Here is a 112,351-nt window from a genome sequence, read left to right as displayed (position 1 = left end):
GCCTGCTGCACGGTGTTCGCCAGAGATCCTACCGGGATCGGGTCACCCCGCGTCGCGCACCATCTCGGTGAAGAGCCGGTGCACCCGGTGATCGCCGGTCAGCTCGGGGTGGAACGAGGTCGCGAGCGCGTTTCCCTGCCGCACGGCGACGACATGGCCGCCGTGCTGGGCCAGGATCCGCACGTCGGCGCCGGTGGACTCCACCCACGGGGCGCGGATGAAGACGCCCTCGACGGGGCCGCCGTCGACGCCCGTCAGCTCGACGGCCGCCTCGAAGGACTCGTTCTGCCGCCCGAAGGCGTTACGGCGGACGATCATGTCGATGCCGCCGATGGTCTCCTGGTCCGAGCGGGGGTCGAGGATCTTGTCGGCGAGCATGATCAGACCGGCGCAGGTGCCGTAGACGGGCATCCCGGCGCGGACCCGCTCGCGCAGCGGCTCCATCATCCCGAAGAGATGGGCCAGCTTGGACATCGTGGTGGACTCCCCGCCGGGGATCACCAGGCCGTCGACCCCGGCCAGTTCCTCGGGCCGCCGGACCGGCCCGGCCGCGGCGCCCGCCGCGGCCAGGGCCGTCAGATGCTCCCGTACGTCGCCCTGGAGGGCCAGGACGCCGATCATCGGCTCGCGGCCCACTACCAGCCCCGGTTGGCGTAGCGCTCGCCCTCGGGGAGGGTGTCGCAGTTGATGCCGACCATGGCCTCGCCGAGGTTGCGGGAGGCGTCCGCGATGATCTTCGGGTCGTCGTAGAAGGTGGTGGCCTTGACGATGGCGGCGGCGCGCTTGGCCGGGTCGCCGGACTTGAAGATGCCGGAGCCGACGAAGACGCCCTCGGCGCCGAGCTGGCGCATCAGCGCGGCGTCGGCGGGGGTGGCCACACCGCCGGCCGAGAAGAGGACCACCGGCAGCTTGCCCAGCTCGGCGACCTCCTTGACCAGCTCGTAGGGGGCGCGCAGCTCCTTGGCCGCCGCGTACAGCTCATGGCTGTCGTAGCCGCGGAGCCGGGCGATCTCGTTCTTGATCTGCCGCAGGTGGCGCACGGCCTCGACGACGTTGCCGGTGCCCGCCTCGCCCTTGGAGCGGATCATGGCCGCGCCCTCGGCGATCCGGCGCAGGGCCTCGCCGAGGTTGGTGGCGCCGCAGACGAAGGGGGTGGTGAAGGTCCACTTGTCGGAGTGGTTGACCTCGTCGGCGGGGGTCAGCACCTCGGACTCGTCGATGTAGTCGACACCGAGGGACTGGAGCACCTGGGCCTCGACGAAGTGGCCGATGCGGGACTTGGCCATGACGGGGATGGAGACCGCCTCGATGATCTCCTCGATCATGTTGGGGTCGGACATCCGGGCCACGCCGCCGTCCTTGCGGATGTCGGCGGGCACCCGCTCCAGGGCCATGACGGCGACCGCGCCCGCGTCCTCGGCGATCTTCGCCTGCTCGGCGTCGACCACGTCCATGATGACGCCGCCCTTGAGCTGCTCGGCCATGCCGCGCTTGACGCGGGCGGTGCCGGTGGCCGGGGACTCGGCGGTCGGGGAGGGGGTGGGGAGCGTGCTGGACACGGTGGACCTCACTGGGGTGACGGCGGATGGGATGCGTCCGGCGCGAGGGGTCGCGATGCGGTGCGTGAACGATGCAACCTCCGCGGACCAGTCCACAGCAAGGGCCAATGGGTAGGCGGTGGATCGTTTTGCCCGGGTCTCCGGACCCGGGAGCCCGGGAGCCCGGGGCGGCTCAGGTGCCCGGGGCGGCTCAGGTGACGGAACGGTCCGCGAGCGCCCGCGGCGGCTCGTCGTCCATCTCGAAGGCGAGCGGGAACGGGGCGTGCCCGGCCAGCCGGAACCAGCGGACCGTGCGATGGCGGCGCAGCGCCCGGGCCGCGCGCACGGCGTCGTTGTGGAAGCGGCGGGCCATGGGGACCCGGCGGGCCGCGCGGGCCAGTTCACCGGCGGCGTCCTCGCCGCCCGGCACCTCGCGGACGGCCTCGACCTGGGCGGACTCGGCGAAGACGGCGCGCAGCGCGGCGCTCAGCTCGCTCTCGGCGACCTCGCGCTGCTCCTCCTGCGCCTGCCGGGCCGCGTGGGCCGCCTCGTACAGCACGATCGACGCCGCCGGGTCGAGCACCCCGGACGTGGCCACCTCCTGGGTCACCGAGGCGCGCCGCAGCAACTGGGCGTCGAGCGCGGCGCGGGCGGCGTCGATCCGGGTGTGGAGCCGGTCGAGGCGCCCGGCGGTCCAACTGAGGTACATACCGAAGGCGAGGACGGCCACAAGGAGCCAGATGAGCGTTGCGGTCACGGTCCGTAAGGCTACCGGTCGGTCGGTGACGGGCCGCGACCCTGCCGGGCCCCCGGACCGGACCGGCGCGCCCGGCTACCGGGCCGGTGCGCTCACTGGTGCCGGGCGAGGCCGAGGCGGGCGCGGAGCGTGGGGCGGTCGTCGGTGGCGACCGACGAGGCGCCGTCGGTGACGGTCTCGTACACGGCGAGGATGTCCGCGCCCACGGTGGACCAGTCGAAGCGGCGCACATGGGCGCTGCCCCGGCGGCGCAGCCCGGCCCGGCGCCCGGGGTCGGCGAGCAGGGTGAGCGCCGCCGCCGCGAGCGCGTCGGCGTCCTCGTTGGCGAACAGCTCGCCCGCCGCGCCCCGGTCCAGGACCTGGGCGAAGGCGTCGAGGTCGCTGGCGAGGACGGGCGCGCCCGCCGACATCGCCTCGACGAGGATGATGCCGAAGCTCTCGCCGCCGGTGTTGGGCGCCACATACAGGTCGACGCTGCGCAGCAGCCGGGCCTTGTCCTCGTCGCTGACCATGCCCAGGAACTCGACGTTCCGCCGCATCTCCCGGGGGAGCTGGGCGACGGCCTCCTCCTCGTCGCCGCGCCCGGCCACCAGCAGCCGGGTCCCCGGCCGGGCGGCGAGGATCGCGGGGAGGGCCCGCATCAGCACCGGCAGCCCCTTGCGGGGCTCGTCGATCCGGCCGATGAAGCCGATCGTGCCGCCCTGCCACTCGCTCCGGGGCTCGGCCCGCTCGAAGAAGCCGACGTCGACACCGTTGGGGATCACGACCGCGTCGCCGCCGAGGTGCTCCACCAGGGTGCGCCGGGCGTACTCGCTGACCGCGATCCGGGCGCTGATCTTCTCCAGCGCGGGCTGGAGGATGGGATAGGCGGCGATCATGGCCCGGGAGCGGGGGTTGGAGGTGTGGAACGTGGCCACGATCGGGCCCTGCGCGGCCCAGCAGGCGAGCAGCCCCAGCGAGGGGGAGGTCGGCTCGTGGATGTGGATGACGTCGAAGGTGCCCTCGTGCAGCCAGCGCCGGACGCGGGCGGCGGAGAGGAAGCCGAAGTTGAGCCGGGCCACCGAGCCGTTGTAGGGGACGGGCACGGCGCGGCCCGCGGAGACCACGAAGGGGGGCAGCGGGGTGTCGTCGTCGGCGGGGGCGAGGACGGAGACCTCGTGGCCGAGGCGGATGAGGTGGTCGGCGAGGTCCCTGATGTGGAACTGTACACCGCCGGGTACGTCCCAGGAGTACGGGCAGACGATGCCGATCTTCATGTGCGGGCCCCTCCGGCCTCTTCCGCCCCTCGGGCCCCTGTTGCGCCCGGGGTTTCTCCGGCGCCCCCGGTGCCCGGGTCCTGTGCCGCTCCCCCGGTACCGCCGGCCGCTGCGGCTTCGATGCCGCCAGCCGCTCCTCCCGGCCCCTGTGCCTCCCGGGGCTCCAGGTCCGCGAGCCACAGCCGTTGCAGCATGTGCCAGTCCTCGGGGTGGGCGGCCACCCCGGTGGCGTACACGTCCGCGAGCCGCTGGGTCATGACGGCCGTCCGCTCGGCGCGGGTCCCCCCGCCGGGCACCTCGACGGGCGGGTGGATACGCCCGTACAGCATCGGCTCCTCGCCGTACCAGAGGGTGACGGGCAGCAGCAGCGCGCCGGTCTGCTGGGCGAGCAGCGCGGGCCCGGCGGGCATCCGGGCGCGTTCGCCGAAGTAGGTGACCTCCACGCCGGTCGCCGACAGATCGCGGTCGGCGACCAGGGCGACCAGCCCGCCGGAGCGCAGCCGCCGGGCGAGGGCCCCGAAGGCCGCGCCGCCCGAGTGCGGCAGCACCTCCATGCCCAGACTCTCGCGGTAGGCCACGAACCTGTCGTACAGCGACTCGGGCCGCAGCCGTTCCGCGACGGTGGTGAAGGGGATGTCCAGGGCCCGGGTGACCCAGGCCCCGGCCAGGTCCCAGTTGGCCAGGTGCGGCAGGGCCAGGACCACTCCCCGGCCGGCGGCGAGGCCGTCCGTCAGATGGTGGGAGTCCTCGATGACCACGCTCTCCCGGATGCGCGCGGCGCTCCACACCGGCAGCCGGAAGGACTCCATCCAGTACCGGAGGTAGGAGCGCATCCCGGCGCGGGACAGCTCGGCGAGGCGCTCGGGCCCGGCGTCCGGGACCACCCGGGCGAGGTTGGCCTCCAGTTGGAGCACCCCCCGGCCGCGCCGCTTCCACGCGGTGTCGGCGATGGTCCGCCCCAGCCGTGCGACCACCGGCTCCGGCAGCTTCCCGACCGCGCTCCAGCCCAGTCCGTAGAGGCCGTCGGCCAGGCGGTCGCGCATCACTTCGCCTCGGCCCCGCTCTGGTCCGCGGCGGCGGCGTCCGCCTCGGCGGACTCCCGGCGCACGGTGACGACCCGCTGTCCCAGGGTGACGGCGCTGCCCGCGGCGACCACCCACAGGGCGATCGGCAGCAGCACCTCGACCCCGGGGACACCGAAGGTGGCGAGACCGGAGAGACCGGCCGCGACCAGGGAGATCACCAGTCGCTCGGCGCGCTCCACCAGACCGTTGACGGCGACGGGGAGCCCGATCGACTCGCCCCGGGCCTTGGTGTACGAGACCACCTGGCCGCTCGCCAGACAGAAGATCGAGACCGCGCACAGGACGTTGTTGTCGCCCGTCCCCGCGTACCAGAGCGCGAAGCCGCCGAAGATCGCGCTGTCGGCGACCCGGTCGAGGGTGGAGTCGAGGAACGCCCCCCAGCGGCTGGAGAGGCCCGCCTGCCGGGCCATGTTGCCGTCGATCAGATCGGAGAAGACGAACAGGGTGATGACGATCGTGCCCCAGAAGAACTCTCCCCGGGGGAAGAAGACCAGCGCGCCCGCCATCACCCCGGCCGTTCCGATGAGGGTGACCGCGTCGGGGCTCACGCCACGGCGGAGCAGAAACGCGGCGAACGGGGTGAGGACACGCGTGAAGAATGCACGCGCGTACTTGTTCAGCATGGCCTTCCCGGGGTTCTTCGGGTTCTTCTCGTGATTCGGGTTCTCCCGAATGGGCCGGCCGGCCCATCGGGCGCCCGGCTGGCCCATCGTAGCCAGGACCGGGCCGCCGCACCGCCGGGACCCGGCGCGGCGGCGCCCCCGCGGGCCGTGGAAGGGCCCTTCCGCCCGGTGGCGAGCGGTGCGCGCGGGGGTGTGGCGGCGGCCCGGATACGCCCGTACGGCCGGAACCCGGCGCTCGGCGGCCCCCCGGTGGTGTCCGACGTATGGACGGGCTGTAGCCGGAGTGGAAAGCTCGGAAGACCACCGATGGTCGGTCACTCCGACCACGGGAGCACCATGGCAATCACGGCTCACATGGACAACACGACTGCGGGCGGCGCGTCGGAGCCGCCCCCGGACGCCCTCCGGCGGCCCGCTCCACGGCCCCGCGACCGCGCCCGGGTCCCCACGTCCCCGCGGCCCACATCTCCTCACCGTGCCATCGACGCGCCGCCGTCGATGCGGACGACCGGATCGATCGGGAGGCAAGAACCATGGGCGACAAGGCGAACATCCACCCCGGGGCCGCCGGCAGGGCGCGCGCGGCCGACCGGCCCTCATCCCTGCGGAACGTGGTGCTGGTCGGCCACAGCGGCGCGGGCAAGACGACCCTGACGGAGGCGCTGGCGCTGACCGCGGGCGCGGTCAACCGGGCCGGCCGGGTCGAGGACGGCTCGACGGTCTCCGACCACGACGAGATCGAGCACCGCCAGCAGCGCTCGGTGCAGCTCTCCCTCGTCCCCGTGGAGTGGGAGGGCATCAAGGTCAATCTGCTGGACACCCCCGGCTACGCGGACTTCGTCGGGGAGCTGCGGGCCGGTCTGCGCGCGGCGGACGCGGCGCTCTTCGTCGTCTCGGCCGCCCAGGAGGCCGCGGCGGTCGCGGGCGCCACCCGGGCGGTGTGGGAGGAGTGCGCGGCCGTGGGCATGCCGCGCGCGATCGTCATCACCCACCTGGAGACCGCGCGGACCGGTTTCGACGAGCTGACCCGGGTGTGCGCGGAGATCTTCGGCGGGGACGACCCCGACGCCGTGCTCCCGCTCTATCTGCCGCAGTACGGCGCCGTGGGACCCGACGGCCACGCCCCGGTCACCGGGCTCGCCGGGCTGCTCTCCCGGAAGATCTTCGACTACTCCTCCGGGGAGCGGAAGGAGACCGCCCCCGACGCGGAGCAGGCCGCCGCGCTCGGTGCCGCCCGCGACCGGCTGATCGAGGGGATCATCGCCGAGAGCGAGGACGAGACCCTCATGGACCGCTATCTCGCGGGCGACGAGATCGACTTCGGGATTCTCGTCCAGGATCTGGAGAAGGCGGTGGCCCGCGGCACCTTCCACCCGGTGCTCGCCGCCGCGCCCGCCGCGCCCGGGGCCAAACAGGGACTCGGCACCCTGGAACTCCTGGAGCTGATCACCGGCGGCTTCCCCACCCCGCCGGAGCACCTCTGCCCGGCCGTCACCACCCCCGACGGAGTCCCCCGCCCCCAGCCCGTCTGCGACCCCGACGGCCCGTTGGTGGCCGAGGTCGTCAAGACCGCGTCCGACCCCTATGTGGGCCGGATCTCGCTGGTACGGGTCTTTTCCGGCACCCTGCGCCCCGACGAGACGGTCCATGTCTCCGGGCACGGCCTGGCCGACCGGGGACACGAGGACCACGATGTGGACGAGCGGGTCGGCGCGCTCTCCGTCCCCTTCGGCAAGCACCAGCGCCCGCTGGACCGGGCCATCGCCGGGGACCTCGCCTGTGTGGGCAAACTCTCCCGCGCGGAGACCGGGGACACCCTCTCCGCCAAGGACGACCCGCTGCTGATGGAGCCCTGGAGCATGCCCGACCCGCTGCTGCCGCTGGCGATCCGGGCGCACAGCAAGGCCGACGAGGACCGGCTCTCGCAGGGGCTCTCCCGGCTGGTCGCCGAGGACCCCACCATGCGGCTGGAGCAGAATCAGGCCACCCATCAGGTGGTCCTCTGGTGCCTGGGCGAGGCCCACGCCGATGTGGCGCTGGAGCGGCTGCGCAGCCGGTACGGCGTCCAGATCGACGTGGTCCCCTACCGGGTGCCGCTGCGGGAGACCTTCGGCGGCCCGGCGGGCGGACGCGGGCGGCATGTGAAGCAGTCCGGCGGCCACGGGCAGTTCGCGATCTGCGAGATCGAGGTGGAGCCGCTGCCCACCGGGGCCGGGATCGAGTTCGTCGACAAGGTGGTGGGCGGCGCGGTGCCGCGCGCGTTCATCCCCTCCGTGGAGAAGGGCGTCCGGGCGCAGGCGGCGCGCGGTGTCGTCGCCGGGCACCCGCTGGTGGACGTGCGGGTGACCCTGCTCGACGGCAAGGCGCACTCGGTGGACTCCTCCGACGCCGCCTTCCAGACGGCGGGCGCGCTGGCACTGCGCGAGGCCGCGGCCGAGGCCCCCATCCATCTCCTGGAACCGGTGGCCGAAGTGCGGGTGCTGGTCCCCGACGACTATGTCGGACCGGTGATGAGCGACCTCTCGGGGCGGCGGGGCCGGGTCGTCGGCACCGAGCAGTCCGGCGGCGGACGCACACTGGTACGGGCCGAGGTACCGGAGATCGAGATCAGCCGGTACGCGATCGATCTGCGGTCCCTCTCCCACGGCACCGGGCAGTTCGACCGGGCGTACGCCCGCCATGAGCCGATGCCTCCGCACATCGCCGACAAGGTACGCGAGGAGGGCGCGGGAGCCGCCTGAAGACGGCGGAGGAGGCTGCGGGAGCGGCCTGAAAGGCACGTGGGCGAGAAGGGCGCGGGAGCGTCCGGACCGGTCCCGTCCGCCGGGCGCCGCCCCACCGGGGACGGCGCCCGCACCGCTCCCGTGCCGCTCCCGTACGGCCTCCGCCCGGCATCCCCGCCGCGGACGGACGGAGCGGAACGAGGGTTTTCCGCCCGGCCTGCCAACTCCCGTGACGCGGACGACACACCCCGGATACGCTGAGGTGCCCAGCTCAACAGGTGTGCCGGGCGCGCCAGTCGGGAACAGGCCGTGGAGCGGGAGCGAAGCGGCGATGGGGGCGGTAAGTGACGAGCGACGGTTTCGATTTCAGTCCCGGAGCACAGGTTCCGCTCCTGGGATCGGCCGGACAGACCGCGGCGACGCACGCTCTGGCGTCCGCCGCGTATCGCGACAGCCCGGTCGAGGACATCCTCAAGGCCAACAGCGAGTGGCACAAGTCCGAGGTGAAGAAAGGCAAACTCTCCCTCTTCGAGCCGAATCTGGGCGAGGCGTTCTGCCACGCCGTGAAGGTCCGGATGCTCGGCGGAGCGCGCAGCGCGCTGATCCAGTCCTTCGGCATGGAGCCGCAGACCGTGGTCGAGCACTGTCTGGCCGCGGCCCACATCCGCAAGGAACGCGACACCAAACTCACGCTCATCATGGTCGTCTGCGGGCTGCTCTTCCTGCCCGGGCTGCTGGCCTGGATGGCCGTGTTCCAACTGCGGCGCACCCTCGCCGGGGCGCAGAACAAGCACGCGGGGGTCATCGGCACCGCCCTGCTCTTCGCGATCGGCGGCCTCGCCCTGCTGCTGATGCTCCGGCTGCCGTTCACCGGCTTCTGGGCGTTCTACATCCGCGGGGCGATCGTCGCCCCGGTGGTGGGCTGGCTGCTGGCCCAGCGGATCTGCGAGACCACCGCCAAGGATCTGCGGGCCCGCTGGGACGGCCTCGCGGGCGGCAGCGGCATCGGCGCCAAGGTGCCCGACGCGGTACCCGGCAACCCCCACGACAAGGCGCGCGACACCCTGCGCCAGGGCCTGCACAAGCTGACCGCCGAGCAGCACGCCAACTCCCTCTTCTACGCGGGCCCCAAGGGGATACTGGGCATGGGCACCCGCTGGGGAAGCTGGCAGATGGCGGAGGAGCTGGTGCCCCGTGACCCCGGCAAGGAGATCAACCAGTTCCGTAGCTGGGACGTCATCAGGGCCATCCACGACAAGCTGAAGCTGCTGGAGCGCGGCCCGCTGAACTCGGGCGGCTTCCCCACCCCGTCGGTGAAGCACTGGATCGTCTGCCCGGTCGCGGAGGGAGCGGGCTCGGTCTCCCGGCCCGACGGCCAGGATGTGGAGTCCTTCCAGATCAAGGGCCACGAGATACAGCGCATCTGCAACCACCAGCAGTTCGGCAGCGGCAACCGCCACTACCTGGGGGTCCAGTTCACCCTCTGGGACGGTCAGCTCGTCATCACCATGATGATCACCGTCACGGTGCTCCACGAGACCCTGCGGGTCGAGGTCACCGGGCACGCCCTGGGGCCGGTGCACGGGCTCTTCACCACGAAGTCCTCCCCCAAAACCGTCACAGTGAACAAGACGGTCCGCTTCTGGGAGACCAAGACCCGGACCCTGCCGCTGGTGGACACCAAGGAAGTCGTCCGGCTGATGGTGCGCGCGCCCCTGACCTGGTACCCCCCGCTGCTGGACTTCCTGGGCGGCAAGCTGGCGCTCCCGGAGCCCTTCGGGCTGCGGCACGCCTGGGCGGAGAAGCCCTGGCGGCACCGGTTCATGGCCGACGACGCGCTGCGCGCCGCCGCCCCCGTCCTCCGGGCGGCCCACGCCGCCGCGCTGAAGGTCCTGGAGGACAACGGCGTGGACACCGACCGCTTCGCCGGGCGCTCGATGGCCGTCAGCGGCGGCATCCAGGACCTGGCCCCGAAGAAGGCCGACCTCTACGACGCCTGATGCTGCTTTTTTGGCACCTCCGCCCCGGCTGCACCTCTTCGGCGAGTGAGCCGAAGGGGTGCCGCGGGTGCCGAAAGCGGAGAGCGCGCGGAGGTTCCGAGGAACGAGGAACCGAGCACGGTCGACCGTCGGCGCACGCTTCAGCACCCCGGAGGCGAACCGAGCCACAAAAAAGGGGCGTCCGTCGGCGGACGCTTCAGCGTCCCGGAGGCGAACCGGGCCTTTAAGAGAGCGGCCAGGCGTCGGCGAGCATCGCGCGGGTGTCCGCCAGGAGTTGGGGCAGCACCTTCGTATGGCCGACGACGGGCATGAAATTGGTGTCGCCGCCCCAGCGCGGCACGATGTGCTGGTGCAGATGGGCGGCGATCCCCGCCCCCGCGGCCATTCCCTGGTTCATGCCGATGTTGAACCCGTGCGCGCCGGACGCCGCCCGCAGCGCCGTCATCGCCCGCTTGGTGAAGACGGCCAGCTCCGCCGTCTCGTCCTCGTCCAGTTCCGTGTAGTCGGCGACATGCCGGAACGGGACCACCATCAGATGGCCGCCGTTGTACGGGTAGAGATTGAGCACCGCGTACACGGAGGAGCCGCGCGCGATCACCAGTCCGTCCTCGTCGGACTTGGCGGGAATCGCGCAGAAGGGGCAGCCGTCACCGGCCTCGGGCCCGCTCGGCTTGTTCTCCCCCTGGATATAGGCCATCCGATGGGGTGTCCACAGGCGCTGGAACGCGTCGGGCGTCCCCACTCCGAACTGCTGCTCCGGCTCACTCGTCATGCTGTGCAGCATATGGCGTCCCCCATACGGAACGTGTCGCCGGGGGCGAGCGGGGGCGGGGCCCGCGATGCTGGACGGATGACGGAGGACGGCGGGACGGCGGACGGGGCAGAGCCGGAGAGCCCCGAGTGGCGCTGGCGCGGCCGGGTGGACATCCCGCTGTTCGCGGCGGCGGCCCTCTTCCTGGCCTGTTACGCGACCCTGGTGCTCGGCCAGGGGCTCAGCCAGGGGGTGCGGGATCTGCTGGTGGCGCTGATCTGCGCCGCGTGGGCGTTCTTCGTGGTGGACTACGTGGTGCGCTGGCGGCTCAGCGGCCGGCGGCTGCCCGGTTTCGTCCGCCACCATCCGATGGACACGCTGGTGGTGCTGATGCCGCTGCTGCGACCGCTGCGGATCGTCCAGCTCTACGAGACGATGCGCCATCGCCACACCCGGGCCCGGCTCTCCCTGTACGGACGGGTGATCTCGTACGCGGGGCTCTCGGCGCTGCTGCTGGGCTTCGCGGGGGCGCTCACCGTCTATGACGCGGAACGCGGAGTACCGGGGGCGACGATCCACACCTTCGGGGACTCGGTCTGGTGGGCCTGCTCGACCCTGACGACGGTCGGTTACGGGGACATCACCCCGGTGACCCCACTGGGCCGGACGGTCGCGGTGGCCATGATGGGCGGCGGTATGGCGCTGCTGGGCGCGGTGACCGGCTCGTTCTCGTCCTGGCTGATCCAGACCTTCACCCTGGACCAGGACCGGCAGCGGCCCCCGGGAGGCTTCCCGGGGGCCGGCTGACCGATGGTGCGGACGGGTGTCCCCCGCCCCCGCGTCAGACCTGGACGCGGTCGGCGACGACCTGCTCCAGCTTGGCCAGGGCCGCGTCGCGCGGGATGCCGTTCTCCTGCGAACCGTCGCGGTAGCGGAAGGAGACCGTGCCCGCGTTCATGTCCTCGTCACCGACGATGATCATGAACGGGACCTTCAGCTTCTGGTGGTTGCGGATCTTCTTCTGCATCCGGTCGGACGAGGCGTCGACATCGACCCGCAGCCCGCGCTTCTTCGCCTCGGCGGCGAAGGACTGGAGGTACTCGATGTGGGCGTCGCCGATCGGGATGCCGACCGCCTGCACCGGGGCCAGCCACGGCGGCATGGCACCCGCGTAGTGCTCCAGGAGCACCGCGAAGAACCGCTCGATCGAGCCGAACAGCGCCCGGTGGATCATGACGGGCCGCTGGCGGGAGCCGTCCGGGGCGGTGTACTCCAGGTTGAAGCGCTCGGGCAGGTTGAAGTCGAGCTGGATGGTCGACATCTGCCAGGTACGGCCGATGGCGTCCCGTGCCTGCACCGAGATCTTCGGGCCGTAGAAGGCGGCGCCGCCCGGGTCGGGGGTGAGCGGGAGACCCTGCTTCTCGGCCACCCGGCGCAGGACCTCGGTGGCCTCCTCCCAGGTCTCGTCCGAGCCGACGTACTTCTCCGGGTCCTTGGTGGACAGCTCCAGATAGAAGTCGGTCAGACCGTAGTCCCGGAGCAGATTGAGCACGAAGGTGAGGGTGCGGTCCAGTTCCTCGGCCATCTGCTCACGGGTGCAGTAGATGTGCGCGTCGTCCTGGGTGAAGCCGCGGGCCCGGGTCAGACCGTGCACCACGCCCGACTTCTCGTGCCGGTAGACCGTGCCGAACTCGAACAGCCGCAGCGGCAGCTCGCGGTACGAGCGCCCCCGGGCATCGAAGATCAGGTTGTGCATGGGGCAGTTCATCGGCTTGAGGTAGTAGTCCGTGCCGCCGTCGAGCTGCATGGGGGGGTACATGCCCTCCGCGTACCAGTCCAGGTGGCCGCTCTTCTCGAAGAGCGTGCCCTTGGTGGCGTGCGGGGTGTAGACGAACTCGTACCCCTCCTCCTCGTGCCGCTTGCGCGAGTAGTCCTCCATCACCCGGCGCACGATGCCGCCGCGCGGGTGGAAGACGGCGAGGCCGGAGCCGATCTCGTCCGGGACGGAGAACAGGTCCAGCTCGGAGCCGAGACGGCGGTGGTCGCGCTTCTCGGCCTCGGCGAGGAACTCCAGGTACTGCTTCAGCTCGTCCTTGGTCGGCCAGGCGGTGCCGTAGATCCGCTGGAGCATCGGGTTCTTCTCGCTGCCGCGCCAGTACGCGGCGGCGTTGCGCATCAGCTTGAACGCGGGGATGTTCCGGGTGGAGGGCAGGTGGGGACCGCGGCAGAGGTCCTTCCAGCACAGCTCGCCGGTCTTCGCGTCCAGGTTGTCGTAGATCGTCAGCTCACCGGCGCCGACCTCGACGGCCGCGCCGTCCTCGCTGGACGCGGAGCCCTTGAGGCCGATCAGCTCCAGCTTGTACGGCTCGTCCGCCAGCTCCTCGCGGGCCTCGTCGTCGCCGACGACCCGGCGGGAGAAGCGCTGGCCGCGCTTCTGGATCTCCTGCATCTTCTTCTCGATGGCCTTGAGATCCTCGGGCGTGAACGGCTTCTCCACGTCGAAGTCGTAGTAGAAGCCGTCCTTGACCGGCGGGCCGATGCCCAGCTTGGCCTCGGGGAACAGCTCCTGCACGGCCTGGGCCATGACATGCGCGGTGGAGTGGCGCAGGATGGCGAGACCGTCCTCGGAGGAGATCTCGACGGGCTCGACCTGCTCGCCGTCGCGCACCGTGTACGCGAGGTCCTTCAGCTCCCCCGCGACCCGGGCGGCGACGACGGAGCGCTCACCGGCGAAGAGGTCCGCGGCCGTCGTGCCCGTGGTCACCACGCGCTCTTCCCGCTCGGAATCGCGTTGGATGATCACACGGACGTCTGACACCGGTCTCTCCTGACTGATGGGGGTCGCGCCAGCGGTCACTGCGCGCGTCTGAATCGTACCGAGCCCCGGGGCCGCCCCGCGAAACGGATTCCTCCGGCCCCCGCGCGGCCGGCCGACGGGCCCGCTCCGCACCCCCGGTCCGGGGCGGGCGGCGACGGCGCGCCGGTGGGCGGGTCGAGGCATCCGGCCGGACCGGGTGGACCGGGGGCGCGCCCCGGGGCCGCAGCCGTGTCGGCGTCGGCCGCGTACGGCGCAGACCACGGGGGTATCACCGTCTCGGCGGATGGGCCACTCCATCGGCCCGGCCTGCGCGAGGAGTTCGGGAGATTCGGGGATGACGCTCTGGTTCGACGGCCCGCTGGCCGCTTTCGACACCGAGACGACGGGGGTCGATGTGGAGAACGACCGCATCGTGGCAGCCGCGGTCGTGGTCCAGGACATGGCGGGCGGGCGTCCGCGGATCACACGATGGCTCATCAACCCCGGTATCCCGGTGCCGCCCGGGGCGACCGAGGTGCACGGACTGACCGACGACCACGTCCAGCGCAACGGGCGCTGGCCCGCGCCCGTGCTGGAGGAGGTGGCGAAGACCGTCGCCGGGCACTGCGCCGCGGGCCGCCCCCTGGTGGTGATGAACGCGCCGTTCGATCTGACCATCCTCGACCGGGAGCTGCGCCGCCACCGGGCCACCCCGCTCTCCCGCTATCTGGAGCACACACCGCTGACCGTGCTCGACCCCCGGGTCCTGGACAAGCAGCTCGACCGCTACCGCAAGGGCCGCCGTTCGCTCGTCGACCTCTGTTCCCAGTACGAGGTGGTGCTCGACGGGGCGCACGACCCGGCGGCGGACGCGCTGGCCGCGCTGGAGGTGACCCGGGCAGTGGCCCGGCGGTTCGCGTCCCGGATGGAGCGGCTGACCCCGGCCGAGCTGCACGCGCTCCAGACGCTGTGGCACGCGGCGCAGACGCGCGGGCTCCAGCCGTGGTTCGCACGCGGTGGCGCGCCGGACGCGGTGGACCCGGCGTGGCCGCTGCGGCCCGAACTGCCCAGCGCCGCCTGAGCGCACACCCCGGCCCGGACGCGCGAAGGCCGGTCCGTCATCGACGGACCGGCCTTCATCTTGTGGGCGATACTGGGATCGAACCAGTGACCTCTTCGGTGTGAACGAAGCGCTCTCCCGCTGAGCTAATCGCCCGGGAACGGACTGAACCATACAGGCCCCGGCGGCCCGCCTTCAAATTGCCCGCGCCGCGCACCCGGGCGGGCGGGGCACGGCGGCCGGGGCGGGCGCCGCGCGTCAGCGTCCGGCGGCCCGCAGCCGGGCGGTGAGGGCCCGCCGTCCGCTCCGCATCAGCAGCGCGTGGTTGGCGCTGAACGCGGGACGCGCGAACGGGGCGAGGCGCCGCAGCAGGGGCCGCATCACCTCCACCTCCTGGTCGAAGACAGCGCGGGTGCCCGCACCGTGCCCCGTCACCGTCCAGCGGGCCCAGCCCGCCAGATCGCCGTCCATGCCGAGGAGCAGGACCCCGGCCCCGGGGTCGCGGCGCAGCGGCCGGGCGACGATGCGGATCTCGTACGGGAGGACGGCCCGGACACGGGCGGCGGCCCGGTCCCCGTCCAGGGGCACCACCTCGCGCATCCCGGGCCACCAGCGGGGGTAGTCGGCGGCGCGCTCCAGGACGGCGAAGACGGCGTCCGGCGGACCGGGCAGGTCCCAGACGCTGTGGAAGCGGAAGCGGCTCCAGTCCATGTCCGCAGTGTGGGTCGCGGATGCCGGTCGGTCACCCCGGGGAACGGGACCTCCACACGGCGGGACGGGCGGGGGCGGACCCGGGACGGTCCGGATACGCCGATCGGCCGTCACCGGGTGGAGTGGCGGCCGACCATATGCGCACAAAACCAAACAGAGCGAGGGTGGAGCGGTTTCATGAACCACTCCACCCTCGTCCTTGTGGGCGATACTGGGATCGAACCAGTGACCTCTTCGGTGTGAACGAAGCGCTCTCCCGCTGAGCTAATCGCCCGGGCGCACCGCAAACATTACCCCATGTCAGCGGGTGCCTGAGACCGTCCTGCGGTCAGGATTCGATCTTCCACGGCAGGATGATCCCGAACTTCCACAGATAGAGCCCCGCGAGGACCGCGCAGATCACACAGCCACTGACGGTGAGGATGATGTTCCGCCGCCGGACCCGGGGGTCGAGGGCGCGCTGTGCCGCCTCGCTGACCTTGCGCTTGGTCCAGCGCAGCACCAACTGGGCCCAGACGAACTCGGTCGCCCAGATGGCCATGCCCGCGAAGATCACAAACCAGCCGGGGCCGGGCAGCACCAGCATGGCCGCTCCCGCGCCCACCACGGCGAGACCGACCAGGAAAACGCCGACCTGCCAGCTCAGATGCAGGGTCCTGCGCTTCTTGACGAACTCCGGCGCACGCGAGCCGAGCGGCCTGGAATCCGTCTGTCCGTCCTCGGCCGGAGCCGTCCGGCCGTCCGGCGTCGGCTTTGGTCTGTCAGCCGTCACCACGACCTCCGTGCCGTTACTCCCCGTATTCATACTCGTCAATCTACCTGACGGAGCGCAGTCACCGGAATGGTCCCAGGGAACGAACAATCACTCCGCCGTTGGGGGTACCTAAAGACACCCAAAACCCTCAGAGGGGTTTACAACGGCACCGTAGGTGGCATGTCGATTTCGCCGACGTGCGAATCCCCGAGCGCACACTGAGCGAAAGGCCCTGGCGCTTATGAACACCACGGTCAGCTGCGAGCTGCACCTGCGCCTCGTTGTATCGAGCGAGTCTTCACTGCCTGTACCCGCGGGCCTGCGGTATGACACGGCCGATCCCTACGCCGTGCACGCCACCTTCCACACCGGAGCCGAGGAGACGGTCGAGTGGGTGTTCGCCCGCGACCTCCTCGCGGAGGGCCTGCACCGGCCCACCGGCACGGGCGATGTCCGGGTCTGGCCGTCACGCAGCCACGGTCAGGGCGTCGTCTGTATCGCGCTGAGCTCTCCCGAGGGCGAGGCCCTGCTGGAGGCCCCGGCGCGGGCGCTGGAGTCGTTCCTGAAGCGGACCGACGCCGCCGTCCCTCCGGGCACGGAGCATCGCCACTTCGACCTCGATACGGAGCTGTCGCACATCCTGGCGGAGAGCTGAGCCAGGCCCAGCGCCGCACGGCGCCGTCCTACTCGGGGAGACGGCGCCGCGCGGACATCCGCATAGGGCACACAACCGCATAGAGCGCACATCCTGGCGCCGTGGCCGCGTATTACCGCGCGGAGACGGCGCCTATGCGTGTTCGCCCGAACCGCTAGAGTCAGCGCAATTCGACGGGCACGGGCCCGCAGCAGGCCAGGGAGCGAATCGTGCTGATCCCTCACGACACCAGAATTGCGCTCGACGCGGTCATCGATCTGGTGAACACCGCACCGGAAAACGATCAAGCGGACGGGCTGGCGGATGTCGCCGCGCTGCGGGAATTCGTCCGCAGACACGCCATCAGCGGTGTCGGCGAGCTGACCCGGCGCGATCTCGGGGCGGTCCACGGGGTGCGGACGCGCTTCGCGGAGGTCTTCGCCGCGCCCGACAGCGCGGTCGCGGCGGAACTCCTCAACGATCTGGTGGCCGCCGCCGGAACCACCCCGCAGCTCACCAATCACGACGGCTACGACTGGCATGTGCACTACTTCGCGCCGGGTGCGACGATCGCCGACCATGTGGCCGCCGACGGCGGGATGGCGCTGGCGTTCATCGTGGTCGCGGGCGAACAGGAACGGCTCCGCCGCTGTGAGGCCCCGGACTGCGGGCGCGCCTTCGTCGACCTCTCCCGCAATCGCTCCCGCCGCTACTGCGACAGCCGTACCTGCGGCAATCGGCTGCATGTCGCCGCGTACCGGGCCCGCCGCCGCGAGGCCGCGGGCTGACGGCACCCCGTCGCGCGCCCGCCGGGGGAAGCGTCACAGCAGGAACAGATCGTGCACGGCGGCCATCAGCAGCAGTACGCCGATCACCGTCAGGAAGATCATCAGCGGTGGCTGGGAGAGAGCGAAGAGACAGCCCCTCGGCTCGTTCGGGTCATTCGCGTGTGCGGGGGCCTCGCCCCCGGAGGTATCGAGCATCTCGGGGCGATGATGGCGCAGCCCGGACCGGCCCGATCGCCGAACACTCCTGTGGCCGGGGCCAGTTCATCGGAGCGTAGCGTTCCGCGCGCCGGGCACGGCGGGGCGCCACAAGGCCCGGCCGCCGGGAGCCGCCCCCCGGTGGCGTACGCGGAGGCAGTACCGCCGAGGCTCAGATGCCGTGCTTCTTGAGGATCGCCTCGATGTCGCTGAAGTCCTCGTCCGGCGCCGCCTTGCCACCGGTCCGTCCGCCGGTCCTGCCGCCGCTCTTCCCGCCGGCGGGCGCCGCCGTACCCCGGCCGAGTGACGGCGCGGACGCCTCGGGGGCGACGGCGCCCCGGCGGGCCGCGGCGGCCGCGGCCTTGCGCTCCTTGCGTCCTGGCACCCCCGAGCGGCGTTCCACGGCACGCGTGGTCGCGAAGAGCGCCCAGGCGCCGCCCAGCACTCCGAACCCGATCCAGGCGGTGGGGCTGAACGCGGTGTCCACGGCCCAGGCGACCGCCCCGGTCAGCACCAGGCCGAGAGGGACGAGGGAGTAGGCGGCGATACGTGCCGCGGCGAGAAAACGCCTGCGGTAGGCCGTGATCCCGGCGATGCCCAGTCCGGCCACCGACACCGCGGCGCATAGGGTCTCGGCGATCATCCGGTCCTCCTGGAGTGGTCGGGCATGAGCGGGTGCTTCCCCTCCATCCTGCACCGTGCGGAACGGTACGGGCCATGAGCACCCCCCTGCTCCGGGACATCTCGGGGTTATCTCGGGGGTTTTCTCCTCCCCAGGTCCTGGTCGGCGGGGCCCCCGGCCGCGGTGCGAGGACCGCCCGCCCCGGCCCGGCGGCGGCACCGACGGCGCGCCCCGGCGGCACGGGGGCGGCGTGGGCGGCCCCCGGACCCGGCTGGGAGACTGGCCTCATGAGCGACTCCACCACCGGCAGCCCCACCGCACCCGTCGTCCTCGATGTGTGGTGCGATCTGTCCTGCCCCGACTGCCGTACCGCCCTCGACGACATCCGCGCGCTGCGCGAGCGCTACGGCGACCGGCTCGACATCCGGCTGCGGCACTTCCCGCTGGAGAAGAACAAGCACTCCTATGTGTCGGCGCAGGCCGCCGAGGAGGCCGTCGAGCAGGGCAGGGGCCGGGAGTACGCCGAGGAACTGCTCGCCCGCGTGGACGAGCTGCGCGAGCGCGGCGCGCCGGTGCTGCTGGAGACCGCCCGCGATCTGGGGCTGGACGCCGAGGAGATCGACACCGCGCTGATCGACGGACGGCACACGCTGATCGTGGACGCCGACCAGGCGGAGGGCAAGGCGCTCGGTGTCAGCGGGACCCCCACCTATGTCGTCGGCGGACAGCGGCTGGACGGCGGGCAGAGCCAGGACGGGCTGCGGGCCCGGATCGAGGAGATCGCGGACCGGCTGCTGGCGTCCGGCGAGCACTGAGACAGGAACGACAGGCGGGGACGAGCGGGCGCACGGGAGGGCGCGGCGCGGTTCACAGCAGGCGCTTGGCCGAGTTGACCGCCGTCGTCCGGTAGCCGAGGGCGGTGTACAGCCCGAGCGCCGGGGTGTTGTCCGCGAAGACATGCAGCCCGATCAGGCGCGTCCCGGCGGCGGACGCGCACCGCTCGGCCAGCAGCATCAGCGAGCGCCCGTGTCCCTCGCCGCGCCGGGCCCCGGCGACCTCCACGTCGTACACATACAGCCCCGGTTCCCCGGGCAGCACCTCCCGGCGGCCGAGCCAGAGCGTGCCGACAGAGACTCCCTCGTGCTCCAGCGTCTCCAGGTGCACGCCCGGCGTCGCCGCGCCGTCGGGCAGCAGGGCGGCGCGGTCCGCCTCCATCTTGGCGCGGGCCTGCCCGAGGGTGAGACCGTGCGCGACCCAGCTCCGGGCGTAGCCCTCCCCCTGGTGCCGCGACCAGTGCTCGAACTCCCCCTCGGTCATGGGGCGGCCCACGGTTCCGGGCGGCAGGGCGGGCGGTTCACCAGTGAGCCTCTTGGCGAGGTTGCGGCTGCGCTCGGTGTAGCCGAGGGCGCTCGCCAGCCGTCCGGCGGCCGTGGCCGAGGACGGCACGGCGATCCGTACCTCGGTGCACTCCCAGCCGCGCAGCACCTCCTCGGCGGCGAGGGCGGCGACCGTCCCCCGGCCGCGCCGCCGCTCGGCGTCGTCGATCCGGAGCTCCCGGACGGTCCCTGCCCAGGCGGCCCCGGGCACGGTGGCGAGCGCGACGGCCCCGACGGGGCGGCCGTTGTCACAGATGTCGTAGGCGCGGGCCCGGCCGCCGTCCGGCTGTCGCTGCAACGGCCCGGTCGGCCGCAGGGTGGTGGTCATCCGGGAGTTCTACCCGTACACCCCGGTCCCGTCACCGGGTTTTCCGCGGAACGGGACCGCTCAGGGCAGCCGCGGGTCCGGGTCGGCCGCCGCGCGCTCCTCGAAGATGCGCTGGGTCTTGGCGGTCACCGGGCCGGGGGCGGTCCCGACGGGCCGTCCGTCGATCCGGTCCACGGCCTGGACATCGCGCAGGCTGGAGGTGAGGAAGACCTCCTCGGCCCGGTCCAGGACATCGTGGGGCAGCGCGGTCTCCAGGGCCCCGGCCCAGGCGACGACCAGGGCGCGGGTGATGCCGGGGAGACAGCCGGAGGAGACCGGCGGGGTGTGCAGCTCTCCGTCGAGGACGACGAAGACATTGGACGCGGTGCCCTCGCAGAGCTGCCCGGCGGTGTTCGCGAACAGCGCCTCGGACGCGCCCCGCTCGGTGGCCCGGGCGAGGGCGATGACGTTCTCCGCGTACGAGGTGGACTTCAGCCCGGCCAGTGCGCCGCGCTCGTTGCGGGTCCAGGGAACGGTGATCACGGAGCCGACCCGGGGGCGCGCGGGCATCGCGCCGAGCGCGACCACCAGGGTGGGTTCCTGGTCGACCCGTTCGGAGCCGAGCGAGGCGGTGCCGCCGGTGTAGGTGACGCGCAGCCGGCCGCGTTCCATCGGGTTGGCGTCGATCACCTCGGCGCAGGCGCGGCGGATCTCGTCGTGATCGGGCTCGGGCAGACCGAGGGCCGCCGCCGAGCGGGTGAGCCGCTCCAGATGGAGGGTGAGGGCGAAGGGCAGGCCCCGGACGGTCTTGAGTGTCTCGAAGACGCCGTCGCCGACGGTGAGGCCGTGGTCGAGCGCCGACACCCGGGCCTCGGCCGCGTCCTTCAGCCCGCCATTGATCCACAGCTTCATCCGGCCGCTCCTCCCACAGCTTCGGCGAGCCCGCCTCCCGGGCCGCCCCGCTCCGGTGCCGACGCTATCGCGAGCAGCCGGGACGCCTTCAGCTCGGTCTCGTCCCACTCGCGCCCGGGGTCGGAGCCCCAGGTGATCCCGGCACCGGTGCCGAAGCGCAGCACCGCGCCCCCGGCCGGGGAGCGCTCGATCCAGAAGGTGCGTATCCCGACGGCCAGCTCGCCGGTGCCCCGGTCGGCGTCGACCCAGCCGATGCCGCCGCAGTAGGGGCCGCGCGGGGCGGTCTCCAGGGCCTCGATGATCCGCAGGGCGCTGGATTTGGGCGCCCCGGTGACCGATCCTGGCGGGAAGGTGGCGGTGAGGAGTCCGGGCCAGCCCTGCCCGGGGGCCAGCTCACCGCGGACGGTCGACACCAGATGGACGAGCCCGGGGTGGGGCTCCACCGCGCAGAGCGCCGGGACGGTGACCGTGCCGGTGGCGCAGACACGGCCGAGGTCGTTGCGGACCAGGTCCACGATCATGACGTTCTCGGCGTGGTCCTTCTCCAGCAGATCGGCGGCGGTGCGGCCGGTGCCCTTGATCGGGCCGGACTCCACGGTCGCGCCGGTGCGGCGGAGATACAGCTCGGGCGAGGCGGTGGCGATCTCCACCCCGTGCCCGGGGAGCCGAATCGTTCCGGCGAAGGGGGCGGGGTTGCCGCGCGCGAGCAGCGCGGTCAGGGCGTCCACATCGGCGGCGGCCGGGTCGGGCAGCGGAGCGGAGAGCACCCGGCAGAGGTTGGCCTGGTAGACCTCGCCCGCCGCGATGTGCTCCCGGATGCGCCGGACCCCCGCCGTGTACCCCTCTCGGTCCAGGGAGGACGTCCAGTCGGCCCTGGCGGGTCCGCGCCACTGTCCCGGAGCCGCCGCCGGAACCTCCTCCTGCTGGACGCGGTCGAAGCGTGCGCAGGTCAGAGCACCTTCGAAGTCGGCAGCGACGGCCCAGAAGCCGGCCGAGTCAAGGGCCTCGGGGTCGCTGGTGACATCGCGGAGACCGGTGGCGACAAGGCGCCCGAAGCGCGCGAGAGGAGGGAGGTGGTGCACGTCTGCGAGTCTATGACCGGCGCGGATGGCGCGGCGGGCGGGCGCCCGCCGGGCCCGCCGCAGGCCCTCGGCGGGACTCCGGCGGGGGCACGGCGGGGGCGCCTCGACCGCTGCGGGGCGGGCACACCTCAGCACGCTGCGGAAACGCGTTTTTGTACTGGCTCAGGAATCCGCTAGAGTTCAACACGTCGCCGGGACGCGGAAGCGAAACGGAAAAGACAAGCGGACGTAGCTCAGTTGGTAGAGCGCAACCTTGCCAAGGTTGAGGTCGCCAGTTCGAACCTGGTCGTCCGCTCGATGTGGGGGATCTTCCCGAACCCCTACACTCCGGGTGGAGTGGCCGAGAGGCGAGGCAACGGCCTGCAAAGCCGTCTACACGGGTTCAAATCCCGTCTCCACCTCCAAGGACGATTAGCTCAGCGGGAGAGCGCTTCCCTGACACGGAAGAGGTCACTGGTTCAATCCCAGTATCGTCCACTGAAATCACTGCTCAGCAGAGGTTTCCCCGCGCGATTAGCTCAGCGGGAGAGCGCTTCCCTGACACGGAAGAGGTCACTGGTTCAATCCCAGTATCGCGCACGCAAACGCACCGCACCTGTGCATTTTCGCAGGTGAATGCCGTTGGACCCCGGTCCTGGCGGCCCCGCGCGATTAGCTCAGCGGGAGAGCGCTTCCCTGACACGGAAGAGGTCACTGGTTCAATCCCAGTATCGCGCACCAGCCGGAATCCCCGGCCGCTCCGGCGGTCGGGGATTCCGTGTTTTCCCCGGCCTCTTCGGCGCTGCTCGCCTCCGCTGCTCGTCCCCTGGTCCGGGCAGCGCGATGGCCGGTCAGCTCCCCAGCTGACCGGCCATTGCCTGTCGTCCGCCGCACCCCCGTCCCCACGGGGTATTTGGCCGGATGTCCCCGACCCGGACCGCTCTTCCGGGTCCGGGGCGCCGCTCAGCGCCCCAGCATCACGCCCACGGACGACGCATGTGTGACCACCGCTTCCCAACCGCCGAAGGCGACGACGAGAAAGGCGGCCAGAGGGAGGACCATGGCGGTCGCCACCAGCGGGTGGCGACGGCTCGACGGACGGCCGCCGGACGGGGTGAACGCCCCGCGTCCCCGCGTACGGACGGCTGTCCGCGCTGCCGTGTCGGCCATGCCCTCTCCTCTCGTTTTGGCAGCGGCGGGTGTCTGACCTCGGGGGACGAGTGCTTCACCCGCCGCTTGTCCCAAGCCTAGGGACCTTCGGCGCGCCTCACGTCATGCCCGCGTACCGATTGCCGGGCCTCCCGGAGGATGAGCCACCACCGTTCGATGTACTCCCCTGGGTGGAGACGGGCCCTCACAGGTTGGGGTCTTCCCTGAGCCGGCCCCGGCGCGGGCCCGGTGGCACGGTCCACTCCCCGGCGGGACGGGTGACTTCGCTCACTCCCGTACGGCCCCCGGTACGGGGCCGCCCGGCCCGGTCCGGCGCCCGGTGTGCCCCGCCGTCACCGCTTCGACGGGGCCAGGCGGTGCCGGAACCGCCGGGGACAAGCCGTGTCCCACCGGCCCAATACCCTTGCCTTTTCAGCCTGTTGACTTCTCTCATCGGCCACGGTGGCCGGAACTCGCCCTTTTGGGCGGCGCTTCGGGCTCTCCGCCCCGGGAGGACAATCGGCCGACAGGCGGAGGCGCGGCCTATGAGCGCGCCGGGGCAGGGGTACGTAAGCTGTGCCACGGCGAAAACGGACGATCAGTCGGCGGAGCCGGGCACGCCCGTACCGCCGGACAGGGGTGGGGGACCGGCCTCCATCCACTCGGCAGGGCGGGGCTCCTCCCGCCGCAGGCAGGGGGGTGGCCCCACCCCCAGGTAGGGGACGACATGGCGATGATGCGGCTCCGGCGCGAGGACCCGCGAGTCGTCGGCTCGTTCCGGCTGCACCGGCGGCTCGGCGCCGGCGGGATGGGCGTCGTCTATCTGGGCTCGGACCGGCGCGGCCAGCGGGTCGCGCTCAAGGTGATCCGGCCCGATCTGGCGGAGGACCAGGAGTTCCGCTCGCGCTTCGCCCGTGAGGTCTCCGCCGCGCGCCGTATCCGGGGTGGCTGCACCGCGCGGCTGGTGGCGGCGGATCTGGACGCCGAGCGGCCCTGGTTCGCCACCCAGTACGTCCCCGGGCCCTCCCTGCACGACCGGGTGGCGGAGGAGGGCGTCCTCCAGGCGGCGGAGGTGGCCGCCATCGGAGCCGCGCTCTCGGAGGGGCTGGTCGCCGTGCACGAGGCGGGCGTGGTCCACCGGGACCTCAAGCCCTCCAACATCCTCCTCTCCCCCAAGGGCCCGCGCATCATCGACTTCGGCATCGCGTGGGCGACGGGCGCCAGCACGCTCACCCATGTCGGCACGGCGGTGGGCTCCCCCGGCTTCCTCGCCCCCGAGCAGGTGCGCGGGGTCGCCGTCACCCCGGCCACGGACGTCTTCTCGCTGGGGGCGACCCTCGCCTACGCGGCGACCGCGGACTCCCCGTTCGGGCACGGCGGTTCCGAGGTGATGCTCTACCGGGTGGTGCACGAGGAGCCGCAGCTCCACGGCGTACCGGACGCGCTGGCCCCGTTGCTGCGGGCCTGTCTGGCGAAGGACCCCGAGGACCGTCCCAGCACCCTTCAGCTCTCCATGCGGCTCAAGGAGATCGCGGCGCGGGAGGCCCAGGGGCTGGTGGAGGTCCGGCCCCCGGCGCCGCGCGAGCGGATCGACGCCGACCGGCCGACCACGCGCTACCCGGAGCGGCCCGGCAGGGCCGCCGCTGCCGCCCGGACCGAACGGCTCGACCGGGGCGAGCGCACCGAGCGTCTCGACCGCGCCGGGGAGCGGCGCACCGGGCCCGCGCGCCCGAAGCCCGCGCGCACCGGTGGCTCCCGCCCCCGGCCGTATCCCCCGGCGCGCTCGGGGGCCCGTCCCGGCCCCGGCGGCCGGACGACGTCGACGGGGCGGCGGCCCGCCAACCCCCGGCTGCTGCGCCAGCGGATCGTGGTCTTCGTGGTCGTGACCCTGATCGTGGCGCTGGGGATCGCGGCGGCCCAGCAGTTGTAGAGCGCGGCGGTCCGGCTCCGCACGCCCTCCGGGTCAGGCCGGGGGGCGGCCCGCGGTGACGGCGTAGAAGGCCACCGCCGCGGCGGCCCCCACATTGAGCGAGTCCACACCGTGCGCCATCGGGATGCGGACCCACTCGTCCGCCGCCATCAGCGCCCGGCGGGACAGCCCCTCGCCCTCCGCGCCGAGCATCAGCGCGACCCGGTCGAGCCGGTGCGGCGCGACCTCGTCGATCGGCGCGGCCTTCTCGTGCGGGGTCAGGGCGAGCAGGGTGAAGCCCGCCTCGCGGACCCCTTCGAGCCCCTTGGGCCAGCCGTCGAGCCGCGCGTACGGCACGGAGAAGACGGCGCCCATCGAGACCTTCACGGAACGGCGGTAGAGGGGGTCGGCGCAGTCCGGGGAGAGCAGCACCGCGTCCATGCCGAGGGCTGCCGCGCTCCGGAAGATCGCGCCGATGTTGGTGTGGTCGTTGACGGCTTCCATGATCGCCACCCGGCGGGCCCCGGCCAGCAGCTCGGCCGCGTCCGGCTCCGGCTTGCGCTGCATGGACGCGAGGGCTCCCCGGTGCACGTGGTAGCCGGTGACCCGCTCCGCCAGCTCCGGGCTGACCGCGTACACGGGCGCGGGCAGCTCGTCGATGACGTCCCGCATGGCGTCGACCCACTTGGACGAGAGCAGCATCGACCGCATCGCGTAGCCCGCGTCCTTGGCCCGCCGGATGACCTTCTCGCCCTCGGCGATGAACAGCCCCTCGGCGGGTTCGCGTCTGCGGCGCAGCTCGACGTCCGTCAGGCCCGTGTAGTCGCGCAGACGGGGGTCGTCGGGGTCCTCGATGGTGATGAGATCGGCCACAGGGTGATACTGCCTTCCCGCAGGGGTGGTGCCAACGCCCGAACCAGGCGTGTTACCGATGGTTACGAAGTCGTCCGGAGCGTGCCGCCGAGGGCGACCACCTCGCCGATGACGATGACCGCCGGGGGACGGATGCCCTCGGCGACGACCGTGTCGGCGACGGTGGCGAGGGTCGCGTCCACCCGGCGCTGGGCGGCGGTCGTGCCCTCCTGGATCAGGGCCACGGGGGTGTGCGGCTCGCGGCCGTTCGCCACCAGGGTCTGGGCGATCGCCCCGATCTTGTCGACCCCCATCAGCACCACCAGGGTGCCACGGAGCCGGGCGAGCGCGGGCCAGTCCACGAGAGAACGGTCGTCGTCCGGGGCGACATGGCCACTGACCACGGCGAACTCATGGGCGACACCCCGGTGGGTGACCGGGATGCCGACCGCGCCCGGCACACTGATCGAGCTGGAGATCCCCGGCACCACGGTGCAGGGGATTCCGGCCTCGGCGAGGGCTTCCGCCTCCTCCATGCCGCGGCCGAAGACAAAGGGGTCGCCGCCCTTGAGCCGGACCACGGCCCGGCCCGCCCTGGCGTGCTCGATCAGCGCGGCGTTGATCGCCTCCTGGGCCATGAACCGGCCGTACGGGATCTTCGCCGCGTCGATCACCTCGACATGCGGCGGCAGCTCCGCGAGGAGGTCGCGGGGGCCGAGGCGGTCCGCGACGACGACATCCGCCTCGGCGAGGAGGCGGCGGCCCCGGACCGTGATCAGGTCCGGGTCGCCGGGACCACCGCCGACGAGGGCGACACCGGGGACGCGGGTGCGGTGCTGGGGGGCGCTGAGCGTGCCGTCCCGCAGGCCCTCCACGATCGCGTCCCGCAGAGCGGCGGAGCGGCGCGGGTCACGGCCTTCGGGTTCCGTGGTGAGCACGGCGACCGTGACGCCCTCGGAGCGGCCGGTGGCCGGGGTCCAGGCGGTGGCCGCGTGCGCGTCGTCCGCGCGTACGCACCAGACGCGGGAGCGCTCGGCCTCGGCGGAGGCACGGGTGTTGGCCTCCGGGTCGGTGGTCGCGATCAGGGCGTACCAGGCTCCGGCGAGGTCGCCTTCGGCGTACCGGCGGCGCTCCCAGTGGATCTCGCCCGAGGTCGCCATCGCCTCCACGGAGGGGGTGGCCGACGGGGAGACCAGGACGATGTCCGCGCCCGCCGCGAGCAGTGCGGGGAGGCGGCGCTGGGCGACCTGTCCGCCACCGAGGACGACGACGCGGCGACCGGCGAGGCGGAGTCCGACGGGGTAGACGGGGTGATCGGCCATCGCGGTGGGGCTCCTGGCGGGCGGGGCCGCCGAGGCGGCGAAGCGGGCGTTGCACGGGCAACTCTACGGTGTCCCGCGCCTCTTCCCGGCCCGGGGCCGGGGGCCCTGACCTGCTGCGGCTCACCCTCCGGGCGGGGCACGCGTCCCCCGTGGCGGGGCCCGTGGCGGTCCTCTCCCACCGGGCGGGAGTGTGCCGACTGCGCACGGGAGGGACCCTGCGGCTCCCCCTTCCCACCGGGCGGGGTGTGCCCACTTCCGGTACCGGGCGGCCGTCTGCCCATGGTGGGGGTGCAGGTCGTCCCACCCGGTGTGGACGAGGCCGTCCGTCTCCCACCGGACGGGAGCGTGCCCGCTTCCCGCACCGGGCGGGCTGGTCCCTGTGGCGGGACCCGAGGCTGTCCGTCTCCCAGCCGGGCGGGACTGTGACCACTTCCCGCACCGAGTGGCCGTCTCCCCGTGGTGGGGGGTGCAGGGTCGTCCCCGTAAGGGACCGGCGGAGAATCACCCGCATCCGGACATCGGACGTCCGGTCTGCCGGCCCTGAGGAGTCGAGCCCGGAGGCCCCCACCCCCGCACCTGACGGGTGACCCGAGCAAAACAAGCCCGTCCGGCGATTGAGGACGGACCCCGCACCCAACGCACGCCCGACGCGCAAGCCGACGAACCCCCGCGCGGCCCCATCGTCGGGGGCCAGCCCCCGAACCCCCGCTCCTCAAACGCCGGCGAGGCTGGATTTTGCGCGGGGGCAACCCCCCAGAGAGGACACACCCCACGAGGCCGAAATTTGCGGGCCCGTTGTCGGGGGCCAGCCCCCGAGCCCCCGCTCCTCAAACGCCGGCGAGGCTGACTTTCAGGCACCCCCACGAGGCTGATTTCACGGGGGCGCGGAGGCGCAGAGGCACACCCAGGAGCTACTTCTCGGTGACGCCCGCCGAGTCGAACGTCGCCACCTCATGCATCGCCCGCGCAGCGCTCTGCACCAGCGGAAGCGCGAGCAACGCACCCGTCCCCTCCCCCAGCCTGAGGTCGAGATCGACCAGCGGGCGGAGGCCGAGTTTGTTGAGGGCGGCGACGTGGCCGGGTTCGGCGCTGCGGTGACCGGCGATGCAGGCGGCGAGGGACTCGGGGGCGATGGCGCGGGCGGCGAGGGCCGCCGCGCCGGCCGAGACTCCGTCCAGGACGACCGGCGTCCGCAGCGAGGCGCCGCCCAGGATCAGGCCGACCATCGCCGCGTGCTCCAGCCCGCCGACCGCGGCGAGCACGCCCACGGGGTCGGCGGGGTCCGGGGCGTGCAGTTCCAGCGCGCGCCGGACGACGTCCACCTTACGGGCGTGCATCTCGTCGTTGATGCCCGTGCCCCGGCCGGTGATCTCACCGGGGTCGACCCCGGTGAAGACCGAGATCAGCGCGGACGAGACCGTCGTGTTGGCGATGCCCATCTCCCCGGTGAGCAGCGCGCGGTTCCCCGCCGCCACCAGGTCGCGCGCGGTCTCGATGCCGACATCGATCGCCGCCAGGGTCTCCTCGCGGGTCATCGCGGGGCCCGTCGTGAAGTCCGCGGTTCCGGGGCGGACCTTGCGCGGCAGCAGCCCCGGCGTCGCGGGCAGCTCGGAGGCGACGCCGACATCGATGACGCAGACCTCCGCGCCGACCTGGTGGGCGAAGGCGTTGCAGACCGCTCCCCCGCCGAGGAAGTTCGCGACCATCTGGCCGGTCACCTCCTGGGGCCAGGCGGTGACGCCCTGGGCGTGCACCCCGTGGTCACCGGCGAAGACCGCGACGGCGGCGGGCTCCGGGATCGGCGGCGGGCAGACCCGGGACAGGCCGCTGAGCTGCGCGGAGATGATCTCCAGCATGCCCAGCGCCCCGGCGGGCTTGGTCATCCGCTTCTGCCGCTCCCACGCCTCACCGAGCGCCTTCGCGTCCAGTGGACGGATATTGGCGACGGTCTCCTGGAGCAGGTCGTGCGGCTCCTCGCCGGGCAGGGCGCGGCGGCCGTACGTCTCCTCGTGGACGACCCAGGACAGCGGGCGGCGCTTGGACCACCCGGCCTGCGTCAGCTCGGGCTCCTCGGGGAACTCGTCGACGTATCCGACGCACAGATACGCCACGACCTCCAGGTGCTCGGGCAGTCCCAGCGCCCGGACCATCTCGCGCTCGTCGAAGAAGCTGACCCAGCCCACGCCCAGGCCCTCGGCGCGCGCGGCGAGCCACAGGTTCTCGACGGCCAGGGCCGAGGAGTACGGGGCCATCTGCGGCTGGGTGTGACGGCCCAGGGTGTGCCTGCCGCCGCGGGTCGGGTCGGCGGTGACGACGATGTTGACGGGCGTTTCGAGGATCGCCTCGATCTTCAGTTCCTTGAACTGCTTCGCCCGGCCCTTCGGCAGCGTCTTCGCGTACGCGTCCCGCTGGCGCTGGGCGAGTTCGTGCATCGTGCTGCGGGTCTCGGCGGAGCGGATGACGACGAAGTCCCAGGGCTGGGAGTGGCCCACGCTCGGCGCGGTGTGCGCGGCCTCCAGGACCCGCAGCAGCACCTCGTGCGGGATGGGGTCGCCGCGGAAGCCGTTGCGGATGTCCCGCCGTTCCCGCATGACGCGGAGCACGGCCTCGCGCTCGGCGTCGTCGTATCCGGGCGCGGGGGCGCTCCGGGCCGGGGCGGGGATCTCCTCGGGCTCGGACACGGGCCCCGGCTCCGGCATAGCCCCCGGCTCGGGCTCAGGGGCCGGCGCCTGCTCGGGTGCCTGCTCGGGGACGACGGACTCGGGCTCGGACACGACCTCGGCGACGACCTCGGCTTCCGCCTCCGGCACCGGCTGCTCCGCGGGCTCGGCGGGGGGCTGCGGAACGGAGACGTCCGCCTCGGCGACGACCGCGGCGGGCGCGGCCTCCACCGCCACCGGCTGCTCAACCGCCACGACAGGTACCGGCTCGGCCTCGGGCTCGGCCACGGGAACGAGGGCGGGCTCGGCCACCTCGACGGCGGCCTCCGGTCCCTCCACCGGTTCCCCCGGCTCGGCCGCCTCGGCGGCCTCGGGCAGCTCGGCGGCGACGACAACGACAACGGCCTCGGCCTGCGGCTCAGGCTCAGGCGCCTGCTCAAACACCGGCTCGGGCGCGGCCACGGGAACGGGCACCGGCTCCGGCTCGGCCTCCACGGCCTCCACCGTCACGGGCGGGTCGGGCACCTCGGACACGGCCTCCGGCGCGGGTCCGGGCGCTGCCTCGGGGGCGGCCTCTTCCGGGGCCACCGCCTCGGGCGCCACAGCCTCCGGGGCCTCCTCCGGTACCACCGGCCCGGTCCGCTCCGGCTGCGCCACCGGCTGGGCCGGTTCCGGCTGTTCGGCCGGGACCGGCTGCTGCTCGGCGGCGGCCTCGGGAGCCGACTCCTCCGGCGCCACCGGCTGCGCCTCCACGAGGACGGCCTCGGGCGCGGCGGTCCCCGTCGCGGCGGGCTCGGCCATCACGGCCTCGGGCGCGACGGCCTCCGGGGCCGCCTCCTCGACCGCCGGAACGCCAGCGGGATCGGCGGGCTCCTCGACCGGGGCGACCGGGGCAACCGGGGCGGCGGGCGCGGACGGCACCGGCTCGGCGGCGACCGCCTCCGCCGGAACGGGCGGCACCGGCTCCGGCGCGGGCTCGGGCACGGGAACGGCCTGCTGCGGGGCCTGCGGACCCCAGGGAGCGCCGGGCTGCGGCGGAATCTCCCCGAGCTGGGGCCCCGGCAGCACCACGGGCTCCCCCTGCGGGACGCCTGCGTACTCAATGGGCTCGATGGACCCAGCGTGATCGACGTGCTCGACGTGCTCGACGGCGGGTGGCGCAGCGACAGCGGTGTTCTGCACGGTCAGCGGGTGCGGGGCGACCCCGGCGGGCCCCCGGTCGGCGAGCGAGCGCACGACACCGCCGGTGGTGTCCGGCAGCGGCGGGCCCATGTGCAGGGGGCGCCGCGCGGCCGGCGGCACCGGGGCCGTCGTGCCGACGGGCGGCGCGGCGGGGGCCGCCGGAGCACCGGCGGGCTGCGGCGGGGCCGTGGCCTGCGCCGGGATCACGGGCTGCGGCGGCACGGCGGCGTCGGGGGCGCCCAGATCGGTCGGCGCGGCCAGCTCCGGGGCGGGCACCAGGTCCGGGGCGACCGGAACCTGCTGCTGTCCGGGCATCGGCTGCGCCGCCGGGACGGGCACGTACTGCTCGGGGATCTGCGGATGCGCGCCGACGGGCACCTGCCCGGTCCGGTCCACCGGGAGCCGCACCTGTCCGCTCTGCGGGCCGTGCTGGAGCGACTGCACCGCCTGGGGGTCGATCCAGGCCCCCTGCGCGCCCGGCATCAGCAGCAGATCGTCCTCGTCGGGAAGGTGGCCGGAGGGTTCCAGGAAGGTGTAGGCGTCACCGCCGGGAACCCCCGGCTGCTGCCCCACCACGCCTGCGTTCTCCGGCTGTCCCTCGCCCGGGACCTGGCCGGTGTCGGTCATGCGTACCCCTCGCCCATCGGTTGTGAATCCTTCGCCCGTCGTCCGGTCGGCCGGCCGCGGCGCACCGGACGCCCGTCGATGAGAACGAGCGGGCACGCCACGCGGCACGATCGTCCGCGGACTCCCAGCATTCTCGCGGCCGTTCGCCGCCGTGGCGGGGAGATCCGCCACGGTCCGCTGTGGGGTGCGCCACGTCGCGCCTCCCCCGGCTCCGAAGTACCACAGACCGGCGCGGTGTCGGCACTGCTTTTCCGGCTCCCCCGGACCGTCGGCGACCGTGGACGACGTACGGCGGGGGTGCGGTACAACGATCGGCCAGCCTACCCCGCACCACGGACATTCGGGATCACGGGACGTGATCGGCCCGGGTCCCGGAGAGCAGGAAAACCACGGAGCGCTCGCGTTCCGCCCAGCCCACCGGGTCGAGTTCGACGGACTGGAGCAGGGCGCAGGTGACGGTGTAGCCGCCCGCCGTCAGGGCGGCGCCGATGGCCTCGGCCTCGTCCCGGGTGGAGGCGTGGGCGACGATCCGCTGGGGTCTGCGGTCGGTACAGGCGGTGACGACGGGGGCGCCGCCGGAGCCGATCCGGACGACGTCGGGTTCGGGCAGCCGTTCCAGTACCTGGGGCGCGTGCCCGTGCACCACCTGGACATGGACTCCGGCGCGGCGCGCCGCGGCGTCGGTGCGGGCGCAGGCGGCCCGGTCGGTGTCGATGGCGATGACGGCCGCGCCGAAGCGGGCGGCGTCGGTGGCGAAGGCCCCGGAGCCGGAGCCGATGTCCCAGACGAGGTCGCCGGTACGCGGTCCGGTCCGGGCCAGTTGGAGGGCGCGCAACTGCTCCGCGTCCCCCGCGGAGGCGGGTGCGGCGGGGTCGGCGGGCAGGGGCTGTGCCCAGCCCCGGCCGCCGGTGCCGCCGGGGTCGCGGCCCGCGATCCAGGTGCCGCGTCCGCCGTCCGGGGCGGCGGCCCCGCCGATCACGATCACCACATTGGGGTCGCGCCAGAGGTGGTCGGCGGCCTTGTCGGAGGTGAGGACGGTGACCTGTTCGCGCGCGGTGCCGAGTTCCTCGCAGATGACGAAGGTGCGGTGGACCCCTTCGAGCAGCAGGGCGAGTTCGGCGGGGCCCGCGCCGGGGGAGGTGAGGACGGCGACCTTGGGGTGGGCGCGGCAGACGTTCACGGCGCGGCGCAGCGTTCGCGGGTGGGCGACGACGATCTGGGCGTCGTCCCAGGGCATCCCGGCGCGGGCGAAGGCGGCGGCCACGTTGGAGACGGCGGGGACGACCTCGACCTCCAGGCCGTGTTCGGGCGCGCGCAGGGTGCGGACGACGCCGAAGAAGCCGGGGTCGCCGTCGGCGAGGACCACGGCGGTGCCGCGGTGCGCGGCGATGCGGCGGGCGGCGAGGTCGAGGCTGCCGAGGCGGACGCGTTCGGCGTGCGGGGGGATCTCGGGGAGGTCGAGGTGGTGGGCGGCTCCGGCGACGAGGGTCGCGGCGCCGAGGGCGGACGTGGCCGCGGCGGTGAGGGGTGAGCCGTCCCAGCCGATCACCGTGACGCGGTCGGCCATCGTCGTATGTCTCCCTGGGGTCGGTTCAGGCGGTACGTGCCCATATGGCGGGCGGGCAGGGTGAGACTACCTGGCGCGGGGGCCCTGGGGACCGTTTCGGTGGGAAGGGAAGAGAAGGGAAGGGGAAGGGGGGCAGCGACGACACGGCCCGGCCCCGGCGGCAGCGGACCGTGCTCACCCGCCCCGCCCTGGCCCGCCCTGCCCGGTTCCGTTCCGCTTCGTTCAGCTCGGCTCGGCTCAGCTCAGCTCGGTGAAGGAGGCGTAGCCGAAGTCCGCCAGGTCCTCGGCGCCGCCCTCCAGATCCTCGGGGAGCAGGCTCCACACGATCAGATCGGTGCGGATGGCCGTCCAGCCGCCGTCCTCGGTCCTGGTCCGGGCTATCCAGGCGTTGCGCAGGACGCCCTCGCTGATCGCCCCGGTCTTCTGGGCGACCTGCTGGCCCGCGGTGTTGTCGGCGGGGGTGCGCAGTTCCAGGCGTTCGAAGCCCTGGTCGCGGAAGAGCCATTTCGCGGTGGCGAGCAGGGCCTCGGTGGCGTAGCCCTCGCCGCGCGCCCAGGGGGCGGTGACATAGGCGGCCTCGGTGGCGCGGGTGCGCCAGTCGGTGTCACGGAGCTGGACGGCGCCGACGAGCCGCTGGGTGAGGAACTCGGTGACGGCGAGCGCGATGCCCCGGCCGCCGGAACGCCGGGCGGGGGCGGCCCCCCGGACCCACCGTTCGGCGTCGGCGGTGGTGTAGGGGTGGGGCGCCGTGGTCCAGGCGGTGATCTGCTCGTCGTTCATCATCTCGGTGTAGGCCGGGATGTCGGCCTCCTCGAAGGGGCGCAGCACCAACCGCTCCGTGCTGATGGACACGTCCGGGAAGGTGAGAGTCATGCGCCGCTCCGTAGCCAGGGGCCTGCCGTGCCCGTAGAACCGTGGGCCTGCCGAAAAGCCCAGCATGCAGCATGGGCTGCTCGAACTGCACCACAGGGTCCCGCACTTGTGTGCCGGGCGGAAAGCGGCGGGCCCCGCACGCCCCTCGAAGGGGGTGCGGGGCACCGTCCCGGTGACCGGGCTCACCCGGTCCGGGCCCGGGTGGGGCCGCCGGGCGGGGTTCAGACCGCCGGGATGACGGAGCCGTCGTACGTGTCCTCGATGAACTTCTTCACCTCGGGCGAGGAGAGCAGCTTGGCGAGCTTCTTGACCTGCTCGTCGTTCTCGTCGCCCTTCTTGACGGCGAGGAAGTTGCCGTAGGGGTTGTTCTCGGCGGACTCCAGGGCGATGGAATCCTTCTTGGGGCTCAGCTTGGCCTCGACGGCGTAGTTGCCGTTGATGACGGCGGCGTCGACCTCGCCGAGGACGCGCGGGGTCTGGGCGGCCTCGACTTCCTTGATCTTCAGGTTCTTCGGGTTCTCGGCGATGTCCTTGGGGGTCGCCTCGGCACCGGTGCCGGGCTTCAGCTTGATGAGCCCGTTCTGCTCCAGGAGCCGCAGGGCGCGCGCCTCGTTGGTGGTGTCGTTGGGGACGGCGACGGTGGCGCCGTCCTTGAGGTCGGCGATGCTGTCGGCCTTCTTCGAGAAGAGGCCCAGCGGCTCCAGGTGGACGGTGACGAGGGGGACGATCGTCGTCTTGTTCTTCTTGTTGAAGTCGTCCAGGTAGGGCTTGTGCTGGAAGAAGTTGGCGTCGACCTGGCCGTCCTGGGTGGCCGTGTTGATGGTGGTGTAGTCCGTGAACTCCTTGACCTCCAGCTTGAGGTCTTCCTTCGCGGCCAGCTCGTCCTTGACGAAGCCGAGGATCTCGGCGTGGGGGACGGAGGTGGCGGCGACGACGAGGTTCTCGTCGTCCGCGGACGAGCAGCCGGTGAGTCCGAGGGTGAGGGCCCCGGCGGCGAGGACAGCAGCGGTGATCTTGGTGGTGTTACGCACGAAAAGTGCCTTTCTCCATGGTGGTGCGGGTGGTACGGCCCCGGAGGGGCCGGGTCAGGAAATCCTGGTGGGCTCCGCCGCGGGTTCCGCGGTGGCCTCGGCGGGGGTCAGCAGGGGCTTGGCGTTGCGCAGCAGCCGCAGCTTGGGGGCGGGTCCGCCCCGTCCCCGCCCGTACAGGCGCCGGGCCGTGAGGTCCCCGGCGAGCTGGATGAGGGAGATGACGACGGCGAGGATCGCCACCGTGATCCACATCAGCTCGGTCTCGAAGCGCATATAGCCGTAGCGGATGGCGATGTCGCCGAGTCCGCCCGCGCCGACGGCGCCCGCCATCGCGGAGTAGCCGATCAGGGCGATGACGGTGGTCGTGGCCCCGGCGATCAGCGAGGGCAGCGACTCGGGGACGAGCACCTTGCGGACGACGGTCCAGGTGCTGCCGCCCATCGACTGCACGGCCTCCACCAGGCCGTGGTCGACCTCGCGGACGGAGGTCTCGACCAGCCGGGCGAAGAACGGGATGGCGCCGATGGCGAGCGGCACGATCGCGCCCTCACGGCCGATGGTGGTGCCGGCGATGGCCTTGGTGAAGGGGAACAGGGCGACCATGAGGATGATGAACGGCATCGACCGGGTGACGTTGACGATCTCGCCCAGCACCTTGTTCACCACGACGTTGCCCAGCAGTCCGCCCCGGTCGGTGAGGACCAGCAGGATGCCCAGCGGCAGCCCGGCGACGACGGCGATCGCGGTGGACCAGCCGACCATGTAGAGCGTGTCCCAACACGCCTGCTCCAGCAGCGGCCACATCTCGGACCAGGTCACTTGGCACCTTCCTCGGCGGTGGTCGCGGCCACCTCTACCTGGAGACCCCGTTCCCGCAGGAAGCCGATGGGGACGACGTTCTCCTCGAACCGGCCGGGCAGTTCGATCCGCATCCGGCCGACCTGCTTGCCGCCGACGGTGTCCATGGCCGCGCCCAGGATCGAGATGTCGATGTTGTACGTACGGGAGAGCTGCGAGATGACCGGCTGGGTGGCGGCGTCCCCGTGGAAGGTGACGTCCACGACCGTGCGATCGGACGCGGAGGCGTCGCCGCTCACCGGGAAGAGCGCGGCGGCCAGTTCGGAGCCGGGGGTGGCGAGCAGTTCGCTCACGGTGCCGGACTCGACGATCCGGCCGCGCTCCATCAGGGCGGCGGAGTCGCAGACGGTCTTGACGACGTCCATCTCGTGCGTGATGAGCAGGACGGTCAGGCCCAGCCGCTCATTGAGGTCGCGCAGGAGCTGGAGGATGGAGCGGGTGGTCTCGGGGTCGAGCGCGCTGGTCGCCTCGTCGGAGAGGAGCACCTTGGGCTCGCCCGCGAGGGCGCGGGCGATGCCGACGCGCTGCTTCTGGCCGCCGGAGAGCTGGCCGGGGTAGGACTTGGCCTTGTCGGCGAGGCCGACCAGGTCGAGGAGTTCCAGGGCCCGCCGGGAGCGGTCGGCGCCGGAGTGCCCCAGGATCTCCAGGGGAAGTTCGACGTTGTCCTGGACGGTGCGCGAGGACAACAGGTTGAAGTGCTGGAAGACCATGCCGATCCGGCTGCGGGCGGCGCGGAGTTCCTTCCCGGCGCGCGCTCCGCGTCCGGCGAGCGCGGTCAGCTCCTGGCCGTCCACGGTCACGGTGCCGGAGGTGGGGCGCTCCAGGAGGTTGACGCAGCGGATGAGGGAGGACTTGCCGGCGCCGCTCTGACCGATGACACCGAACACCTCTCCCTGCCGGACATGGAGGTCGACGCCGTCCAGGGCGGTGGTCTCGCGTCCTCGCGAGCGGTAGACCTTGGTGAGGCCCGTGGTGGTGATCACTGGATGATGTCCGTCACTGTCGAGTGCGCGGCAGGCGTCTCGCCGGGCACGGGGCGTTCGTCGTCAGGGGTTCTGTGGTGGGAACGCGGCAGGCCCGGCGCCGGGACGGTCTCCGGCGGGGGTCGGCACATGCGCGTCACAGCGGAAACCGGTCATCCGACCGGACGGCTGCGGGGTCTCACTTCGGGGCGCGAGGCACAGGCAGGGGCCCTCAGGAGGCGCACATTCGACCCATACAACGAGCACCGGGCGTCAGGTTCGCCTCGGTCGCAAGGGTGCGGCAGCTCGTCGTGGTCATGGCGGCAAGTAAAGCAGATGGCCCGTTCACGCAAAGGGGGGCGTCCGAATATCGGACAAGAGGGGAGGTGCCACCGGACTGTCCCCGCTCCGGACCTCCTGGTTACCCACCGGTCTGACCTGCGGTAACGACAGGGACGGCAGGGGACCGCGCGGTGCCGGGCGGCCGGGAGATGTGGTCAAGGCCACGAACACCCCCGGGCCAGGGGCGCGCGCGGCGGCGGCCCCGGCCCGTAATACCCTCGGAACCATGCTTGACGCCCTGACGGTCACGGTCTCGGTGGCCGCGCTCGCCCTCGCCGCCTGGTGCGGTTTCGCCGCCCTGCGCGACCAGCCCACCAAGGACTGGCACTTCATCGGCATGGCCGTGGTGACGCTGCTGGCGCTGGCGCAGCTCGTGGTCGGGATCGTCAAGATCGCCGGGGGCGCGCATCCCCACGACGGCACGACGACCTTCGTGGTCTATCTGATCGGGGCGTTCCTCTCGATCCCCGCGGCGGCCTTCCTCTCCCTGGTGGAGCGGTCGCGCTGGGGCTCGGCGACCGTCGCCGCGGGCGCGGTGGTGGTCGCGGTGCTCGAAGTCCGGCTCTACGACATCTGGGGAGGCTGACCGTGTCCGGAACGGAGACCGGGACGGGAACGGGAAGCGGAGGCGGAACGGGGACGGAGACCGGAGGCGGCCGGAGCCGGCTCGTCACGGGCCCCGGGATGCTGCTCGTCTGGCTGTACTCGGTGATGTCGGTGGGCGCGGTCTCCCGCTCGGTCTACGCGATCGTCACCGACTTCGACAGCGCCCCGCTCGCCCACTCGCTCTCCGCGGTCGCCGCCGCGGTGTACGCGTTCATCACCTACACGCTGGTGCGCGGCGGGGAGACGGCCCGCAGGGCGGCGCTCGTGTGCTGTGCCGCGGAGCTGGCGGGGGTGGTGATCGTGGGCACCTGGACGGTGCTCGAACCCTCCGCCTTCCCGGACTCCACCGTCTGGTCGGAGTACGGCATGGGCTATCTCCTCATCCCCGTACTGCTGCCGGTCACCGGGATGCTGTGGCTGCGCCGTTCGCGCAGCCACGCGGGATGACCGTCCGCATCCGTCCCCATCAGGCGCTGGTCACGAACGCCGCCGGGGACGCGGCCTCCTTCTCCAGGGTGACGACGGTGAGCCGGGGGCCGATCTGCTCCCGGGAGACCGGTACATAGCCGCGGGAGCGGTAGAGCCGGAGATTGCCCTCGCTGCGGTGGCCGGTGAAGAGCCGGAAACGCCGGGCGGCGGGCTCCCGGGCGAAGCTCTCCTCGATCGCGTCGAGCAGCCGTCCGCCCAGGCCGTGCCCCTGCATCCGGGGGTGGACGATCAGCTTGGCGATCCTGGCGGTGCCGTCCTCGCCGACCCGGCCGCGCACGGAGGCCACGACCTCGTCCCCGAGCCGGGCCACCAGCGCGGGACCGTCGGCGATCTCGGCCCGGAGGTCGTCCAGGGACTGGGTGAGGGGTTCGATCGCGTAGTCGCCGTAGAGCTCCGCCTCGCTCTGGTAGCACAGGTACTGGAGTTTGAGGATGTGCTCCGCGTCCTGCGCCGTCGCCGCTGAGATGGTCACGCTCATGCCCATGTGCGCATGCCTCCCGCTCACCTGATGGGTCCGGTTGTCTCTCGCTCCCTTCCCCCCGCCCAGGAGCCGCAACCTCGGTCGCCGCCATTCTGCGCGGAGATCCCAGGCGGCGGGAACGGATCAGTGACGGTTTTCTCTGTGAGATAGCCAACCTTCCTGCGAATTCCATGGGGAAGTAGGGTTCTTGCCCGTCACATCGCAGTCGCTCCAGGGGAGTTCCCCTCCGGCCGGGCCGGTACGGGGACTCAAACGGCCGTACCCCGTATGGCCCCTGTCCGTCGACAGGGCCCCCACGGGGTACGGACGACAGCGCTGCGCCGGGCCCGGCTCAGCCCTGGAAGTCGGCGGCGGCGAGCAGCCCGGTGTCCGGGTGGTCGGTGAAGATGCCGTCGATCCCGGTGGCGAGGTAGCGCCGGTAGGCGCCGAAGACATCGCCGTACTCGCCCGCCGCGGCGGCCGGGCCCGTTCCGTGGTCGCGCCGGAAGTCGGCGGGCAGGAAGGTGTTCTCGTTGCGCAGGGTGTACGGGTGGAGGATCAGCCCGGCCCGGTGGGCGTCGCGGACGAGTGTGGTGGGCTCGCCGAGCCTCCCGTCCGCGTCCTTGGGGATGACCAGGTCCAGGGTGGGCCCGATGCCCTGGGCGAACGAGGCGATCCAGCGCAGCCCGTCGGGCCTGACCAGATCGGCGACCGTGCGCGGATCGCCCGCCTCCACGAAGTCCCAGGGCCGCTCTCCGGCGGCCGACAGCAGGACCACCCGCGGCGAGGAGACCAGCCGCGACAGCCTCCGCACACTGCTCGGCTCGAACGACTGGAGGAAGACGGCCGCGTTCCGCCCGTCCCGCCCGTACCGGCGCAGCAGCCGGGCCAGCGGCTCCTCCAGGCCGAGGCCGAGACGGCGGAAGTAGGTGGGGTGCTTGGTCTCGACATGCAGCCAGACGGGGCGGCCCCGGCGGCGGCCCTCCCGCTCGGCCCAGCGCAGCACCTCCTCGAAGGTCGGAATGGTCCAGCGGCCGTCGTACAGGGTGTTCTTGGGCCGGACCCGCGGTATCCGCTCCCGGGTGCGGAGGGTCTTCAGCTCGGCGAGGGTGAAGTCCTCCGTGAACCAGCCGGTGAGCCGTTCCCCGTCGACGCTCTTGGTCGTTCTGCGGGAGGCGAACTCCGGGCGGTCCGCGACATCGGTGGTGCCGGTGATGTCGTTCTCGTGACGGCAGACGAGATGGCCGTCCCGCGTGGGCACCAGATCCTGTTCGACGACGTGCGCGCCCATGTCGAGGGCGAGCTGGTAGGCGGCGATGGTGTGTTCGGGGCGGTAGCCGCTGGCGCCCCGGTGGGCGATCACGGTCGGCCGGGGCAGCTCGCGGTAGGAGCCGCCGCCGTGCCGCGCCCCGGCGGCGGCCGCCGCCGGGGAGGCGACCGCCGCCGGGGAGGCGACCGCCGCCGGAACGCCCAGCGCTCCGGCGCCCACCGCGGCGGCGCCGAGCACCGCCCGCCGTCCCGGGGCACCGGCTCCGCCGCCCCTGCCCCCGCTCGTCGCGCTCTGTGTCATCTGCGTTCCTCCCTGTGACCTTCGGCACTCTGCCGGCCGTGCCCGACGGTAGGGACGGACCTCCTCCAGGGGGAAGACCCTGGGCGAACGTGGTGCGAACACATGTCAACAGCGCGTATCCACCGGGTGAGTCCGGTGTGCGGGGGCGCATGATCCGCGAGTATCGTCCTCACCTGCGCGAATTCAGCGAGACCTTAGCCGGGGTTTGGTACAAGGGTTCGCGGCGTCCGCGCCGGCCGCCCACCGCTGCCGTCCGTTCTGACACCGGAGGACCCGTTGTCCCGCTTGTCCCTTCTCAAGGCCGTCCTCGGACCGTTTCTGCGCCTGATGTTCCGGCCCCGGGTGGAGGGTGTCGGGAACATCCCCGGCTCCGGCCCCGTCATCCTGGCCGGGAACCATCTGACCTTCATCGACTCGATGATCCTGCCGCTGGTCTGCCCCCGCCCGGTCTTCTTCATCGGCAAGGACGAGTATGTGACCGGTACGGGGCTCAAGGGGCGCGCCATGGCCTGGTTCTTCTCCGGGGTCGGCATGGTGCCCGTGGACCGGGACGGCGCGAACGGCGGGGTGGCCGCCCTGATGACGGGGCGCCGGGTGCTGGAGGACGGGCAGGTGTTCGGCATCTACCCGGAGGGCACCCGCTCCCCCGACGGGCGGCTCTACCGGGGCCGGACCGGGATCGCCCGGCTCACGCTGATGACCGGCGCGCCCGTGGTCCCGTTCGCGGTGATCGGTACCGACAAGCTCCAGCCGGGCGGCACGGGGCTGCCCCGGCCGGGCCGGGTCACGGTGCGCTTCGGCGAGCCGATGGAGTTCTCCCGGTACGAGGGCATGGGGCGGGACCGCTATGTGCTGCGGGCTGTGACGGACTCGGTGATGACCGAGGTGATGCGGCTGTCCGGCCAGGAGTACGTGGACATGTACGCCACCAAGGCGAAGGCGGCCTGACCGCCCGCCGGGGTGTCGACCGCCCACACGGCGGCGGGGCCGGATCTCCTCCGGCCCCGCCGCTGTTTTGTCCCGTTCGTCACTTGCTGTACGCGCTGTGCGGGACGTCAGGGGTGTTCGACGCCGTCCGCCAGGCGCTGCCCCTTCAGCAGGAACCACGCGGCGACGGCCGCCGTCAGCAGCACCACCGAGGCCGCCGCGCCGGCCAGGTGGAAGCCGTCGGCGAAGGCGTCCCGCGCCGAGGCCAGCAGGGCCTCGCCCTGCTCCTGGGGAAGGGACCCCGCCGTGTGGAAGGCGCCGCCCAGCGACTCGCGGGCCGCGTCCGCCGACGCCTCGGGCACCCCGGCCGGGACGGTGAAGTCCCGGTAGACACCGGTCACCACCGTGCCCAGCAGGGCGATACCGAGGGCCGCGCCCAGCTCGTAGGCGGTCTCGGAGACGGCCGACGCGGCGCCCGCCTGCTCCTTGGGAACGCTGCCGAGGATGACGTCCGCCGTCACCGTGAAGGCGAGTCCGGCGCCGAAGCCGCCGAGGAACAGGGCGATCCCCATGGCGAGCGGCCCCGTGTCGGCGGTCAGCCACACACAGGAGGCGAGCGAGAGCCCGAGGGCGGCCAGTCCGCCGGTGACGGCCGCCCGTACCGAGGCGCGGCGGGCCAGATGTCCGGCGAGCAGACCGGAGAGGACGGCGCCGACCGCGGACGGCAGCTCGATGAGCCCGGCCTCCAGCGGGGAACGGTCCTGGACGAGCTGGAGGAACTGCGAGAGGAAGAAGATCAGCCCGGAGAGCCCCAGGATGGCCAGCAGATCCGCCAGCACCGCGCCCGAGAAGCCGCGGTGGTGGAAGAGCCGCACATTGAGCAGCGGGGACTCCAGCGTGAGCTGACGGCGGACGAACCACACCAGCGCACCGGCACCGAGGGCGGCGGCCAGAGCGGCACCCTCGGTCAGGCCGTGCACCGCCACCTCCTTGATGGCATAGACCACGGAGACCATGCCGACCAGGGAGAGGGCCACACTGATCAGGTCCCAGGGGCCGGGGGCGGGGTTGCGCGACTCGGGGATCAGCTTGAGGCCGACGACCACGAGCACCGCCATGACCGGCAGGTTGATCAGGAAGACCGAGCCCCACCAGAAGTGCTCCAGCAGCGCGCCGCCGACGACCGGGCCGACCGCCGCGCCCGCGGAGGCGGCGGAGCCCCAGATACCGACGGCGATGCTGCGCTCGCGGGGGTCGGAGAAGAGGTTGCGGATCAGGGCCAGGGTGGAGGGCATCAGGGTGGCGCCCGCCACACCGAGCAGCGCCCGGGCCACGATCATCATCTCGGGGCTGGTGGCATAGGCGTTGAGGACGGAGACCGCGCCGAACGCGACCGCGCCCGTCAGCAGCAGCTTCTTGCGGCCGATGCGGTCGCCGAGGCTGCCCATCGAGATCAGCAGACCGGCGATGACGAACGAGTAGACGTCGCCGATCCACAGCAACTGGGTGCCGGTCGGCTGGAGGTCCTCGGTGAGGAAGGGGGTCGCCAGACCGAGCACGGTGGCGTCCACCGCGATCAGCAGAACGGCCAGCACCAGCACCGACAGGGCCAGCCAGCGTCCCGGGACGAGCCCGGTGTCCGGCTCCTTGAGGGCGGTGCCGGTCATGCCTCCACACTCCGTCGGACGCAGCCGCCGAGCACCAGCTCGGCGATCATGTACTGGTAGTCCTTGGGGGCGACGCGTCCCGCCTGCACGGCCCAGGCGCCCGCGCTGAGCAGCCCGTACAGGGCCTCGGTGAGCCAGACGGCGGTGAGGTCGACACGGAAGTGCCCCTCCTCCTGGCCGCGCCGGAAGAGAGTGGTGCAGACCGCGTCGATCCGGGCCCAGCCCTCGTTCACGCCCTCGCCCTCGAAGAGCTGGTTCTCGGTGATGAGAAAGCCGAGCAGCGGGGAGGCGGGGGCGGTGGCGCCGATCAGGCGGCGCAGCGCCTCGGGGGCGGAGCCCTCGTCGGGGCGGGCCTCCTCGACGGCGGCCTCCAGCTCGCGCAGCCCGAACTCCTCCAGGGCCCGCACCAGGGCGTCCCGTCCGGCGAAGTGCCGGTGCAGCGTGGCCCGGCCGATGCCCGCGGCCTTGGCGACCTCGTCCATCGTGGCGGTGGACTTCCGGGCGAGAAGGGCGGCGGCGGCACGGAGCACCCGCTCACGATCAATTGTCATGAGACAAAGATACTGCATTTGAGACAGCGACGTCTCATTAAATATGACCGCAGCCCGGTGCCGGAGACGGCGGGAACGACGGCGGAGCGCCACCGTCCGCCGCCGTACGCGGGGACGGTGGCACTCCGCTCGCGCCCCTGCCGTGGGACGGGGTCAGCTCTCGCGGGCCGCCCAGGCGTGCTGGACCGCGAGATCGGCCTTGACCTCGGCGAGCTGGACGGCCACCGCCGAGGGGGCCGTGCCGCCCCGGCCGTCGCGGGAGGCCAGCGCGCCCCGGACGGTGAGGACCGAGCGCACCTCGGGGGTCAGATGCTCCGAGATCGCCGCGAACTGCTCGTCCGTGAGCTGGTGCAGTTCGATGCCCGCGCTCTCGCACTCCTTGACGCACGCCCCGGCGACATCGTGGGCGACCCGGAACGGCACGCCCTGCCGCACGAGCCACTCCGCGATGTCGGTGGCGAGCGAGAAGCCCGCCGGAGCCAGCTCCTCCATCCGCTCCCGGTGCACGGTGAGCGTGGCCACCATCCCGGTGAACGCGGGCAGCAGCACCTCCAGCTGGTCGCAGGAGTCGAAGACCGGCTCCTTGTCCTCCTGGAGGTCGCGGTTGTACGCGAGCGGCAGCGCCTTCAACGTCGCCAGCAGCCCGGTCAGATTGCCGATCAGCCGGCCGGACTTACCGCGCGCCAGCTCGGCGATGTCGGGGTTCTTCTTCTGCGGCATGATCGACGAGCCGGTGGAGAAGGCGTCGTGCAGGGTGACGAAGGAGAACTCCTTCGTGTTCCAGATGATGATCTCCTCCGCGAGCCGGGAGAGGTTGATCCCGGCCATGGCGGTGATGAAGGCGAACTCCGCGACGAAGTCCCGGGAGGCGGTGCCGTCGATGGAGTTGCCCGCCGAACCGCCCTCGAAGCCCAGGTCGGCGGCGACCGCCTCCGGGTCCAGGCCGAGCGAGGAGCCCGCGAGCGCCCCGGAGCCATAGGGCGAGACCGCCGTCCGCGCGTCCCACTGGCGCAGCCGCTCGGCGTCCCGGGACAGCGCCTGGACATGGGCGAGCACATGGTGGGCGAAGAGCACGGGCTGGGCGTGCTGGAGGTGGGTACGCCCCGGCATCGCCACCTCCGGATGGGCCTCGGCCAGGCCCACCAGCGCGTCCTGGAGTTCGGCGATCAGCCCCCCGACGATCCGGGCGTGGTCCCGCAGATACATCCGGAAGAGGGTCGCCACCTGGTCGTTGCGGGAGCGTCCCGCGCGCAGCTTGCCGCCCAGCTCCGCGCCCAGGCGCTCCAGCAGCCCCCGCTCCAGGGCGGTGTGGACGTCCTCGTCGGCGATGGTGCCGGTGAAGGAGCCGTCCGCCACATCGGCGGCCAGCCGGTCCAGTCCGGCGAGCATCCGGGTCAGCTCGTCCTCGGTGAGCAGCCCGGCCCGGTTGAGGACCCGGGCGTGGGCGCGGGAGCCCGCGATGTCGTACGGCGCCAGCCGCCAGTCGAAGTGCACCGAGGCGGAGAGCCTCGCCAGCGCGTCGGCGGGTCCATCGGCGAACCGTCCGCCCCAGAGCCGGACATCACCGTTGTTGCTGCTCACTGCGGGAACTCCTCGAAGGGTGGAGGTACGGGACCGCCTCCCCGCACGGGGGTGGCGGGGAGGCGGCGGCGCGAGGGCCGTACGGGAGGGTCAGACCAGGTCGCGCTTGGCGGCGATCTTCGCGGAGAGGGCGAAGATGTCGATGAAGCCCTGGGCCTTGGACTGGTCGAAGGTGTCGCCCGTGTCGTAGGTCGCGAGGTCGAAGTCGTACAGCGACCGCTCGGAGCGGCGGCCGGTGACCACGGCGGTGCCCGCGTGCAGGGTCATCCGGATGTCGCCGGTGACCTGCTGGTTGGCCTCCTCGATGAAGCCGTCCAGGGCGCGCTTGAGCGGGGAGAACCACAGGCCGTCGTAGACCAGCTCGCCCCAGCGCTGCTCGACCTGCCGCTTGAAGCGGGCCAGTTCGCGCTCGACGGTGACGTTCTCCAGCTCCTGGTGGGCGGTGATCAGCGCGATCGCGCCCGGCGCCTCGTACACCTCACGGGACTTGATGCCGACCAGCCGGTCCTCGACCATGTCGATCCGGCCGATGCCCTGGGCGCCCGCGCGCTCGTTGAGCTGCTGGATGGCCTGGAGCACGGTGACGGGGCGGCCGTCGATGGCGACCGGGACACCGGAGGCGAAGGAGATGACCACCTCGTCGGCCTCGCGGGGCTCGGCCGGGTTGGAGGTGTACTCGAAGATGTCCTCGATCGGCGCGTTCCAGATGTCCTCCAGGAAGCCGGTCTCGATGGCCCGGCCGAAGACGTTCTGGTCGATGGAGTACGGGGACTTCTTGGTGGTGGCGATCGGGAGCTGCTTGGCCTCGCAGAAGGCGATGGCCTTGTCCCGGGTCATGGCGTAGTCACGGACCGGCGCGATGCACTTGAGGTCCGGGCCGAGGGCCTGGATACCGGCCTCGAAACGGACCTGGTCATTCCCCTTGCCGGTGCAGCCGTGCGCCACGATCGAGGCGTCGTGCTTCTTCGCGGCGGCGACCAGGTGCTTGACGATCGCGGGCCGGGAGAGCGCGGACACCAGCGGGTACCGGTCCATGTAGCGGGCGTTGGCCTTGATCGCAGGGAGGCAGTACTCCTCGGCGAACTCGTCCTTGGCGTCGGCCACCTCGGCCTCCACGGCACCGCAGGCGAGCGCGCGCTTGCGGATGACGTCCAGGTCCTCGCCGCCCTGGCCGACGTCCACGGCGACGGCGATGACCTCGGCGCCCGTCTCCTCGGCGATCCAGCCGATGGCGACGGAGGTGTCCAGACCGCCCGAGTAGGCGAGTACGACGCGCTCGGTCACAGGAATCTCCTTACGATGCATGCGGTGATGGAATAAGTATGCACTCGCCCGCATGTTTCGTCAATCATGGGTGCGCGATCGGTGCGTCCGACCGAAAGTGATCGGACGCTTACGCCATGGAGCGGCGCGCTGAACGCGTCGACGGAGGAATCCCCGGGGCCGTCGGACAGCGGCAGGGGTCTTCCGCACGGCGGCGGCCCGCCGCGGCATGCCGCAGGCCCCCGGCCGAGAGGGCCGGGGGCCTGCGGGGGTGGCGGCGCCGCGCCGGAGGGCCGGTCAGGCCCGGTCGTTCTGGGCCAGCCGCAGCAGATGGTCGGCGAGCGCCTGACCGCCCGTGGGCGACCTGCTGATCAGCATCAGGGTGTCGTCCCCGGCGATGGTGCCGAGGATGTCGTGCAGCTCCGCCTGGTCGATGGCCGAGGCGAGGAACTGCGCCGCGCCGGGGGGCGTACGCAGCACCACCAGATTGGCGGACGCCTCCGCGGAGATCAGCAGCTCCCCCGCGAGCCTGCGCATCCGCTCCTCCTTCGCCGACTCGCCGAGGGGCGCCTGCGGAGTGCGGAAACCGCCCTCGCTGGGCACCGCGTAGATCAGCTCGCCATTGGTGTTGCGGATCTTCACCGCGCCCAGCTCGTCGAGGTCCCGGGAGAGCGTCGCCTGGGTGACGCTCAGTCCGTTGTCCGCGAGGAGCTTGGCGAGCTGGCTCTGCGAGCGCACCGGCTGGCGGTTGAGGATGTCCACGATCCGGCGGTGGCGGGCCATGCGGGTCTGCGGTACCGCAGGCCCGCCGGCGTCGGTGGCGTGCGCCTCGGTCATCGTCGTCTCATTCTCCGGTCTGTCCTTCCCTGTCCCGCTCGTGGACCGCGTCGAGAAGGCCGGGCAGGGCCTGGAGGAAAGCGTCCACCTCGGTCTCCTCGATGACCAGCGGCGGAATCAGCCGTACGACATCGGGGGCCGGGACGTTCACCAGGAAGCCGGCCTTCTGGGCCGCGAGCTGCACCTGGGGCGCAAGGGGCTCGTTGAGCACGATACCCAGCATCAGTCCCGCACCGCGGACATGGGAGACCAGCGGATGGCCGCCGCCGTCCCCGCACCGCTCCACTCCGTCCCGGAGCCGCTCCCCGAGCTGCTTGACCCGGTCGAGGAGTCCATCGGCGGCGATGGTGTCCAGGACGGCGAGTCCGGCGGCGCAGGAGACCGGGTTGCCGCCGAAGGTGGAGGCGTGGTGGCCGGGGGTCATCAGCTCGGCGGCGCGCCCGAAGGCGACCGCCGCGCCCAGCGGCAGCCCGCCGCCGAGCCCCTTGGCGAGGGTGACGACATCCGCCTCCACACCCTCGGCCTGGGCGGCGAACCAGTGGCCGGTCCGTCCGATTCCGGTCTGCACCTCGTCCAGGACGAGCAGGGTGCCCGTCGCCTCGGTGATCTCCCGGGCGGCCCGCAGATACCCCTTCGGCGGGACCACCACACCGCTCTCGCCCTGGATCGGCTCCAGGATCACCATCGCCGTGTCCTCGGTGACGGCGGCCCGCAGCGCCTCGGCGTCCCCGTACGGCACATGGGTGACATCGCCCGGCAGCGGCAGGAACGGTTCCCGCTTGGCGGGCTGGCCGGTGAGGGCGAGCGAGCCCATGGTCCGGCCGTGGAAGCCGCTCTGCGCGGCCACGATCCGGGAACGGCCCGTCAGTCGGCCGATCTTGAACGCGGTCTCGTTGGCCTCGGCGCCCGAGTTGCAGAAGAAGACCCGGCCGGGGCGGCCGAACAGCTCGATCAGCCGCTCCGCGAGGGTGATCGTCGGCTCGGCCGAGTAGAAGTTGGAGATATGGCCCAGCGACGCGATCTGCCGGGAGACCGCCCCGACCACGGCGGGGTGGGCGTGGCCCAGCGCGTTCACCGCGAGACCGCTGACGAAGTCGGTGTAGGCGGTGCCGTCGGCGTCCCAGAGGGTGGAGCCCTCGCCGCGGACGAAGGACAGCCCCGGGGTGCCATAACTGTCGATCATCACGCCCTGCCAGCGCTGGGCGAACTCCTGGTTGCTCATGACGTCCCCTCGGATACGGACGGCTCGTCGGGCACGACCATCGTGCCGACCCCGTCATCGGTGAAGATCTCCAGCAGGATCGAGTGCGGTACCCGGCCGTCGATGACCCGGGCGGTCCTGACCCCGTTGCGTACGGCGTGGAGGCAGCCCTCCATCTTGGGCACCATGCCGCTGGAGAGATCGGGCAGCAGCGTCTCCAGCTCGGAGGCGGTGAGCCGGGAGATCACCTCGTCGCTGTTCGGCCAGTCCTCGTAGAGCCCCTCGACGTCGGTGAGGACCATGAGGGTCTCCGCGCCCAGTGCCGCAGCGAGTGCCGCAGCCGCCGTATCAGCATTGACGTTGTAGACATGGCCGTCGTCCTCCGCACGGGCGATGGAGGAGACCACCGGGATACGGCCGTCCTCCAGGAGCGCCAGGACGGCGCCCGTGTCGATGCGGGTGACCTCCCCGACCCGGCCGATGTCGACCGGTTCGCCGTCGATGAGGGGGCGGTGCCGGGTGGCGCTGATGGTGTGCGCGTCCTCGCCGGTTATCCCGACGGCGAGCGGTCCGTGCAGATTGAGCAGCCCCACCAGCTCGCGCTGGACCTGTCCGGCGAGCACCATCCGGACCACGTCCATGGCCTCGTCGGTGGTGACCCTCAGACCCGCCTTGAACTCGCTGACCAGGCCGTACCGGTCCAGCTCGGCGCTGATCTGGGGGCCGCCGCCGTGCACCACGACCGGCCGGAGCCCGGCGTGGTGGAGAAAGACGATGTCCTGGGCGAAGGCCGCCTTCAGCTCCTCGTTCACCATGGCGTTGCCGCCGAATTTGACCACGATCGTCTTGCCGTGGTGCCGGGTCAGCCAGGGCAGGGCCTCGATGAGGGTCCGGGCCTTGGGGAGGGCGTTGTTCTTACGGGTCATGCTGGCCGCCGCGCTCGTTCTCGTTCTTGTTCTGGTGGTCGTGCTCTTGGTGGTGGTCGTGGTGGTCTTCGCCGTGGTCCCGGGGGTCGCGGTCGCCTGGGCCGCCGTCGAGGTCACGAGCTGTACGCGCTGTTCTCGTGCACGTACTCGGCGGTCAGGTCGTTGGCCCAGATCACGGCGGAATGGGTGCCCGCGTCCAGGTCGGCGGTGATGCGGACCTCCCGGAACCGCATGTCGACGAGGTCCCGGCCGTCGCCCGCACTGCCCTCGCGGCAGACCCAGACCCCGTTGATGGCGACGTTCAGCCGCTCGGGTTCGAAGACGGCCTTGGTGGTGCCGATCGCGGACAGCACCCGGCCCCAGTTGGGGTCCTCGCCGTGGATGGCGCACTTGAGGAGGTTGTTCCGGGCGATCGTCCGGCCCACCTCGACCGCGTCGTCCTCGGTCGCCGCGTGGATGACCTCGATCCGGATGTCCTTGGACGCGCCCTCCGCGTCGCCGATCAGCTTCCGCGCCAGGTCCTCGCAGACCTCGCGCAGCACGTCGGCGAACTCCTCGTACCCCGGGGTCACCCCCGAGGCACCGGACGCCAGCAGCAGCACGGTGTCGTTGGTCGACATACAGCCGTCGGAGTCGACCCGTTCGAACGTGGTACGGACCGCGTCCCGCACCGCCTTGTCCAGGACCGGGGGCGCGAGGTCGGCGTCGGTGGTCAGGACGACGAGCAGGGTGGCGAGGCCCGGGGCGAGCATGCCCGCGCCCTTGGCCATCCCGCCCACGCTCCAGCCCTCGCCCGCGCGGACGGCCGTCTTGTGCACGGTGTCCGTGGTCCTGATCGCTATCGCGGCCCGCTCGCCGCCGTGCGGGGACAGCTCGGCCGCGGCCTTGTCGATCCCGGGCAGCAGCCGGTCCATCGGGAGATACGTGCCGATCAGCCCGGTCGACGCCACCGCGATCTCCGCGGCGCTGTGGCCGAGGGCGGCGGCGGCCCGCTCGGCGGTGGCGTGGGTGTCCTGGAAGCCCTTCGGTCCGGTGCAGGCGTTCGCGCCGCCGGAGTTGAGGACCACCGCGGAGACCTCGCCACCGCGCAGCACCTGCTGCGACCACAGCACGGGCGCGGCCTTGACCCGGTTGGCGGTGAACACGCCCGCCGCAGCGCGCCGCGGCCCCTCGTTCACCACCAGTGCCAGATCGGGCTGGCCGCTCTCCTTGATCCCGGCGGCGACACCCGCCGCCGTGAACCCCTTCGGGGCCGTGACTGTCATGGAGCTCCTGCTCTCTCTCGGTCAGGTGGTGCGGGGGTGGGACAGGGCGTGGTTCCTCGCGGGGCGGCGGTCAGGGGGCGAGGCCGGTTCGGGGGAGGCCGGTGGTCTCGGGGAGGCCGAGGGCGAGGTTCATGCTCTGGAGGGCGCCTCCGGCGGTGCCCTTGGTCAGGTTGTCGATCGCGCTGACGACGACCAGCCGGTCCGCGGCCGGGTCCACCGCCACCTGCACCTGCACCTGGTTGGAGCCGAGGACCGCCCCGGTCGAGGGCCACACGCCCTCCGGCAGCAGGGAGACGAAGGGTTCGTCCGCGTACGTCTTCTCGTAGACCGCGCGGACCTGCCGTGCGTCGGTGCCCGGGGTGAGACGTGCCGAGCAGGTGGCGAGGATGCCGCGGGGCATGGGGGCGAGCAGTGGTGTGAAGGACACCGAGACGGGTTCGCCGTCCGTGACGGCGGTGAGGTTCTGGGCGATCTCGGGGGTGTGGCGGTGGGTGCCGCCGACGGCGTAGGGGGAGACGGAGCCCATGACCTCCGCGCCCAGCAGATGCGGCTTCAGGGCGCGGCCCGCGCCGGAGGTGCCGGAGACGGCGGTGACGACGACCTCCCGGTCCACCAGTCCGGCGCCGACGGCGGGGAACAGGGCCAGGGTCACGGCGGTCGGGTAGCAGCCCGGTACCGCGATGCGCCGGGCCCCCGCCAGGGCCTCCCGGGCGCCGGGGAGTTCCGGCAGCCCGTAGGGCCAGCATCCCGCCCACGGCGAGCCGTAGAAGCGCTCCCACACACCCGCGTCCCGCAGCCGGAAGTCCGCCCCCATGTCGATCACCACGACATCGGGCCCCAGCCCCTCCGCCAGGGCGGCCGACTCGCCGTGCGGCAGCGCCAGGAACACCACGTCGTGCCCCGCCAGCGCCTGGGCCGACATCGGCTCGAACACCCGCCCCGCCACCGGCCCCAGGTGCGGATGCACCGCACCCACCGCCTGGCCCGCCTGCGAGAACGCCGTCAGCGCACCCAGCTCCACGCCCGGGTGCCCCAACAGCAGACGCACCACCTCGCCACCGGCATAGCCACTGGCACCCGCAACCGCCACCCGTACCGTCATGACTCTCCTCCCTGAAGGCATGACTATACAAATCACTGCACTTTTATGCAATGAGGTGGTGGGACGGCCGGGCCTCGCGCGACGCGCCGACCGGTGGGGCGGCAGGAGGCGGGAGGCGTCAGTGGCCGGTGGGGTGGCAGGAGGCGGGAGGCGTCAGTGGCCGGTGGGGCGCACCAGGCCGCTCTCGTACGCGAAGACCGCCGCCTGGGTGCGGTCGCGCAGGCCCAGCTTGACCAGAATCCGGCCGACGTGGGTCTTCACGGTCTGCTCGGCGACCACGAGCGCCGTCGCGATCTCCGCGTTGGACAGCCCCTGGGCGATCAGGGCGAGCACCTCGGTCTCGCGCTCGGTGAGCGTGCCGACCCGTTCCCTGAGCGGGGCGCGGGGGGCGCCCGTGAGCCGGGAGAACTCGGCGATGAGGCGCTTGGTGACGGCCGGGGCGAGCAGGGCGTCGCCCGCGGCGACCACCCGGACCGCGTGGGCCAGCTCGGCGGCGGACGCGTCCTTCAGCAGAAAGCCGGAGGCACCCGCGCGCAGCGCCTCGTAGACATACTCGTCCAGGTCGAAGGTGGTGAGCATGAGGATCTTGGCGGTGGCGCCGGGGGCGCCGGTGATCCGCCGGGTGGCCTCGATGCCGCCGACCCCGGGCATCCGGATGTCCATCAGGACGACATCGGGGGCGAGTTCGGCGACCCGGGCGACGGCTTCGGCTCCGTCCTCGGCCTGGCCGACGACCTCGATCCCGGGTTCGGCGCCGAGGAGGAAGCCGAAGCCCTGGCGGACCATCGTCTGGTCGTCGGCGATCAGCACACGGATGGGCGTCACGGGGTGTCCTCCGGGGTGAGCGGGGCGGGCAGGAAGGCGGTCACCTCGTAGCCGCCGCCGGGGGTGGGCCCGGTGGCGAGTTCGCCGCCGAGCAGCGCCGTGCGCTCCCGCATGCCGAGGAGGCCGTGGCCGCCGGAGGCGAAGGCGGTGGGGCCGGCGGCCGGGGCGGGGCGGTCCGGGGCGGAGTTGGTGACCCTGACCATGATCCCTGCCGGGCGGTAGGCGGTCTCCACCCGTATCCGTGCCCCCGGCGCGTGCCGCAGCGCGTTGCTCAGCGCCTCCTGGGCGATCCGGTACGCGAAGAGCCCGACGCCCGGCGGCACCGGCCGGGGCTCCCCGGTGACCGTGGCGGTGACGGTGCGGCCCGCGGCGCGCACCGGGCCGATCAGCTCGTCGAGCCGTTCCAGCGTGGGCTGGGGGGCGTGGCGCGGGTCCTCCCGACGGCCGCCGCCGCGGGCGTCGTGGGGGGCGTGGCCCTCGTCGCCCGAGCGCAGCGCGCCGAGCACCCGGCGGAGTTCGGCGAGCGCGTCGACGGCGCTGGTGCGGATGCCCGCGAGGTTCTCCTTCAGCTCCTCGGAGGGGTTCTCCACCAGATGGGGCGCGACCTGGGCCTGGATGGAGATGACGGACATGTGGTGGGCGACGACGTCGTGCAGCTCGCGGGCGATCCGGGTGCGCTCCTCCAGCACGGCCCGGCGGTCCCGTTCCACCGCCGTCAGCTCCGTCTGCTCGTCCAGCGCGGCACGGGCCCGGCCGCGGCCCCGGAGCGCGGCGCCGATGGTGGTGGCCGCCACCGGGACGAGAACGGAGAGCGCCGGGTGGTGGTCCGGACCGGGGACGGCGGCGGCGCAGACCAGGCCCACCACCACACTGATCGTCACGGTCTCGGCGGCGATCCGGGGGCGGAGCCGCAGCGCCAGCAGGAAGAGCACCCAGGACATCTGGGCGAGCGCGACATCCGCCCAGACGGGGAACCCGGGGGGCACAGTCCCGACGGGGAACCCGGGGGTGGCCGACAGGGCGACGGCGGCCGTGGCGAGCGTCATGGCCCACCAGGCCGCCAGCGGACGGAACACGGCGGCGACCAGCGCCACCGCCTGGACCGTCGCCAGCAGCAGCGCGACGGGCTGGGACAGCCGCAGGAGCTGGGTGTAGTCGTCGGTGCTGACCGCCAGCAGCACCGCCGCGAGCACGGTCAGCGGCACCAGCAGCGCGGGCAGCCACTCCCCGAAAGGGGCGCGCGGGGCGCCCGGCGGCTGCCCGGACATCTCGTCGGGCGCGGTGAACAGATCCCGGAACAGGGCCGCGGGCGCCGCGCGGAGACCGGCCGTGATCGTTCTCATTCGGTCCACTCTAGGCACGGCCGGTCCCGCGTGGGGCCGGGACCTTCGGGGAGCACTCGGGGCCCGGGGCGGGCGCGGGGTGCTCCCCGGCCTGGAAGGCCGTCAGACACACCGCGAGCGCCACGGCGAACAGCGGCAGCCAGCCGAGGCGCGCGACCACCCAGCCGGGGTCGTCGGGCGCGGTGTGCAGCCCGGGGAGCGCGTCGCCCGTGAGCAGTCCGAGGGCGGTCACCGCGATCATCGCGGTCTGGTGCCAGAGGAAGAACGCCATCGCGCGCCCATTGACCAGGGCCACCGCCGTCCGCAGCCGGGGCCCGCGCAGGGCGCGGCGGAGCGGGCCGGCCAGCAGCAGGGCCGCCCCGCACTGGGCGAGGCCGAACGTGACGGCCGCGAGCGTCGGCGACGGGCTGAGGTTCGATGTGTCCGCGCCGGGCACCCCGACCATGGCCGCCGGATATCCGGCGCGGAGTATGAGCAGCGCGGTGGCGGCGGCCCCGAGGACGAGCAGGACCCCTCCCGCCGTCCGCTCGCGGACGCCGCCGCGCTCCCAGAGGGCGCCCAGGCAGTACGGGACCATCCAGCCCGCCGCCACGGTGGTCCAGCCCGCCTCGGCGGGCCCGTCGAAACCGAAGCGGACGAGGTCGGCGTAGACGACGACGGCGAACGGCCACAGCGGGTGGAGCCGGGCGAGCAGCGGGGTCACGGCCGTGAGCCCGGCGAGGACGAGCAGGAACCACAGCGGCGTCAGCACCAGGGAGACGAGGGCCCGTACGGTGGTCTGGCCCGCGCCGCCGACGAGCATCGCCCCGGCGACGACGGTCCAGAGCGCGAGGACGGCGCCGAGGGGGCGGCAGAACCGGGCCAGCCGGGAGAGCGTCCACTGACGGTGGGTCACGCCCCGGGCGAGGGCCCGCGCGTGGCTCCGGGTGGCGACGCGGCCCGCGACGAGGAAGAACAGCGCGAGCGTTTGCAGCAGCCAGGAGACCGGTGCCAGCTCCGGCATCCCGCTCAGCGGGCTGACGACCCGCACCGCGCCGCTGTCGACGACCAGCGCCGTCACCAGCCAGTGCCCCAGGACGACCCCGCCGATGGCCAGCGCCCGCAGTGCGTCGAGCGCGGTGTCCCTGCCGTCGGGTGGGGTGGGGTGGTGGTGCATGGGGGCTCCTTTCGGGGCGGGTCTGCTGTGCTCGGGCCGTGGGTACGGGATCGGTGGGGTGGGGGTCCGCGGTGGGGGGTGGGGCACGGACAGCCGTCCGGGCCGGGGTGGTTGGCCTGTGGCCGTCGGCTTGCGGGTCAGCCGGTATTTCAGCCCCTTGGGGGTGCCCCTCTCTGGGGGAGATCGGCCCGCGCGCAATCAAGCCCCGTGGGGTGCCTGAAAGTCAGCCCCTCCGGCGTTTGAGGAGCGGGGGGCAAAATCCAGCCTCGCCGGCGATTGAGGCGCGGGGGTTCGGGGGCTGGCCCCCGACAACGGGCCCGCGCGGGGGCCGTCGGCTTGCGCGTGAGGTTTTCCGTTGGTGCGGGGTCCGTCCTCAAACGCCGGACGGGCTTGTTGTGCTCGGGTCGGTCGTCGGGTGCGGGGTGTGGGGGCCTCCGGGCTCGACTCCTCAGGGCCGGCAGACCGGACGTCCGACGTCCAGGCGCGGGCGGTTCTCCGCCGGTCCCTTCCGGGGACGACCCTGCACCCCCCACCACGGGCAGACGGCCCACTCGGTGCCGGAAGGGGGCACACCCCCGCCCGGTGGGAAGGGGGAGCCGCAGGCCCCTCCCGCACGTAGCGGGCACACCCCCGCCCGGTGGGAGACGGACAGCCCTCGGGTCCCGCCAGGGGGACGACCCTGCACCCCACCGGGGACCAGCCCGCCCGGTGCGGGAAGTGGGTACCGTCCCGCCCGGGGGCAGGGGAACGCCGCAGGTCCCTCCCGCGCGCAGGGGGCACACCCCGCCCCAGGGGGGAAGGGGGAGCCACGGGCCCTCCCGCGCGAGGTGGGCCCGCCCCCGCCCCGCGGGAGTGGGCGGCCTACGCATCCCGGTGGGGCGAGGCCCGGTCGGAGACGATGCGGGCGATGTTCGTCAGGGACAGCGACCGCGGGCGCAAGTAGTCCGCGTGGCCCGCCGTACCCGCGTCGAAGACCTGGGCGCCGAACGCGTCGGACACCGGATCGGTGCCGAAGCCGACCGTCGTGAACGGCAGCCGCACCCGGGTGTGCGGAACGGCCGCGATCCAGTCGCCGGTGCCGCGCCCCGCCCAGACCGTGGCCCCGGTCCTGAGCCGGTCACGGTGGTCCGCGCCGGTGCCGGGGCTGCCGTACAGCACCAGATGCGCGGCGGGCAGCCCCGGCGCCGCCTCCGCGCAGACCACGGAGCCGTAGGAGTGGCACAGCACGGAGACCCTGGCGGACGGCAGCGCCCCGGACAGCTCGCGGACGAAGCCGCGCAGCGCGGGCGCGGCCCGCTCGGCGCGGTCGGCGGTGAGGGTCTCGGTGCTCACGGTCGCGGGGGTCCGGTAGCCGAGCCAGGCCACGACGACGGACCGGGCGGGCAGTTCGCGCCGGAGCGCGACGGCGCCCTCGTGGAACCGCGCGTAGGTGTCGAGGCTGGTGTCGGCGCCGGGCACCAGGACCGCGACCCGTTCCGCGCCCGCCAGATCGCCGATGACCTCGGCGGTCCGCCCACCGTCGCGGCCGTCGAAGGAGAGGAACGTCCGCCCGGACCCGGCGAGCCCCCGCAGGACCGCCGCCCGCCGCCGGTCGCCGTGCCCGGCCGCCGTCCGTTCGGCGGCCCGGATGTCCGCGCGGACGGCGGCGTACCGCTCACCGAGCGCGGCGGGGTCCGCGTCCCCGAGGGGCGCGAGCACCGCCGGAGCGGGGGCGGGCACCGCTCCGGGACGGGCCGCACCGGCCACGGGCACCGCGACCGACGCGATCACGAACGCGGTGAGCAGGGCGCGCAGCGGGCGGCGGCGGATGCGGGGCGCCATGGGAGTCCTTCCGTACGGCGGGGCACTCGCGGGCCGGTGGAACAAGCGGCCCGACGAGTCGGGTTCACCACGAACCTAGGGAGCGGACGCCGTCGTCCTCGTCCCGCTGGAGAGCCCACTCGTCAGGTAGCTCTCAGGTATGACGGGTAGGGGGCCGCCGAGGTCCGGCCCCCGGTCCGGGGGCGTACGGAAGCCCCCGGCGGCGTGGGGAAGCGGACGGGCGGTGGAGCGGGGCCGGAGCGGGGACACTGACCGCCGGGCCCGGCGGAGGGTGTCGATGACGAGCGGGTCCGCAGGTACTAATGTTCGACCGGGGGACGGGGCGGAACCGGACCGGCCGTCAGGGGGAAAGGCCCACGGGTCCGTTGACCGGAGGCGGAGCGGCGAGCGCTGCGGGGAGAGAGCGGTGTCCGGACGGCTGACCACGTATCGCACACGCGGACCACGGCCGCGCCCCCTCGGGGCGGGGGGCACGGGCCGCCTTGTGCCGTGCCGCAGAGCCGCCCGGCGCTGAGATGTCGGACCTCAGCTTCTATGTGCCCGCCGCCCTCGGCACGGCAGCCCTGCTGCTGCGGCTCCCCGCCCTGCTGCGCAACCCCCGGGACCCGATGCTGCGCGCCGTCGTCGTCCTGCTGGCGACGGCGACGGGCGTGTTCTTCTTCGGGGCGATCCCCACGATCGAGGCGGTCAACCGGCTGACGGGTGTGCCCAATGTCGCGGCCCCGCTGGTGTACTCGCTGCTCACCGCCTTCTGCGGGGCGTGTGTCGTCCTGCTCATCAACTGGCGGGGCGGCACCCCGGAGGACATCCGCCGGGCGACGCGCCTGTGTCTGGCCGTCTACGGACTGATCGTCGTCGCGCTGGTGACGCTCTTCGTCCTGGGCGACGCCCCCGTCGAGCGGCTGCGCGACCTCGACACGTACTACGCGAGCACGCCGTACATCCGCGAGATGATCGTTCTCTATCTGCTGACCCACTCGGTGTCCTCCCTGGTGATGACGTTCCTGTGCTGGCGCTGGTCGCGCGATGTCTCCGGGGTGCTGCGGGCGGGTCTGCTGCTGATGGTGTACGGCTATCTGCTCACCGTCCTCTACGACGTGGCCAAGTTCGCCGCGCTCGGGGCGCACTGGGCGGGCGGCGACTGGGACACGCTCAGCACGGACGCGGCGCGCCCGCTGGTGTCGGTGGCGTCGTTCTTCATCGCGTTCGGCATCGGGATGCCGCTGGTGGTGCAGCGGCTGGACGGGCTGTGGCGGGACTGGTGCCGGTTCTGCCGGCTGGGGCCGCTGTGGCGGCTGCTGCGGGGGGTCGCGGCCGGGGGCGCGGGGGGCGGACCGGGGCGGTCCTCGCTGGCGGGCGCGGGCATCCGGCTGCTCCAGCGGGAGCGGGACATCCATGACGCCCTGCTGACCCTGAACCCCTACTTCGACTTCGGGGCACGCGCGGACTCGGTGGCCCGGGAGGCGGCCGGGGGCGCCGCGCCCGAGGAGGCGGAGGCACGGGCCGACGCCGTGATGATGGTGACCGCGCTGGAGGCGTTCCGCGCCGATCCGGGCCGCCGGGTCATCGCCGCCTCGCGCGCGCTCCAGGAGGGGGCGGGGGACGAGTCCCGCGACCTCGTACGGATCTCACGGGCGCTGCGGGCCATGGCGCACCGGGACGGCCGGGGGTCGCGGCGCCGTGGGGCGGGGCTCCGTTTGTGACCGGCGACCCCGGTCCACCACCGCGGGCGCACGGCCGGGGCGGCCGTTCCACCCGGTTCCCCCACCACTCGTTCAACCTCTCCTGCACCACCTGTACTGCCCGTACCGCCGTCATCGCCCGTGGGTTGTCGCACCGTCGGCCTGCCAGTACACACCGGGAGTGTCGTCCTATGACCGAGCTGATCACGTTTCCCGTTCACGCCGTGGGTGTGCGTGCCGTCGTCATCGGCGGGGGGTTGGCGGGGATGCTGGCGGCGGCGGCGCTGCGGGGCACGGCCGGGGAGATCCTGGTGGTGGAGCCCGACGAGTTGCCGGTGGGGCCCGCGCCCCGGCGGGGGCTGCCGCAGGCGGGGCATGTCCATGTGCTGTGGAGCGGGGGCGTCCGGGCGGTGGAGAGTCTGCTCCCCGGGACCACGGAGCGCTGGCTGGCGGCGGGGGCGCGCCGGATACCCGTACCGACGGACGTCCTCGCGTACAGCTCCCAGGGCTGGCTGCGGCGCTGGGAGCGCGACACCCACTTCGTGATCGCGTGCGGCCGGGATCTGCTGGACGCGGTGGTCCGCGCGCAGGTGCTGGGCGGGGACGGGGCGGCGGGAAGGGGCGGGGCGGGGGTGACGGTGCTGGAGCGCACCCGGGCCGTGGGGCTGCTCGGATGTGCCCGGCGGGTCACGGGGGTGGTCGTCCGGCGGGACGACGGCGCCGAGGAGAAGATCGAGGCGGAGCTGGTGGTGGACGCGAGCGGCCGGGCGTCCCGGTCCCCGTGGTTCCTCGCCGGGCTGGGCGCGGGCCCGGTGGCCCAGCGGGTCGTGGACTCCGGTCTGGTGTACGCGAGCCGCCTGTTCCGCGCCCCGGCGGGCATCGACCGCTTCCCGCTCGTCAGTGTCAGCGCGGACGCGCACACCGGCCGTCCCGGCCGGAGCGCGAGCCTGCTGCCCGTCGAGAACGGCCAGTGGCTGGTGACGGCCTCCGGGACGCGGGGCGGTGAACCCCGCAGGGACCCCCGGGAGTTCGAGCCCTTTCTGCGCGGGCTGCGGCACCCGATCATCGCGGATCTGATATCCGGGCTCGAACCGGTCGGGGATGTGGCGATCAGCCGCAGCACCCGCAATGTCCGCCGCTACTACGAGAAGGCGGGGACCTGGCCGGAGCGGTTCGTCGTGGTCGGGGACGCCGTCGCCGCCCTCAACCCGGTGTACGGGCACGGCATGGCCGTCGCGGCGCAGGGGGCGGCGGCCCTGCGCGGGCAGTTGCTGACCACCGGGCTCGGCGACCCCCGGTTCGCCCGCCGGGTCCAGCGCGACATCGCCCGGCACGCCTCGGCGGCCTGGGATCTCGCGACCGGGCAGGACATCTTCTACCCGGGGGCGGTGGGCGGCCCGCCGGGGTCGGTGGACCGGCTGCTGGCCCGTTATGTGGACCGGATGCTGCGGACGGCGGCGGGCAGCTTCCTGGTGACGCGGAAGTTCACCGACGTCACCTCCTTGCAGGCCAGCCGGAGCCGGCTGATGGTTCCGTCCGTGGTGCTGGCGACGGCGCTGGGGCCCCGGCGGCCCCCGCTGAGCGGGCCGCCGCTGACCGCCGAGGAACGTGCCCTGCTGGTGGGCGGGGGCACACGCCGCTGAGCGGACGCGCCGGGACCTGCCGGGAGACGGGGACGTACCGGGAGACGGGAACGTACCGGGAGACAGGGACCTACCGGGAGACAGGAACGTACCGGGAGACGGGGACGCGCCCCCGGCCGTGGCGGCGCGGGGGCGCGTCGGGGAACGAAGGGCTCCCGGCGGGTGTCAGCCGAGCTTCGCCAGGGCCTCGTTGAGCGTCGCCGAGGGGCGCATCACGGCGGACGCCTTGGTGACGTCCGGCTGGAAGTAGCCGCCGATGTCCACCGGCTGCCCCTGGACCGCGATCAGCTCGTCCACGATGGTCCGCTCCTTCTCGGCCAGCGTGGCGGCCAGCTCGGAGAAGGAGTGGGCGAGCTGGGCGTCGTCCGTCTGCCGCGCCAGCTCCTGCGCCCAGTAGAGCGCGAGGTAGAAGTGGCTGCCGCGGTTGTCGATGCCACCGAGGCGGCGGCTCGGCGACTTGTCCTCGTTGAGGAAGGTCGCCGTGGCGCGGTCGAGGGTGTCGGCCAGCACCTGGGCGCGGGCGTTGCCCGTGGTCTGGGCGAGGTGCTCGAAGCTGACCGCGAGCGCCAGGAACTCACCGAGGCTGTCCCAGCGCAGGTAGTTCTCCTTGACGAGCTGCTGGACGTGCTTGGGCGCGGAGCCGCCCGCGCCGGTCTCGAACAGGCCGCCGCCGTTCATCAGCGGGACGACCGACAGCATCTTGGCGCTGGTGCCCAGCTCCAGGATCGGGAACAGGTCGGTCAGGTAGTCGCGCAGGACGTTGCCGGTGACGGAGATGGTGTTCTCGCCGCGGCGGATGCGCTCGACGGACAGCTTGGTGGCCTCGACCGGGGAGAGGATCGTGATGTCCAGGCCCTCGCTGTCGAACTCCGGCAGGTACCGCTCGACCTTCTCGATCAGCCGGGCGTCGTGGGCGCGGCCCTCGTCCAGCCAGAACACCGCCGGGTCGCCGGTGGCGCGGGCGCGGCTGACGGCCAGCTTCACCCAGTCCTTGATCGGGGCGTCCTTGGTCTGGCAGGCGCGGAAGATGTCGCCCTCGGCGACCTCCTGCTCCAGCAGCACGGTGCCCTCGGCGTCGACGACGCGCACGGTACCGGCGGTGGCGATCTCGAAGGTCTTGTCGTGGCTGCCGTACTCCTCGGCCTTCTGCGCCATCAGACCGACGTTGGGCACGGAGCCCATCGTGGCCGGGTCGTAGGCGCCGTGGGCGCGGCAGTCCTCGATGACGGCCTGGTAGACCCCGGCGTAGCTGCTGTCCGGGATCACGGCGAGGGTGTCGGCCTCCTGGCCGTCCGGGCCCCACATGTGGCCCGAGGTGCGGATCATGGCCGGCATGGAGGCGTCCACGATGACATCGCTCGGGACGTGCAGGTTGGTGATGCCGCGGTCGGAGTCGACCATGGCGAGGGCCGGGCCGTCGGCCAGCTCGGCCTCGAAGGACGCCTTGATCGCGGCGCCGTCGGCGAGCGCGTCCAGGCCCTTGAGGATGCCGCCGAGGCCGTCGTTCGGGCTCAGACCGGCGGCGGCCAGCGCCTCGCCGTGCTCGGCGAAGGTCTTCGGGAAGAAGGCGCGCACCACATGGCCGAAGACGATCGGGTCGGAGACCTTCATCATGGTGGCCTTGAGGTGGACGGAGAACAGCACGCCCTCGGCCTTGGCCCGGGCGACCTGGTCCGCGAGGAAGGTGCGCAGCGAGGCGACGTGCAGCACGGAGGCGTCCACGACCTCACCGGCGAGGACCGGTACCGACTCGCGCAGCACGGTGGTGCTGCCGTCGGTCCCGACCAGCTCGATCCGGAGGGTGCCCGCCTCGGCGACGACCACGGACTTCTCGGTGGAACGGAAGTCGTCCGCGCCCATGGTGGCCACGTTGGTCTTCGAGTCGGCCGTCCACGCGCCCATGCGGTGCGGGTGGGTCTTGGCGTAGTTCTTGACCGACGCGGGGGCGCGGCGGTCGGAGTTGCCCTCGCGCAGCACCGGGTTCACGGCGCTGCCCTTGACCTTGTCGTAACGGGCGCGGATGTCGCGCTCCTCGTCGGTCTTCGGGTCGTCCGGGTAGTCCGGCAGCGCGTAGCCCTGCGACTGGAGCTCGGCGACGGCCGCCTTGAGCTGCGGGATGGACGCCGAGATGTTCGGCAGCTTGATGATGTTGGCGCCGGGGGTCTTGGCCAGCTCGCCCAGCTCGGCGAGGGCGTCGGCGATGCGCTGGCCCTCCTCCAGACGCTCGGGGAAGCTCGCGATGATCCGGCCCGCGAGGGAGATGTCCCGGCTCTCCACCCGGACCCCGGCCGTCGAGGCGTATGCCTCGACCACCGGCAGGAACGAGTGCGTGGCCAGGGCAGGGGCCTCGTCGGTGTGCGTATAGATGATGGTCGAGTCAGTCACCGGGTGCTCCGCTCCACGTCTGCAACATTGCTCGACATCAAGATATCTCGTCCGGGGGGCAGCTCCGAAAGGGCCCTCCTCGTCCCGGACACCCCGGCTCCCGGGGGCCCGGCGCCCGGCTGCCGCGTTTCCGTGCCCCGCTCCGCCCTCCCGGGGCGGCTCCCCGCCGCCGGACGGACGGGACGCGCCGGGGCCGGGCAGCCGGAGCAGCGGGCCGAGGCACGCCGCCGTGAGCTGGACCGCCGCCGCCGGCAGCAGCGCTCCCGGCAGCGACCACTGCGCCAGCGGTCCGGCCGCCGCCGCGCCGAGGGCGAAGCCGGTGAGTTCGAGGCCGGCGCCGGTGGTGAAGACCTGGCCGCGCCACCGGGCGGGCGCCTCCCGGTGGCGGACCGCGAACACGGCGGTGAGCTGGGGGCCCTCCCCGAGACCGATGAGGACGGCCGCGAGGGCGAGCACCAGGGGCGCGACGGCGGTACCGGGCCCGGCGGCGGCCGACGCGGTGAGCGCGTATCCGGCCGCGAGCACGGCGGAACCGGCCGCGACCACCGTGTCCGGGCGCGCCGGGCCGCCCCGGCGGGCGAGCAGCGTCTGCGCCGCCAGTGCCACCGCTCCGGCCCCGGCGGACAGCAGCACCCCCCGCGCGGGCCCGCCGAGCAGCCGCTCCCCCAGCGGCGGCAGACAGGCGATCAGCATCCCCTCGGCCGTGCACGCCACACAGCTCACCGCGGTGACCCGGGCGAGCGCCCGTGTCCGTACGACGGCCCGGGCCCCGGCCGCCAGTTCTCCCGCGACGGCGCGGAGGGCGTCCGTCCCGCGCGGCGGGTGCTGCGGGTCCTCGCCGGACGGCGCCCCGGGCGGTGGGGGTTCCCGGGGGAGGGTGAGCGCGCACGGCAGGGCGAGAGCGATCAGGGTCGCGGCGAGGACGACGGAGGCCGTCGCGCCGGCGAGCTGGGCGAGGGCGGCGGCCAGGGCCGGGCGGCCCGGCCCCGGTGACGGCTGACCTCAGCGGGGCCGCCCCGGCGGTGGCCGGGAGCCCCCGGCCCGGCCGGGCCGGCACCGCCCGGTACGGCGCTCCCCTCCGGAAGGACCCCCGGCCCTGTCCCCCGCGGGCCCGGCGCAGCGAGGAGGCGCGCCCCGGCCGCGGGGGCCGCCTTCTCACCCCGTGCGATGCCGTGGCGAACGGGAGATGCCCGGCCGGCCGGACGGCGGACAGTGCCAGGGGAACGGCACCTCCTAACCGGGCCGCCCCGGCTACCCGTCGGCGGCGGTACGGAGTCTGCGCACCCCCTCCGTGATCTCCGCGAGGTCCGTCACCCCGGCGAAGCTGAGCCGCAGATGGCCCGCCGGGGGCTCGGCGCAGAAGTAGGGGCGGCCGGGGGCCGGGGCGACTCCGGCGCGGAGGGCGGCGGCGACCAGGGGGGCCTCGTCCGTTCCGTCGGGGAGGCGGAGCCAGAGGTGGTAGCCGCCGGCGGGGATGTGCGGCAGGGCGAAGCCGGGCAGCCGCAGCCGCAGCGCGGCGGCCATCGTGTCCCGGCGGACCCGCAGTTCGGCGGCCACGGCCCGCAGATGGCGGGTCCAGGCGGGTGCCCCGACCAGTTCCAGGGCGGCTTCCTGGAGCGGCCGGGGGACGAAGAAGTTGTCCACGACATGGATCGCCCGGAGCCGTTCCAGCACGGGGCCGCGCGCGGCCAGCATCCCCACCCGCAGGCTGGGCGAGGTGGCCTTCGTCAGCGAGCTGACATGGACGACGACGCCGTCCGGGTCCTCGGCGGCGAGCGGCACCGGCAGCGGCCCCGCGTCCTCGTGGGCGAGCCGCCGGGCGAAGTCGTCCTCGACCACGAAGGCACCGGCGGCGCGGGCGATGCGCAGCACCTCGGGGCGGCGGTCCGCCGCGAGCACCGTCCCGGTCGGGTTGTGGAACAGCGGCTGGCAGACGAAGACCCGGGCGCCGGTGGCCCGGAAGGCGTCGGCGAGGAGGTCGGGGCGCACCCCGTCGGCGTCCAGCGGGACCGGCACCGGCCGCAGTCCGGCGGCGCGGGCGATCGCGAGCATGCCGGGGTAGGTGGGCGACTCGACGAGGACGGGCGCGCCGGGCGGGGCGAGGGCCCGCAGGGCGCAGGTGAGCGCGGACTGTCCGCCCGAGGTGACGAGGACGTCGGCCGCCCCGACCGGCCCGCCGAGGCCCCGGGCGAACCAGTCGCGCAGCTCGGGCAGGCCCTCCGTGGGCGGCCGTCCCCAGGCCCCGGGGCGGCGTCCGGCGCGGGCGAGCGCGGCGGCGAGCGCCTGCTCGGGCTGGAGCACGGCGGGCAGATAGCCGCCGTTGAACTCGATGACGCCGGGCGGCGGCGCCGCGAGGGTGACGAGCACCCCGGAGGCGTCGACGGAGCGGGGCACCTGGTCGGCCGAGGACTCGGCGGAGAGGGCGATCTCCTGCCAGGAGGTGTCCCCGGCGGCGGGGGCGTCGCTCCGGGGCCGGGCGCGATAGGCCCCGGCGCCGGGCCGGGTGACGACGAGCCCTTCGGCGGTGAGCTGGGCGAGCGCCCGGGAGACGGTCACCGGGGAGACCCGGTGGCGCTCCACCAGCGCCCGACTCGATGGCAGTTTCTCACCCGGAGAGTAGCGGCTCAGCTCTCTCCTCAGAGATGTGGCCAGTTCAGCGACGCTGGTACGCTCGTGCATGACAGCACAGAATAGCGCTACTCACGATCGCTCGATAGCGGTCACTCCGCAGCGGACGGGTGGTGCCCCCACCGCCCCGGCGGGCGGCCCCGGCGGCACGGTCGGCGGCACCCTGCTCGCCGGACTCGGCGTGGTCGCGTTCTCGCTCACCTTCCCCGCGACGGCCTGGGGCCTCGGCTCCTTCGGCCCCTGGTCGCTGGTGGCGCTGCGGAGCGTGCTCGCCGCACTCATCGCGGGCGGCTTTCTGCTGGCGCTCCGCGTCCCGCTGCCCGAGCGCCGCCACTGGGGCCCGCTCGCCGTGGTCGCCGCGGGCGTCGTGATCGGCTACCCGCTGCTGACGACGCTGGCCCTGACCACCTCCACCACCTCCCACGCCGCCGTGGTGGTGGGCCTGCTGCCGCTCACCACCGCCGCCTTCGCCGCCCTCCGCACCGGCCGCCGCCCCTCCCGCGCCTTCTGGGGCGCCGCGCTCGCCGGTGCGGCCGTGGTGATCACGTTCACGGTGGCGGAGAGCGGCGGCGCGCTCCAGAGCGGCGATCTCTATCTCTTCGGCGCGCTGCTCGCCTGCGCGGCGGGCTACACCGAGGGCGGGCGGCTCGCCGCGTATCTGCCGGGCTGGCAGGTGATCGGCTGGGCGCTGGTCCTCTGCCTGCCGCTGGGGGTGGCCGGGTCGGTGGTGGCGCTGAGCCTGGAGCCCTTCGAGCCGGGTCTGAAGGGCCTGGCCGGTCTGGTGTGGGTCGCCGCCGCCTCGCAGTTCGCCGGTCTGTACGTCTGGTACCGGGGCATGGCCGTGATCGGGATCGCGCGGGCCAGCCAGCTCCAACTGGCCCAGCCGCTGCTCACCCTCGTCTGGTCGGTGGCCCTGCTCGGCGAGCGGCTCTCCCCCGCCGCGCCCCTGGCGGCCGTGGGCGTCCTCGTCTGCATCGCGGTCACCCAGCGGGCCCGGAGCTGACCGGCCCGGGAGCCACCGGCGCGGGCGCCGGAACGGCCCGGGAGCCGACCGCCGCGCCGACAGCCCCGGAACGGACGCGTCCGCCCCGGTCGAACGAGTATCCGCGCCACCCGGCGCGGGGCCGCACCCGCCACGGCTCGGGGCGGGCTCGCCCCGCGTTGCAGGTGCGGCCCCGGCCCCCGGCCGTAGACTCGACTTCACGGACAGGTCGTGGATTCACGGACAGGTCACGGACCCGTTGTCGAGGAGGTCTCTCCTGATGGAAGCGAGCGTGGGCGACAAGTTGCTGGTGCACGGCAGGACCGTGGGCCAGCACGACCGGATCGCCGAGGTCGTCGAGGTCCTGGGCCCCGAGGGCTCGCCCCCCTACCGCGTCCGTTTCGAGGACGGGCACGAGACGGTGATGTCCCCCGGCCCGGACTGCGTGGTCAGGCCGCACGAACCCGCCTGAGCCCCGCACGAGCCCGCCTGAACCGCCCCCGGCGGACGGCGTTCCACCGGACGGGTGTGCCCCGGCACGGGCGTTCCCGGCCGGGGCACGGCGTGCGCACGGGTGTCAGCGCGGCGGGTCGACCCTGCTCGGATAGTGGTCGGCCACCACCCGCGCCATCGCGCCGATCCGGTCGGCGCCGACCTCCTTGGCGGAGAAGTAGCAGTGCCCCCTCACCTCGGGGTGGCGCCCCGCCAGCGTCAGATGCCGGGACAGCTCCGCCGGGTCCTGCCAGGCGGCGGGCTGCGCGGGGTCGCCCGCCTTGTACAGCGCCTCGCCGATGAACAGATCCACCCCGGTGCCCCGGACCAGCTCGCTCCACCAGGGCAGCAGCTTGGCGTAGTCCGCAGCGGCGAACCCGATGTTCCAGTACACCTGCGGGACGATCTGGTCGATCCACCCCTCCTGGACCCACTTGCGGGTGTCCGCGTGGAGGTCGTCGTACGTCTGCACCCCGGCCCGGGTGTCGGAGCCCCGGGAGTCGGTGGCCTTGTTCCGCCAGACCGCGAACGGGCTGATGCCGAAGGCGGCCCCCGGCCGGGTCTGCTTGATCCGCGCGCCCATCTCCTGGACCAGCCGGTCGATGTTGTCCCGCCGCCAGGCGGCCCGGTCCGGGAAGCCGCCGCCGTACCGGGCGAACGCGGCGGCGTCGTCGAAGGTCTCCCCCGCGACCGGGTACGGATAGAAGTAGTCGTCGAAGTGGACGGCGTCGACGGCGTACCGGCGCACGGCGTCGATCATCGCGTCCTGGACGAAGGCGCGGACCTCCGGCAGACCGGGGTTGTAGTACAGCTTGCCGCCGTAGGCCACGGTCCAGTCGGGGTGGACCCGCGCCGGATGGCTCGCGACCAGCCGGGACGGATCGGCGTGGGTGGCGACCCGGTAGGGGTTGAACCAGGCGTGCAGTTCGAGGCCGCGCGCGTGCGCCTCCCGGACGGCCGTGCCGAGCGGGTCCCAGCCGGGGTCCCGGCCCTGCGTGCCGGTCAGGTACTGCGACCAGGGCTCGTGCGGCGAGGGCCACAGCGCGTCCGCCGTCGGCCGCACCTGGAGCACCACCGCGTTGAGCCTGCGGGCGACGGCGGTGTCGAGGTGGGCGATCAGCTCCGTGCGCTGCTGTGCGGCGGTGAGCCCGGACCGTGAGGGCCAGTCGCGGTTGGTGACCGTCGCCAGCCACATCCCCCGGAACTCCCGGCAGGCCCTCCTGCCGCCGCCCCGGGGCCACTCGGCCGCGGCGGACGCGTCCCCGGTGACGGCGACCGAGGCGAACGCGCCCGCCGCCGTCGCCGTGAAGGCCCTTCTCCCTATGTCGGCCATGTGCCACCCGCTCCCGATATCGCTGCCGGTCCTTCTGATCAGCATGCCCGCCCCGGGGCGCCGTGCACCGGACCGGCCGGAGTAACGTCAAAGGATCGAGCGGCTCCGGAACCGTACGGAGCCGCTCCGCCGGACCTGCGGCACTGGATCAGCGAAAGGCACGAGGTGACGGACTCAATGGCCGACATTGCACGCGTCGGAGTGGTGGGCTGTGGCCAGATGGGCGCGGGCATCGCGGAGGTGTGCGCCCGCAGCGGTCTGGAGGTGAAGGTCGCGGAGACCACGGGCGAGGCCCTGGAGATCGGCCGGACCCGGCTGTACAACTCCCTGGAGAAGGCGGCCGAACGCGGCAAGATCACGGAAGCGGAACGGGATGCCGCCCTGGCGCGGCTGAGCTTCACCACCGATCTCGGGGAGTTCGCCGACCGGGATCTCGTCATCGAGGCCGTCGTGGAGAACGAGCAGGTCAAGACCGAGATCTTCCAGGTGCTCGACCAGGTGGTGACCCGGCAGGACGCGATCCTCGCGTCCAACACCTCCTCCATCCCGCTGGTACGGCTGGCGGTCGCCACCTCCCGCCCCGACCAGGTCATCGGCATCCACTTCTTCAACCCCGCCCCGGTGCAGAAGCTGGTGGAGCTGATCCCCGCGCTCACCACCTCCGAGGAGACCGTCAAGCGCGCGGAGGCCGTCGTCGAGCAGGTGCTCGGCAAGCACGCCATCCGTGCCCAGGACCGCTCGGGCTTCGTGGTGAACGCGCTGCTCATCCCGTATCTGCTCGCGGCGGTCCGGATGTTCGAATCCGGTCTCGCGAGCCGTGAGGACATCGACAACGGCATGGAGCTGGGCTGCGCCCACCCCATGGGCCCGCTCAAGCTCGCCGATCTGATCGGCCTGGACACGGTGGCCTCGGTGGCGGACTCGATGTACACCGAGTTCAAGGAGCCGCTGTACGCCGCCCCTCCGCTGCTCCAGCGGATGGTGGACGCGGGACGCCTCGGCCGCAAGACGGGCTCGGGCTTCTACGCGTACGGCTGAGCCCACCGCCCCTGAGCCCACCGCCCCCGAAGGACCGGCACCCCCGAGGACCGGCGTGGACGGGGCACCGGGCGCCCCGGGGCCGGTCAGCCCGGCCGGAGCGCGTGCAGCATCAGCAGCCCGGCCGCCATATTGGCGGCCGGGACCTCGCCCCGGGCGATCAGATCGGGGACCAGCTTCAGCGGAATCCACTCCCGCCGGGAGGACTCGAAGCCGTCCTCGGGCGGTCCGGTGTAGGTGGCGCTGTCGGACCAGTAGAGATGGTGCCGGGCGTCCATGAGGCCGTTCGACGGCTCGACGGTCATCAGATGCCGGAGCGGACCCGGCCGCCAGCCGGTCTCCTCCTCCATCTCCCGCGCCGCCGCGGCCACGATCTCCTCGCCCTCCTCGACGACCCCCGCGGCCAGCTCCCAGCCCCAGCTCCCGGTGATGAAGCGGTGCCGCCACAGCAGCAGCACCTCGTTGGACGCGTTGACCGCCGTCGCGACGGCGACCGGCCGCAGCCGGATCAGGAAGTGGTCCAGACGGCGCCCGTCGGGGAGCGCCACATCCGCGAGTCTGACGCGGAACCAGCGATTTTCATACACGGTCTGTTCGTTTAAGTTCGTCCACTGCATGTTCGAGGCCACCTTTCGACCAGTAGGTGGCAACATCGCAGCAGTGCCCGAGCACACCGGAAAGGCGCCGCCCGGGCAACGCGCGGCCGGGACCCGCCCCTGCCGGACCGGCGCGCCCGCCGCGGGGCCGACCGGACCGCCGCCCCCGGCACACGGGCTCACAGCGGGACCCGCAGCGCCCCGTCGATCAGCTCGGCGGCGGCCCGCGCCGGAGGCGCGCCACTGGCCACCAGATGCTCCCGCACCGCCCGCAGCCGGTCCCGCAGCCGCTGCGACTCCATCCCCCGGACCTGCTCGGCCATCGCGGCGGCGGTCCGCGCCGCGCGCTCCGCGTCGCCCCGCCGCAGCTCGATCTGGCAGAGCATGGCGAGCCGGTGCACCCTCCCCCGGTCGTGCGCGGGCGAGCCCACCGCGGCGGCGGCGTGCTCGTGCGCGGCGGGCAGCTCCCCCAGACTCAGCAGCGCCTCGGCGACCTGGACGTTCACCAGACCCGGCTGGACATAGCCGGTCTCGTCCGGCTCCCGCCCCGGGTGGATCCGCTCCGCCTCCCGCTCCGCGCGCCGGATGCAGCGCAGTGCCGCCCCGCCGTCGCCGAGATGGGCGTACGCCTTGGCCTGCATCGCGTACAGATCGCAGGCGAGCGCGGGGGTGATGGTGGTCCCCGCCGCCCGCAGCGCCGCCTCGGCGAACGCCACCGCCTGCCGGTACTCGGCCATGAACAGGGACTGGTTGACCAGCAGGGCGATCACATAGGCCCCGAGCCCGCGGTCGCCGCTCGCCTTCGCCAGCCGGAGCGCCTGATGGAAGTAGCGCTGCGCGAGCCCGTGCGCGTCCGAGTCATAGGCGCAGATCCCGGCCATCGCGACCAGCCCGCCCGCGGCCCGGTGGAGCTGACGCCCCAGGGCGTCGTTGTACGAGCCGCGCAGCAGCGGCGCGGTCTCGGTGTTGAGGAATCCGACGATCCGGGTGCGCGTCGCGATCCCGCCGCATCTTCGGTACATCAGCTCGTAGTGGGCCCTGGCCGTCCGCAGCAGGGTGATGTCCGCGAGGGAGACCCTGGTCCGGCCCGCGCGGGAGACATCGGCGTCCTCGGGCGGGTTCTCCCACTCCCAGACGGGCATGACCGCGGGGGTGCCGGTGACGGCGGGGGCCTCGATGACATGGCTGCGCTGCTGCTCGTCCGAGCGCCACAGCGCGGCGGCCCGTTCGACGAAACCGGAGAGCGGGGTGCCGGGGCGGTCGGCCTGCTCGCCGGGGGCGCCGAGGCCGATGTCCCCGAGCGCGACGGGGCGGCCCAGCCGTTCGGCCAGCACCTCGCATATGAGGTCGGGCACCTGGCCGCGTGGGCGCTGGCCCTTGAGCCAGCGGGCCACGGCGGTGTGCTCGTACCGCAGCGGCAGGCCCCGGGCGAGGCCCGCCCGGTTGACCCGCGTGGCGAGGCCCGCGCGGGAGAAACCGGCTTCGTCGAGCAAGGCGTCCAGCAAGGTGTTGGGCTGCATGGGGCCCTCCGCAGGCTCGGTGCGCCCAGGGTAGTGGACCGTGATTTCACACGGGGTGTGAAGGAAATGCCCCCATCGGGGTCCCGTACGCGCTGCCCGGGGGCCGGGGCCCGCGTGTTGACTGAAGTGCCCTCTCACAGAGGCGGCCGGACCACCGGGCTCCCCCTCGTCACAGTGCGGTGGTCGTCTTCGCGCCGTCCGTCCCGTCGATCTGCCCGGCACCCCGCGGCGGGACGGACGGCGCCGGCCACTCGGCGGTCCTCCGTGGCGTGACCAGCCGTCCGACCCACGCCCTGGGCGCGCGGAGGACCGCCGTCAGGTGTCTTCCCCCACCTCGGCCCTCTGTGCGAGGGCGGTCTCCACGCGGAAGGGGAGCACCCGGTTCCTCGGGTGCTCCCCTTCACGACGGCCGGAGGATCAGGCTCCGCGCAGCACCGCCCCGGCGGTCGCGGCGGCCTGGGCCACCGCCGCCTCCCGGGCGGCCGTCGCCTCCTCCACGGTCAGCGTCCGGTCGGCGGCGCGGAAGCGCAGCGCGTACGCCAGCGACTTCTTGCCCGGTCCGACCTGGTCGCCGGTGTAGATGTCGAACAGCCGGATGGACTCCAGGAGTTCACCCGCGCCCAGCGTGAGCTGGTGCTCGACGAACGCGGCCGGGACCGCCTGGTCCACCACGAGCGCCACGTCCTGGGTCGCCACCGGGAAGGTGGAGATCCGGGGCGCTTCGAGGGTGCCCTCGGCGGCCCGCTCCAGCAGATCGAGATCGACCTCCATGGCGCAGGTGCGGGCGGGCAGCCCCAGCGCCTTGATCACCCGGGGGTGCAGCTCACCGGCGTGGCCCGCGGTGCGCTTCTCCCCGTCCACGAAGGTGACGAGGGCGGCACAGCGGCCGGGGTGCCAGGGGCCGTACTGGGCCTGCTCCGCGAGGAGCGGCGCGCCCGTCTCGCGGGCGACCGTGCGGGCCGCCTCGACGGCGTCCGCCCAGTCGGCCGGGCGGCCCTTGCCCCACCAGCCGGAGCGCTCGCGCTCGCCGGTCAGGACGACGGCGGCGTGGCGCGGCTGCTCGGGCAGCGCGGCGTTCAGCCCGGCGATCTCCTCGTCGGTGGGCCTGCGGTCCACCGGGAGGACGGCCGCAGTGCGCGGCTCGGCCAGCGGGTGGAAGACCAGCCCGGTCTCGAAGAGAGCGAGGTCGTGACCGCCGCGGCCGACATTGCGGCGCAGCGCCCCGAGCAGGCCCGGCAGCAGCGTGGTGCGCAGCGCGGGCTCCTCGTCGGAGAGCGGGTTGACCAGCCGGACCACCCGGCGGTCCGGGTCGTCGGCGGCCAGGTCGAGCTGGTCGAGGACCTGCTCGCTGATGAACGGGTAGTTCGGGGTCTCCACATATCCGGCCCCGGCCAGCGCCCGGCCGATCCTGCGGTGGGTGCGCTGCCGCTCGGTGAGCCCGCGGCCCGCCGGGGGCCTCGGCAGCGTGGCGGGCAGGTTCTCGTACCCCTCCAGCCGCAGCACCTCCTCGGCGAGGTCGTTCGGGGCGCCGAGGTCGGGGCGCCAGGACGGGACCGTGACGATCAGCTCGTCCTGCCCGTAGACGTCGCAGCCGACCTCCTGGAGGCGGCGGACGACGGTCTCCCGGCCGTAGGCGACACCGGCGACGCGGTCCGGGTGGTCGGCGGCCATGGTGATGGTGCGCGGCGCGGACGGCGAGCTGACCTGGGTGACCCCGGGTTCGGCGGTGCCGCCCGCGAGCAGGACCAGCAGATCGACGGTGCGCTGCGCGGCGGCGGCGCCGGCCAGCGGGTCCACGCCCCGCTCGAAGCGCTTGGACGCCTCGGAGGAGAGCTTGTGGCGGCGGGCGGTGCGGGCGATGGCGACCGGGTCGAAGTGCGCGGACTCGACGACCACGTCGGTGGTGCCGCGGACCTGGCCGGTCTCCGGGTCGGCGACGGCGTCGGCGATCTCGGTGTTGGCTCCGCCCATGACGCCCGCGAGGCCGATGGGGCCGCGGTCGTCGGTGATGACGAGGTCGGCCGCGTCGAGGACGCGGGCCACTCCGTCGAGGGTGGTCAGCTTCTCACCGGGCTCGGCCCGGCGGACGCCGATCGCGCCCTGGACGCTGCCGCGGTCGTAGGCGTGCAGCGGCTGGCCCAGCTCCAGCATCACGTAGTTGGTGACGTCGACGGCGAGCGAGACCGGGCGCATGCCCGCCTTCTGGAGGCGGCGGCGCAGCCAGATCGGGGAGTGCGCCTCCGGGTCGAGCCCGGTGACGGTCCGCGCGGTGAAGCGGTCGCAGCCGATGGGGTCGGCGACCTGGACGGGGTGGCCGAGGCCGTTGGGTCCCGGCACGTCGAGCAGGGCCGGGTCGCGCAGCGGCAGGCCGTAGGCGATGGCGGTCTCCCGGGCGACGCCGCGCAGCGACAGGCAGTAGCCGCGGTCGGGGGTGACGGCGATGTCCAGGACCTCGTCGTACAGCTCCAGCAGCTCGGCGGCGTCGATGCCGACCTCGTACTCGGGCGGCAGGACGATGATGCCGTGGCTGCCGTCGTCGCCCATGCCCAGCTCGTCGCCGGAGCAGATCATGCCGCGGGACATCCGGCCGTACGTCTTGCGCTCGGCGATCCGGAACTCGCCGGGCAGCACGGCGCCGGGGAGGGCCACGACGACCTTGTCGCCGACGGCGAAGTTGCGGGCACCGCAGATGATCTCCTGCGGCGCGCCGGTTCCGTTGGCCGGGCCGACGTCGACGGTGCAGAAGCGGATGGGCTTCTTGAAGTCGGTCAGCTCCTCGATGGTGAGGACCCTGCCGACGACGAGCGGGCCGGTGAGCCCGGCGCCGAGCCGTTCGACGGCCTCGACCTCCAGGCCGGCCGCGATGAGTTTGGCCTGTACGTCACGGCCGGTCTCCGACACCGGCAGGTCGACGTACTCCCGCAGCCAGGAAAGCGGGACCCGCATCAGATCTCCATCCCGAACGGCCGGGTGAACCGGATGTCACCCTCGACCATGTCTCGCATGTCCTCGACGTTGTGGCGGAACATCAGCATCCGCTCGATGCCGAACCCGAAGGCGAATCCGCTGTACTTCTGGGGGTCGACCCCACAGGCGACCAGCACCTTGGGGTTGACCATGCCGCAGCCGCCCAGCTCGATCCAGCCCTCGCTGGAGCAGGTGCGGCAGGGCCGGTCCGGGTTGCCGACGGACTCGCCGCGGCAGACGTAGCAGACCATGTCCATCTCGGCGGACGGCTCGGTGAACGGGAAGAAGTTCGGCCGCAGCCGGGTCCGCATGCCCTCGCCGAAGAGCGACTGCACCATGTGGTCGAGCGTGCCCTTGAGGTCGGCCATGGTCAGCCCCTCGTCCACGGCGAGCAGCTCGACCTGGTGGAAGACGGGCGTGTGGGTGGCGTCCAGCTCGTCGGTGCGGTACACCCGGCCCGGGCAGACGACGTAGACGGGGGGCTCGCGGTCGAGCAGCGAGCGGATCTGCACCGGGGAGGTGTGGGTCCGCAGCACCTGGCCCGAGTCGGCGGAGCCGTCGGGGGCGGCGACGAAGAAGGTGTCGTGCTCGCCCCGGGCGGGGTGGTCGGGGCCGATGTTCAGCGCGTCGAAGTTGAACCACTCGGCCTCGATCTGCGGGCCTTCGGCGACCTCGTAGCCCATGGCCACGAAGATGTCCTCGATGCGCTCGGAGAGCGTGGTGAGCGGGTGGCGGGCACCGGCGGGCACCCGGTCGTGGGGCAGCGTGACATCGACCGCCTCCTCGACCAGCACCCGGGCGTCGCGCTCGGCCTCCAGCTCGGTCTGGCGGGCGGCGAGCGCCTTGCTCACCGCGCCCCGGGCCATGCCCACGCGCTTGCCGGCCTCGGCCTTCGCCTGCGGCGGCAGGGCGCCGATCTCACGGTTGGCGAGCGCGAGCGGCGAGGTCCCGCCGGTGTGCGCGACCTTCGCGTGGGCGAGGGCTTCGAGGTCGCCCGCGGCGGCGAAGGCGGCGAGCGCCTCGTCCCGCATGCGCTCGATCTCTTCTGGTTTCAGTGCCTCGACCTCGACCGGGTCGTACGACTTGTTGGGTGCCGACATCTCTTCCCGTGTTTCCGATTGGCTGGTGCTGCGCTGGATGCTGCCTTTACCGGGGGACACCCCCGGGCCTGACCGCGCCGCCCGGCGTCCGGGACGCGACACAGGTGCCAAAGGCCGAGTCTAAAGGGCGGGCGGGGGCCCGTGGCCCGGCGACCGCCCGTTGCGAGGGTCCGGCGAGGCGCCCCGGCCCGGCGGCGGCGGGGCTACGGGCCCCGCCGCGGGGAAGCCCGCGGGGCTCAGGCCAGAGCGGCCGGGACGCCCACGGGCAGGGTGAATCGGAACTCCGCGCCGCCGCCGGGCCCGCGCCCGACGGTGATCGTGCCGCCGTGCGCCTCGACGATGCCCTTGACGATGTAGAGGCCGAGACCGGTGCCGCCGCGCTTGCTGCCCCGCCAGAAACGGGTGAAGACCCGGCTCATGGACTCCTCCGGGATACCGGGGCCCTCGTCGCTCACGGTGACCGCCGTCCCTCTCTCCGCGCCGCTCTCCCCACCGGTCGCGGCGACCGGTGCCACCTCGATGGTGACGGTTCCGGCGCCGTGGCGCACGGCGTTTTCCAGGAGGTTGCCGAGCACCTGGTCGATCTTGTCGGGGTCGGCCCACAGGGCGGGCAGCCCCCGGCGGACCCGGACGAAGAAACGGTCCGAGCCCTGGCCGCTCGCCATATGGGCCTGGACATGGCGGCCCACGGCCGCCGCGATGTCCACGGGCTGGCGGCGCACCTCCAGCCGGCCGGAGTCGATCCGGGAGATGTCGAGCAGCTCGGCGATCAGCCGGGTGACCCGGCTGGCGTCGGCGTCGACGGTCTCCAGCATCAGCCGCTTCTGGTCGTCGGTGAACCGCTCCCACTTGGCGAGCAGGGTGGCCGTGAAGCCCTTCACCGAGGTCAGCGGGGAGCGCAGCTCATGGGCGACGGTGGCGATCAGCTCGGCGTGGCTGCGTTCGGTGCGGCGCCGGGCCTCGGTGCCCCGCAGGGTGACCACCAGCCGCCGCACCGGTCCGGTGGGCCGTTCCCGCACATACCGCGCGGAGACGAGGACCTCGCGCCCGCCGGGCAGCAGCAGATTGCGCTCGGGCTGGCCCACCCGGGTGGCGAGCCCCCCGTACGGGTCGGTCAGCGCCCACCAGCGGCGGCCCTTCAGGTCCTCCAGCGGCAGGGCCTTCTCCAGGGGGCGGCCGATGACGTCCCCCGCCCGTACGGCGGCGATCCGGGCCGCGGCGGCGTTGAAGCAGATCACCCGGCCCCCCTCGTCGACGACGACCAGGCCGTCGGGGAGGTCGTCGGGGTCGAGCCCCGGGCCGAGGCCGAGATCGACCCCGGTGCGGTCACGGGAGCCGCCGCAGACGGCCCGGGGGCCCGCGGCGGACGCGGTCACCGCCCCGTCGGGGACGCCGGGGGGCGGGGCGGCGGGAGAGACCCCGGGGCCTGGCGCGGGGCCGGGCTCACCGATGGGGCTCAGCAACGCGGCAGGTGTCTCCGCGGGCCTGCTCGTCCCGACACTCATCCCCTTGTCCCCACCTCTCGGCCGACGTTCAGTGGGCCCCCGAGCCCGCACCCTACTAGCTGGATGTGACGGTGCGGAGCCCCCGAGCGGGTAGTCCCGCCGCGGTGGGCCCCGCGGTCACCGCGAGCCCCTGGCCCCTGCCCTCCGCTTCAGCGCGCGCCCCCCGTGCGCTGGGCGCGCGCCGAGGCATACAGACAAACGGCCGCGGCGGTCGCCAGGTTCAGACTCTCCGCCCGGCCGTGGATGGGGACGCGGACGACCGCGTCGGCGAGGGCCCGGGTCTCCTCGGGCAGCCCCCATGCCTCATTGCCGAAGATCCACGCGGTGGGGCCGCCCATGGTGCCCGCGTCCAGCTCGGCGTCGAGGTCGTGCTCGCCCGCGCCGTCGGCGGCGAGGATGCGCACCCCGGCCTCCCGCAGCCCCTGGACGGCCCGCTCGACGGGCACGCCGACGGCCACCGGCAGATGGAAGTGGGAGCCGACGGAGGCGCGGACGGCCTTGGGGTTGTAGAGGTCGACGGAGGCGTCGGTGAGGACCACGGCGTCGGCTCCGGCGGCGTCGGCGCAGCGCAGCACGGTCCCGGCGTTCCCGGGGTCGCGGACGTTCGCGAGCACCGCGACGAGCGTGGGACGGGAGCGGACGACGGCGTCGAACGGGGAGTCCAGGAAGCGGCAGACGCCGACGAGGCCCTGCGGGGTGACCGTGGTGGAGATGTCCGTGATCACGTCCTCGCCCGCGAGGTGCACCCGGGCCCCGGCGGCCCGGGCTGCGCCGACGATGTCCGCGTACCGCTCGGCGGCCTCGACCGTCGCGAACAGCTCGGTCAGCGTGGGTTCACCGCCGGAGCGGTGGCCGGCCGCCTCGCGCACGGCCTGCGGCCCCTCGGCGAGGAACAGCCGGTCCTTGCCGCGGAAGTTCCGCTTCGCCAGCCGTCGGGCGGCGGCGACCCGGGGGGAGCGCGGGGAGATCAACTCGGGGGCGGCCATGGACTCACTTTCGTCGGCACGGTTCGTCGGTGCGGTGCGTCGGCGCGGGGGCCCGTCCGTACGGGGTCACCCGGACGGGCACCGCGGGTACGGGGCGGTGTGCCGCAGACAGCACCGGACCCGCAGGCCGAAGCCTGCGGGTCCGGAAAGCACACACCTCGGCGCGAGGCTCAGGCGGCGGCCTTCGGCGCGTTGACGTCGGCCGGCAGGGCCTTCTGCGCGACCTCGACCAGCGCGGCGAACGCGTTGGCGTCGTTGACGGCCAGCTCCGCCAGGATCTTGCGGTCCACCTCGACGTTGGCGGCCTTCAGACCCTGGATCAGGCGGTTGTAGGTCATGCCGTTCAGGCGGGCCGCGGCGTTGATCCGCTGGATCCACAGCTGACGGAAGTCGCCCTTGCGCTTCTTGCGGTCGTTGTAGTTGTAGACCAGCGAGTGGGTGACCTGCTCCTTGGCCTTGCGGTACAGGCGCGAACGCTGACCGCGGTAGCCGCTGGCCTGCTCCAGGATCGCCCGGCGCTTCTTGTGGGCGTTGACTGCCCGCTTGACGCGTGCCACTTGATTAACTCCTTGTAGCGGGGTCGGTGCTCATGCTCTGATCACCCGACCCGAATTCGAATAGGTCCCGGTCTCGACGTCTCCTGCGTGCCCCGTCGCCCCCGTCAGCGGAGGGCGGGACACCGGTGCGTCACTTGCCGAGAAGCTTCTTGATCTTCTTGGCGTCGCCCGGAGCCATCTCAGCGTTGCCCGTGAGGCGACGCGTCAGCGTGGACGGCTTGTGCTCCAGCAGGTGGCGCTTGCCGGCGCGCTCACGGAGCACCTTGCCGGAGCCGGTGATCTTGAAGCGCTTCTTGGAACCGCTGTGCGTCTTGTTCTTCGGCATCGCGCCGTTATCTCCTCGTCAGTGGCGCTCTCCCCCGGTACCGGGGCACCGGAGAGCGGGGAGCGTCAGATGCTTGATGTCTGATCCGGGCGGGACCCGGGGCGCCCGGGGAGGCGGCCCCTCGGGGTCACCCCTCGGACGGCTCCTCGGGCGCGGCGGCGGCCTGCTGGCCGGCCTTCGCGTCGCGATCGGCCTTGCGTGCGGCCTGGGCCTCACGCGCCTCGGCCATGGCCTCGGTCTTCTTCTTGTGCGGGCCAAGAACCATGATCATGTTCCGGCCGTCCTGCTTCGGGTTCGACTCGATGAATCCGAGGTCCTCGACATCGGAAGCGAGACGCTGGAGCAGACGGAAGCCAAGCTCGGGGCGGGACTGCTCACGACCACGGAACATGATCGTGATCTTGACCTTGTCACCCTGCTTGAGGAACCGGACGACATGACCCTTCTTGGTGTCGTAGTCGTGCGGGTCGATCTTCGGCCGGAGCTTCATCTCCTTGATGACCGTGTGCGCCTGGTTCTTGCGCGCCTCACGGGCCTTCATGGCCGACTCGTACTTGAACTTCCCGTAGTCCATGAGCTTGCACACGGGCGGCCGGGCGTTCGCCGCGACCTCGACCAGGTCGAGGTCGTACTCCTGTGCCAGCTCCAGTGCCTTGGCGAGCGGGACGATTCCGACCTGCTCGCCGCTGGGACCGACAAGCCGCACTTCCGGAACGCGAATCCGGTCGTTGATGCGGGGCTCGGCGCTGATGGATCCTCCTCGGTAGCACTGCGCGGCTGACTGGCAGACAACCGCGCAACGTCTGTTTGGTAAGACCAACCGCGCCGGAACACGAAAAATGCCCCGGACGGGACACAGGCGGCTGCTCCATTGCTACCGGAGCACCGCCGCGGCAACCGCGGGGCGCGTATCAGCGGCTCCATCGTCCGTACGGAACGATGGGTGCCGCGTGACCGGTGACCCGCCGCCCCGAGGGCGGCAAGGTGGGAGAATCGGAGCCTCCACTTGTGGGCCGGACACAGTCGCGTCCAGCCGGTCGTCACACAAGGTTAGCAGCTCCGTCCGGAAGGGACCAACCGGCGGTCGTGTCCCGGATGCGGACGACCCGGACGGCGGAGGCCGGGGGCGGCGGCCTATCGTGGGCCGCATGAGTGACACCACCCCGACCGCAGCACCCACCGGGGCCGGCCCGGCCGCCGACGCCCCGGATTTCACCGCCCTGGCCCGCGACATCGCCGAGGTCCCGGCCGTCGAAGTGATCGTCACGGTCGCGGTGAACCTGATGAGCGCCGCCGCCGTCAAGCTCGGCCTGACCGAGGAGGGCGACGAGCACAAGGACCTCGACGAGGCCCGCAAGCTGGTGCACGCCCTGGCCGGGCTGCTCGACGCCAGCACCACCGAGGTCAGCTCGTTCCACGCGGCACCGCTGCGGGACGGGCTGAAGTCGCTCCAGCTCGCCTTCCGCGAGGCGTCGCTGGTGCCGGACGAGCCGGGCCAGGGGCCGGGTGAGAAGTACACCGGGCCGGTCTACGGCTGACCCGTCGGCAGCGGGCCGTGCGGACGGCCGCACGGCCCTGCGGGGCCGCTACTCGCGAACGAACAAGGGCTCGCCCGGAGGGGTGGCACCGGCCGGCAGGAGTGCCAGGTCGAGGCCCCGCACCAGGCGGGCCCTCAGCACGTCGTGGCCCGCCAGCGCCTCGGCGACCCGGCGGGCCACGGCGTGCTGGGAGCCCGGCGCCGTGTCCGGGGTGAGCACCAGCGCGACGATGCCGTCGGCACTGCCCGGCCCCAGATGGGCGCGGGCGACGGCGGGCTCGGCCGCCACCACCGCGCGCACGGCCTCGGCGACCGCCGGGTCCTCCAGCGGGTCGGCGCTGGTGCGGCCTTCCGCGAGGGCGAGCAGCGCGGGCCCGGTGAGCTGGTACGGCACCGGTCCTGCCAGGTCCAGGACGAGGGTGTCGGCCTTCTCGTGGGCCACCGCCTGGAGCGCCTGGTGCAGCGGGACGGCGACGGGGCGGGCCGCCGGGTCCCAGCGGGCGAGCGACGCGGTCGAGGTGAACGCGGGCAGGGCCCGCCGGTCGCCCGCGGTCAGCGTGGGGACGGCCATCTCGCTGGTCTTCTCGCGCCGCAGCCCGTTCCCGTCCACCTCGACCTCGCCGAGGAGGGCGACGACGGGGACCAGCAGACGGGCCCCCTGGAGGGCTTCGAGCACCGGCCGCTCGGCGGTGCGGTCCTGGGCCCAGGCGGCGAGGGCCGCCGTGAGCCGGGGGTCGGCGGTTCCGTCGTCGTCGGAGAAGCCGGGGTCGGGGATGTTCTTGAGCGCCACGGGTCGAGCGTAGTCCGCGTCCGCGGCGCTCCCGCGCCCGGGGCCGGACGCCTGGGGGTCCGGCCACGGGTCTTCAGCCGTCCGGGCCGGTGTCCTAACCTCCCCCTCATGACTGCCTCTGTCTCGGTGGCCCTGTCCGAGCGGTCGTACGGCGACGCGGACCGCGCCTACCCCTGCGCCAGCATCGTCAAGGTCTCCCTGCTGGCGGCGCGGCTCCAGCAGGGCCGCCCGCTGGACGCGCGGGAGCGGGAGCGGGCCCGGCTGATGATCGTGCACAGCGACAACGAGGCGGCGAGCGAGCTGTACGCCGCCATCGGCGGGCCGGAGGGCCTGGACGCCTGGCATGCCCGGCTCGGTCTCACCGCCACCCGGGCCCACCGGGCCTGGGGCCTGACCCGGACCACCGCGCGGGATCAGCTCGCCCTGATGACGGCGGTCCTCGGCGGCGGCCGTCCCGAGCTGGCCCCGCTGGCGTCCCTGATGACGGAGATCGACCCCGGGCAGAGCTGGGGCGTCTCGGCGGCCGGGGCGGGCTGGGCGCTGAAGAACGGCTGGATGCCGATGAGCGCCACCGGGCTGTGGGTCGTCCACTCCGTGGGCCGGGCGGCGGGGGGACGTCCCGTCGCGGTGCTGTCGGAGGGGCATCCCACGCTGGAGGCGGGTGTCGCGGCCGTGGAGGACGCCGTGCGGGCGGCGCTGGGCACCGCCGCCCCGGTGGTCCGGCCGCGCTGACGGGCAGCGCGGGCGGCGCCCCGGTCCGGCCGGGCCCGGTGGGCCGGGCGCCGCGTGCGACCGGGTGCCCGTCAGTGTTCCGCCGGGGCCGTGCGGGGGGTGCGCCGGAGGAGGACGGCCGCCGCCAGGGCCAGCGCGCCCGCGACGCCGCCGGCCGGGGCGAGCCAGCGGGCCGGTTCGGCGTCGGGCCGCCGGGGCTCCGGCCCGGGGCCGAAGTACCGCCGGTCGTAGCCCGCCGTGGCCCTGCGGGGGTCCGCCGGGCGGGTCCGCGCCGCCTCGGCGAGCGCCGCCGCCGGGTCGACCGTCCCGTATCCCCTGGCGTCGTCCCGCCCGCCCGCGGGGCTGTCCCGGGCCGTCCGGGTGAGCACCGACTTCACCTGGGCCGGGGTCAGCTCCGGATACGCGGAACGGATCAGCGCCACGGCCCCGGAGACGAAGGCGGCGGCGGCGCTGGTGCCCCAGCCCTGGTAGTACTTGCCGTCCGGGTCCGGGATGATCACGTCGACGCCGGGCGCGTTGACCGTGGCGTACCAGCGCTGGGTGGAGAAGGGGGCCCGGCCGCCGAAGCGGTCGACCGCCGTCACGGCGATCACCCCCGGGTAGGCGGCCGGATAGGAGATCCGGTCGCCCTTCTCCCCGCCGTTGCCCGCCGACGCGACGACCACCGCGCCCTTGGCGAGCGCGTACTGCACCGCGGCGTCCTCCCCGGCCTCCGCGTGCGCCGACTCGCTGTCGTCGCCGAGGGAGAGATTGATGACGTCCGCGCCCCGGTCCGCCGCCCAGCGGATGCCCTCGGCGAGGGCGGAGCCCCGGGTGCCGCGGGCCTTCTCCCGGGCCGTGTCACCGCTTTCGAGGATCACCCGCACGGGCAGGATTCTGGCCTCGGGGGCGATGCCCATGACGCCGTCGGCCGCTCCGGGGCCGTGTCCGTGCGCCGCGATGATCCCGGCCATGGCGGTGCCGTGCCGGGCCCAGGGGCGGTCGCCCCGGTGCGCGCCGAAGCCGATGAAGTCCTTGCCGGGCAGGACGTTGCCCACGAGGTCGGGGTGCCGGTCGTCGACGCCGGTGTCGAGCACGGCGACGGTGACGCCCGCGCCCCGGGTGGTCCGCCATGCCTCCTCGGTGTTCAGCGCGTCGAGGCCCCACTGCTGGGGCCGTATGCCGCTGCCGTCGGCGTGCGCGGGCACGGCGGGCAGCAGGGCGAGCACGGTGGTGGTGAGCAGCGCGGCGACCCGGGTGGCGCCGGTGACGGCGCGGCCGGTGCGCGGCCGGTGGGGCCGTCGGGGGGGCGGCTGGGCGGTCATCGTGTCCCCTCGTTCCCGGCCGCCGCGGTGCGCAGTGCTGTCCGAAGGGCGCGGGTGACGGCGTCCGCGAGGCCCTGGGCCTCGTGCCCGAGCCCGGCCTGCGCGGGTGCGGTCCGCGCGCCCCGGGCGCGGGCGTCGCTGGCGGGCTGCGGCTGTGCGACGGGGCGGCCGTCGGCGAACCCGGAGACCGCCTGGACGACGACGGGCGCCTCGGTGAGCGCCTCGACGGTCCAGCTCGCCCGCTGGTCCCGGCCGAACCGCTCGGCGACGGTGCCGGGCGCGGGCAGGGTACGGGGCAGCAGCTCCACGTCACGGGCCAGGTCGTCCCGTTCGAACCGGGCCGCCAGGGCGCGCATGGCGGTCGCGTCCCCCTCGGTGAAGACCAGGCCGACGGTGGTCACATGGCTGGCGGTGGCGTCGGTGTAGGTCGCCCGCAGCACCCGGGAGCAGCCCGTCGGCCGGAGCGCGGTCAGCAGCGCGGGCGGGAGCTGGGAGACGCAGTCCGCGTCCGGCGCGACCGCGACCCGGGTCCAGACGCGGTCGGCGCGCCCGGGGCCCGCGCCGCCGCCGTGGAGGGTGCGGGGGAAGAGCGTGTCCACCGGTGCGCTGTGCCACAGGGTGCGCGCCGTCGCGTAGGCGGACTCCTCGGGGCTGTCGGCGCTGGAGTCGCCGGTGAGCCTGGGCCCGGTGACGGCGGCGCCGATGAGGCCGAGGCCGAGCAGACCGCAGACGGCGGCGGCGAGGGTCCGCCGGGGCGAACGCCGGTGCTGCGGCACCGCGCGGACCGCGTTCCCGTACGACCACTCCCCCGTGGCCCACCGCGGTGTTCCCCCCGCCGGGCGCGCCCGGCGGTCCTCCTCGGCGGGCAGCGGCCCCGCGCCGGGCCGTGCGGGCAGCGGCCGGCGGTACGTCCCGTCCTCCGCGCGGGAACGCCCGGCGGGTCCGGGGGCTGCCGGGGGGCGCTGCGGCGGAATGCCCCCCGCGCGCCGGACACCCGCCTCGTCGGGCAGCGGCCCCGCCAGGGGCCGCCGCACCCGCGCCGCCCCGCCGGACGACGGCAGTCCCGCGCCGCCGTGGGCCGGGCGCGGCGGCTCCCCGTCGCGCCCGGCACGGGACGCGCGTACCGGCACCTCTCCGCCCGGCCCGCCACGGGCCCGCTCCGCACCAGCCGACGGCCCCGGACCCACCGGGGAAGCCACGGCGGGCCGTATCCCGGTGGTCTGCGCACCGTGGCCGCCACCACCGTCGAACGGCATCCCCACCTCCCGCGGCGGTACGACAGACCCGTCCGCACGAACACCACCGGCGGACGGCAACACCCCGGAACCCGACCGGGCACCACCCGCAGCCGGGGACAACCCGTACGGCGAACCGTCACCGGACCGTATCCCTGCGGGGTACGCGCCCGGAGCGGCCGACCCGTCCGCCCGCGGCCCCGAGCCGACCGGAGCGTCACCGGCGGACGACGGCACCCCGGCCCCGGCCACCGGTACGACCCCGTACGACGGACGGACCACGACATCCCCGGAACCCACCGGGCCCGGACCCGACGAAACGTCATCCGCACCCGGGAAGAGCCCGTACGGCGAACCGTCGCCGGACCGTATCCCCGTGGTCTGCGCGCCCCGCGCCCCGTGGCCGCCACCGCCGGCGGACGGCACCTCCGCCCCCGGCGGCGATACGACAGACCCGTCCGCGGGAGCGTCACCGGCGGACGGGCGGCCCGCACGCGGGGGCCGTGCGGACGGCGGACGCGCGGGAGCGGGCCCGGCCGCCGGTGGAGTCCCGGGGGAGGGACGGGCCGCCGTACCCGGGCGTATCCCGGTGGTGTCCCGGGCGGCGGTGGGGGGTATCGCGGCGCCCGGGGGGCGTATGGCGCCGGGGTGCGGAGGGCGTGGTGTGTCCGTGCTCATGCCCGCCCCCGTCTCTCCACCGCCCGCACCGGCGGTGGCCCCTGCCGGGCGTGCCGGTCCGCTCATCGCCTGCGTCGTCACTTTACGGGCTCCGCCGCTCACGGAGGGACCACGGACCCGGCTCCGTGGTGATCTGCCCCGTAGATCCCCCCGTACTTCCCCTACCGTCCGGTAGGGGCTTCTGGCACGCTCGGCCCATGACGCCCCGAGCAGCCGACCGGGCCCGTTACGACCGGGCCACCGCGCATCTCGACGCTCCGCTCGCCGTGGTGGATCTGGACGCCTTCGACGCCAACGCGGACGATCTCGTCCGGCGTGCGGGCGGCAAGCCGGTCCGGGTCGCCAGCAAGTCGGTGCGCTGCCGGGCACTGCTCGAACGGGTGCTGGAGAAGGACGGGTTCGCGGGGGTGATGGCGTTCACCCTGCCCGAGGCGGTGTGGCTGGCCCGGTCCGGGTTCGGGGACGTCCTGCTGGCGTACCCCTCCGCCGACCGGGCGGCGTTCGCGGAGCTGACGGGCGACCCCCGGTCGGCGGCGGCGGTGACCGTGATGGTGGACGACGTGGCGCAGCTCGATCTGATCGACGCGGCGCGGTCGGGCGGCCGGGAGGAGGTCCGGGTCTGTCTGGAGCTGGACACCGCGTTCCGGCTGCTCGGCGGGCGGATACGGGTGGGGGCGCGCAGGTCCCCGCTGGCGGCCCCGGAGCATCTGGCCGAGCTGGCCCGTTCGGTGGTGCGCAGGCCCGGGTTCCGGCTGGTGGGGATCATGGCGTACGAGGCGCACATCGCGGGGGTCCCCGACCGGGCCCCGGGCGCGCCGCTGCTGTCCCGGGCGGTCCGGGCCTTCCAGCGGGTCTCCCGGGCGGAGTTGGCGGCGCGCCGGGACCGGGCGGTGCGCGCGGTCCGCGCGGTCGCCCCGGAGCTGGAGTTCGTCAACGGCGGCGGCACCGGCAGTGTGCAGTACACGGCGGCGGAGGCGGCGGTGACCGAGGTGGCGGCGGGCTCGGGGCTCTTCCAGCCCCGGCTGTTCGACGGCTTCACCTCGTTCACCGGGCGTCCGGCGGCACTCTTCGCGCAGCCGGTGGTGCGCCGCCCGGGGGTGGGCGTGGTGACGGTGCTCGGCGGCGGCTATCCGGCGTCGGGGGTGACGGGCGCCGACCGGGCGCCGGTGCCGTATCTGCCCGAGGGGCTGCGCTATGAGGCCCGGGAGGGCGCGGGCGAGGTGCAGACCCCGCTGCTGGGGTCGGCGGCGGACGATCTGCTGATCGGGGACAAGGTGTGGTTCCGGCACGCCAAGGCCGGTGAGCTGTGCGAGCGGTTCGCGGCGCTGCATCTGATCGACGGGGACCGGGTGACGGCCGCGGTCCCGACGTACCGGGGCGAGGGGCACACCTTCCTGTGAACCGGTGAACCGGTGAACCGGTGAACCGGCCCACCGGCGCACGGGTGCGCGGGTGGGCCCCCGCCCGGTGTCCGGCACCGGCTACAGCGGGGTGACGTACGCCCCGGCGATACCGCCGTCCACGAGGAAGTCGGTCGCGTTCACGAACGACGCGTCGTCACTGGCGAGGAAGGCGACGGCCGCCGCGATCTCCTCGGCCTCGGCGAACCGGCCCACGGGGATGTGCACCAGCCTGCGGGCGGCCCGCTCGGGGTCCTTGGCGAACAGCTCCTGGAGCAGCGGGGTGTTGACGGGCCCCGGGCACAGCGCGTTGACGCGGATGCCCTCGCGGGCGAACTGCACGCCCAGCTCGCGGGACATGGCGAGCACGCCGCCCTTGGACGCGGTGTAGGAGATCTGCGAGGTCGCGGCGCCCATGATGGCCACGAAGGAGGCGGTGTTGATGATGGAGCCGCGGCCCTGGCGCTGCATGTAGGGGATGGCGGCCTTGCAGCAGAGGTAGACGGAGGTGAGGTTGACGTCCTGGACGCGCTTCCAGGCGTCGAGTCCGGTGGTGAGGATGGAGTCGTCGTCGGGCGGGGAGATGCCCGCGTTGTTGAACGCGATGTCCACGGAGCCATAGGTGTCGTAGGCGGTTCTGAAGAGCGCCTCGACCTGCTCGGCGTCGGTGACGTCGACGCGGACGAAGGTCCCGCCGACGGCTTCGGCGGCGGCCTTGCCCGCGGTCTCGTCGATGTCGCCGCAGACGACGTTCGCCCCTTCGGAGGCGAGCCTGCGGGCGGTGGCGAGTCCGATGCCGCTTCCGGCGCCGGTGACGACGGCGGTGCGGCCCACCAGGCGGCGGCAGACAGGGGTCTCGGTCATGGGTGGTCATGCCTCCGTGCTGAAGAAGACGTTCTTGGTCTCGGTGAATGCGGCGAGCGCGTCGGGGCCCAGCTCCCGGCCGAGGCCGGACTGCTTGAAGCCGCCGAACGGCGTCCAGTAGCGGACGCTGCTGTGGGAGTTGACGGAGAGGTTCCCGGCCTGGACGGCGCGGGAGACGCGGATGGCGCGGCCGATGTCACGGGTCCACAGGGAGCCGGAGAGCCCGTACTCGGTGGCGTTGGCCAGGCGGACGGCGTCCTCCTCGTCCTCGAACGGCAGGACGGCGGCGACCGGTCCGAAGATCTCCTCGCGGACCGCCGGGGCGTCGGGCGCGAGGCCGGTGAGCACGGTCGGCGGGAACCAGAAGCCGGGCCCGGTGGGCGCGGTGCCCCGGATGCCGGGCAGCCCGGCTCCGGCGTAGGAGCGGACCAGGTCGAGCTGGCGCTGTGAGATCAGCGGGCCCATCTGGGTGTTCTCGTCGAGCGGGTCGCCGACGACGACGGACTCGACGGCGGGGGCGAGCAGTTCGAGGAAGCGGTCGTACACGGAGCGCTGCACCAGGATGCGGGTGCGGGAGCAGCAGTCCTGTCCGCTGTTGTCGAGGAACGACATGGGCGCGGCCGCGGCGGCGGCTTCGAGGTCGGCGTCGGCGAAGACGATGTTGGGGCTCTTGCCGCCGAGTTCCAGGGTGACCCGCTTCACCTGTGTGGCGCACCGGGCCATGATCTCCTTGCCGACCCGGGTGGAGCCGGTGAAGACGATCTTCGCGACGCCGGGGTGGTCGACGAGGGCGGTGCCGGTGACGTCGCCCGCGCCGGGGAGCACCTGGAAGAGGCCCTGCGGCAGGCCCGCCTCCAGGGCGATCTCCGCGAGGCGGAGCGCGGTCAGCGGGGTGGTCTCGGCGGGCTTGAGGAGGACCGCGTTCCCGGCGGCGAGGGCGGGGGCGGTGGCCCAGGCGGCGATGGGCATGGGGTAGTTCCAGGGCGCGATCACCCCGACGACGCCCAGCGGCTCCAGGAGGGTGATGTCCAGGCCGCCGGGTACGGGGATCTGCCGTCCGCTGAGGCGTTCCACTCCCCCGGCGCTGAAGTCGAGGACGTCGCGGACGTTGGCGGCCTCCCAGCGGGCGGTGCCGATGGTGTGTCCGGCCTCCGTGACCTCCAGCAGGGCCAGTTCCTCGGCCCGCGCGTCGACGGCGGCGGCGAAGCGGCGCAGCAGCCGGGCCCGGTCGGCGGGGGCGAGGGCCGCCCACGCGCGCTGGGCCCGCGCGGCGCGGCCGACGGCGGCGTCGACCTCCTCGGGGGTGGTCGCGGGTACGGTCGCGACGACCTCGCCGGTCGCCGGGTTGAGCACCTCGTGGGCGCTCGGGCCGGTCGTGGTCCCTGGCACGGACACGTCGTCGTCCCTCTCAGTCCTCGCACTGGTCACGTTCGCCTCGGTCATCTCGGTCGTCGTGGTCGGATCGGTCGTCGTGGTCGGATCGGTCGGCTCGTTCGTCACGGGCGTCACGGACGTCACAGTCGTTCGAAGGAGCGGCGCAGCTCCCAGTCGGTCACGGCGGCGTCGAAGGCGGCCAGCTCGACCCGGGCCATGTTGCTGTAGTGGGCCACGACCTCACTGCCGAAGGCGGCCTTGGCCAGGGTGCTGTTGTCCCACAGCTCGGCGGCCTCGCGCAGGGTGGTGGGGACCTGCGCGCACTCCGTGGTGTACGCGTTCCCCGCGCACTCCTCGGGCAGTTCGAGCCGCTGCTCCACGCCGTGCAGCCCGGCGGCGATCATTCCGGCGACGGCCAGGTAGGGGTTGACGTCGCCGCCGGGGAGCCGGTTCTCGAAGCGCAGCGAGGGCCCGCGGCCGACGACCCGCAGGGAGCAGGTGCGGTTGTCGTACCCCCAGGCGACCGCCGTGGGCGCGAAGGTCCCGGGCTGGAACCGCTTGTACGAGTTGATGTTGGGCGCGTACAGCAGGGAGAACTCCCGCAGCGCGGCGAGCTGTCCGGCGAGGAAGTGCCGCATCAGGGGGGACATGCCGCCGGGCCCCTCCCCGGCCATGGCGCTCGCGCCGCCCGTGTGCGCGAGGGAGAGATGGATGTGGCAGGAGTTGCCCTCGCGCTCGTTGTACTTGGCCATGAAGGTGAGGGAGACGCCCTCCTGGGAGGCGATCTCCTTGGCCCCGGTCTTGTAGAGGGCGTGCTGGTCGCAGGTGACGAGGGCGTCGTCGTAGCGGAAGACGATCTCGTGCTGGCCCGGGTTGCACTCGCCCTTGGCGGACTCGACGGTCAGCCCGGCGGCGGCCATCTCGTTGCGGATGCGGCGCAGCAGGGGCTCGATGCGGCCGGTGCCGAGGACGGAGTAGTCGATGTTGTACTGGTTGGCCGGGGTCAGTCCCTGGTAGCCGCGGTCCCACGCCTGTTCGTAGGTGTCCTTGAAGACGATGAACTCCAGCTCGGTGCCGACGCGGGCGGTCAGCCCGTGCTCGGCCAGCCGTTCGAGCTGCCGCAGCAGGATCTGCCGGGGCGCGGCGCGGACCGGTCCGCCGTCCTCCCAGGCGAGGTCGGCGAGGAGGAAGGCGGTGCCCTCGTGCCAGGGGACCCGGCGCAGGGTGGCGAGGTCGGGCCGCATCGCGAAGTCGCCGTAGCCGCGGTCCCAGGAGGCCATGGCGTAGCCGTCGACGGTGTTCATCTCGGTGTCCACGGCGAGGAGGTAGTTGCAGCCCTCGGTGCCGTGCTCCAGGACCTCGTCCAGGAAGAACCGGGCGGCGAACCGCTTGCCCTGGAGCCGTCCCTGCATGTCGGGGAAGGCGAGCACCACGGTGTCGATCTCGCCGCTCTCGACGAGGGCACGCAGCTCCTCGACCGGGAGCGGGGGTGTGCGGTCTGCCACGGGGTTGTGCCTCCTTGGGTCAGCCGGAAGCCATAAGGTATTGCTGAAGACCATTGCTTGGGAAGAGGGAACTGCGACGTGGCGACAACGGATGATCATCCGGCGGGTGCCGGGCCGGTGGGCGGCCGGACGGGCACGGGCGCACCGGGCGCCGACCGGACGGTCACCGGTCCGGCGGGCACCACCGATCCGACGGTCACCGGTCCGGCGGGCACCGCCGCGCCGGCCGCCGGCGACCGGCTCGCCCCCGTGCTGCGCCCCGTGCGCGCGGGCAACGGCTTCGAGGAGGCGCTGGAGCAGATCCTCCAGCTCCTCCGGCTCGGGCTGGTGCCCGGCGGCGAACGGCTGCCCGCCGAGCGGGAACTCGCCGAGCGGATGGGGATAAGCCGGGTCACGCTGCGGGAGGTGCTCAAAGTCCTGGCCGACCAGGGGCTCGTGGAGAGCCGCCGGGGCCGCTACGGCGGCACCTTCGTCCTGCCCCGCCCCGTCCGCCCCGACGGGGCGGAGCTGCGGCGGCGGCTCGCGGACGTCGATGTGGAGGACACCCTCCGGTTCCGTGAGGTCCTGGAGACGGGGGCCGCGGGGCTGGCCGCCGGACGCCGTCTGACCGGCGCGGACGCCGACCGGCTGCGGGCCGCGCTGGCGGCCACCCACGACGCGCCGCTCGACGGCTACCGCCGCCAGGACACCCTCTTCCACCTCACCCTGGCCGAGCTGTCGGGGTCCCCGAGCCTCGCCGCCGGGTACGCGGCCGTCCGCGCGACCCTGAACGATCTGCTGGACTGCATCCCGCTGCTGGTGCGCAATCTGGAGCACTCGCAGCGGCAGCACACCGCGCTCGCCGAGGCGATCCTGGACGGGGACGCGGACGGCGCCCGCGAGGTCATGCGCGAGCACTGCGAGGGCACGGCGGCGCTGCTGCGCGGCTTTCTGTCCTGACGGGGCGCGCCCCCGCCCCGGCGGCGGGACCGCCCCCGCGCCCCTGCCGCACCGGCACACGGCCCGACGGCGCAACCGTGCCACCCGCCCCGGCACCACGCCCCGCGCCTCTGGCCGGATGCCGCCCCGGCGCCGCACCCCGCCGCCGCACCCGGCCCCGGGCGGCGCCCGCGCGCCGGGACCCGCCCCGTCCCCGTGTCCGCGCAGGCCCGGCGGTGGACGACGGATGTGCCCCGGGGCTTGCGCCGGACCGGCTCCTGCCGCAAAGGTGTCCGCCTATACCTTTGAACGCCAGGAGTGCCCCATGGCCGAAGGAACCACCTCCCCGCCGCCTGCCCCGTCCCCGGACCCGGCACCGTCATCGCTGTCGCCGTCGCCCTCGCGGCACCCCGGCGACGACTACCTCCAGCGGCGCGCGCTGCGCCGCGGCAGCGCCGGCTGGCTGCTCCTCACCGGACTCGGCGTCGCCTACGTCGTCTCCGGCGACTTCTCCGGCTGGAACACCGGCCTGGCCAAAGGGGGCTTCGGCGGTCTGGCGATCGCCACCCTCCTCATGGGCGTGATGTACGCCTGTCTGGTCTTCGCCCTCGCCGAGCTGTCGGCGATCCTGCCCACCGCGGGCGGCGGCTACGGCTTCGCCCGCCGGGCGCTGGGCCCCCTCGGCGGCTTCCTCACCGGCACCGCGATCCTCATCGAGTACATCCTCGCGCCCGCCGCGATCTCCATCTTCATCGGCGACTACGTCGAGTCCCTCGGCCTGTTCGGCCTGGAGTCCGGCTGGCCCGTCTACCTCGCCTGCTTCGCCGTCTTCATCGGCATCCACCTCTGGGGCGTCGGCGAGGCCCTGCGCTTCAGCCTGGTCGTCACCGTGATCGCCGTCGCCGCGCTGCTGGTCTTCGCCGTCGGCGCGTTCACCGAGTTCGACGCGGGACGGCTGAACGACATCCCCGCCGACCCCGACGCCTTCGGCTCCGGCTCCTGGCTGCCGTACGGACTCCTCGGCATCTGGGCCGCGTTCCCCTTCGGCATGTGGTTCTTCCTCGGGGTCGAGGGCGTCCCCCTCGCCGCCGAGGAGGCCAAGGACCCCGTCCGCTCCCTGCCCCGGGCGCTCGCCGTCTCCCTCGGCATCCTCGCGCTGCTGGCCCTGATCACCTTCCTCGCCGCGACCGGCGCCGCCGGGTCCGCCGCGCTCAAGGACGTCGGCGACCCGCTCGTCCAGGCGCTCCAGCCGGACGGGGAGCCCACCGCGCTGAGCCGGATCGTCAACTACGCGGGCCTCGCCGGACTCGTCGCGTCCTTCTTCTCCCTCATCTACGCGGGCTCCCGCCAGCTCTTCGCCCTCTCCCGGGCCGGATACCTGCCCCGTTTCCTCTCCCTCACCAGCAGCCGCAGATCGCCCTACCTCGGGCTGCTGATCCCCGGCGCCATCGGCTTCGCCCTCGCCGCGTCCACCGGCGACGGTCCGCGCATGCTCAACATCGCCGTCTTCGGCGCGACCATCAGCTACGCCCTGATGGCCCTCTCCCATCTGGTGCTGCGCCGCCGCGAACCCGGACTGCACCGCCCCTACCGCACCCCCGGCGGCGCGGCCACGTCCGCCGTCGCCCTGGTCCTCGCCCTCGCCGCGCTCGTGGCGACCTTCCTGGTGGACCGTCAGGCGGCCCTGATCGCGCTGGCCGTGTACGCCGTCGCGATCGTCTACTTCGCCACCTACAGTCGGTTCCGCCTGGTCGCGCAGGCACCCGAGGAGGAGTTCGCGGCGCTCGCCGCGGCCGAGGCCGAACTCGAACGGAAGTGACCATGAAGCCGCTGATCGGTATCTCGACCTATCTCGACCACGCCTCCTGGGGTGTGTGGTCCATGGGCGCCGCGCTGCTGCCCGCCGCCTATCACACCCACGTCCAGCGGGCCGGGGCCGCGGCCTTCCTGCTGCCGCCCGACGCGGCCGAGTACGCCGCCCAGACCGTGTCCCGGCTGGACGCCCTGGTGATCGCGGGCGGCGCGGACGTGGACCCCGTCCGGTACGGGGCCGCGCCGGACCCCCGTACCGGGCCGCCCGCGCGGGAGCGGGACACCTGGGAGAGCGCGCTCATCCACGCGGCGATCGCCCAGGGGGTGCCGCTGCTCGGCATCTGCCGGGGCATGCAACTGCTCAACGTCGCCCTGGGCGGCACCCTCCAGCAGCATCTGGACGGCCACACCGGGGGTGTGGGCGTGCTGGGGACGCACACCGTCAAACCGGTGCCCGGCACCCGTTACGCCGCTCTCGTCCCCGAGGCCGCCGACGTCCCCACCTACCACCACCAGGCCGTGGCGGTGCTCGCGCCCGGACTGACCGTGAGCGCCCACGCCGAGGACGGGACGGTGGAGGCCGTGGAGCTGGACGGCGGCTGGGTGCTGGGCGTGCAGTGGCACCCGGAGATGGGCGACGACCTACGGGTGGCGCGCGCCCTGGTCGCCGCCGCCCGTGAGCGGGCCGCCCAACGCACCGGCCAGCGCGGCGCCGAGGACGGCGGGCGCCTCGGCGAGTGAGGGCCCGTACCAGGTGAGATGACGGCCGCTGACGAGGGCCGCGGGCAGACCGGGGAAGGACTCGGGGCCGTCGTCGGCGGTGAAGCGGTAGGGCTCGTCGGGGAGCACCACCAGCGCCGCACCGGACGCGCGAAGCTCCGCCAGGGGCACCCGGGGGTAGCGCTCGGAGTGCCCCGCGCAGACGTTCCGCACCCCCAGCCGGGCCAGCAGGTCCCCGGCGAAGGTGTCCCGGCCGAGGACCATCCAGGGGCGCCGCCACACCGGCACCACGGCGGCGACCGGGCCGTCCGCGGGCGGCCGCACGGCGGCCCAGGCGCGGGCCGCCTCGTCCAGCCAGCGCGGGCGGGGGAGCCCCAGGCCGCCGACGAGGACCCGCTCCAGCTCGGCGATGGCCTGATCGAGTCCGCGCACCTCGGTCACCAGCACCTCGGCGCCCCCGGCGCGCAGCGCCGCGAGGTCCGCGGGCCGGTTCTCCTCCTCGTTCGCGATCACCAGATCGGGCCGCAGCCGGAGGACGGCGGCGACATCGGGGTTCTTGGTGCCGCCGATCCGTACGGCGTCGAGGTCCGGGGGGTGGTCGCACCAGTCGGTGACGCCGACGAGCAGCCCGGGGGCGGTCACGGCCACGGCCTCGGTGAGCGAGGGCACCAGCGAGACCACCCGCGCCGCCCGCGCCGCCGCCATCGCTCAGGCGTCCGGGGGTGTCTCGATGTGGTCGGCGACGGTGACGACGACGACCCGGGTCTCGGGCACGGTCGCCCGCCAGCGGTGCAGCACTCCCCCGGAGAGGAAGAGGGTGTCCCCGGGGCCGAGACGGTAGGCGCGGCCCTCGGCCTCGACCTCCACCGCGCCGTCGGCGACGTACATCACCTCGTCGTTGCGGTGCTGGAACTCGCCGTCGGTGTCGTGCTCGCCGGTGAACTCCAGGGCTTCGAGCTGATGCCGTCCGCGCACCAGTCGGCGGGTCCGGGGCAGCGGGTCCTGCTCCTCACCGAGGAGGCCGTCGGCGCGGGGCTCGGCGCGGACGACGGCGACGGTCCTGGCCGCGTCGGACGCCTCGATCAGCTTGGCCGCCGTGGTCTCCAGCGCGTCGGCGACCCGTTCCAGGGACCGCATGCTGGGCCGGGCCCGTTCGTTCTCCACCTGGCTGAGGAAGGGGACGGACAGGCCGCTCCGCTCGGAGACGGCGGCGAGCGTGAGATCCAGCGCCCGCCTGCGCCTGCGCACGGCGGCGCCCACCCGAAGACGCTCGGTCTCCTTCGGGTCCTTGCCGTCCTTCGCTTCCATCCGCCGGGCTCCCCTTCCTGGTCCTGTCTCACCATACGCAGCTTCCGGCACGGGCCGCGCGCATACGATTGTCCGGCGGACGGGCCGGAAGGGGAAGCGGAACGGGGCGGCCCCCGCCACTGGCGAGAACCACCCCGTTCCGGAGGGTGACGGCGCCGGGGGCGCCACCGGGTCGGCTAGAGCGGTGCCATGGCGTCCTCGACCTGCGGATTCTTCTTCAGCCAGGTACGGACGGCGGTCTGTTCCTCACCCTTTCCGGCCCGCTGGATCTCGGCTTCCAGACCGGTCAGCTGCTTTTCGGTCAACTTGAAGTCCTTCAGCCAGGCTCCGATCTCCGGGTGGTCGGAGGAGAACCCCTTGCGGGCGAGGGTGTGGACCATGTCGCCGCTGCCCCACGCCTCCTTCGGGTCGCCCAGCTTCTTCAGCGGGTAGGAGCTGTAGGCCCAGTGCGGCGACCAGAGGGTGGTGAGGACGGGCTCCTTCTTCTGGTACGCGCGCTTCAGCTCGGCCAGCATGCCGGGCGTGGAGCCGTCGACGACCTCGTACTCGTCCTCCAGTCCGTACGCGGGCAGGACCTCCTCCTTGAGCAGGCGCATCATCCCGGCGCTGGGCTCGATGCCGATGATGCGGCCCTTGAAGGTGCCGGAGCGGCCCTTGAGGTCGGCCAGCGAGTCGACGCCGTCGACATAGGCGGGCACGGCCAGCTCCAGCGAGGTGGGGCCGTACCAGGAGCCGAGGTCTTCGAGCCGGTCGCCGTACTTCTTCCAGTACTGGTCGTGGGTGACCGGCAGCCAGGAGTTGGTCTGGAAGTCGATCTGGCCGCCCGCGAGACCGGTGTAGAGGGCCCCGGCCTCCAGCTGCTGGGTCTGGACGGTGAAGCCGCGCCGCTCCAGCACCTCCTTCCAGAGGTAGGTGGAGGCGATGCCCTCGTCCCAGGGGATGTAGCCGATGGTGACCTTCCGGCCCTCGCCGACGCCGGAGCCGCCGGCGCTCCCGCCGCCCCGGTCCTCGCCGAAGACGCTCATGCCCCCGGCGATCAGGGCGAGGACGACCACGCCGACGACCGCGAACACGGGCTGGGGGCGGTGGTTCCAGATCCGGCGCCCGCCGGACGCGGCACCGGCCCGGGCGGCGGCGCGGCGGCCCAGCGGGGAGACCTGACGGCCCAGCTCGCCGGTGATCCGGTCGAGGTACATGGCGAGGATGACGATGGAGACGCCGGCCTCGAAGCCGAGGCCGATGTCGACGTTGCCGATCGCGCGGTAGACCGCGCCGCCGAGTCCGCCGCCGCCGACCATGCCCGCGATGACGACCATGGACAGGCCCAGCATGATCACCTGGTTGACCCCGGCCATGATGGTCGGGACGGCCAGCGGGAGCTGGACCCGCAGCAGGGTGTCGCGGGGGGTGGTGCCGAACGCCTCGGCGGCCTCGACCAGCTCCCCGTCCACCTGACGGATGCCCAGCTCGGTCATGCGCACCCCGGGCGGCAGCGCGAAGATGATCGTGGCGATGATGCCCGGCACCACACCGACGCCGAAGAAGATGATCCCGGGGATCAGATAGACCATCGCGGGCATGGTCTGCATGAAGTCCAGCACCGGCCGGACCACCGCGCTGACCCGGCGGGAGCGCGCGGCCCAGACGCCCAGCGGCACCGCGATGACCAGCGTGGAGAGGGTGGAGACCAGGACCAGGGAGAGGGTCGCCATGGCCTCCCCCCACAGCTCGACGGAGTCGATCAGCGCGAGGCCCGCGAAGGAGAGGACACCGGCCAGCAGCCCGCGCAGCCACCAGGCGAGGACGGCGAGGATGCCCGCGAGGAGCAGCGGCTCGGGCGCGGAGAGCACGGCGTCGACGGCGTCGTACATACCGGTGACGACCGCGCTGATGGCGTCGAAGAGCCATTCGAGACGGATCTGGAGGGCGTCGACGGTGCGGTCGACCCACTCGCCGAGGGGAATCCTAGGCACGGCCGGCCACCGCCTTCACCGCGTCGCCGGTGGTGGTGGCGGTGCTGCCGGTGGTGCCGGTGTCCGTGGTGCCGCCGGTGGGCGGGGACGGCTCCACGGGGGGCATGGGCTCGCCCAGGACGGCGAGCAGCCGGGCGCGCGGGACGATGCCGATGAGGGCGTCGTCCTCGTCCACGACCGCGACGGGCGCGCCGCTGACGGAGCACGGGGTGAACAGCTCGACGATCGGGGTGTCGGCCCGGACCGTGGCGGGCGCGGCGGCCAGCACCTCGTCGGGCGCGGACCCGGCGGCGTCGGCCATGATCGCTCCGGCGGTGAGCACCCGGGAGCGGTCGACGTCCTGGGTGAAGGAGGCGACATAGTCGGTCGCGGGGGTCACCAGGATGTCCTCGGCGGTGCCGAGCTGGACGATCCGGCCGTCCTTCATGACGGCGATCCGGTCGCCCAGCCGCATGGCCTCGTTGAGGTCGTGGGTGATGAAGACGATCGTCTTCTTGAGCGTCCGCTGGAGCTGGAGGAGCTGGTCCTGCATGTCCCGGCGGATCAGCGGGTCGAGGGCGCTGAAGGACTCGTCCATGAGCAGCAGGTCGGCGTCGGTGGCGAGCGCGCGGGCGAGGCCCACGCGCTGCTGCATACCGCCGGACAGCTCGTCGGGCCAGGAGTCCTCCCAGCCCGCGAGACCGGCCAGGGCCAGGGCCTCGGCGGCGCGGCGGTCGCGCTCGGGGCGGGGGACGCCCTGCACCTCCAGGCCGTACCCGGCGTTCTCCAGCACGCTGCGGTGGGGGAAGAGCGCGAAGTGCTGGAAGACCATGCTGATCTTCCTGGAGCGGACGGCCCGCAGCTCGGCCGGGGTGAGCGAGGTGAGGTCCTGTCCGTCGAAGAGGACCCGGCCCGCGGTGGGGGCGAGCAGCCCGTTCAACATGCGCAGCAGGGTGGACTTGCCGGAGCCGGAGAGCCCCATCACGACGAAGATCTGTCCGGGCTCGACGGTGAAGGAGGCGTCGATCACGGCCGCCGTGGTGCCGTCTGCGCGCAGTTCCTCGCGGTCGGCACCCCCTTCCAGCCTCGGGATCGCTTCCTCGGGTCGTCTGCCGAACACCTTGTAGACGTGTTCGGCCTGGAGCCTGGACACATACACCTCACGCGTTGGAACGAGACGGTCCGCCACCCCCGGCGGGCGGGCCGTGGAGCCCGGCGGGACCGGCCCGCGCCACCCCGGGACAAGTCGTTGAACAGGCAACGGGGTCGGCTCCGGGTCCGCGCCTGCCCCGGGCGGCCGGGACCAAACGGAAGAGTGACCCAGCTCACGTTCCGTCCGGGTGTGCCGGGGTGGCTGTCGGTGGTGTGCGGCATGATCGGGGGTGTGACGCGACGCCTGATGCTCCTCGACACCGCCTCCCTCTACTTCCGGGCCTACTTCGGGGTCCCCGACACGGTCAGGGCCCCGGACGGCACCCCCGTCAACGCCGTGCGCGGGCTGCTGGAGTTCATCGGGCGGCTGGTCCAGGACCACCGCCCCGACGATCTGGTCGCCTGCTGGGACAACGACTGGCGGCCCCACTGGCGGGTGGAGCTGATCCCCTCGTACAAGGCGCACCGGGTGGCGGTCGAGACGGAGGCGGGGCCCGACGAGGAGGAGGCGCCGGACACGCTCACGCCACAGGTGCCGGTGATCGCCGAGGTGCTGGAGGCGCTCGGCATCGCCCGGGTCGGCGCGGACGGCTACGAGGCGGACGACGTGATCGGCACCCTGACGGCGCGGGCCACCGGGCCGGTCGACATCGTCACCGGGGACCGCGATCTGTTCCAGCTCGTGGACGACGCGCGCGGGCGCCGGGTGCTGTATCCGCTGAAGGGCGTGGGGACGCTCCAGACGACCGACGAGGGCTGGCTGCGGGAGAGGTACGGCGTGGACGGCCCCGGCTACGCCGATCTGGCGCTGCTGCGGGGCGATCCGAGCGACGGGCTCCCGGGGGTGCCGGGCATCGGCGAGAAGACGGCGGCGAAGCTGCTGGACGCGTTCGGCGATCTGGCCGGGATCATGGCCGCCGTGGACGATCCGGCGTCCCGGCTGACTCCGGCGCAGCGCAGGCGGCTGGACGAGGCCCGGGGGTATGTGGCGGTCGCGCCGAAGGTGGTCCGGGTGGCCACGGACGCGCCGCTGCCGCCCTTCGACCCGGCGCTGCCCTCCGCGCCGCGCGACCCGGCGGCCCTGGCGGCGCTGGGCGAGCGCTGGGGGCTCGGCGGGGCGCTCCAGCGGCTGTTGACGACCCTGCGGGGCTGAGGCTTTTCCGCTGCCCCGTTCACCTGTCTGCCTTTCACCCGTCCGTCCCGGATGTCCCGGGCTTTCCCGGCCTTTCCCCAGCCCTTTCCCGGGCTTCCCGGGCTGAGATCCACACCGGGGGGTGTTAACTTAGGCTTGCCTAAGCATGATTACTGAGCCCAGGGGAGACCGCCGTGACCGAACGACCGGCCCGTAAGGCACCGACGTCCTACGAGGCGCGTGTGGTCCACACCGAGCGGTTGACCCCGCACATGGTCCGGGTCGTCCTCGGGGGCGAGGGCCTGGCCGGGTTCTCCCTGGAGGGTTTCACGGACCACTATGTGAAGCTGCTGTTCCCGCCCGCCGGGGTGAGCTATCCGGAGCCGTTCGACATCGACCGGGTCCGGGCGGAGTTCCCGCGCGCCCAGTGGCCCGCGAACCGCACCTACACGGTGCGGATCTGGGACGCGGCACGGCACGAGATGACGATCGACTTCGTGGTGCACGGGGACGAGGGGCTCGCGGGCCCCTGGGCCGCGCGGGCCGAGGTCGGCGACACGATACGGATTCTCGGCCCGGGCGGCGCGTACGCCCCGGAGCCGGGGGCCGACTGGCATCTGCTGGTCGGGGACGAGAGCGCGCTGCCCGCGATCGCCGCGTCGCTGGAGGCCATGCCGGGCGGGTCCGTCGTCCACGCGCTGGTCGAGGTCGAGCGCCCCGAGGACGAGCAGAAGATCGCCACCCCGGACGGCGTCACGGTCCGCTGGCTCCACCGCGCGGGGCGCCCGGTCGGTGAGGCCCTGGTCGCGGCGGTGACCGCGCTGGACTTCCCCGAGGGCCGGGTGTGCGCCTTCGTCCACGGCGAGGCCGGCTGGGTGAAGGAGCTCCGCCGCCATCTGCGGCTGGAGCGCGCGGTGCCGAGGGAGCACCTGTCGATCTCGGGCTACTGGCGGCTCGGCCAGAGCGACGAGGCGTGGCGCGCGGTGAAGCGCGAGTGGAACGACCGCGTCGAGCAGGAGCAGGAGCAGCCCCGGAGCCAGGCGGCCTGACCCGCCCCCGCCCACCGCGGCCCCTGCCCGGCGGCCACGACCGCCCGGGGCGGGGGCCCACCGCCCCCGCGCCGGGCCTCCCTGACCGGACGTCCCGGGCGACCGCCACGGGACGGTGCGCCCGTACCGGGCGCGGACCTCGTCGGCCCCGCCGCGCGACCACCACCCGCCCGGGGCATGCCGCCCCGGGGGCACGGACCCCAGCCGGACGCGGCACTCGACCCGGGCCGTCGCACCTGACCCGACTGGCCGGCCGACCCGGGCTCACCGCCCCGGGAGCACGCGCCCCAGCCGGACACGGCACCCGCCGCCCCCGGACCGCCACCCGCACGCCACCACCCGGACCGGCCCATCCCGCCAGGACCCACGGGACCGTGCACCCGACCCGGGCCGTCGCACCTGACCCGGCTGGCCGGCCGACCCCGGGACCACACGCCCCAACCGGACACGGCACCCGCCCTCCCCGGACCGCCACCCGCACGCCACCACCCGGACCGGCCCATCCCGCCAGGACCCACGGGACCGTGCACCCGACCCGGGCCCGGACCCTTCACCACCCGGCGCGGGCGGGCCGACCGGCCCCCGCGAGTCGGCCCGTCCCGCCCGCCGCCACGGGGCCGTGCACCCGGCCCGGCCCGTCCCGGTAGGGCCGCCACAGGACCGCACACCCCGGCCGGGCACAGGTCGACGGCCCGACCCGCCGCCACCCGGCGCGGGCCCTTCACCCCTCGCCCCGGGCCGGTCGATCACCACAGGGGCGCAGCAGGAGTCAGGCGCGGGAACCGGCGGCACCGCCCGCCGCCGGGCACAGGAGCGTCATCACCCGGCGCGGGTCGGCCCCGCTCCCGGCGCGCTCCCGCGACGTCACCCCGCCGGGGCCGGGCACCCCGCACCCGCCGCCGTGACAGCGGGGCCGCCGGGGCGCGGCCCGAAGGGCATCGTCGGCGGCGGGTGCCGGCCGGAGCGCTTCCGCGCGGGATCAGGCCCGGCGTCGGCGCCCGCGTCGGCTCACAGCGGTCCGGCGCCGTTCCGGGGGGCCGTGTCGGCGGAGGCGTGCGGGGCCTGGCCGTGGCCGTGGAGGCGGGCCGAGCGGTCGACGTGGGCGAGATGGCGCAGGGACGCCAGCATCGCGCCGCCCAGCGCCGTGCCGACGATCGCCCGTTCCACCCGTTCGTCGCGGTCGCCGCCGCCCACCGCGTAGTCGAGGTCGGCGACCGCCAGTGACTCCGCCGCGTCCGCGTAGGTGTCGAGCGCGCCGCCGAAGTCCGCGTGGCCCACCCGTTCCAGGCTCGCCAGCGCGACGGCGAGCGACTCCCGGCCGGGGCACGCGGCCCCCACCCGCCAGCCGCGGCGCTCGATCAGCTCGTCGACCCGCGCCCGCGCCGCCTCCAGCGCCACGTCCGGCTCCTCCTCCGGATACCGGGACACCAGCAGGTCCGTGGCGACCCCCAGCACCTTGTGCTCGGGCAGCCCCGGATCGTCCACCGCGACGAGCACGTCGGCGACCGCCGCGACCTTCAGCCCGCCCACGTCGAGCAGGGCCCGGATGAGTCTGAGCCGCTGCTCGTGCACCTCGCCGTAGTCCGCCTGGTTGGGGCTGGTGAGCCGCCCGGCGGGCACCAACCCCTCCCGCACGTAGTACTTGATCGTCGGTACCGGAACCCCGGTCCTGCGGCTCAACTCGCCGATGCGCAAGGCGACGTCACCTCTCCGTACTTGCTCTCTCCGCCCTCATCATAGATAGTGCCGATAACGGATAGTGGACATCTCCACTATCTATATCGACGGGGGTACTCGCATGTCGCTCCGCCCTGCCCATCCATCCGCACCCCGCCCCACCACCGCGCACTCACCATCCGACGCACCCGATATATCTGAAATATCCGGCGCACCCACCCACTCCGGCTGGACCACCTGGCACCGGCCGCTGCTCCTCACCGCCGCCCTGCTCACGGCCCTCACCGCGGTCTGCGCGATCGGCCTGGCCGTCGACGACCGCACCCTCACCGGCGCGCCGATCTGGCTCAAACCGTTCAAGTTCTCGGTCTCGTTCCTGATCTACGCGCTGTCGCTCGCGTGGATGCTCTCCCGGTCCGCGCGCGCCCGGCGGCTCGGGCACGGGGCCGGAACCGTCGTCGCCGCGGCCGTCGTCGTCGAGATGGCGATCATCGTCACCCAGACCGTGCGGGGCAGGCGCAGCCACTTCAACACCGAGACGCCGCTCGACTCCACGCTCTTCACCGTGATGGGCAACACCATCGTCGTGCTGTGGGCGGCCTCCCTCGTCGTCGCCGTGCTGCTGATCCGCTCCCCGCTCGCCGACCGCGCCGGAGCCCTGGCGCTGCGGCTCGGCGCCCTGATCGCGCTCGCCGGGGCGGCGCTCGGTTTCCTGATGACCCGTTCCACCCCCGGGCAGCGCGCGGACCTCCGCGCGGGCGAGGACCCGACGACGGTCGGCGCGCACAGCGTCGGTGTGCCCGACGGCGGCCCGTCGATGCCGCTGACCGGCTGGTCCACGACCGGGGGCGATCTGCGGATACCGCACTTCGTCGGCCTGCACGCCCTGCAACTGCTGCCGCTGCTCGCGTTCGGGCTGACCCTGCTCGCCGCCCGGCTGCCCCGGCTGCGCGCCGCGCACACGGGCCCCCGGCTGGTGCTCACCGCGGGCGCCGCCTACGCCGCCCTCGTCGCCCTGACGACCTGGCAGGCCCTGCGCGGCCAGCCGCTGACCGACCCGGACGGCGCGACCCTCGGCGCGCTCGCGGCGATCGTCACCGCCACCGCCGCGGGGGTCCTGTTCTCCCTGCGGGCCCCGGCCCGCCGGTCGGCGGGTCGCACCGCGCCCTGAGCCCCGAGCCCGGCGGGGCGGCGCACCGCCCCGCCGGAGCGCTCCGGCGGCGGGCACCACCCGAACGGGCGGGGACACCGGGGCAGCGCGGCAGCCGACACCGCCCCGCGCATGCGACCATCTGCGGGCACGGACCGGTCCCGGTGGTGGGCGACCCACCACGAGGGGACGCGGCGGCCCGTCCGTGCTCCCCGGTCCCGGCCCCGGCCGCCGGAGCCGCCGCCCCGGTCCCGGCGACCGGCCGCTCCAGGAAGGACGGCGTATGACCGTCTCCGTCATCCTCTTCACCTCCGATCTGCGGGTCCACGACCAGCCCGCGCTGGCCGCCGCCGTACGCGAGGCCGACGAGGTGGTCCCGCTGTTCGTCCTCGACCGGGGCGTGCGCCGCAGCGGGTTCGACGCCCCCAACCGGCTGGCCTTCCTCGCCGACTCCCTGACCGCGCTGGACGAGGAGCTGCGGGAGCGCGGCGGACGGCTGGTGCTCCGCACCGGGGACGTCGCCGAACAGGTCGGCCGGGTGGTGACCGAGACCGGCGCCCGAACGGTGCACCTCGCGGCGGGTGTCAGCGCGTACGCCCGCCGCCGGGAGGACCGGCTGCGGGCCGGGCTGTCCGGGCTCCGCTGCGGACTGCGGGTCCACGAAGGGGTGATCACCGTGGTGCCGCCGGGCGCGGTGACCCCCGCGAACCGCGACCACTTCGCCGTCTTCACCCCGTACTTCCGGCGCTGGGCCGAGGTGGCGCCCCGCCGGGTCCTCGCGGCGCCCCGCTCCCTCACCGTGCCCGAGCTGCCGGGACATCCGCTGCCCCGCCGGCGGTCCGTCACCGGGACGGCCCCCGCGCTGGCCCGGGGCGGGGAGCGGGAGGGCCGGGAGCGGCTGCGGCGCTGGCTCGCCCGGGACCTGGACGGGTACGCGGAACACCACGACGACCTGCCGGGCGACGCCACCTCCCGGCTCTCCCCCCATCTCCACTTCGGGACCCTCTCCGCCGCCGAACTCGTCCAGCGGGCCCGCGGACGGGGCGGGCCGGGGGCACAGGCGTTCGTCCGGCAGCTCGCCTGGCGGGACTTCCACCACCAGGTGCTGGCGGCCCGGCCCGACGCCGCCCACGCCGACTACCGCCCGCGCGGCGACCGGTGGCGCGGGGACGAGAGGGAGATCGCCGCCTGGAAGGAGGGCCGGACCGGCTGCCCCGTCGTGGACGCCGGGATGCGGCAGCTCCGCCACGAGGGCTGGATGCACAACCGGGCCCGGCTGCTGACGGCGAGTTATCTCACCAAGACCCTCTACACGGACTGGCGGGTGGGCGCCCGCCACTTCCTGGAGCTGCTCGTCGACGGGGACATCGCCGACAACCAGCTCAACTGGCAGTGGGTGGCGGGCACCGGCACGGACACCCGGCCCGGACGGGTGCTCAGCCCGCTGGCCCAGGCCCGGCGGTTCGACCCGCACGGGGCCTATGTCCGCCGCTGGGTGCCGGAGCTGGCGGACCTCGGCGACCGGGAGATCCACTCCCCCGAGACCCTCGACCCGGCCCGCCGGGCCCGGCTCGGCTACCCCGATCCGCTGATCGACCCCGCCGAGGGCCGCGCCCGCTTCCGCCGCGCCCGTGGCCTGGACTGACCGGCCGGGCGGCCCCGGTACGCGCCGCGGTGCGGCCGATGGCGACGCGTGCGCCGTCGGCCGGGGCAGCCGCGCCCCGCGGTACGCGCCCGGCGGTGCGGCCGGGCGCGCGCGGGGACCGGCTCAGCCGACCGAGCTGTACGCGACCACGCCCCGCAGCAGCGCGTCCACCGCGCGCCGCGCGTTGCGGGCGACCGTGATGTTCTCGGCCGGAGCCGCGGCGGCGATCTGTCCCAGGACGTCGATCACCTGCTTGGTCCAGCGGACGAAGTCCCCCGCGGGCATCTCCGCCTCCCGCAGCACCTCGTCCAGGCTCTTGTCCTCGGCCCACTGGTACACGGCCCAGGCGAAGCCGAGATCCGGCTCCCGCTGGCCCACGCCCTCCGTCTGGTTGATCTTGAAGTCCTCCTCCAGGGCGTCGAGCCGCCCCCAGATGCGGACCATCTCGCCGAGCGCCGCCTTCACCCGGCCGCCGGGCACCTTCGGCGGCACCGCGTCGTCCGCCTGGCGTGCCTCGTACACCAGCGCCGAGACACACGCGGCCAGCTCCGCCGGGCTCAGCCCCTCCCACACCCGGTCCCGCAGACACTCGCTCGCCAGCAGATCCAGCTCGCCGTAGAGCCGGGCCAGCCGCTTGCCGTCCTCGGTGACCTCGTCGCCCCGGAGGTAGTCCAGCTCGGTGAGGAGGGCCACGATCCGGTCGAAGGTGCGGGCGATCGTATTGGTGCGGCCCTCGATCCGCCGCTCCAACTGCCGGGTGTCGCGCTGGAGCCGGTGGTGGCGCTCCGCCCAGCGGGCGTGGTCCTCGCGCTCGTCGCAGCCGTGGCAGGGGTGGGCCCGCAGCTCCGCCCGCAGCCGGGCGATCTCGCGGTCGTCGGCCGCCGCCGAGCGCTGCTTGCGGTGCCGCTCGGGCACGATGTGCCCGGCCTTGGTGCGCAGCGCGGAGGCCAGATCGCGCCGCGACTGCGGGGAGCGCGGATTGAACGACTTGGGGATGCGCATCCGCTCCAGCGGCTCCACCGGCACCGGGAAGTCGATCGACGCCAGCCGCTTGACCTGCCGCTCCGCCGTCAGCACCAGCGGCCGGGGGCCGTCGTGCTGCTCGAAGCCGCGATGGCCGTTGGTCCGGCCCGCCGGCACCCCCGGGTCGAGGACGAGCGCGAGCCCGGCGAACTTGCCGGTCGGCACATGGATCACGTCCCCGGGCTTCAGCCGCTCCAGCGAGACCGCCGCCGCGGCCCGCCGCTGGGCCGCGCCCTGCTTCGCCAGATCCGACTCACGGTCCTTCAGCTCCCGGCGCAGCCGGGCGTACTCCTCGAAGTCGCCGAGGTGGCAGGTCATCCCCTCGCGATAGCCCTCAAGACCGGCCTCGTTCTTCTGCACCTGACGGGAGATGCCGACGACCGACCGGTCCGCCTGGAACTGCGCGAACGAGGTCTCCAGCAGTTCGCGCGAGCGGTGCCGCCCGAACTGCTGCACCAGGTTGACCGCCATGTTGTACGAGGGTTTGAAACTGGAGCGCAGCGGATACGTCCGCGTCCCGGCGAGGCCCGCGAGCGCCGCCGGGTCCATGGCCCGCTGCCACAGCACCACCGCGTGGCCCTCGATGTCGATGCCGCGCCGCCCGGCCCGCCCGGTGAGCTGGGTGTACTCGCCGGGGGTGATGTCGGCGTGCTGCTCCCCGTTCCACTTGACGAGCTTCTCCAGGACCACCGAGCGCGCGGGCATGTTGATGCCGAGCGCCAGGGTCTCGGTGGCGAAGACGGCCTTCACCAGGCCCCGGACGAACAGCTCCTCGACGACCTCCTTGAAGGTGGGCAGCATGCCCGCGTGGTGCGCGGCGATGCCCCGCTCCAGCCCTTCGAGCCACTCGTAGTAGCCGAGGACGTGCAGGTCCTCGCCGGGGATGGCGGCGGTGCGCTCCTCGACGATCTCGCGTACCCGCGCCCGTGCGGCGTCGTCGTTGAGCCGCAGTCCGGCGTACAGGCACTGCTGGACGGCGGCCTCGCAGCCGGCCCGGCTGAAGATGAACGTGATCGCGGGCAGCAGGCCCTCGGCGTCGAGCCGCTCGATCACCTCGGGGCGGCCCGGGGTCCAGATCCGGCCGCGGCTGCGGCGCTCGCGCTCCCGGTCGGCCTCGCGGACCATCTTGCCCCGGCGGCGGTCGCGCGGGTTGTACGTGCGCTGGTTCTCCATCCGGGCGAGCCGGACGAGGTCGGGATTGACCTCGCGGCGGCCGGTGCCGCGCCCGCCGTGGTCGGTCTCCTCCTCGAAGAGGTCGTACATCCGGCGCCCGGCCAGCACATGCTGCCAGAGCGGCACGGGCCGGTCCTCGGAGACGATCACGGCGGTGTCGCCGCGGACGGTGTCGAGCCAGTCGCCGAACTCCTCGGCGTTGGAGACGGTCGCGGAGAGCGACACCAGCGTCACGGACTCGGGAAGGTGAATGATCACTTCCTCCCAGACCGCGCCCCGGAAGCGGTCGGAGAGGTAGTGGACCTCGTCCATGACCACATAGCCGAGGCCGAGCAGCGAGGAGGAGCCCGCGTAGAGCATGTTCCGCAGGACCTCGGTGGTCATGACGACCACCGGCGCCTCGGCGTTGACGCTGTTGTCGCCGGTGAGCAGGCCGACCTTCTCCGCCCCATAGCGTTTGACGAGGTCGGTGTACTTCTGGTTGGAGAGGGCCTTGATGGGCGTGGTGTAGAAGCATTTGCGGCCCTGGGTCAGGGCCAGGTGGACGGCGAACTCGCCCACGATGGTCTTGCCGGACCCGGTGGGCGCGGCGACGAGCACGCCCTGCCCCGCCTCCAGGGCCCGACAGGCCTCGATCTGGAACGTGTCGAGATCGAATGCGTACAGTTCGCGGAAGGGGGCCAGCGCGGTGGCCTCCTCCGCGGCGCGGGTGCGGGCGGCGGCGTAGCGCTCGGCCGGTGAGAGATCCTCGGTCATCTTGTTGTCGAGCCTACCCAAGAGGTACGACAGTCAGCGCGGGGTTAACGTCCGGCCTTCGGATCCTGCCCGGCTGCCGGGGTCAGGCCGGGGCACCGGGTGGCAGGGGGGCGCGGGCGCCGAGGACCCGTACCGCGCCGGGCACACAGCGCGCGGTCAGCGGCAGCGGCCCCACCGGCTCCCCGTCGGCGTATCCGGTGATCCCCGGCGCCCGGAGCGCGACGGAGCGGGCCCGGTGGACGGTGACGGCGGGGTGGTCGGCATGGGTGCCCCGGTAGACCCGGGGGAAGACCCGCAGCAGGGTCCTGCGGTCACAGGCCGCGACGACGGTGACGTCGAGGAGCCCGTCGTCCATCCGCGCCCCGGGGCACATCCGCATGCCGCCGCCGTACATCGGGCCATTGCCCACGGCGACCAGGACGGCCTCGGTCTCCAGGGCGGGTCCTCCGTCGAGCCGCATCCGGTACGGGAGGGGGCGCAGCGCGGCGAGTTCCGCGAGCGTCGCCAGGTCGTAGCGGAAGCGTCCGGCGGGCAGCCGCGTCCGGGCGCCGCGCTCGGCGACGAGGGAGTCGAAGCCGGTGGCGAGGATGGTGCCGAACCAGCGCTCCCCGGCCCGGCCCAGGTCGAGCGCGGGGGCGGGGGCGGCCTTGAGCGCGGTGGCGGCGAGCCGTCCGGCGCGGGCCGGGTCCCGCACCGGAAGCCCCAGGGAGCGGGCGAAGTCGTTGCCGGTGCCGACGGCGACGACGCCGAGCGGGGTGGTGGTCCCGGCGACCGCCTGGAGGGCGAGGGACACCATGCCGTCGCCGCCGACGGCGATCAGTGCCCCGGTGCCGAGGGCGACGGCCTCGTGGGCGCGGCGCGCGGCGTCCCGGGCGTCCTCTCCGACGACGGTCCGGACGAGGAATCCGGCGCCGCGCAGCTCCCGCGCGGCGGGCTTGGCGGCCCGCGCGCCCCGTCCGCGTCCGGCGGCCGGGTTGACGAAGAGGGTGATCTCGCTGGTCACCCGTGCGACGTTACGGCACGGCCGGGGCCGGGCCCAGGGGTTCGCGCGGCCGGTGCCGCCGGGTGGAGCGGCGCGCGCGGCCGGACTCGCGGGCGGGTCGGGGACCGGCCCGGGTCGGGCTCAGGCTCGGGCTCGGGCTCAGGTCGGGCTCAGGTCGGGCTCGGGCTCGGGCTCAGGTGATGTCGTCGTAGCCGCTCTGCCGGTGGACGCGGGAGCCCTCGCTGTCGCCGGTGGACTGTCCGGGGACGCCGGGGCGGGCCGCGACGGGCTCGACCGGGTCGATGTCCTCGGGGGTGAGGTCCAGCTCGGACGCCTCGTCGTCACCGGGGCCACGGGCCTCGATCAGGGCCCGGCGCCGGTCGTTGAAGAGGGAGAAGCCGGTGGCGAGGAAGTAGAGCAGGATGATCGGCGCCGCGAGCAGCATCATGGTGATCGGCTCGGTGCTGGGGGTGGCGACCGCGGAGAAGACCGTGATGCCCATGATCATGCCGCGCCACCAGCCGAGCATCCGCCGCCCGGTGATCACGCCGCCCATGTTGAGCATGACCAGCAGCAGGGGCAGTTCGAAGGCGAGGCCGAAGACGACCACCATGCGGGTCACGAGGTCGAGCAGTTCGTCCAGCGGCAGCAGGTTGTCCACACCGACGGGGCTGAACTCGATCAGTACCTTGGCCGTGGTCGGCAGCACCTGGTAGGCGAACCAGCCGCCGCCGAGGAAGAGCGGGAAGCCCGCCGCGACGAACCAGAGGGCGTACTTCTTCTCGTTCCGGTGCAGACCGGGCGCGAGGAAGGCCCAGACCTGGTAGAGCCAGACCGGCGAGGCGAGGACCACGCCCGCCATCAGGGAGACCTTCAGCGCGAGCGTGAACGGGGTCAGGAGACCATTGATGGTGATCTTCGCGCAGGTCTTGCCCTCCTTCATCTTCGCCAGTTCGGAGAAGCTCGCGGGGCAGCCCACGGACTCCAGGACGGGCTTGGTGAAGAGGTTGATGATGTCGTTGTAGAAGAAGGCGGCGACGACGGTGACGGCGACGATCGCCAGCAGCCCCTTGGCCAGCCGGTTGCGCAGCTCGCGCAGATGCTCGACCAGGGGCATCCGCCCCTCGGGGTTGTTCTCCTTCTTGCGGGCAGACTTGAGCAACCCACGTCCTCATCTCGTGTGGCAGACCCCTGCCGGTGCCAGGGCCTGTGGGCGGCCCGGTCTAGCGCTGGGTGGAGTCCGTCGGCTCGGTCACCGGACGGGCGTGGCTCACATCGCCGGGCGCCGCCTTGATGGTGCGCGGGGCGGGCTGCTCGGCGCTCTGGCCGGGGTTCGGCGGGTCGGCCGGGGCGGTCTGCTGCCCCTCGGACTTCATCGCCTTGGCCTCGCTCTTGAGGATGCGGGCCGACTTGCCCAGCGAACGGGCCATGTCGGGGAGCTTCTTGGCACCGAACAGCAGGATGATCACAACAAGGATCAGAATCAGCTCAGGGGCGCCGATCTTTCCACCGAACATAAGTGTGTACCTTCTCACCGAGGCGGCTGGGGTGGTGCGGGGGCCGGCGGCCGGGCGTCGCCCGGGCACCGCACTGACTGCGATCGTAACCCGGGAGAGTAACCCCCCGGCAATGCCCAGGCGGACTCCACCTTGCGCGGAGGTGGCCTGCCACCTGGGCAGACGACCGAAATCGGGTTCGGGTTGCCCCTCCCGTCCATCTCCAGTGATATTTCGGGTCCCCGGCCGCGCTCCGGCGGGCCGCTCCCGCGGTCACTCCCGGCGCAGGGTCTCGGCGCCGTGCGCCAGGCCGGTGGCCGCCCGCTCCAGGTCCTCGGCGGCGCGGTTGATCCGCTCCGCGGTCCGGGCGACCTCCTGGCCCAGCCGCCGGGCCTCCAGGAAGACCCGGACACCGAGGACGCCGAGGACGGCGATCCCGAGGAAGCCGCACACGACGGCGAGCATGGGCCAGAACATGGGGAGAGCCTAGACCGTCCCCGGGCCGGGGGTGAGCCGCAGGGTGCGCACCCCGCCGCCGGTCAGCAGCTCCACGATCCGCTCCCCCGCGGGCTTGCGGACCGAGGCGCCGCACGCGGGGCAGGTGAAGGAGTAGAACGTGGTCCGGCGGCTGCCGCCGATCGCCAGCCGCAGCGACTCGGCGGACAGTTCGCAATGGGCCCGGCAGGTGGGGCAGGCCGCCTTGAAGAGCACCGGGCCCATGGACGCCGCCGCCGCGAGATCCGACATCAGCGACATATCACCTTATGCCTCCTCGGCATCCCCGTGGAGGTGACCGTGCGCGGCCACCGTGTCCCCGCCGGCCGCCGTACCTTCCGGCGCGCCCTTCCCGTCCCCGCCGGCCCCGGTGTGCCCGTCGTCCCCGGTGTCCGCAGTGTCCCCTGCGTCCGCGTCGTGCCCCGGGTGCGGGGCTTCCCCGGCCTCGGCGTACGCGGCCAGCGCCTCCCGGGCCGCGCGGCGGGCCGCCCCGGCCAGCTCAGCGGGGGCGACGATCCGCCCGTCCCGGCCCAGCCGCAGCGCCAGTCGGCGCAGCAGGGCCGGGGACGGGGTCCGCAGCGTGATCCGCAGCCCTCCGTCGGGCAGCTCCTCCGCCTGGTCGTGCGGGTAGTACTCGGCCACCCAGCGGCCCGCGGGCCCCACGTCGACGACCACCTCGGGGTCGTCCGCCGACGGCTGCACCAGCCCCTCGGAGAGATCCCGCAGCTCGATCCGGGGCGGCGCCGACACCGCGTCCAGCAGCCGGATCTCGGCCACCCGGTCCAGCCGGAAGGTCCGGCGCGCCTCCGAGAGGCGGCACCATGCCTCCATATAGGTGTGCCCCACGGCGAACAGCCGGATCGGGTCGACCTCCCGCTCGGTCAGCTCGTCCCGCGCGGGCGAGTAGTAGCGCAGCCACAGCCTCCGGCGCTCCGAGATCGCCCGGTCCACCTCGGCGAAGACGCCGCCCTCGGCCTCGAAGGTCACCGAGAGCCGGGCCGACGCGCCCGCCGCCTCCCCGGCGGCGGCCTCCAGCTTCGCGGTGGCCCGCAGCAGCGCCTCGCGGTCGCCCTCGCGCAGCCCCGGCAGGGTCGCCACGGCGCGCGCCGCCACCAGCAGCGCGGTCGCCTCGTCGGCGGCCAGCCGCAGCGGCTCGGCCACGTCGTCCGGGTTGTGCCACCAGATCCGGTCGCCGTCGGTGTCGATGTCCAGCAGATCACCGCCGCGGAAGCTCGTCCCGCACATCGGCAGCACATCGAGGTCCGAGATCAGCTCGTCCTCGGAGATCCCGAACGCGCGGGCCACGTCGCCCACCCGGGCACCGGGGCGTTCCCGCAGATAGGTCACCAGCGACAGCATCCGCCGGGTCTGGTCAATGGCGTTGGCGGCCATGGTCCTCGTACTTCCCCTCAGCCCTCGGCCACCGCACGCAGCCGGTCGAGCACATCGGCCCGCAGATCCGCGGGCTCCACCACGACCACATCCGGGCCGAACTCCACCAGCCAGGCGTCGAGGCCGTGCCCGTACGGGATCTCCAGCTCGTCCCAGCCGCCGCCCAGCTCGCGCGCCGAGGCGGCGCGGGCCCGCAGCGGATAGCCGCAGCCCGTGCGGAGCCTGATCCGCGCCGTCCGGGTCGCGGTCTCGCCCGCCCAGCGCTCCACCGTCTCCCGGACCGTGGACACATCGGGCACCGGCGCGGTGAACGCCCCGGCGCGGGAGCGCACCCGGCCGGTGATGCGCGAGAGGCGGAAGACGCGCTCGGCGCCCCGGGCGCGGTCCCAGCCCGCGAGGTACCAGTGGCCGCGCCAGCACTCCAGCGTCCACGGCTCCACCTGGCGCTCCTGGGGGCGGGCCGCCGTGGAGTTGCGGTACTCGAAGG

Annotated in this window: 96 protein-coding genes, 7 tRNA genes and 1 pseudogene (1 of these 104 only partly in view); 31 read left to right on the top strand and 73 right to left on the bottom strand. The window is 73.6% G+C overall.

What is annotated here, in order from left to right; genetic code table 11:
• Nucleotides 1–42: 42 nt before the first annotated feature.
• The 6 genes from pdxT to pgsA form a co-directional block, all read right to left on the bottom strand.
• On the bottom strand, nt 43–621 hold the full coding sequence (gene pdxT / locus CRV15_RS24480; RefSeq protein ID WP_174391371.1) for a pyridoxal 5'-phosphate synthase glutaminase subunit PdxT: 579 nt from the start codon (nt 619–621) through the stop codon (nt 43–45).
• 14 nt (nt 622–635) lie between these two features.
• A complete protein-coding gene (gene pdxS / locus CRV15_RS24475; RefSeq protein WP_003956375.1) occupies nt 636–1,559 on the bottom strand; it encodes a pyridoxal 5'-phosphate synthase lyase subunit PdxS in 924 nt (307 codons plus the stop codon).
• Nucleotides 1,560–1,749: 190 nt separating this feature from the next.
• Nucleotides 1,750–2,295, bottom strand: a complete 546-nt coding sequence (locus CRV15_RS24470) for a LemA family protein (RefSeq protein WP_003959764.1) — start codon at nt 2,293–2,295, stop codon at nt 1,750–1,752.
• Between the two features lie 92 nt (nt 2,296–2,387).
• The gene (locus CRV15_RS24465; protein ID WP_003956373.1) at nt 2,388–3,551 is read right to left on the bottom strand and encodes a glycosyltransferase family 4 protein; all 1,164 of its coding nucleotides are present in this window, start codon (nt 3,549–3,551) and stop codon (nt 2,388–2,390) included.
• Nucleotides 3,548–4,594 (bottom strand): phosphatidylinositol mannoside acyltransferase, encoded by a 1,047-nt coding sequence (locus CRV15_RS24460; RefSeq protein ID WP_003956371.1) that lies wholly within the window; start codon nt 4,592–4,594, stop codon nt 3,548–3,550. Before CRV15_RS24460 ends, CRV15_RS24465 begins: the two co-directional genes overlap by 4 nt.
• The gene (gene pgsA / locus CRV15_RS24455; protein WP_009995522.1) at nt 4,594–5,259 is read right to left on the bottom strand and encodes a phosphatidylinositol phosphate synthase; all 666 of its coding nucleotides are present in this window, start codon (nt 5,257–5,259) and stop codon (nt 4,594–4,596) included. Before pgsA ends, CRV15_RS24460 begins: the two co-directional genes overlap by 1 nt.
• A 533-nt stretch (nt 5,260–5,792) precedes the next feature.
• On the opposite strand from pgsA, the gene CRV15_RS24450 reads away from it, so the two are divergent.
• On the top strand, nt 5,793–8,000 hold the full coding sequence (locus CRV15_RS24450) for an elongation factor G-like protein EF-G2 (protein ID WP_003956369.1): 2,208 nt from the start codon (nt 5,793–5,795) through the stop codon (nt 7,998–8,000).
• Between the two features lie 326 nt (nt 8,001–8,326).
• On the top strand, nt 8,327–9,982 hold the full coding sequence (locus CRV15_RS24440) for a hypothetical protein (RefSeq protein ID WP_003956366.1): 1,656 nt from the start codon (nt 8,327–8,329) through the stop codon (nt 9,980–9,982).
• 223 nt (nt 9,983–10,205) lie between these two features.
• Here CRV15_RS24440 and CRV15_RS24435 read toward each other — a convergent pair whose 3' ends face one another.
• A complete protein-coding gene (locus tag CRV15_RS24435; protein ID WP_003956364.1) occupies nt 10,206–10,766 on the bottom strand; it encodes an HIT family protein in 561 nt (186 codons plus the stop codon).
• Nucleotides 10,767–10,832: 66 nt separating this feature from the next.
• On the opposite strand from CRV15_RS24435, the gene CRV15_RS24430 reads away from it, so the two are divergent.
• Nucleotides 10,833–11,540 carry a potassium channel family protein gene (locus CRV15_RS24430; protein WP_009995524.1) on the top strand — a complete coding sequence of 236 codons (708 nt, stop codon included), beginning with the start codon at nt 10,833–10,835 and terminating at the stop codon, nt 11,538–11,540.
• A gap of 34 nt (nt 11,541–11,574) precedes the next feature.
• Here CRV15_RS24430 and thrS read toward each other — a convergent pair whose 3' ends face one another.
• Nucleotides 11,575–13,551, bottom strand: a complete 1,977-nt coding sequence (gene thrS / locus CRV15_RS24425) for a threonine--tRNA ligase (RefSeq protein ID WP_003956363.1) — start codon at nt 13,549–13,551, stop codon at nt 11,575–11,577.
• A gap of 334 nt (nt 13,552–13,885) precedes the next feature.
• On the opposite strand from thrS, the gene CRV15_RS24420 reads away from it, so the two are divergent.
• Nucleotides 13,886–14,611, top strand: a complete 726-nt coding sequence (locus tag CRV15_RS24420) for an exonuclease domain-containing protein (protein ID WP_003956362.1) — start codon at nt 13,886–13,888, stop codon at nt 14,609–14,611.
• A 63-nt stretch (nt 14,612–14,674) separates the two neighbouring features.
• Here CRV15_RS24420 and CRV15_RS24415 read toward each other — a convergent pair.
• The 4 genes from CRV15_RS24415 to CRV15_RS24400 all read right to left on the bottom strand — a co-directional run bounded on the left by CRV15_RS24415 (nt 14,675) and on the right by CRV15_RS24400 (nt 16,106).
• Nucleotides 14,675–14,746 (bottom strand) — tRNA-Val (locus CRV15_RS24415).
• Nucleotides 14,747–14,848: 102 nt separating this feature from the next.
• Complete coding sequence (locus CRV15_RS24410; protein WP_003959768.1) at nt 14,849–15,301, bottom strand: SRPBCC family protein; 453 nt, start codon at nt 15,299–15,301, stop codon at nt 14,849–14,851.
• A gap of 202 nt (nt 15,302–15,503) precedes the next feature.
• Nucleotides 15,504–15,575: transfer RNA gene (locus CRV15_RS24405), tRNA-Val, on the bottom strand.
• A gap of 54 nt (nt 15,576–15,629) precedes the next feature.
• A complete protein-coding gene (locus CRV15_RS24400; protein ID WP_003956361.1) occupies nt 15,630–16,106 on the bottom strand; it encodes a TIGR02611 family protein in 477 nt (158 codons plus the stop codon).
• 190 nt (nt 16,107–16,296) lie between these two features.
• Between CRV15_RS24400 and CRV15_RS24395 the strand changes: the two genes are divergently transcribed.
• Nucleotides 16,297–16,710: an SsgA family sporulation/cell division regulator gene (locus CRV15_RS24395; RefSeq protein ID WP_003959770.1), complete on the top strand. Its 414-nt coding sequence runs from the start codon at nt 16,297–16,299 to the stop codon at nt 16,708–16,710.
• A 209-nt stretch (nt 16,711–16,919) separates the two neighbouring features.
• Nucleotides 16,920–17,477 (top strand): CGNR zinc finger domain-containing protein, encoded by a 558-nt coding sequence (locus tag CRV15_RS24390; RefSeq protein WP_003956360.1) that lies wholly within the window; start codon nt 16,920–16,922, stop codon nt 17,475–17,477.
• Between the two features lie 33 nt (nt 17,478–17,510).
• On the opposite strand, the gene CRV15_RS36035 is transcribed toward CRV15_RS24390, so the two are convergent.
• Nucleotides 17,511–17,672, bottom strand: a complete 162-nt coding sequence (locus CRV15_RS36035; RefSeq protein ID WP_003956359.1) for a hypothetical protein — start codon at nt 17,670–17,672, stop codon at nt 17,511–17,513.
• 172 nt (nt 17,673–17,844) lie between these two features.
• Nucleotides 17,845–18,315, bottom strand: coding sequence for a hypothetical protein (locus CRV15_RS24385; RefSeq protein ID WP_003959771.1), 471 nt, complete (start codon nt 18,313–18,315; stop codon nt 17,845–17,847).
• A gap of 266 nt (nt 18,316–18,581) precedes the next feature.
• On the opposite strand from CRV15_RS24385, the gene CRV15_RS24380 reads away from it, so the two are divergent.
• Nucleotides 18,582–19,109, top strand: a complete 528-nt coding sequence (locus CRV15_RS24380) for a DsbA family protein (RefSeq protein ID WP_009995545.1) — start codon at nt 18,582–18,584, stop codon at nt 19,107–19,109.
• Nucleotides 19,110–19,161: 52 nt separating this feature from the next.
• Here the strand turns inward: CRV15_RS24380 and CRV15_RS24375 are convergent, their stop codons facing one another.
• From CRV15_RS24375 to CRV15_RS24365, 3 genes are read right to left on the bottom strand one after another with little or no spacing between them, the layout of a single operon-like run.
• Nucleotides 19,162–19,998, bottom strand: a complete 837-nt coding sequence (locus CRV15_RS24375; protein ID WP_003959773.1) for a GNAT family N-acetyltransferase — start codon at nt 19,996–19,998, stop codon at nt 19,162–19,164.
• Between the two features lie 60 nt (nt 19,999–20,058).
• Nucleotides 20,059–20,889, bottom strand: coding sequence for an aminotransferase class IV (locus CRV15_RS24370; RefSeq protein WP_003959774.1), 831 nt, complete (start codon nt 20,887–20,889; stop codon nt 20,059–20,061).
• The gene (locus CRV15_RS24365; RefSeq protein WP_009995548.1) at nt 20,886–21,971 is read right to left on the bottom strand and encodes a chorismate-binding protein; all 1,086 of its coding nucleotides are present in this window, start codon (nt 21,969–21,971) and stop codon (nt 20,886–20,888) included. Before CRV15_RS24365 ends, CRV15_RS24370 begins: the two co-directional genes overlap by 4 nt.
• Nucleotides 21,972–22,193: 222 nt before the next feature.
• Between CRV15_RS24365 and CRV15_RS24360 the strand changes: the two genes are divergently transcribed.
• The 5 genes from CRV15_RS24360 (at nt 22,194) to CRV15_RS24340 (ending at nt 22,691) form a co-directional block, all read left to right on the top strand.
• A tRNA-Gly gene (locus tag CRV15_RS24360) sits at nt 22,194–22,266 on the top strand.
• A gap of 35 nt (nt 22,267–22,301) precedes the next feature.
• Nucleotides 22,302–22,375: transfer RNA gene (locus CRV15_RS24355), tRNA-Cys, on the top strand.
• Nucleotide 22,376: 1 nt separating this feature from the next.
• A tRNA-Val gene (locus CRV15_RS24350) sits at nt 22,377–22,448 on the top strand.
• A 30-nt stretch (nt 22,449–22,478) separates the two neighbouring features.
• Nucleotides 22,479–22,550: transfer RNA gene (locus CRV15_RS24345), tRNA-Val, on the top strand.
• Between the two features lie 66 nt (nt 22,551–22,616).
• Nucleotides 22,617–22,691, top strand: a tRNA-Val gene (locus CRV15_RS24340).
• A gap of 222 nt (nt 22,692–22,913) precedes the next feature.
• On the opposite strand, the gene CRV15_RS24335 is transcribed toward CRV15_RS24340, so the two are convergent.
• Nucleotides 22,914–23,120 carry a hypothetical protein gene (locus CRV15_RS24335; RefSeq protein WP_003959776.1) on the bottom strand — a complete coding sequence of 69 codons (207 nt, stop codon included), beginning with the start codon at nt 23,118–23,120 and terminating at the stop codon, nt 22,914–22,916.
• Nucleotides 23,121–23,826: 706 nt separating this feature from the next.
• On the opposite strand from CRV15_RS24335, the gene CRV15_RS24330 reads away from it, so the two are divergent.
• Nucleotides 23,827–25,029, top strand: coding sequence for a serine/threonine-protein kinase (locus CRV15_RS24330; RefSeq protein ID WP_003959778.1), 1,203 nt, complete (start codon nt 23,827–23,829; stop codon nt 25,027–25,029).
• 33 nt (nt 25,030–25,062) lie between these two features.
• Here CRV15_RS24330 and CRV15_RS24325 read toward each other — a convergent pair whose 3' ends face one another.
• From CRV15_RS24325 to CRV15_RS24285, 8 genes are all read right to left on the bottom strand, one after another.
• Nucleotides 25,063–25,881, bottom strand: coding sequence for a TrmH family RNA methyltransferase (locus CRV15_RS24325; protein ID WP_003959779.1), 819 nt, complete (start codon nt 25,879–25,881; stop codon nt 25,063–25,065).
• A 62-nt stretch (nt 25,882–25,943) separates the two neighbouring features.
• On the bottom strand, nt 25,944–27,182 hold the full coding sequence (cobA, locus tag CRV15_RS24320; RefSeq protein ID WP_003959780.1) for a uroporphyrinogen-III C-methyltransferase: 1,239 nt from the start codon (nt 27,180–27,182) through the stop codon (nt 25,944–25,946).
• Nucleotides 27,183–28,093: 911 nt separating this feature from the next.
• Nucleotides 28,094–31,651, bottom strand: a complete 3,558-nt coding sequence (gene cobT / locus CRV15_RS24310) for a nicotinate-nucleotide--dimethylbenzimidazole phosphoribosyltransferase (protein WP_009995552.1) — start codon at nt 31,649–31,651, stop codon at nt 28,094–28,096.
• Nucleotides 31,652–31,997: 346 nt separating this feature from the next.
• On the bottom strand, nt 31,998–33,218 hold the full coding sequence (gene cbiE / locus CRV15_RS24305) for a precorrin-6y C5,15-methyltransferase (decarboxylating) subunit CbiE (protein ID WP_003959784.1): 1,221 nt from the start codon (nt 33,216–33,218) through the stop codon (nt 31,998–32,000).
• A gap of 237 nt (nt 33,219–33,455) precedes the next feature.
• Nucleotides 33,456–34,091, bottom strand: a complete 636-nt coding sequence (locus CRV15_RS24300; protein WP_009995554.1) for a GNAT family N-acetyltransferase — start codon at nt 34,089–34,091, stop codon at nt 33,456–33,458.
• A 221-nt stretch (nt 34,092–34,312) separates the two neighbouring features.
• Complete coding sequence (locus CRV15_RS24295) at nt 34,313–35,122, bottom strand: MetQ/NlpA family ABC transporter substrate-binding protein (protein WP_003958376.1); 810 nt, start codon at nt 35,120–35,122, stop codon at nt 34,313–34,315.
• A 54-nt stretch (nt 35,123–35,176) separates the two neighbouring features.
• Nucleotides 35,177–35,941, bottom strand: coding sequence for a methionine ABC transporter permease (locus tag CRV15_RS24290; RefSeq protein ID WP_003958375.1), 765 nt, complete (start codon nt 35,939–35,941; stop codon nt 35,177–35,179).
• Nucleotides 35,938–36,963: a methionine ABC transporter ATP-binding protein gene (locus tag CRV15_RS24285; RefSeq protein ID WP_003958374.1), complete on the bottom strand. Its 1,026-nt coding sequence runs from the start codon at nt 36,961–36,963 to the stop codon at nt 35,938–35,940. Before CRV15_RS24285 ends, CRV15_RS24290 begins: the two co-directional genes overlap by 4 nt.
• Nucleotides 36,964–37,510: 547 nt before the next feature.
• Here CRV15_RS24285 and CRV15_RS24280 point away from each other — a divergent pair.
• Both CRV15_RS24280 and CRV15_RS24275 read left to right on the top strand, forming a co-directional pair.
• A complete protein-coding gene (locus CRV15_RS24280; protein ID WP_003958372.1) occupies nt 37,511–37,870 on the top strand; it encodes a hypothetical protein in 360 nt (119 codons plus the stop codon).
• Between the two features lie 2 nt (nt 37,871–37,872).
• Nucleotides 37,873–38,337 carry a hypothetical protein gene (locus CRV15_RS24275; protein ID WP_003958371.1) on the top strand — a complete coding sequence of 155 codons (465 nt, stop codon included), beginning with the start codon at nt 37,873–37,875 and terminating at the stop codon, nt 38,335–38,337.
• Nucleotides 38,338–38,356: 19 nt separating this feature from the next.
• Here CRV15_RS24275 and CRV15_RS24270 read toward each other — a convergent pair whose 3' ends face one another.
• Both CRV15_RS24270 and CRV15_RS24265 read right to left on the bottom strand, forming a co-directional pair.
• The gene (locus CRV15_RS24270) at nt 38,357–38,863 is read right to left on the bottom strand and encodes a GNAT family N-acetyltransferase (RefSeq protein WP_003958370.1); all 507 of its coding nucleotides are present in this window, start codon (nt 38,861–38,863) and stop codon (nt 38,357–38,359) included.
• 328 nt (nt 38,864–39,191) lie between these two features.
• Nucleotides 39,192–40,409 carry a glycerophosphodiester phosphodiesterase gene (locus CRV15_RS24265; protein WP_003959787.1) on the bottom strand — a complete coding sequence of 406 codons (1,218 nt, stop codon included), beginning with the start codon at nt 40,407–40,409 and terminating at the stop codon, nt 39,192–39,194.
• Between the two features lie 258 nt (nt 40,410–40,667).
• On the opposite strand from CRV15_RS24265, the gene CRV15_RS24260 reads away from it, so the two are divergent.
• On the top strand, nt 40,668–41,357 hold the full coding sequence (locus CRV15_RS24260; protein ID WP_372461443.1) for a lysophospholipid acyltransferase family protein: 690 nt from the start codon (nt 40,668–40,670) through the stop codon (nt 41,355–41,357).
• A 107-nt stretch (nt 41,358–41,464) separates the two neighbouring features.
• Here the strand turns inward: CRV15_RS24260 and CRV15_RS24255 are convergent, their stop codons facing one another.
• The 13 genes from CRV15_RS24255 to CRV15_RS24190 all read right to left on the bottom strand — a co-directional run bounded on the left by CRV15_RS24255 (nt 41,465) and on the right by CRV15_RS24190 (nt 56,874).
• Nucleotides 41,465–43,003, bottom strand: a complete 1,539-nt coding sequence (locus CRV15_RS24255; RefSeq protein ID WP_003959790.1) for an MFS transporter — start codon at nt 43,001–43,003, stop codon at nt 41,465–41,467.
• Nucleotides 43,000–43,554 (bottom strand): TetR/AcrR family transcriptional regulator, encoded by a 555-nt coding sequence (locus CRV15_RS24250; RefSeq protein ID WP_029182852.1) that lies wholly within the window; start codon nt 43,552–43,554, stop codon nt 43,000–43,002. The genes CRV15_RS24255 and CRV15_RS24250 overlap by 4 nt, the downstream gene beginning before the upstream one ends.
• A 153-nt stretch (nt 43,555–43,707) precedes the next feature.
• Nucleotides 43,708–45,135, bottom strand: coding sequence for an argininosuccinate lyase (gene argH / locus CRV15_RS24245; RefSeq protein WP_003958365.1), 1,428 nt, complete (start codon nt 45,133–45,135; stop codon nt 43,708–43,710).
• Nucleotides 45,136–45,225: 90 nt separating this feature from the next.
• Nucleotides 45,226–46,419: an argininosuccinate synthase gene (locus CRV15_RS24240; RefSeq protein WP_003958364.1), complete on the bottom strand. Its 1,194-nt coding sequence runs from the start codon at nt 46,417–46,419 to the stop codon at nt 45,226–45,228.
• A 276-nt stretch (nt 46,420–46,695) separates the two neighbouring features.
• Nucleotides 46,696–47,235, bottom strand: coding sequence for an arginine repressor (locus tag CRV15_RS24235; RefSeq protein WP_003958363.1), 540 nt, complete (start codon nt 47,233–47,235; stop codon nt 46,696–46,698).
• Nucleotides 47,236–47,242: 7 nt separating this feature from the next.
• Nucleotides 47,243–48,457: an acetylornithine transaminase gene (locus CRV15_RS24230; protein WP_003958362.1), complete on the bottom strand. Its 1,215-nt coding sequence runs from the start codon at nt 48,455–48,457 to the stop codon at nt 47,243–47,245.
• The gene (gene argB / locus CRV15_RS24225; protein ID WP_003958361.1) at nt 48,454–49,362 is read right to left on the bottom strand and encodes an acetylglutamate kinase; all 909 of its coding nucleotides are present in this window, start codon (nt 49,360–49,362) and stop codon (nt 48,454–48,456) included. The genes CRV15_RS24230 and argB overlap by 4 nt, the downstream gene beginning before the upstream one ends.
• A 113-nt stretch (nt 49,363–49,475) precedes the next feature.
• Nucleotides 49,476–50,627, bottom strand: coding sequence for a bifunctional glutamate N-acetyltransferase/amino-acid acetyltransferase ArgJ (argJ, locus tag CRV15_RS24220; RefSeq protein WP_003958360.1), 1,152 nt, complete (start codon nt 50,625–50,627; stop codon nt 49,476–49,478).
• Nucleotides 50,628–50,697: 70 nt separating this feature from the next.
• Complete coding sequence (argC, locus tag CRV15_RS24215; RefSeq protein WP_003958359.1) at nt 50,698–51,729, bottom strand: N-acetyl-gamma-glutamyl-phosphate reductase; 1,032 nt, start codon at nt 51,727–51,729, stop codon at nt 50,698–50,700.
• A 153-nt stretch (nt 51,730–51,882) separates the two neighbouring features.
• Nucleotides 51,883–52,554 (bottom strand): response regulator, encoded by a 672-nt coding sequence (locus CRV15_RS24210; protein WP_003958357.1) that lies wholly within the window; start codon nt 52,552–52,554, stop codon nt 51,883–51,885.
• On the bottom strand, nt 52,551–53,897 hold the full coding sequence (locus CRV15_RS24205; protein WP_003959796.1) for a sensor histidine kinase: 1,347 nt from the start codon (nt 53,895–53,897) through the stop codon (nt 52,551–52,553). The genes CRV15_RS24210 and CRV15_RS24205 overlap by 4 nt, the downstream gene beginning before the upstream one ends.
• Before the next feature lie 10 nt (nt 53,898–53,907).
• The gene (locus tag CRV15_RS24200; protein WP_009995564.1) at nt 53,908–55,053 is read right to left on the bottom strand and encodes an acyltransferase family protein; all 1,146 of its coding nucleotides are present in this window, start codon (nt 55,051–55,053) and stop codon (nt 53,908–53,910) included.
• 861 nt (nt 55,054–55,914) lie between these two features.
• Nucleotides 55,915–56,874 (bottom strand): alpha/beta hydrolase, encoded by a 960-nt coding sequence (locus CRV15_RS24190; RefSeq protein WP_003959798.1) that lies wholly within the window; start codon nt 56,872–56,874, stop codon nt 55,915–55,917.
• A gap of 515 nt (nt 56,875–57,389) precedes the next feature.
• Between CRV15_RS24190 and CRV15_RS24185 the strand changes: the two genes are divergently transcribed.
• Nucleotides 57,390–58,577 carry an MAB_1171c family putative transporter gene (locus tag CRV15_RS24185; RefSeq protein WP_003959800.1) on the top strand — a complete coding sequence of 396 codons (1,188 nt, stop codon included), beginning with the start codon at nt 57,390–57,392 and terminating at the stop codon, nt 58,575–58,577.
• Between the two features lie 170 nt (nt 58,578–58,747).
• Complete coding sequence (locus CRV15_RS24180; protein WP_003959801.1) at nt 58,748–60,199, top strand: FAD-dependent oxidoreductase; 1,452 nt, start codon at nt 58,748–58,750, stop codon at nt 60,197–60,199.
• 165 nt (nt 60,200–60,364) lie between these two features.
• On the opposite strand, the gene CRV15_RS24175 is transcribed toward CRV15_RS24180, so the two are convergent.
• The 3 genes and pseudogenes from CRV15_RS24175 to CRV15_RS24170 form a co-directional block, all read right to left on the bottom strand.
• Entirely contained in the window at nt 60,365–62,584 is a 2,220-nt protein-coding gene (locus CRV15_RS24175; RefSeq protein ID WP_003959802.1) for an NADP-dependent isocitrate dehydrogenase, read from the bottom strand.
• A 321-nt stretch (nt 62,585–62,905) separates the two neighbouring features.
• Nucleotides 62,906–63,553: pseudogene (locus tag CRV15_RS37730) on the bottom strand (MFS transporter); the annotation flags it as partial.
• 282 nt (nt 63,554–63,835) lie between these two features.
• Nucleotides 63,836–65,263 carry an aminotransferase-like domain-containing protein gene (locus CRV15_RS24170; RefSeq protein WP_003959805.1) on the bottom strand — a complete coding sequence of 476 codons (1,428 nt, stop codon included), beginning with the start codon at nt 65,261–65,263 and terminating at the stop codon, nt 63,836–63,838.
• Here CRV15_RS24170 and CRV15_RS24165 point away from each other — a divergent pair.
• Both CRV15_RS24165 and CRV15_RS24160 read left to right on the top strand, forming a co-directional pair.
• A complete protein-coding gene (locus CRV15_RS24165; protein WP_003959806.1) occupies nt 65,262–66,215 on the top strand; it encodes a DMT family transporter in 954 nt (317 codons plus the stop codon). The genes CRV15_RS24170 and CRV15_RS24165 overlap by 2 nt on opposite strands.
• Nucleotides 66,216–66,474: 259 nt before the next feature.
• A complete protein-coding gene (locus tag CRV15_RS24160) occupies nt 66,475–66,666 on the top strand; it encodes a DUF1918 domain-containing protein (protein WP_009995572.1) in 192 nt (63 codons plus the stop codon).
• Nucleotides 66,667–66,771: 105 nt separating this feature from the next.
• On the opposite strand, the gene CRV15_RS24155 is transcribed toward CRV15_RS24160, so the two are convergent.
• On the bottom strand, nt 66,772–68,019 hold the full coding sequence (locus CRV15_RS24155; protein WP_029182854.1) for a glycoside hydrolase family 10-like protein: 1,248 nt from the start codon (nt 68,017–68,019) through the stop codon (nt 66,772–66,774).
• A gap of 177 nt (nt 68,020–68,196) precedes the next feature.
• Between CRV15_RS24155 and CRV15_RS24150 the strand changes: the two genes are divergently transcribed.
• Nucleotides 68,197–69,057, top strand: coding sequence for a 3-hydroxybutyryl-CoA dehydrogenase (locus tag CRV15_RS24150; RefSeq protein WP_009995576.1), 861 nt, complete (start codon nt 68,197–68,199; stop codon nt 69,055–69,057).
• Between the two features lie 86 nt (nt 69,058–69,143).
• Here CRV15_RS24150 and CRV15_RS24145 read toward each other — a convergent pair whose 3' ends face one another.
• The 9 genes from CRV15_RS24145 to infC all read right to left on the bottom strand — a co-directional run bounded on the left by CRV15_RS24145 (nt 69,144) and on the right by infC (nt 79,433).
• Entirely contained in the window at nt 69,144–69,674 is a 531-nt protein-coding gene (locus CRV15_RS24145) for an NUDIX domain-containing protein (protein WP_003959811.1), read from the bottom strand.
• A 158-nt stretch (nt 69,675–69,832) separates the two neighbouring features.
• Entirely contained in the window at nt 69,833–71,173 is a 1,341-nt protein-coding gene (locus CRV15_RS24140) for an NsdA family TPR-like regulatory protein (protein ID WP_009995578.1), read from the bottom strand.
• A 417-nt stretch (nt 71,174–71,590) separates the two neighbouring features.
• Nucleotides 71,591–74,119, bottom strand: coding sequence for a phenylalanine--tRNA ligase subunit beta (gene pheT, locus CRV15_RS24135; protein WP_003959815.1), 2,529 nt, complete (start codon nt 74,117–74,119; stop codon nt 71,591–71,593).
• Complete coding sequence (pheS, locus tag CRV15_RS24130; RefSeq protein WP_003959816.1) at nt 74,119–75,240, bottom strand: phenylalanine--tRNA ligase subunit alpha; 1,122 nt, start codon at nt 75,238–75,240, stop codon at nt 74,119–74,121. Before pheS ends, pheT begins: the two co-directional genes overlap by 1 nt.
• A 236-nt stretch (nt 75,241–75,476) precedes the next feature.
• Nucleotides 75,477–76,745, bottom strand: a complete 1,269-nt coding sequence (locus tag CRV15_RS24125) for a sensor histidine kinase (protein ID WP_003959818.1) — start codon at nt 76,743–76,745, stop codon at nt 75,477–75,479.
• 149 nt (nt 76,746–76,894) lie between these two features.
• On the bottom strand, nt 76,895–77,731 hold the full coding sequence (locus CRV15_RS24120; protein ID WP_003959819.1) for a TrmH family RNA methyltransferase: 837 nt from the start codon (nt 77,729–77,731) through the stop codon (nt 76,895–76,897).
• A gap of 170 nt (nt 77,732–77,901) precedes the next feature.
• Nucleotides 77,902–78,288, bottom strand: coding sequence for a 50S ribosomal protein L20 (gene rplT, locus CRV15_RS24115; protein WP_003959820.1), 387 nt, complete (start codon nt 78,286–78,288; stop codon nt 77,902–77,904).
• 130 nt (nt 78,289–78,418) lie between these two features.
• Nucleotides 78,419–78,613: a 50S ribosomal protein L35 gene (gene rpmI, locus CRV15_RS24110; RefSeq protein WP_003959822.1), complete on the bottom strand. Its 195-nt coding sequence runs from the start codon at nt 78,611–78,613 to the stop codon at nt 78,419–78,421.
• A gap of 127 nt (nt 78,614–78,740) precedes the next feature.
• Entirely contained in the window at nt 78,741–79,433 is a 693-nt protein-coding gene (gene infC / locus CRV15_RS24105) for a translation initiation factor IF-3 (RefSeq protein ID WP_003959823.1), read from the bottom strand.
• A 328-nt stretch (nt 79,434–79,761) separates the two neighbouring features.
• On the opposite strand from infC, the gene CRV15_RS24100 reads away from it, so the two are divergent.
• The gene (locus tag CRV15_RS24100) at nt 79,762–80,151 is read left to right on the top strand and encodes a DUF1844 domain-containing protein (protein WP_003959824.1); all 390 of its coding nucleotides are present in this window, start codon (nt 79,762–79,764) and stop codon (nt 80,149–80,151) included.
• 48 nt (nt 80,152–80,199) lie between these two features.
• On the opposite strand, the gene CRV15_RS24095 is transcribed toward CRV15_RS24100, so the two are convergent.
• Complete coding sequence (locus CRV15_RS24095) at nt 80,200–80,940, bottom strand: SseB family protein (RefSeq protein WP_003959825.1); 741 nt, start codon at nt 80,938–80,940, stop codon at nt 80,200–80,202.
• 108 nt (nt 80,941–81,048) lie between these two features.
• Here CRV15_RS24095 and CRV15_RS24090 point away from each other — a divergent pair, with 108 nt between their 5' ends.
• Nucleotides 81,049–81,672 (top strand): serine hydrolase, encoded by a 624-nt coding sequence (locus CRV15_RS24090; RefSeq protein ID WP_003959826.1) that lies wholly within the window; start codon nt 81,049–81,051, stop codon nt 81,670–81,672.
• Between the two features lie 71 nt (nt 81,673–81,743).
• Here the strand turns inward: CRV15_RS24090 and mycP are convergent, their stop codons facing one another.
• Together mycP and CRV15_RS24080 are read right to left on the bottom strand one after the other, a co-directional pair.
• Nucleotides 81,744–82,976, bottom strand: coding sequence for a type VII secretion-associated serine protease mycosin (gene mycP, locus CRV15_RS24085; RefSeq protein ID WP_003959827.1), 1,233 nt, complete (start codon nt 82,974–82,976; stop codon nt 81,744–81,746).
• The gene (locus CRV15_RS24080) at nt 82,973–84,106 is read right to left on the bottom strand and encodes a hypothetical protein (RefSeq protein WP_009995586.1); all 1,134 of its coding nucleotides are present in this window, start codon (nt 84,104–84,106) and stop codon (nt 82,973–82,975) included. The genes mycP and CRV15_RS24080 overlap by 4 nt, the downstream gene beginning before the upstream one ends.
• Before the next feature lie 980 nt (nt 84,107–85,086).
• Between CRV15_RS24080 and CRV15_RS24075 the strand changes: the two genes are divergently transcribed.
• The gene (locus CRV15_RS24075) at nt 85,087–86,289 is read left to right on the top strand and encodes an alanine racemase (protein ID WP_003959829.1); all 1,203 of its coding nucleotides are present in this window, start codon (nt 85,087–85,089) and stop codon (nt 86,287–86,289) included.
• Between the two features lie 81 nt (nt 86,290–86,370).
• Here CRV15_RS24075 and CRV15_RS24070 read toward each other — a convergent pair whose 3' ends face one another.
• Genes CRV15_RS24070 through CRV15_RS24060 form a run of 3 tightly spaced genes read right to left on the bottom strand, consistent with a single transcriptional unit; the run spans nt 86,371 to nt 90,032 of the window.
• Nucleotides 86,371–87,153, bottom strand: coding sequence for a 3-oxoacyl-ACP reductase (locus CRV15_RS24070; protein WP_003959830.1), 783 nt, complete (start codon nt 87,151–87,153; stop codon nt 86,371–86,373).
• 6 nt (nt 87,154–87,159) lie between these two features.
• Complete coding sequence (locus CRV15_RS24065) at nt 87,160–88,671, bottom strand: aldehyde dehydrogenase family protein (protein ID WP_003959831.1); 1,512 nt, start codon at nt 88,669–88,671, stop codon at nt 87,160–87,162.
• Nucleotides 88,668–90,032: a glutamine synthetase family protein gene (locus tag CRV15_RS24060; protein WP_009995589.1), complete on the bottom strand. Its 1,365-nt coding sequence runs from the start codon at nt 90,030–90,032 to the stop codon at nt 88,668–88,670. The genes CRV15_RS24065 and CRV15_RS24060 overlap by 4 nt, the downstream gene beginning before the upstream one ends.
• 78 nt (nt 90,033–90,110) lie before the next feature.
• Between CRV15_RS24060 and CRV15_RS24055 the strand changes: the two genes are divergently transcribed.
• The 3 genes from CRV15_RS24055 to CRV15_RS24045 all read left to right on the top strand — a co-directional run bounded on the left by CRV15_RS24055 (nt 90,111) and on the right by CRV15_RS24045 (nt 93,503).
• Nucleotides 90,111–90,971 carry a FadR/GntR family transcriptional regulator gene (locus tag CRV15_RS24055; protein WP_003959833.1) on the top strand — a complete coding sequence of 287 codons (861 nt, stop codon included), beginning with the start codon at nt 90,111–90,113 and terminating at the stop codon, nt 90,969–90,971.
• 304 nt (nt 90,972–91,275) lie between these two features.
• Nucleotides 91,276–92,769, top strand: coding sequence for an ethanolamine permease (eat, locus tag CRV15_RS24050; protein WP_003959834.1), 1,494 nt, complete (start codon nt 91,276–91,278; stop codon nt 92,767–92,769).
• Nucleotides 92,766–93,503 (top strand): gamma-glutamyl-gamma-aminobutyrate hydrolase family protein, encoded by a 738-nt coding sequence (locus tag CRV15_RS24045; RefSeq protein WP_003957991.1) that lies wholly within the window; start codon nt 92,766–92,768, stop codon nt 93,501–93,503. Before eat ends, CRV15_RS24045 begins: the two co-directional genes overlap by 4 nt.
• Here CRV15_RS24045 and CRV15_RS24040 read toward each other — a convergent pair.
• The 4 genes from CRV15_RS24040 to CRV15_RS24025 all read right to left on the bottom strand — a co-directional run bounded on the left by CRV15_RS24040 (nt 93,405) and on the right by CRV15_RS24025 (nt 97,895).
• Nucleotides 93,405–94,187 carry a helical backbone metal receptor gene (locus tag CRV15_RS24040; RefSeq protein WP_003959836.1) on the bottom strand — a complete coding sequence of 261 codons (783 nt, stop codon included), beginning with the start codon at nt 94,185–94,187 and terminating at the stop codon, nt 93,405–93,407. The genes CRV15_RS24045 and CRV15_RS24040 overlap by 99 nt on opposite strands.
• 3 nt (nt 94,188–94,190) lie before the next feature.
• The gene (locus tag CRV15_RS24035) at nt 94,191–94,790 is read right to left on the bottom strand and encodes a helix-turn-helix domain-containing protein (RefSeq protein ID WP_003959837.1); all 600 of its coding nucleotides are present in this window, start codon (nt 94,788–94,790) and stop codon (nt 94,191–94,193) included.
• A gap of 176 nt (nt 94,791–94,966) precedes the next feature.
• On the bottom strand, nt 94,967–96,763 hold the full coding sequence (locus CRV15_RS24030; protein WP_003957994.1) for an ABC transporter permease/substrate binding protein: 1,797 nt from the start codon (nt 96,761–96,763) through the stop codon (nt 94,967–94,969).
• The gene (locus CRV15_RS24025; RefSeq protein ID WP_003957995.1) at nt 96,756–97,895 is read right to left on the bottom strand and encodes a quaternary amine ABC transporter ATP-binding protein; all 1,140 of its coding nucleotides are present in this window, start codon (nt 97,893–97,895) and stop codon (nt 96,756–96,758) included. Before CRV15_RS24025 ends, CRV15_RS24030 begins: the two co-directional genes overlap by 8 nt.
• A 246-nt stretch (nt 97,896–98,141) precedes the next feature.
• Here CRV15_RS24025 and CRV15_RS24020 point away from each other — a divergent pair, with 246 nt between their 5' ends.
• Both CRV15_RS24020 and CRV15_RS24015 read left to right on the top strand, forming a co-directional pair.
• Entirely contained in the window at nt 98,142–99,047 is a 906-nt protein-coding gene (locus CRV15_RS24020; RefSeq protein ID WP_003957996.1) for a 5'-3' exonuclease, read from the top strand.
• Nucleotides 99,048–99,220: 173 nt separating this feature from the next.
• Nucleotides 99,221–100,075 carry a siderophore-interacting protein gene (locus tag CRV15_RS24015; protein ID WP_003957997.1) on the top strand — a complete coding sequence of 285 codons (855 nt, stop codon included), beginning with the start codon at nt 99,221–99,223 and terminating at the stop codon, nt 100,073–100,075.
• A 1,008-nt stretch (nt 100,076–101,083) separates the two neighbouring features.
• On the opposite strand, the gene CRV15_RS24010 is transcribed toward CRV15_RS24015, so the two are convergent.
• Complete coding sequence (locus tag CRV15_RS24010) at nt 101,084–101,770, bottom strand: MerR family transcriptional regulator (RefSeq protein ID WP_003959840.1); 687 nt, start codon at nt 101,768–101,770, stop codon at nt 101,084–101,086.
• Between the two features lie 103 nt (nt 101,771–101,873).
• Here CRV15_RS24010 and CRV15_RS24005 point away from each other — a divergent pair, with 103 nt between their 5' ends.
• Nucleotides 101,874–102,923 carry a hypothetical protein gene (locus CRV15_RS24005; RefSeq protein ID WP_003959841.1) on the top strand — a complete coding sequence of 350 codons (1,050 nt, stop codon included), beginning with the start codon at nt 101,874–101,876 and terminating at the stop codon, nt 102,921–102,923.
• Nucleotides 102,924–103,185: 262 nt separating this feature from the next.
• Nucleotides 103,186–104,547, top strand: a complete 1,362-nt coding sequence (locus CRV15_RS24000) for a cryptochrome/photolyase family protein (RefSeq protein WP_003959842.1) — start codon at nt 103,186–103,188, stop codon at nt 104,545–104,547.
• 123 nt (nt 104,548–104,670) lie between these two features.
• Here the strand turns inward: CRV15_RS24000 and CRV15_RS23995 are convergent, their stop codons facing one another.
• The 8 genes from CRV15_RS23995 to CRV15_RS23960 form a co-directional block, all read right to left on the bottom strand.
• The gene (locus CRV15_RS23995) at nt 104,671–107,499 is read right to left on the bottom strand and encodes a DEAD/DEAH box helicase (RefSeq protein ID WP_003959843.1); all 2,829 of its coding nucleotides are present in this window, start codon (nt 107,497–107,499) and stop codon (nt 104,671–104,673) included.
• Nucleotides 107,500–107,581: 82 nt separating this feature from the next.
• Nucleotides 107,582–108,502 carry a diacylglycerol kinase gene (locus CRV15_RS23990; RefSeq protein ID WP_003958002.1) on the bottom strand — a complete coding sequence of 307 codons (921 nt, stop codon included), beginning with the start codon at nt 108,500–108,502 and terminating at the stop codon, nt 107,582–107,584.
• A 172-nt stretch (nt 108,503–108,674) separates the two neighbouring features.
• Nucleotides 108,675–109,643, bottom strand: coding sequence for a twin-arginine translocase subunit TatC (gene tatC / locus CRV15_RS23985; protein ID WP_003959844.1), 969 nt, complete (start codon nt 109,641–109,643; stop codon nt 108,675–108,677).
• Nucleotides 109,644–109,704: 61 nt separating this feature from the next.
• Nucleotides 109,705–109,998, bottom strand: a complete 294-nt coding sequence (gene tatA, locus CRV15_RS23980) for a Sec-independent protein translocase subunit TatA (RefSeq protein ID WP_003958004.1) — start codon at nt 109,996–109,998, stop codon at nt 109,705–109,707.
• A 252-nt stretch (nt 109,999–110,250) separates the two neighbouring features.
• Complete coding sequence (locus tag CRV15_RS23975) at nt 110,251–110,454, bottom strand: hypothetical protein (protein WP_003958005.1); 204 nt, start codon at nt 110,452–110,454, stop codon at nt 110,251–110,253.
• A gap of 9 nt (nt 110,455–110,463) precedes the next feature.
• Complete coding sequence (locus tag CRV15_RS23970) at nt 110,464–110,733, bottom strand: hypothetical protein (protein WP_003958006.1); 270 nt, start codon at nt 110,731–110,733, stop codon at nt 110,464–110,466.
• Between the two features lie 6 nt (nt 110,734–110,739).
• Nucleotides 110,740–111,864 (bottom strand): helix-turn-helix transcriptional regulator, encoded by a 1,125-nt coding sequence (locus CRV15_RS23965; RefSeq protein WP_003958007.1) that lies wholly within the window; start codon nt 111,862–111,864, stop codon nt 110,740–110,742.
• A gap of 17 nt (nt 111,865–111,881) precedes the next feature.
• Nucleotides 111,882–112,351, bottom strand: the end of a protein-coding gene (locus CRV15_RS23960; RefSeq protein ID WP_003958008.1) for a helix-turn-helix transcriptional regulator. Its footprint extends 487 nt past the window's final position; the window shows 470 of its 957 coding nt (coding positions 488–957); its start codon lies off the right edge, out of view; it ends in the stop codon at nt 111,882–111,884.

The organism is Streptomyces clavuligerus (assembly GCF_005519465.1).
Taxonomy (GTDB): Bacteria; Actinomycetota; Actinomycetes; order Streptomycetales; family Streptomycetaceae; genus Streptomyces; species Streptomyces clavuligerus.
This window is presented reverse-complemented; position numbering and strand designations above follow the sequence as displayed.

What these genes read in the sequence shown, in the direction of transcription:
- pdxT (WP_174391371.1), bottom strand. Translation starts at nt 621, where the DNA reads ATGATCGGCGTCCTGGCCCTCCAGGGCGACGTACGGGAGCATCTGACG.
- CRV15_RS24465 (WP_003956373.1), bottom strand. Translation starts at nt 3,551, where the DNA reads ATGAAGATCGGCATCGTCTGCCCGTACTCCTGGGACGTACCCGGCGGT.
- CRV15_RS24460 (WP_003956371.1), bottom strand. Translation starts at nt 4,594, where the DNA reads ATGCGCGACCGCCTGGCCGACGGCCTCTACGGACTGGGCTGGAGCGCG.
- pgsA (WP_009995522.1), bottom strand. Translation starts at nt 5,259, where the DNA reads ATGCTGAACAAGTACGCGCGTGCATTCTTCACGCGTGTCCTCACCCCG.
- CRV15_RS24450 (WP_003956369.1), top strand. Translation starts at nt 5,793, where the DNA reads ATGGGCGACAAGGCGAACATCCACCCCGGGGCCGCCGGCAGGGCGCGC.
- CRV15_RS24435 (WP_003956364.1), bottom strand. Translation starts at nt 10,766, where the DNA reads ATGCTGCACAGCATGACGAGTGAGCCGGAGCAGCAGTTCGGAGTGGGG.
- CRV15_RS24430 (WP_009995524.1), top strand. Translation starts at nt 10,833, where the DNA reads ATGACGGAGGACGGCGGGACGGCGGACGGGGCAGAGCCGGAGAGCCCC.
- CRV15_RS24420 (WP_003956362.1), top strand. Translation starts at nt 13,886, where the DNA reads ATGACGCTCTGGTTCGACGGCCCGCTGGCCGCTTTCGACACCGAGACG.
- CRV15_RS24410 (WP_003959768.1), bottom strand. Translation starts at nt 15,301, where the DNA reads ATGGACTGGAGCCGCTTCCGCTTCCACAGCGTCTGGGACCTGCCCGGT.
- CRV15_RS24400 (WP_003956361.1), bottom strand. Translation starts at nt 16,106, where the DNA reads ATGAATACGGGGAGTAACGGCACGGAGGTCGTGGTGACGGCTGACAGA.
- CRV15_RS24395 (WP_003959770.1), top strand. Translation starts at nt 16,297, where the DNA reads ATGAACACCACGGTCAGCTGCGAGCTGCACCTGCGCCTCGTTGTATCG.
- CRV15_RS36035 (WP_003956359.1), bottom strand. Translation starts at nt 17,672, where the DNA reads ATGCTCGATACCTCCGGGGGCGAGGCCCCCGCACACGCGAATGACCCG.
- CRV15_RS24385 (WP_003959771.1), bottom strand. Translation starts at nt 18,315, where the DNA reads ATGATCGCCGAGACCCTATGCGCCGCGGTGTCGGTGGCCGGACTGGGC.
- CRV15_RS24380 (WP_009995545.1), top strand. Translation starts at nt 18,582, where the DNA reads ATGAGCGACTCCACCACCGGCAGCCCCACCGCACCCGTCGTCCTCGAT.
- CRV15_RS24375 (WP_003959773.1), bottom strand. Translation starts at nt 19,998, where the DNA reads ATGACCACCACCCTGCGGCCGACCGGGCCGTTGCAGCGACAGCCGGAC.
- CRV15_RS24370 (WP_003959774.1), bottom strand. Translation starts at nt 20,889, where the DNA reads ATGAAGCTGTGGATCAATGGCGGGCTGAAGGACGCGGCCGAGGCCCGG.
- CRV15_RS24335 (WP_003959776.1), bottom strand. Translation starts at nt 23,120, where the DNA reads ATGGCCGACACGGCAGCGCGGACAGCCGTCCGTACGCGGGGACGCGGG.
- CRV15_RS24330 (WP_003959778.1), top strand. Translation starts at nt 23,827, where the DNA reads ATGGCGATGATGCGGCTCCGGCGCGAGGACCCGCGAGTCGTCGGCTCG.
- cobA (WP_003959780.1), bottom strand. Translation starts at nt 27,182, where the DNA reads ATGGCCGATCACCCCGTCTACCCCGTCGGACTCCGCCTCGCCGGTCGC.
- cobT (WP_009995552.1), bottom strand. Translation starts at nt 31,651, where the DNA reads ATGACCGACACCGGCCAGGTCCCGGGCGAGGGACAGCCGGAGAACGCA.
- cbiE (WP_003959784.1), bottom strand. Translation starts at nt 33,218, where the DNA reads ATGGCCGACCGCGTCACGGTGATCGGCTGGGACGGCTCACCCCTCACC.
- CRV15_RS24300 (WP_009995554.1), bottom strand. Translation starts at nt 34,091, where the DNA reads ATGACTCTCACCTTCCCGGACGTGTCCATCAGCACGGAGCGGTTGGTG.
- CRV15_RS24280 (WP_003958372.1), top strand. Translation starts at nt 37,511, where the DNA reads ATGCTTGACGCCCTGACGGTCACGGTCTCGGTGGCCGCGCTCGCCCTC.
- CRV15_RS24270 (WP_003958370.1), bottom strand. Translation starts at nt 38,863, where the DNA reads ATGGGCATGAGCGTGACCATCTCAGCGGCGACGGCGCAGGACGCGGAG.
- CRV15_RS24265 (WP_003959787.1), bottom strand. Translation starts at nt 40,409, where the DNA reads ATGACACAGAGCGCGACGAGCGGGGGCAGGGGCGGCGGAGCCGGTGCC.
- CRV15_RS24255 (WP_003959790.1), bottom strand. Translation starts at nt 43,003, where the DNA reads ATGACCGGCACCGCCCTCAAGGAGCCGGACACCGGGCTCGTCCCGGGA.
- CRV15_RS24250 (WP_029182852.1), bottom strand. Translation starts at nt 43,554, where the DNA reads ATGACAATTGATCGTGAGCGGGTGCTCCGTGCCGCCGCCGCCCTTCTC.
- CRV15_RS24235 (WP_003958363.1), bottom strand. Translation starts at nt 47,235, where the DNA reads ATGACCGAGGCGCACGCCACCGACGCCGGCGGGCCTGCGGTACCGCAG.
- CRV15_RS24230 (WP_003958362.1), bottom strand. Translation starts at nt 48,457, where the DNA reads ATGAGCAACCAGGAGTTCGCCCAGCGCTGGCAGGGCGTGATGATCGAC.
- argB (WP_003958361.1), bottom strand. Translation starts at nt 49,362, where the DNA reads ATGACCCGTAAGAACAACGCCCTCCCCAAGGCCCGGACCCTCATCGAG.
- argJ (WP_003958360.1), bottom strand. Translation starts at nt 50,627, where the DNA reads ATGACAGTCACGGCCCCGAAGGGGTTCACGGCGGCGGGTGTCGCCGCC.
- argC (WP_003958359.1), bottom strand. Translation starts at nt 51,729, where the DNA reads ATGACGGTACGGGTGGCGGTTGCGGGTGCCAGTGGCTATGCCGGTGGC.
- CRV15_RS24205 (WP_003959796.1), bottom strand. Translation starts at nt 53,897, where the DNA reads ATGAGAACGATCACGGCCGGTCTCCGCGCGGCGCCCGCGGCCCTGTTC.
- CRV15_RS24200 (WP_009995564.1), bottom strand. Translation starts at nt 55,053, where the DNA reads ATGCACCACCACCCCACCCCACCCGACGGCAGGGACACCGCGCTCGAC.
- CRV15_RS24190 (WP_003959798.1), bottom strand. Translation starts at nt 56,874, where the DNA reads ATGGCGCCCCGCATCCGCCGCCGCCCGCTGCGCGCCCTGCTCACCGCG.
- CRV15_RS24185 (WP_003959800.1), top strand. Translation starts at nt 57,390, where the DNA reads ATGTCGGACCTCAGCTTCTATGTGCCCGCCGCCCTCGGCACGGCAGCC.
- CRV15_RS24180 (WP_003959801.1), top strand. Translation starts at nt 58,748, where the DNA reads ATGACCGAGCTGATCACGTTTCCCGTTCACGCCGTGGGTGTGCGTGCC.
- CRV15_RS24165 (WP_003959806.1), top strand. Translation starts at nt 65,262, where the DNA reads ATGACAGCACAGAATAGCGCTACTCACGATCGCTCGATAGCGGTCACT.
- CRV15_RS24170 (WP_003959805.1), bottom strand. Translation starts at nt 65,263, where the DNA reads ATGCACGAGCGTACCAGCGTCGCTGAACTGGCCACATCTCTGAGGAGA.
- CRV15_RS24160 (WP_009995572.1), top strand. Translation starts at nt 66,475, where the DNA reads ATGGAAGCGAGCGTGGGCGACAAGTTGCTGGTGCACGGCAGGACCGTG.
- CRV15_RS24155 (WP_029182854.1), bottom strand. Translation starts at nt 68,019, where the DNA reads ATGGCCGACATAGGGAGAAGGGCCTTCACGGCGACGGCGGCGGGCGCG.
- CRV15_RS24150 (WP_009995576.1), top strand. Translation starts at nt 68,197, where the DNA reads ATGGCCGACATTGCACGCGTCGGAGTGGTGGGCTGTGGCCAGATGGGC.
- CRV15_RS24145 (WP_003959811.1), bottom strand. Translation starts at nt 69,674, where the DNA reads ATGCAGTGGACGAACTTAAACGAACAGACCGTGTATGAAAATCGCTGG.
- CRV15_RS24140 (WP_009995578.1), bottom strand. Translation starts at nt 71,173, where the DNA reads ATGCAGCCCAACACCTTGCTGGACGCCTTGCTCGACGAAGCCGGTTTC.
- pheT (WP_003959815.1), bottom strand. Translation starts at nt 74,119, where the DNA reads ATGCGGGTCCCGCTTTCCTGGCTGCGGGAGTACGTCGACCTGCCGGTG.
- pheS (WP_003959816.1), bottom strand. Translation starts at nt 75,240, where the DNA reads ATGTCGGCACCCAACAAGTCGTACGACCCGGTCGAGGTCGAGGCACTG.
- CRV15_RS24125 (WP_003959818.1), bottom strand. Translation starts at nt 76,745, where the DNA reads ATGAGTGTCGGGACGAGCAGGCCCGCGGAGACACCTGCCGCGTTGCTG.
- CRV15_RS24120 (WP_003959819.1), bottom strand. Translation starts at nt 77,731, where the DNA reads ATGGCCGCCCCCGAGTTGATCTCCCCGCGCTCCCCCCGGGTCGCCGCC.
- rpmI (WP_003959822.1), bottom strand. Translation starts at nt 78,613, where the DNA reads ATGCCGAAGAACAAGACGCACAGCGGTTCCAAGAAGCGCTTCAAGATC.
- CRV15_RS24100 (WP_003959824.1), top strand. Translation starts at nt 79,762, where the DNA reads ATGAGTGACACCACCCCGACCGCAGCACCCACCGGGGCCGGCCCGGCC.
- CRV15_RS24090 (WP_003959826.1), top strand. Translation starts at nt 81,049, where the DNA reads ATGACTGCCTCTGTCTCGGTGGCCCTGTCCGAGCGGTCGTACGGCGAC.
- mycP (WP_003959827.1), bottom strand. Translation starts at nt 82,976, where the DNA reads ATGACCGCCCAGCCGCCCCCCCGACGGCCCCACCGGCCGCGCACCGGC.
- CRV15_RS24075 (WP_003959829.1), top strand. Translation starts at nt 85,087, where the DNA reads ATGACGCCCCGAGCAGCCGACCGGGCCCGTTACGACCGGGCCACCGCG.
- CRV15_RS24070 (WP_003959830.1), bottom strand. Translation starts at nt 87,153, where the DNA reads ATGACCGAGACCCCTGTCTGCCGCCGCCTGGTGGGCCGCACCGCCGTC.
- eat (WP_003959834.1), top strand. Translation starts at nt 91,276, where the DNA reads ATGGCCGAAGGAACCACCTCCCCGCCGCCTGCCCCGTCCCCGGACCCG.
- CRV15_RS24040 (WP_003959836.1), bottom strand. Translation starts at nt 94,187, where the DNA reads ATGGCGGCGGCGCGGGCGGCGCGGGTGGTCTCGCTGGTGCCCTCGCTC.
- CRV15_RS24035 (WP_003959837.1), bottom strand. Translation starts at nt 94,790, where the DNA reads ATGGAAGCGAAGGACGGCAAGGACCCGAAGGAGACCGAGCGTCTTCGG.
- CRV15_RS24020 (WP_003957996.1), top strand. Translation starts at nt 98,142, where the DNA reads ATGCTCCTCGACACCGCCTCCCTCTACTTCCGGGCCTACTTCGGGGTC.
- CRV15_RS24005 (WP_003959841.1), top strand. Translation starts at nt 101,874, where the DNA reads ATGTCGCTCCGCCCTGCCCATCCATCCGCACCCCGCCCCACCACCGCG.
- CRV15_RS24000 (WP_003959842.1), top strand. Translation starts at nt 103,186, where the DNA reads ATGACCGTCTCCGTCATCCTCTTCACCTCCGATCTGCGGGTCCACGAC.
- CRV15_RS23995 (WP_003959843.1), bottom strand. Translation starts at nt 107,499, where the DNA reads ATGACCGAGGATCTCTCACCGGCCGAGCGCTACGCCGCCGCCCGCACC.
- tatA (WP_003958004.1), bottom strand. Translation starts at nt 109,998, where the DNA reads ATGTTCGGTGGAAAGATCGGCGCCCCTGAGCTGATTCTGATCCTTGTT.
- CRV15_RS23975 (WP_003958005.1), bottom strand. Translation starts at nt 110,454, where the DNA reads ATGTTCTGGCCCATGCTCGCCGTCGTGTGCGGCTTCCTCGGGATCGCC.
- CRV15_RS23970 (WP_003958006.1), bottom strand. Translation starts at nt 110,733, where the DNA reads ATGTCGCTGATGTCGGATCTCGCGGCGGCGGCGTCCATGGGCCCGGTG.
- CRV15_RS23965 (WP_003958007.1), bottom strand. Translation starts at nt 111,864, where the DNA reads ATGGCCGCCAACGCCATTGACCAGACCCGGCGGATGCTGTCGCTGGTG.